The sequence below is a fragment of the Rossellomorea sp. QJM3NY_18 genome (genome assembly GCF_056173145.1).
In genome coordinates this window covers 3,697,452-3,812,794 of record NZ_CM149659.1, presented here as the reverse complement: position 1 = coordinate 3,812,794, position 115,343 = coordinate 3,697,452, and the positions used below count along the sequence as shown (strand labels likewise).

The 115,343-nt window shown below is 44.4% G+C and carries 109 protein-coding genes, 1 tRNA gene, 1 other RNA gene and 3 riboswitches (1 of these 114 only partly in view); of the genes, 104 read left to right on the top strand and 7 right to left on the bottom strand.

The features are described 5' to 3' along the window. The first annotated feature begins 5 nt into the window (after positions 1–5). The 30 genes from flaG (at position 6) to AC0VXY_RS19600 (ending at position 29,564) form a co-directional block, all read left to right on the top strand. Positions 6–365 (top strand): flagellar protein FlaG, encoded by a 360-nt coding sequence (flaG, locus tag AC0VXY_RS19745; protein ID WP_475526260.1) that lies wholly within the window; start codon positions 6–8, stop codon positions 363–365. 15 nt (positions 366–380) lie between these two features. Then, positions 381–1,904: a flagellar hook-associated protein 2 gene (locus AC0VXY_RS19740; RefSeq protein ID WP_475526259.1), complete on the top strand. Its 1,524-nt coding sequence runs from the start codon at positions 381–383 to the stop codon at positions 1,902–1,904. Between the two features lie 22 nt (positions 1,905–1,926). After that, complete coding sequence (gene fliS, locus AC0VXY_RS19735; RefSeq protein WP_475526258.1) at positions 1,927–2,331, top strand: flagellar export chaperone FliS; 405 nt, start codon at positions 1,927–1,929, stop codon at positions 2,329–2,331. Continuing rightward, complete coding sequence (fliT, locus tag AC0VXY_RS19730; protein ID WP_475526257.1) at positions 2,331–2,678, top strand: flagellar protein FliT; 348 nt, start codon at positions 2,331–2,333, stop codon at positions 2,676–2,678. The genes fliS and fliT overlap by 1 nt, the downstream gene beginning before the upstream one ends. Before the next feature lie 8 nt (positions 2,679–2,686). Next, on the top strand, positions 2,687–3,073 hold the full coding sequence (locus AC0VXY_RS19725) for a DUF8042 domain-containing protein (RefSeq protein ID WP_475526256.1): 387 nt from the start codon (positions 2,687–2,689) through the stop codon (positions 3,071–3,073). A 79-nt stretch (positions 3,074–3,152) separates the two neighbouring features. Then, complete coding sequence (locus tag AC0VXY_RS19720) at positions 3,153–3,485, top strand: MmcQ/YjbR family DNA-binding protein (protein WP_475526255.1); 333 nt, start codon at positions 3,153–3,155, stop codon at positions 3,483–3,485. 7 nt (positions 3,486–3,492) lie between these two features. Continuing rightward, positions 3,493–4,248, top strand: a complete 756-nt coding sequence (locus AC0VXY_RS19715; protein ID WP_475526254.1) for an ABC transporter permease — start codon at positions 3,493–3,495, stop codon at positions 4,246–4,248. Positions 4,249–4,447: 199 nt separating this feature from the next. Next, complete coding sequence (locus tag AC0VXY_RS19710) at positions 4,448–5,020, top strand: REP-associated tyrosine transposase (RefSeq protein WP_475526253.1); 573 nt, start codon at positions 4,448–4,450, stop codon at positions 5,018–5,020. A 415-nt stretch (positions 5,021–5,435) separates the two neighbouring features. Beyond that, complete coding sequence (gene hpf, locus AC0VXY_RS19705; protein ID WP_044338351.1) at positions 5,436–6,014, top strand: ribosome hibernation-promoting factor, HPF/YfiA family; 579 nt, start codon at positions 5,436–5,438, stop codon at positions 6,012–6,014. A gap of 141 nt (positions 6,015–6,155) precedes the next feature. Beyond that, entirely contained in the window at positions 6,156–6,992 is an 837-nt protein-coding gene (locus AC0VXY_RS19700; protein ID WP_475526252.1) for a DUF1028 domain-containing protein, read from the top strand. 130 nt (positions 6,993–7,122) lie between these two features. Further along, positions 7,123–8,238, top strand: a complete 1,116-nt coding sequence (locus AC0VXY_RS19695) for a YecA family protein (RefSeq protein ID WP_475526251.1) — start codon at positions 7,123–7,125, stop codon at positions 8,236–8,238. Between the two features lie 382 nt (positions 8,239–8,620). Beyond that, positions 8,621–11,131: a preprotein translocase subunit SecA gene (gene secA / locus AC0VXY_RS19690; protein WP_475526250.1), complete on the top strand. Its 2,511-nt coding sequence runs from the start codon at positions 8,621–8,623 to the stop codon at positions 11,129–11,131. 207 nt (positions 11,132–11,338) lie between these two features. Then, a protein-coding gene (gene prfB, locus AC0VXY_RS19685; RefSeq protein WP_258262475.1) for a peptide chain release factor 2 occupies positions 11,339–12,440 on the top strand; the annotation gives its coding sequence in 2 pieces (ribosomal slippage) (positions 11,339–11,410 and positions 11,412–12,440; 1,101 coding nt in all). A gap of 407 nt (positions 12,441–12,847) precedes the next feature. After that, positions 12,848–13,720 carry a YitT family protein gene (locus AC0VXY_RS19680; protein ID WP_475526249.1) on the top strand — a complete coding sequence of 291 codons (873 nt, stop codon included), beginning with the start codon at positions 12,848–12,850 and terminating at the stop codon, positions 13,718–13,720. 76 nt (positions 13,721–13,796) lie between these two features. Continuing rightward, positions 13,797–14,111: a cytochrome c551 gene (cccB, locus tag AC0VXY_RS19675; RefSeq protein ID WP_435989232.1), complete on the top strand. Its 315-nt coding sequence runs from the start codon at positions 13,797–13,799 to the stop codon at positions 14,109–14,111. Positions 14,112–14,685: 574 nt separating this feature from the next. Continuing rightward, on the top strand, positions 14,686–15,372 hold the full coding sequence (gene ftsE, locus AC0VXY_RS19670; protein ID WP_435989233.1) for a cell division ATP-binding protein FtsE: 687 nt from the start codon (positions 14,686–14,688) through the stop codon (positions 15,370–15,372). Then, positions 15,362–16,246: a permease-like cell division protein FtsX gene (ftsX, locus tag AC0VXY_RS19665; RefSeq protein WP_435989234.1), complete on the top strand. Its 885-nt coding sequence runs from the start codon at positions 15,362–15,364 to the stop codon at positions 16,244–16,246. Before ftsE ends, ftsX begins: the two co-directional genes overlap by 11 nt. Before the next feature lie 39 nt (positions 16,247–16,285). Further along, positions 16,286–17,644, top strand: a complete 1,359-nt coding sequence (locus AC0VXY_RS19660) for a murein hydrolase activator EnvC family protein (protein WP_475526248.1) — start codon at positions 16,286–16,288, stop codon at positions 17,642–17,644. Positions 17,645–17,825: 181 nt separating this feature from the next. Further along, positions 17,826–17,910, top strand: a riboswitch (cyclic di-GMP riboswitch). Between the two features lie 4 nt (positions 17,911–17,914). Then, positions 17,915–18,274 carry a hypothetical protein gene (locus AC0VXY_RS19655; RefSeq protein ID WP_475526247.1) on the top strand — a complete coding sequence of 120 codons (360 nt, stop codon included), beginning with the start codon at positions 17,915–17,917 and terminating at the stop codon, positions 18,272–18,274. A gap of 252 nt (positions 18,275–18,526) precedes the next feature. After that, positions 18,527–19,138 carry a hypothetical protein gene (locus AC0VXY_RS19650; RefSeq protein ID WP_475526246.1) on the top strand — a complete coding sequence of 204 codons (612 nt, stop codon included), beginning with the start codon at positions 18,527–18,529 and terminating at the stop codon, positions 19,136–19,138. Next, positions 19,131–19,712 carry a redoxin domain-containing protein gene (locus AC0VXY_RS19645; protein ID WP_475526245.1) on the top strand — a complete coding sequence of 194 codons (582 nt, stop codon included), beginning with the start codon at positions 19,131–19,133 and terminating at the stop codon, positions 19,710–19,712. The genes AC0VXY_RS19650 and AC0VXY_RS19645 overlap by 8 nt, the downstream gene beginning before the upstream one ends. An 83-nt stretch (positions 19,713–19,795) precedes the next feature. After that, positions 19,796–20,176: a DUF302 domain-containing protein gene (locus AC0VXY_RS19640; protein WP_475526244.1), complete on the top strand. Its 381-nt coding sequence runs from the start codon at positions 19,796–19,798 to the stop codon at positions 20,174–20,176. Positions 20,177–20,301: 125 nt separating this feature from the next. Continuing rightward, complete coding sequence (locus AC0VXY_RS19635; protein WP_475526243.1) at positions 20,302–21,441, top strand: trans-sulfuration enzyme family protein; 1,140 nt, start codon at positions 20,302–20,304, stop codon at positions 21,439–21,441. An 87-nt stretch (positions 21,442–21,528) separates the two neighbouring features. Next, positions 21,529–21,647, top strand: a riboswitch (SAM riboswitch). 179 nt (positions 21,648–21,826) lie between these two features. Beyond that, positions 21,827–23,122, top strand: coding sequence for an O-acetylhomoserine aminocarboxypropyltransferase/cysteine synthase family protein (locus tag AC0VXY_RS19630; protein WP_475526242.1), 1,296 nt, complete (start codon positions 21,827–21,829; stop codon positions 23,120–23,122). 71 nt (positions 23,123–23,193) lie between these two features. Then, positions 23,194–24,267: a homoserine O-acetyltransferase MetX gene (gene metX, locus AC0VXY_RS19625; protein WP_435989242.1), complete on the top strand. Its 1,074-nt coding sequence runs from the start codon at positions 23,194–23,196 to the stop codon at positions 24,265–24,267. Between the two features lie 164 nt (positions 24,268–24,431). Next, positions 24,432–25,889 carry a S41 family peptidase gene (locus tag AC0VXY_RS19620; protein WP_475526241.1) on the top strand — a complete coding sequence of 486 codons (1,458 nt, stop codon included), beginning with the start codon at positions 24,432–24,434 and terminating at the stop codon, positions 25,887–25,889. A gap of 150 nt (positions 25,890–26,039) precedes the next feature. Continuing rightward, positions 26,040–26,801, top strand: a complete 762-nt coding sequence (locus AC0VXY_RS19615; protein ID WP_475526240.1) for a glucose 1-dehydrogenase — start codon at positions 26,040–26,042, stop codon at positions 26,799–26,801. 12 nt (positions 26,802–26,813) lie between these two features. Then, complete coding sequence (locus tag AC0VXY_RS19610) at positions 26,814–26,999, top strand: hypothetical protein (protein WP_435989245.1); 186 nt, start codon at positions 26,814–26,816, stop codon at positions 26,997–26,999. Between the two features lie 17 nt (positions 27,000–27,016). Next, positions 27,017–28,045: an alpha/beta fold hydrolase gene (locus AC0VXY_RS19605; protein ID WP_475526239.1), complete on the top strand. Its 1,029-nt coding sequence runs from the start codon at positions 27,017–27,019 to the stop codon at positions 28,043–28,045. Positions 28,046–28,373: 328 nt separating this feature from the next. Further along, a complete protein-coding gene (locus AC0VXY_RS19600; protein WP_475526238.1) occupies positions 28,374–29,564 on the top strand; it encodes a PDZ domain-containing protein in 1,191 nt (396 codons plus the stop codon). 117 nt (positions 29,565–29,681) lie between these two features. On the opposite strand, the gene AC0VXY_RS19595 is transcribed toward AC0VXY_RS19600, so the two are convergent. Further along, positions 29,682–30,539 carry a DUF1206 domain-containing protein gene (locus AC0VXY_RS19595; RefSeq protein WP_475526237.1) on the bottom strand — a complete coding sequence of 286 codons (858 nt, stop codon included), beginning with the start codon at positions 30,537–30,539 and terminating at the stop codon, positions 29,682–29,684. A gap of 201 nt (positions 30,540–30,740) precedes the next feature. Continuing rightward, positions 30,741–30,878, top strand: a riboswitch (cyclic di-AMP (ydaO/yuaA leader). Positions 30,879–31,003: 125 nt separating this feature from the next. Between AC0VXY_RS19595 and AC0VXY_RS19590 the strand changes: the two genes are divergently transcribed. From AC0VXY_RS19590 to AC0VXY_RS19565, 6 genes are all read left to right on the top strand, one after another. Continuing rightward, positions 31,004–31,660, top strand: coding sequence for a potassium channel family protein (locus tag AC0VXY_RS19590; protein ID WP_475526236.1), 657 nt, complete (start codon positions 31,004–31,006; stop codon positions 31,658–31,660). Positions 31,661–31,662: 2 nt separating this feature from the next. Then, positions 31,663–32,985 carry a TrkH family potassium uptake protein gene (locus AC0VXY_RS19585; protein WP_475526235.1) on the top strand — a complete coding sequence of 441 codons (1,323 nt, stop codon included), beginning with the start codon at positions 31,663–31,665 and terminating at the stop codon, positions 32,983–32,985. A gap of 199 nt (positions 32,986–33,184) precedes the next feature. Continuing rightward, positions 33,185–34,264, top strand: a complete 1,080-nt coding sequence (serC, locus tag AC0VXY_RS19580; protein WP_475527908.1) for a 3-phosphoserine/phosphohydroxythreonine transaminase — start codon at positions 33,185–33,187, stop codon at positions 34,262–34,264. A 2-nt stretch (positions 34,265–34,266) separates the two neighbouring features. Next, a complete protein-coding gene (locus tag AC0VXY_RS19575; protein WP_475526234.1) occupies positions 34,267–35,442 on the top strand; it encodes a phosphoglycerate dehydrogenase in 1,176 nt (391 codons plus the stop codon). 215 nt (positions 35,443–35,657) lie between these two features. Next, on the top strand, positions 35,658–36,299 hold the full coding sequence (locus tag AC0VXY_RS19570) for an HD domain-containing protein (protein ID WP_060672544.1): 642 nt from the start codon (positions 35,658–35,660) through the stop codon (positions 36,297–36,299). A 72-nt stretch (positions 36,300–36,371) separates the two neighbouring features. Further along, positions 36,372–36,602, top strand: a complete 231-nt coding sequence (locus AC0VXY_RS19565) for a CsbA family protein (protein WP_034764322.1) — start codon at positions 36,372–36,374, stop codon at positions 36,600–36,602. 45 nt (positions 36,603–36,647) lie between these two features. On the opposite strand, the gene AC0VXY_RS19560 is transcribed toward AC0VXY_RS19565, so the two are convergent. Further along, entirely contained in the window at positions 36,648–38,660 is a 2,013-nt protein-coding gene (locus AC0VXY_RS19560; RefSeq protein ID WP_475526233.1) for an N-acetylmuramoyl-L-alanine amidase, read from the bottom strand. A gap of 599 nt (positions 38,661–39,259) precedes the next feature. Between AC0VXY_RS19560 and uvrB the strand changes: the two genes are divergently transcribed. From uvrB to AC0VXY_RS19345, 43 genes are all read left to right on the top strand, one after another. Further along, on the top strand, positions 39,260–41,242 hold the full coding sequence (gene uvrB, locus AC0VXY_RS19555; protein ID WP_435989254.1) for an excinuclease ABC subunit UvrB: 1,983 nt from the start codon (positions 39,260–39,262) through the stop codon (positions 41,240–41,242). 7 nt (positions 41,243–41,249) lie between these two features. Then, positions 41,250–44,123: an excinuclease ABC subunit UvrA gene (gene uvrA / locus AC0VXY_RS19550; RefSeq protein ID WP_435989255.1), complete on the top strand. Its 2,874-nt coding sequence runs from the start codon at positions 41,250–41,252 to the stop codon at positions 44,121–44,123. A gap of 454 nt (positions 44,124–44,577) precedes the next feature. Further along, positions 44,578–44,892, top strand: coding sequence for a magnetosome magnetite crystal formation protein family (locus AC0VXY_RS19545; RefSeq protein WP_061810170.1), 315 nt, complete (start codon positions 44,578–44,580; stop codon positions 44,890–44,892). Between the two features lie 22 nt (positions 44,893–44,914). Then, on the top strand, positions 44,915–46,045 hold the full coding sequence (locus tag AC0VXY_RS19540; protein ID WP_475526232.1) for a DUF4097 family beta strand repeat-containing protein: 1,131 nt from the start codon (positions 44,915–44,917) through the stop codon (positions 46,043–46,045). Between the two features lie 21 nt (positions 46,046–46,066). Beyond that, positions 46,067–46,270 carry a PspC domain-containing protein gene (locus tag AC0VXY_RS19535; protein WP_475526231.1) on the top strand — a complete coding sequence of 68 codons (204 nt, stop codon included), beginning with the start codon at positions 46,067–46,069 and terminating at the stop codon, positions 46,268–46,270. Continuing rightward, a complete protein-coding gene (locus AC0VXY_RS19530) occupies positions 46,270–46,626 on the top strand; it encodes a phage holin family protein (RefSeq protein WP_435989257.1) in 357 nt (118 codons plus the stop codon). The genes AC0VXY_RS19535 and AC0VXY_RS19530 overlap by 1 nt, the downstream gene beginning before the upstream one ends. A 101-nt stretch (positions 46,627–46,727) precedes the next feature. After that, a complete protein-coding gene (locus AC0VXY_RS19525) occupies positions 46,728–47,378 on the top strand; it encodes an alpha/beta hydrolase (RefSeq protein WP_475526230.1) in 651 nt (216 codons plus the stop codon). A 421-nt stretch (positions 47,379–47,799) separates the two neighbouring features. Next, positions 47,800–48,735, top strand: a complete 936-nt coding sequence (gene hprK, locus AC0VXY_RS19520) for an HPr(Ser) kinase/phosphatase (RefSeq protein WP_435989259.1) — start codon at positions 47,800–47,802, stop codon at positions 48,733–48,735. A 31-nt stretch (positions 48,736–48,766) separates the two neighbouring features. Then, positions 48,767–49,603: a prolipoprotein diacylglyceryl transferase gene (gene lgt, locus AC0VXY_RS19515; RefSeq protein ID WP_475526229.1), complete on the top strand. Its 837-nt coding sequence runs from the start codon at positions 48,767–48,769 to the stop codon at positions 49,601–49,603. 19 nt (positions 49,604–49,622) lie between these two features. After that, the gene (locus AC0VXY_RS19510) at positions 49,623–50,588 is read left to right on the top strand and encodes a nucleoside recognition domain-containing protein (protein WP_475526228.1); all 966 of its coding nucleotides are present in this window, start codon (positions 49,623–49,625) and stop codon (positions 50,586–50,588) included. Further along, positions 50,560–51,210, top strand: a complete 651-nt coding sequence (ppaX, locus tag AC0VXY_RS19505) for a pyrophosphatase PpaX (protein WP_475526227.1) — start codon at positions 50,560–50,562, stop codon at positions 51,208–51,210. The genes AC0VXY_RS19510 and ppaX overlap by 29 nt, the downstream gene beginning before the upstream one ends. Further along, complete coding sequence (locus AC0VXY_RS19500; RefSeq protein ID WP_060672556.1) at positions 51,207–51,746, top strand: acyltransferase; 540 nt, start codon at positions 51,207–51,209, stop codon at positions 51,744–51,746. Before ppaX ends, AC0VXY_RS19500 begins: the two co-directional genes overlap by 4 nt. A gap of 342 nt (positions 51,747–52,088) precedes the next feature. Continuing rightward, entirely contained in the window at positions 52,089–53,276 is a 1,188-nt protein-coding gene (locus AC0VXY_RS19495; RefSeq protein WP_475526226.1) for an ATP phosphoribosyltransferase regulatory subunit, read from the top strand. After that, on the top strand, positions 53,273–53,896 hold the full coding sequence (gene hisG, locus AC0VXY_RS19490; RefSeq protein WP_034764282.1) for an ATP phosphoribosyltransferase: 624 nt from the start codon (positions 53,273–53,275) through the stop codon (positions 53,894–53,896). Before AC0VXY_RS19495 ends, hisG begins: the two co-directional genes overlap by 4 nt. Before the next feature lie 169 nt (positions 53,897–54,065). Next, a complete protein-coding gene (hisD, locus tag AC0VXY_RS19485; RefSeq protein ID WP_475526225.1) occupies positions 54,066–55,340 on the top strand; it encodes a histidinol dehydrogenase in 1,275 nt (424 codons plus the stop codon). Between the two features lie 56 nt (positions 55,341–55,396). Next, positions 55,397–55,984 carry an imidazoleglycerol-phosphate dehydratase HisB gene (gene hisB / locus AC0VXY_RS19480; protein ID WP_475527907.1) on the top strand — a complete coding sequence of 196 codons (588 nt, stop codon included), beginning with the start codon at positions 55,397–55,399 and terminating at the stop codon, positions 55,982–55,984. Positions 55,985–55,987: 3 nt separating this feature from the next. Further along, entirely contained in the window at positions 55,988–56,623 is a 636-nt protein-coding gene (gene hisH, locus AC0VXY_RS19475; protein WP_435989264.1) for an imidazole glycerol phosphate synthase subunit HisH, read from the top strand. Further along, entirely contained in the window at positions 56,620–57,354 is a 735-nt protein-coding gene (gene hisA, locus AC0VXY_RS19470; protein ID WP_475526224.1) for a 1-(5-phosphoribosyl)-5-[(5-phosphoribosylamino)methylideneamino]imidazole-4-carboxamide isomerase, read from the top strand. The genes hisH and hisA overlap by 4 nt, the downstream gene beginning before the upstream one ends. Continuing rightward, a complete protein-coding gene (gene hisF / locus AC0VXY_RS19465; protein ID WP_475526223.1) occupies positions 57,348–58,106 on the top strand; it encodes an imidazole glycerol phosphate synthase subunit HisF in 759 nt (252 codons plus the stop codon). The genes hisA and hisF overlap by 7 nt, the downstream gene beginning before the upstream one ends. Next, positions 58,103–58,732, top strand: coding sequence for a bifunctional phosphoribosyl-AMP cyclohydrolase/phosphoribosyl-ATP diphosphatase HisIE (gene hisIE / locus AC0VXY_RS19460; protein WP_475526222.1), 630 nt, complete (start codon positions 58,103–58,105; stop codon positions 58,730–58,732). The genes hisF and hisIE overlap by 4 nt, the downstream gene beginning before the upstream one ends. A 125-nt stretch (positions 58,733–58,857) precedes the next feature. Beyond that, a complete protein-coding gene (locus AC0VXY_RS19455; RefSeq protein ID WP_475526221.1) occupies positions 58,858–60,369 on the top strand; it encodes a tetratricopeptide repeat protein in 1,512 nt (503 codons plus the stop codon). A 150-nt stretch (positions 60,370–60,519) separates the two neighbouring features. Beyond that, the gene (gene trxB, locus AC0VXY_RS19450) at positions 60,520–61,467 is read left to right on the top strand and encodes a thioredoxin-disulfide reductase (protein WP_435989269.1); all 948 of its coding nucleotides are present in this window, start codon (positions 60,520–60,522) and stop codon (positions 61,465–61,467) included. A 170-nt stretch (positions 61,468–61,637) separates the two neighbouring features. After that, positions 61,638–61,976 (top strand): DUF3870 domain-containing protein, encoded by a 339-nt coding sequence (locus AC0VXY_RS19445; RefSeq protein WP_435989270.1) that lies wholly within the window; start codon positions 61,638–61,640, stop codon positions 61,974–61,976. A gap of 242 nt (positions 61,977–62,218) precedes the next feature. After that, complete coding sequence (gene glaH, locus AC0VXY_RS19440; RefSeq protein WP_475526220.1) at positions 62,219–63,154, top strand: glutarate dioxygenase GlaH; 936 nt, start codon at positions 62,219–62,221, stop codon at positions 63,152–63,154. A 27-nt stretch (positions 63,155–63,181) separates the two neighbouring features. Continuing rightward, complete coding sequence (lhgO, locus tag AC0VXY_RS19435; RefSeq protein ID WP_475526219.1) at positions 63,182–64,399, top strand: L-2-hydroxyglutarate oxidase; 1,218 nt, start codon at positions 63,182–63,184, stop codon at positions 64,397–64,399. Positions 64,400–64,595: 196 nt separating this feature from the next. Further along, positions 64,596–66,026, top strand: coding sequence for a sigma-54 interaction domain-containing protein (locus AC0VXY_RS19430; RefSeq protein WP_475526218.1), 1,431 nt, complete (start codon positions 64,596–64,598; stop codon positions 66,024–66,026). A 381-nt stretch (positions 66,027–66,407) separates the two neighbouring features. Beyond that, entirely contained in the window at positions 66,408–67,556 is a 1,149-nt protein-coding gene (locus tag AC0VXY_RS19425) for an acyl-CoA dehydrogenase family protein (protein WP_435989274.1), read from the top strand. A 56-nt stretch (positions 67,557–67,612) separates the two neighbouring features. Beyond that, positions 67,613–69,247 (top strand): long-chain-fatty-acid--CoA ligase, encoded by a 1,635-nt coding sequence (locus AC0VXY_RS19420; RefSeq protein ID WP_475526217.1) that lies wholly within the window; start codon positions 67,613–67,615, stop codon positions 69,245–69,247. Continuing rightward, positions 69,228–70,109, top strand: a complete 882-nt coding sequence (locus tag AC0VXY_RS19415; protein WP_475526216.1) for a 3-hydroxyacyl-CoA dehydrogenase family protein — start codon at positions 69,228–69,230, stop codon at positions 70,107–70,109. Before AC0VXY_RS19420 ends, AC0VXY_RS19415 begins: the two co-directional genes overlap by 20 nt. Before the next feature lie 42 nt (positions 70,110–70,151). Next, positions 70,152–71,003: a 3-hydroxyacyl-CoA dehydrogenase family protein gene (locus tag AC0VXY_RS19410; RefSeq protein ID WP_475527906.1), complete on the top strand. Its 852-nt coding sequence runs from the start codon at positions 70,152–70,154 to the stop codon at positions 71,001–71,003. 17 nt (positions 71,004–71,020) lie between these two features. Next, complete coding sequence (locus tag AC0VXY_RS19405; protein ID WP_475526215.1) at positions 71,021–72,169, top strand: acyl-CoA dehydrogenase family protein; 1,149 nt, start codon at positions 71,021–71,023, stop codon at positions 72,167–72,169. A gap of 22 nt (positions 72,170–72,191) precedes the next feature. Continuing rightward, entirely contained in the window at positions 72,192–73,379 is a 1,188-nt protein-coding gene (locus AC0VXY_RS19400; RefSeq protein ID WP_475526214.1) for a thiolase family protein, read from the top strand. A gap of 22 nt (positions 73,380–73,401) precedes the next feature. After that, complete coding sequence (locus AC0VXY_RS19395) at positions 73,402–74,565, top strand: thiolase family protein (protein ID WP_475526213.1); 1,164 nt, start codon at positions 73,402–73,404, stop codon at positions 74,563–74,565. Positions 74,566–74,592: 27 nt separating this feature from the next. Continuing rightward, positions 74,593–75,375 carry an enoyl-CoA hydratase/isomerase family protein gene (locus tag AC0VXY_RS19390; protein ID WP_475526212.1) on the top strand — a complete coding sequence of 261 codons (783 nt, stop codon included), beginning with the start codon at positions 74,593–74,595 and terminating at the stop codon, positions 75,373–75,375. Positions 75,376–75,392: 17 nt separating this feature from the next. Beyond that, on the top strand, positions 75,393–75,797 hold the full coding sequence (locus AC0VXY_RS19385; protein ID WP_435989282.1) for a PaaI family thioesterase: 405 nt from the start codon (positions 75,393–75,395) through the stop codon (positions 75,795–75,797). A 107-nt stretch (positions 75,798–75,904) separates the two neighbouring features. Continuing rightward, on the top strand, positions 75,905–77,167 hold the full coding sequence (locus AC0VXY_RS19380) for an MFS transporter (RefSeq protein WP_475526211.1): 1,263 nt from the start codon (positions 75,905–75,907) through the stop codon (positions 77,165–77,167). Positions 77,168–77,365: 198 nt separating this feature from the next. Beyond that, positions 77,366–78,352: an NAD(P)H-dependent flavin oxidoreductase gene (locus AC0VXY_RS19375; protein ID WP_475526210.1), complete on the top strand. Its 987-nt coding sequence runs from the start codon at positions 77,366–77,368 to the stop codon at positions 78,350–78,352. Between the two features lie 156 nt (positions 78,353–78,508). Next, positions 78,509–79,225 (top strand): GDSL-type esterase/lipase family protein, encoded by a 717-nt coding sequence (locus tag AC0VXY_RS19370; protein ID WP_435989285.1) that lies wholly within the window; start codon positions 78,509–78,511, stop codon positions 79,223–79,225. Positions 79,226–79,655: 430 nt separating this feature from the next. Next, complete coding sequence (locus tag AC0VXY_RS19365; RefSeq protein WP_034764665.1) at positions 79,656–80,114, top strand: 8-oxo-dGTP diphosphatase; 459 nt, start codon at positions 79,656–79,658, stop codon at positions 80,112–80,114. 50 nt (positions 80,115–80,164) lie between these two features. Further along, positions 80,165–81,058, top strand: coding sequence for an RNase adapter RapZ (gene rapZ / locus AC0VXY_RS19360; protein ID WP_435989286.1), 894 nt, complete (start codon positions 80,165–80,167; stop codon positions 81,056–81,058). Next, positions 81,055–82,017, top strand: coding sequence for a gluconeogenesis factor YvcK family protein (locus AC0VXY_RS19355; RefSeq protein WP_435989287.1), 963 nt, complete (start codon positions 81,055–81,057; stop codon positions 82,015–82,017). Before rapZ ends, AC0VXY_RS19355 begins: the two co-directional genes overlap by 4 nt. Positions 82,018–82,077: 60 nt before the next feature. Beyond that, positions 82,078–83,025 carry a DNA-binding protein WhiA gene (whiA, locus tag AC0VXY_RS19350; protein WP_034764240.1) on the top strand — a complete coding sequence of 316 codons (948 nt, stop codon included), beginning with the start codon at positions 82,078–82,080 and terminating at the stop codon, positions 83,023–83,025. Between the two features lie 27 nt (positions 83,026–83,052). Next, on the top strand, positions 83,053–83,310 hold the full coding sequence (locus AC0VXY_RS19345; RefSeq protein ID WP_475526209.1) for an HPr family phosphocarrier protein: 258 nt from the start codon (positions 83,053–83,055) through the stop codon (positions 83,308–83,310). Between the two features lie 113 nt (positions 83,311–83,423). Here AC0VXY_RS19345 and clpP read toward each other — a convergent pair whose 3' ends face one another. Then, a complete protein-coding gene (clpP, locus tag AC0VXY_RS19340) occupies positions 83,424–84,020 on the bottom strand; it encodes an ATP-dependent Clp endopeptidase proteolytic subunit ClpP (RefSeq protein WP_098439082.1) in 597 nt (198 codons plus the stop codon). A 588-nt stretch (positions 84,021–84,608) separates the two neighbouring features. Between clpP and AC0VXY_RS19335 the strand changes: the two genes are divergently transcribed. Together AC0VXY_RS19335 and AC0VXY_RS19330 are read left to right on the top strand one after the other, a co-directional pair. After that, a tRNA-Arg gene (locus tag AC0VXY_RS19335) sits at positions 84,609–84,680 on the top strand. A gap of 298 nt (positions 84,681–84,978) precedes the next feature. Further along, complete coding sequence (locus tag AC0VXY_RS19330; protein ID WP_475526208.1) at positions 84,979–85,578, top strand: 3'-5' exonuclease; 600 nt, start codon at positions 84,979–84,981, stop codon at positions 85,576–85,578. Positions 85,579–86,075: 497 nt separating this feature from the next. Here the strand turns inward: AC0VXY_RS19330 and AC0VXY_RS19325 are convergent, their stop codons facing one another. Continuing rightward, on the bottom strand, positions 86,076–87,356 hold the full coding sequence (locus tag AC0VXY_RS19325) for an IS110 family RNA-guided transposase (protein WP_475526207.1): 1,281 nt from the start codon (positions 87,354–87,356) through the stop codon (positions 86,076–86,078). 315 nt (positions 87,357–87,671) lie between these two features. Between AC0VXY_RS19325 and rpoN the strand changes: the two genes are divergently transcribed. The 13 genes from rpoN (at position 87,672) to ssrA (ending at position 101,932) form a co-directional block, all read left to right on the top strand. Next, positions 87,672–89,012, top strand: coding sequence for an RNA polymerase factor sigma-54 (gene rpoN, locus AC0VXY_RS19320; protein WP_475526206.1), 1,341 nt, complete (start codon positions 87,672–87,674; stop codon positions 89,010–89,012). Positions 89,013–89,223: 211 nt separating this feature from the next. Continuing rightward, the gene (locus tag AC0VXY_RS19315; RefSeq protein ID WP_061809793.1) at positions 89,224–89,469 is read left to right on the top strand and encodes a glutaredoxin family protein; all 246 of its coding nucleotides are present in this window, start codon (positions 89,224–89,226) and stop codon (positions 89,467–89,469) included. Between the two features lie 149 nt (positions 89,470–89,618). Next, positions 89,619–90,638 (top strand): sugar-binding transcriptional regulator, encoded by a 1,020-nt coding sequence (locus tag AC0VXY_RS19310; protein ID WP_435989292.1) that lies wholly within the window; start codon positions 89,619–89,621, stop codon positions 90,636–90,638. Between the two features lie 55 nt (positions 90,639–90,693). Then, positions 90,694–91,701, top strand: coding sequence for a type I glyceraldehyde-3-phosphate dehydrogenase (gap, locus tag AC0VXY_RS19305; RefSeq protein ID WP_435989293.1), 1,008 nt, complete (start codon positions 90,694–90,696; stop codon positions 91,699–91,701). Between the two features lie 182 nt (positions 91,702–91,883). Continuing rightward, on the top strand, positions 91,884–93,068 hold the full coding sequence (locus AC0VXY_RS19300; RefSeq protein WP_475526205.1) for a phosphoglycerate kinase: 1,185 nt from the start codon (positions 91,884–91,886) through the stop codon (positions 93,066–93,068). Positions 93,069–93,128: 60 nt separating this feature from the next. After that, positions 93,129–93,893, top strand: a complete 765-nt coding sequence (gene tpiA, locus AC0VXY_RS19295; protein ID WP_435989295.1) for a triose-phosphate isomerase — start codon at positions 93,129–93,131, stop codon at positions 93,891–93,893. Further along, positions 93,886–95,421, top strand: a complete 1,536-nt coding sequence (gene gpmI / locus AC0VXY_RS19290) for a 2,3-bisphosphoglycerate-independent phosphoglycerate mutase (protein ID WP_475526204.1) — start codon at positions 93,886–93,888, stop codon at positions 95,419–95,421. The genes tpiA and gpmI overlap by 8 nt, the downstream gene beginning before the upstream one ends. A 13-nt stretch (positions 95,422–95,434) precedes the next feature. Then, a complete protein-coding gene (eno, locus tag AC0VXY_RS19285; RefSeq protein ID WP_060672587.1) occupies positions 95,435–96,727 on the top strand; it encodes a phosphopyruvate hydratase in 1,293 nt (430 codons plus the stop codon). 451 nt (positions 96,728–97,178) lie between these two features. Then, positions 97,179–97,406, top strand: a complete 228-nt coding sequence (gene secG / locus AC0VXY_RS19280; protein WP_060672588.1) for a preprotein translocase subunit SecG — start codon at positions 97,179–97,181, stop codon at positions 97,404–97,406. Between the two features lie 321 nt (positions 97,407–97,727). Then, positions 97,728–98,474, top strand: a complete 747-nt coding sequence (locus tag AC0VXY_RS19275) for an alpha/beta hydrolase (RefSeq protein WP_475526203.1) — start codon at positions 97,728–97,730, stop codon at positions 98,472–98,474. 27 nt (positions 98,475–98,501) lie between these two features. Next, complete coding sequence (rnr, locus tag AC0VXY_RS19270) at positions 98,502–100,841, top strand: ribonuclease R (protein WP_475526202.1); 2,340 nt, start codon at positions 98,502–98,504, stop codon at positions 100,839–100,841. A gap of 121 nt (positions 100,842–100,962) precedes the next feature. Beyond that, the gene (smpB, locus tag AC0VXY_RS19265; protein ID WP_044338267.1) at positions 100,963–101,433 is read left to right on the top strand and encodes an SsrA-binding protein SmpB; all 471 of its coding nucleotides are present in this window, start codon (positions 100,963–100,965) and stop codon (positions 101,431–101,433) included. 158 nt (positions 101,434–101,591) lie between these two features. Continuing rightward, positions 101,592–101,932, top strand: a transfer-messenger RNA (tmRNA) gene (ssrA, locus tag AC0VXY_RS19260). Positions 101,933–102,381: 449 nt separating this feature from the next. Here the strand turns inward: ssrA and AC0VXY_RS19255 are convergent. Continuing rightward, positions 102,382–102,789, bottom strand: a complete 408-nt coding sequence (locus tag AC0VXY_RS19255; RefSeq protein ID WP_475526201.1) for an LAGLIDADG family homing endonuclease — start codon at positions 102,787–102,789, stop codon at positions 102,382–102,384. Positions 102,790–103,076: 287 nt separating this feature from the next. Between AC0VXY_RS19255 and AC0VXY_RS19250 the strand changes: the two genes are divergently transcribed. Beyond that, positions 103,077–103,403 carry a four-helix bundle copper-binding protein gene (locus tag AC0VXY_RS19250; protein ID WP_475526200.1) on the top strand — a complete coding sequence of 109 codons (327 nt, stop codon included), beginning with the start codon at positions 103,077–103,079 and terminating at the stop codon, positions 103,401–103,403. Between the two features lie 51 nt (positions 103,404–103,454). Here the strand turns inward: AC0VXY_RS19250 and AC0VXY_RS19245 are convergent, their stop codons facing one another. Both AC0VXY_RS19245 and AC0VXY_RS19240 read right to left on the bottom strand, forming a co-directional pair. Then, a complete protein-coding gene (locus tag AC0VXY_RS19245) occupies positions 103,455–104,141 on the bottom strand; it encodes a response regulator transcription factor (RefSeq protein WP_435989300.1) in 687 nt (228 codons plus the stop codon). Between the two features lie 19 nt (positions 104,142–104,160). Beyond that, positions 104,161–105,522, bottom strand: a complete 1,362-nt coding sequence (locus AC0VXY_RS19240; RefSeq protein WP_475526199.1) for a sensor histidine kinase — start codon at positions 105,520–105,522, stop codon at positions 104,161–104,163. Between the two features lie 208 nt (positions 105,523–105,730). On the opposite strand from AC0VXY_RS19240, the gene AC0VXY_RS19235 reads away from it, so the two are divergent. From AC0VXY_RS19235 to qoxB, 9 genes are all read left to right on the top strand, one after another. After that, on the top strand, positions 105,731–106,321 hold the full coding sequence (locus AC0VXY_RS19235; RefSeq protein WP_435989302.1) for a DUF1541 domain-containing protein: 591 nt from the start codon (positions 105,731–105,733) through the stop codon (positions 106,319–106,321). Between the two features lie 239 nt (positions 106,322–106,560). Beyond that, a complete protein-coding gene (locus tag AC0VXY_RS19230; RefSeq protein WP_475526198.1) occupies positions 106,561–107,022 on the top strand; it encodes a CopY/TcrY family copper transport repressor in 462 nt (153 codons plus the stop codon). Positions 107,023–107,044: 22 nt separating this feature from the next. Then, entirely contained in the window at positions 107,045–107,260 is a 216-nt protein-coding gene (locus AC0VXY_RS19225) for a heavy-metal-associated domain-containing protein (protein ID WP_435989304.1), read from the top strand. A 15-nt stretch (positions 107,261–107,275) separates the two neighbouring features. Continuing rightward, positions 107,276–109,732 carry a heavy metal translocating P-type ATPase gene (locus AC0VXY_RS19220; protein ID WP_475526197.1) on the top strand — a complete coding sequence of 819 codons (2,457 nt, stop codon included), beginning with the start codon at positions 107,276–107,278 and terminating at the stop codon, positions 109,730–109,732. A gap of 28 nt (positions 109,733–109,760) precedes the next feature. Then, the gene (locus AC0VXY_RS19215; RefSeq protein WP_475526196.1) at positions 109,761–110,042 is read left to right on the top strand and encodes a glutaredoxin family protein; all 282 of its coding nucleotides are present in this window, start codon (positions 109,761–109,763) and stop codon (positions 110,040–110,042) included. 212 nt (positions 110,043–110,254) lie between these two features. Further along, complete coding sequence (locus AC0VXY_RS19210) at positions 110,255–110,491, top strand: SHOCT domain-containing protein (RefSeq protein ID WP_435989307.1); 237 nt, start codon at positions 110,255–110,257, stop codon at positions 110,489–110,491. Between the two features lie 66 nt (positions 110,492–110,557). Further along, complete coding sequence (locus AC0VXY_RS19205) at positions 110,558–112,081, top strand: multicopper oxidase family protein (RefSeq protein ID WP_475526195.1); 1,524 nt, start codon at positions 110,558–110,560, stop codon at positions 112,079–112,081. Positions 112,082–112,455: 374 nt separating this feature from the next. Beyond that, positions 112,456–113,475: a cytochrome aa3 quinol oxidase subunit II gene (gene qoxA / locus AC0VXY_RS19200; RefSeq protein WP_435989309.1), complete on the top strand. Its 1,020-nt coding sequence runs from the start codon at positions 112,456–112,458 to the stop codon at positions 113,473–113,475. A 16-nt stretch (positions 113,476–113,491) separates the two neighbouring features. Further along, positions 113,492–115,343, top strand: partial view of a cytochrome aa3 quinol oxidase subunit I gene (gene qoxB, locus AC0VXY_RS19195; RefSeq protein ID WP_475526194.1) — the 5' portion only. Its footprint extends 110 nt past the window's final position; only the first 1,852 of its 1,962 coding nucleotides appear in the window; its start codon is at positions 113,492–113,494; its stop codon lies off the right edge, out of view.

Sequence of the window (115,343 nt, the reverse complement as noted above, 5' to 3'; positions counted from 1 at the left end):
AAAAGATGATTGATAAAGTGACAGGCGGAGTTTCATTAGTACAATCATTTACTAGATTAGAGAACCAAACAAGCGAAGAAGTGAAACAAATTCAAGCGCAGGAAAGACACCATGAAGAAGCCACAACCAGAGAACCTGTCACCAAAGAAAAAATAGAAGATGTCGTTCATGGGATGAATGAGTTTATGTCCACTTCGAATACACACCTCAAATTTGAATTTCATGATAAATTGAAAGAATATTATGTGACGATCGTAGATGATCGGACGCAGGAAGTAGTGAAAGAAATACCAGCAAAGAAAATACTTGATATGCATGCCGCGATGACGGAATTTGTTGGTTTAATGGTCGATAAGAAGGTTTAACGGAAGGAGATACATATGGCTGATATGCGAATTGGTGGCCTTGCCAGTGGTATGGACACAGATCAAATCATAAAGGATTTAATGAAGGCGGAACGAATTCCGTTAGATAAATTGGAACAGAAGAAGCAATACCTTGAATGGCAGCGTGATGATTACCGGGATTTGAATAAGATGATGTTTGAATTTAGTAATAATATTTTTGACGGTGTGATGAAGCAGGGAACGTATACGCAGAAGACAGTATCTGTTTCGAATCCGAATGAAGTCTTTGTTAAAAACATCAGCTCTACTACTGATTTCACTGGAACACTAAAGGTAGAGAAGTTAGCCACTGCTGCTACGATGTATAGCACTCCTATTACTCAGTCAGATGGTGGGGCCTTTGATTCTAAAAAGAAGTTGAGTGATTCCTTTGGGCTGACTGGTGAGCAAAGCATTAAGGTCAAAGCGATTAAAGCAGATGGAACGATGGCGGCTGATTTTACCGAAATTAAATTTAATGCTGAAGACGAAACGTTGGACAGTTTAATCTCTAAGATCAATGCTCAAACAGGCGTGACGATGTTTTACGACCAACAAACTAAGCAAATGTCGGTTATGAGTAAAAATACGGGGAGTAATGCCAGCGGTGCTGAAATTGAGTTGCAGGGAGCACTATTCATTACTCATTTAAAGTTGGATACAGACAATGATACTGCCCTGGCGAATACTCGAGGTTCGATTGGAGAAAATGCCAAGTTTACCTACAATGGAATGGCTACTGAGCGTTCATCAAACACGTTCAACATTAATGGATTTGAATTAACACTTAAAAATGCATCCAATACCAATGTAACTTTCGCGTCTAAACCCGACACCGACAAAATCCTGGATAAAATCGTCAAATTCGTCGACGAATACAACAAACTCATCGAAAAAGTAAACGGCGAAGTAAACGAAAAGAAATACCGCGATTTCCAACCATTGACGTCAGAACAAAAAGAGTCAATGGAAGAAAAAGAAATCGAACTATGGGAAGAGAAGTCACGTAGCGGTACATTAAGAAATGATTCTGTTCTGACATCTGGTCTTAACAAAATGCGTATGGACATGTACACACCCATCTCTGGTGGAACTTCTGGCTTTGACCAATTAGCGCAAATCGGAATCAAAACATCAAGCAACTACCTTGACCGTGGAAAACTGATTATTGATGAAAACAAGCTGAAAGAAGCGATTTCCAAAGACCCGAATGCGATCTATGAGATTTTTTCTAAAGATGGTGAAACATCAAACGAACAAGGGATTGCCCGTCGTTTACGTGATACGTTGAAAGACACAATGGAAAGCATTGAACAAAGAGCAGGGAAAGCGTCTAGCACCAATAATACATTTACCCTGGGACGTTTACTAAACAACATGGACAACCAAATGGACCGATTCGAGGACCGGCTGATCCAAGTCGAAGACCGCTACTGGCGCCAATTCACCGCCATGGAAAAAGCCATCCAGCGTTCCAACCAACAATCCATGTTTCTCATGAACCAATTCGGCGGTTAATCATCCTTAAAGGAGGGTCATTATGGCCATCAACAACCCGTATGCAGCATACCAGAACAATTCGGTCAACACCGCATCACCAGGTGAACTCACCCTTATGCTCTATAACGGAAGCCTGAAATTTATTCATATCGCAAAAAAGGCGATTGAAGATAAAAATATTGAACTGAAAAATACCAATATCCAAAAGACCCAAGCCATCGTGAATGAGCTGATGGTGACGTTGAACACGGATCTTGAGGTCTCGCAAAACCTAATGTCCCTATATGACTACATTAATCGCCGCTTAACGGAAGCCAATATCAAGAATGACGCGGCGATTTTAGATGAAGTAGAAGGTCTCATCACAGATTTCCGTGATACGTGGAAAGAAGTCATTCAACTGAACCGCCAGAAGCAGCATGCCGGTCAAGGTGGACAGGCCTAATGAGCTCGGTCCTTCTTTGCTACACCATCACGAAGCAATTGAAAGAAGCATTGGAACAGGTGAATGCTGAAAACCGGGAACCCACGATTGAGGAAGTGGAATCTCTTTTAGAAAAAAGGCAGAGCGTACTTGGCACCATCAAGTCTCCTTATACGCAGGAGGAGCAGGAACTTGGCGAGCAGATAATCGCCTGGAACGGGCAAATCGATCGGCAGCTAGCTCAGTTGCGTCTTCAAATCAAGCGAGATATGAACGGCTTGACCAAGAAGAAAACGTCTGCTCAAAAATATTCAAACCCATACGAATCCTTACAATACGATGGAATGTTTTACGATAAAAAGAAATAGGTGATTCTTTGACAACGAAACTAGACGAAAAACAGTACGAATTGGTAAGCCAATACGTCGGGATGCTCGAAACAATCGAAGAAGCACTGAACTATGTGGAAGCAAGCTTCACGGATTTAAGTAAAACAGAGGGGGACCAGATCCTTTCTGAAGTCTTCATGGCAATAGGTCAGATTTCAGAAAGCAATCCCTTGTTAAAAGAAATGTTTGATGGTGAAAGAATTCAGAAAGCATTAACCGGATTTGATACCGTGACGGATCAGGCATGGAAACTGGATGGACAATTGGATAACAGCGCATTCAAACAAAGTGTCGTTCAGGAAAACCTGTCCCCAGCCTTTTCTGCCTGGAAAGCAACGATTGAAATCGAACTAAACCCATATCTAACACATTAAGCCTCGACTCCCCGAGGCTTTTTTCTTTTTCCAAAAACTCTCATGCTATAATAATAGAAAAATGCTGGAGGACGCCGGTATGAAATCTAGTGTAATTGATGAGATTAGAAGACTCTGCCTTCTCTATCCTGAGGTTCATGAACATGTAGATAGGTTCGGACACTTATCCTTCCGCGTAAAGGACAAACCGTTTGTCATCATCGGGGATACCTTATCGATTAAAACGCTCCCTGCTAACCATGAAATCCTCCTCGAACAGCCAGGTTATATCACAGCCCCGTACATAGGTCGACATGGCTGGGTGCTGGTTGAGGTAGAGGAAGCTGGCTGGCAAGCCATAAAAGGACTGATTCGTGAGGGTTATTTGATTGCTGCACCCAAGAGACTGGCCAATCAAGTTCAGAATGGATGAAGAAAACATGATGAATTTAATCACCAATGAACTCATAAAACAAATCTCCCGACCGCGTATGTGGATTTCACTGGCACTCATCGTGTTCATCGATTCCATCGCGTCGATCTTTGTCTATCTGCTATTTGACGGCATCCAATTTTCATTTTGGGAGTATATGCGGATCAGCTCTAATCTCCTGATGATTATTCAACTCTTCACTCTGATCATAGCCGGAGATATCGTTTCAAGTGAATTCTCGTCTGGCACCATCAAGCTATTGCTAATCCGTCCTATTAGCCGCGTGAAAATTCTTCTTTCAAAATACATAACCGTGCTAGTCATCGCCACTGTTTTAACAGCCTCTCATTTCCTATTTTCCGCCGTGCTCGGTTCACTGTGGTTTTATGATAGCTTCTTTGATTTGAACGAGAACTTTTTCATAGTGTCAGGTGCATACGTACTGAGATTCATAGAAATGATGGTGATATGTTCCTTTGCTTATACCTTTTCGGTCGTGACGAGAAGCAGTTCGTTTGCGATTGGTTCTACCATCTTTCTGACCTTTTCTACCGGGACGCTTTTGATCCTGTTGAACGAGCTTGGTATGGAATGGGGAAGGTATCTGCTGTTTGCGAATACCGATTTGCAGCAGTATTTCTTTGGGACTCCGCCGTTTGAAGGAATGACGTTTTGGTTTTCGATTGTGGTGATTGTGGTTTATTTGGTTGGGTTTGGTGGATTGGCTTGGTGGAGTTTTGGGAGGCGGGATGTGGATGTTTAGTAGATTGTTTTTGTACCAGGTACAATCCGCATCATCTGTACCTGGTACAATAGGCAGTAAATGTACCAGGTACAAATAGGTTCATGTGTACCAGGTACAAATCTAAACTTTCCCTCTCAATAAAACCCGTTTCAGCAGGAGTTTTTCGAATTATGTCGAATTAGAATACTTGTACCTTTATCTTAGAAAGGAAGAGTATATGACAAGAAACCTTAGAGTCTGGTACCCTGGGGCTATTTATCACATAACTGCCCGTGGAAACAGAAAAAACAATCTATTTAGAGATAGAAAAGACTATCTCCATTATTTATCATTAATTCAAAGAGCTAAAGAAAGAACCCCATTCCTTCTTCACTCCTATTGCCTCATGCCCAATCATGTTCATCTCATTATTGGAACACTAAATGATTCTCCTTCAGACGTTATCCATTACACTCACTCCATTTATGCCAGGTACTTTAACCGAAAATATCATTATATAGGACATGTGTTTCAGGATCGGTACTTTGCCAAACTAATTAAAAACTCTAAGCAGTTGATAGATACGAGCAGTTATATTCATTTGAATCCGGTAAAGTCGAATTACTCCAAGAAGCCTGAAGACTATCATTGGAGCAGCTATAAAAGCTATATAACTCCAGGTTTCAAGTCAATTATTGATAGTCAAAAGATTCTTTCAAATCTTGGGGATTACCCACATGAGAAGTATAAATTTTATGTAGAAACGAAATTTAGAATCAAGGATTGGGACCAACCTCTTTTAAAATCTTGATTTCATTTTTGTACCTGGTACATTTATTACTAGGTTGTACCAGGTACAACTACACTTGAATGTACCAGGTACAATCCGCATCATCTGTACCAGGTACAAAATTTAGTTATTGTCTCCCGTTAATAACCACATTCACAATTCCGCCCCAAACTCTCCGCAAAACCTCCACATCCCCACCGTCTAATCCCCAAAAAAAGTGAGATAATAAGACTATAAAGAGTGAAAGGTGAACCCAAAACACTCGCACCCCCCACCTCACTCTTAACCATTCTCCTCTCCCGTCACACCAACACTTTCGACACCACTTTACAAACTTCACGAAAAATTGACAAAAAATTTAGAATGTTTAAGAAGGAATAATCAAGGGAATGGAGAATATATAAACATAGCTTTATTTTTAAAAGGAGGAGTTTACATGTTGAACTACAACATTCGAGGCGAGAACATTGAGGTAACTCCAGCGATTCGCGAACACGTGGAGAAGAAGATTGGTAAGTTAGACCGTTACTTTAATGAAACTCCTGATGCAAATGTACATGTTAATTTAAAAGTGTATCCTGATAAAAATACGAAAACTGAAGTGACTATTCCAATGCCGCAATTAGTTCTACGTGCAGAGGAACGCAACGCAGATATGTATGCGGCCATTGATCTGATAGTAGATAAATTGGAGCGTCAAATTCGCAAGCATAAGACAAGAGTGAACCGTAAGATGCGTGAAAAGGGCAGCCCGAAGGAATTCTTCGCGGCTCAGGAAGATTTGAATCATGTTTCTCCTAACGGCGCAGCTGCTGTTGAACTGGAGGAAGAGGACGATACGGAAGTAGTAAGAACAAAGCAGTTCAATCTTAAACCGATGGACAGCGAAGAAGCGATCCTGCAGATGAATATGCTGGGTCACACATTCTTCATCTTCACAGACGCAGAAACAAACGCAACGAACATTGTGTACAAGCGTCGTGATGGCAAGTACGGCTTAATTGAAACAAACTAATCTGAATAACCTTAAATCCTGTAGTCTCCTGGACTACAGGATTTTTCATAAAAGAAGGATTTATTTTCCTTTTGTCGAATCTTGATAGTATAAAATAAGGGTTTTTTAACTTGACGCTTTAATCTAAAGGAGGAATTCACCATGACGTATTCCATTGTAGGCTTTGACCCGGAAGAGAAAGAATGGGGGATTGCAGTCCAGTCCAAGTTCCTTGGAGTTGGATCGGTTGTTCCGTTTGCGAAAGCGGGAGTCGGGGCGGTGGCGACCCAGTCGTACGCCAATACTTCTTACGGCCCGCAGGCGCTTCAACTGATGGAGGAAGGCAAGACGGCGGAAGAGGCACTTGATATCATCACAAAGGATGACCCGGAGCGCCCGTTGCGCCAGGTGGGATTGATCGATGCGTGTGGCAACCCCGCCACTTTTACCGGTGAAGGCTGCTATGAATGGGCAGGTGGACAGACAGGAGAGCATTTTGCAGCTCAGGGGAATATTTTAGTAGATGCTCAAACCGTGAAGGCGATGGCAGAAACCTTTGAGTCCACCACTGGATCATTGGCTGAAAGGCTGCTCCACGCCCTCGATGCCGGCCAGGAAGCAGGCGGTGATTCCCGCGGCATGCAGTCCGCTGCCCTTTTAGTCGTAAAAGAAAGAGGGGGATACGGCGGGTTCAATGATCGGTATATTGATCTGAGGGTCGACGATCACGCATCACCTATTAAGGAATTGAAGCGGATCTATCATTTGCACCAACTGTATTTTAAAGAGTCGGATGTCGGCAGGGTGGTGCTTCTTGAAGGTGATATTCAGGATGAAGTGGAACGTGAACTCACCCGTCTTGGCTATGCGAAAGAAAAGCAGTCCCTCCATCAGAATTTGAAAGACTACCTCCACACGGAAAACTTTGAAATGCGTGAGCAGGAGGAGAATTATATCGATTTGGATGTCTTGGATTATATGAAAAAACAAGGAAGATAATTGTAATAAGAACCAGTCGGAAAGTGATTGGTTCTTTTTTCTTGTTTTAAAACAGTTTAATGCTTGGCTGAAATGTTATATAATGAACCTTTGTGTACGGGACTCAGAGAAGTTGGAGGTAAATACAAACATGAGTACAGTCGGAAGAAATGAACCATGCCCATGTGGCAGTGGAAAGAAATATAAGAAATGCTGTGAAAACGTTGTGAATATAGATACGCTGGTGAGTCAGGAGTTGGATGTGCTGCAGGCACAGCTTTATGATTTCATCGCTACGGCCCAGTCTGCCGAGATGGAAGAATCCTACCATCACTATCTGTCCAAGATGGATTTGATGCAGGCAGATCCCGATATATATGAAATGGCATTTGTCAGCTGGTACGGAGCGACTCAGAAGGATGCTGACGGTGTTCGTTTGATCGAACGATTTGTCGATAAGCAGCTGAGCACGGTGACTCGACCACAGACAGCTGAGGTATTGGAATCGTGGAAGAATGTAAGGGTGACAGCTGGTACGGTAGAGAAGCTTGATGACAATACATTGAGTGTCGGTGAAGCCATCACGGGAGATACCCTTATCGTGACGGAAAAATTCGGTAAGCTTGAAGAGAACAGCTTCTTCCTGGGATTACTATTGCCGAACGGGGAGAAATATCTTCCGTTTGCTCAATACTTCATTTATCCAGCGATTGAAAAAGCTGCGATGGAGTTAGTGAAGATCCGTTTCGAACAGGGTGAGCTTGAAACTCTCCATGATTACTTATCAGGTCAGTATCTGGAAATCGCGGATGTCGGATTCGTCCTTTATAGTGCTGAGAAGAAGAAGGCTGGAAAAGCAGCATCTAAATCTGCCGATGTTAATGGAGACAATGATAAAGAAGAAAACACCGAGGATTCCATTGAAGGAGTCGAAATCTGGAAGACGCCGGAATACAACGAGGCGATCACCTCTCTTCAAACCTTCCTGACTGAAAAAGGGGAAGACAAAAAGGAAAGTGAACTGCTTGTAGCCGTATTGGAAAAATACTTCTACACAGAACGTCCAACGATCCGCAACCCAAAAATCTACTCGGGAGCTATGGTCGACATGGCGAAAAACATCGACGAAATCAGTATCCGCCACGTTCAAAAGGAACTGGCCGAATACTTCGATGTCTCTGCCAACAGCATCTCAAGACGAAGCAAGCAAATCTGGGAAAGCTACCAGGACACCGTCTACGAACTGCTGAAAGCAACACACGCCTAAACCTAACTGAATACACACCCTACGAAAGTCGTCTGATAAAGGCGGCTTTTTTTGAGGGACGGACCTCCCCAATCACGCCCGTTATGGAAAGAAAGCTTGATATGAAAGCATTCAATTTTCCAAAGGGCAGCAATAGGGAGGTCCGTCCCTCAAAGCCTTAAGTTGTAACCGATATAGGATAGTGGTAAGATTGATAGGGAAAATATCGTGTTTGTGTGGGAGGATAATTGGTTTTAGTAGCGAATTTTAAGTAGAGTGATGTGAAGTGATTCTACTTGTTTTTTACAGAGAATTCACATATTTCTCATGGGAATCTCATTTACTTTCGGTATACTGGTGACGTTTGGCTCTCATTCCAACACAGATAAAGGAGCGTTTATACATGCTTGGTCTATTAAATAAAGTGTTCGATGCGAATAAAAGAGAATTAAAGAGGCTGGAGAAACTGGCCGATCAAATAGAAGAATTAGGTCCCGATATGGAGCGTCTCACGGATGATGAAATCCGTGAAAGAACGGAGCGTTTCAAAGAGCGTTATCAAAAGGGTGAAGATCTTGAGGACATGCTCGTAGAAGCTTTTGCAGTCGTACGGGAAGCGGCCCGCCGCGTTCTTGGTTTGTATCCTTACCGCGTTCAGCTCATGGGTGGTGTTTCCCTTCACGGCGGGAACATCTCCGAGATGAAAACCGGTGAAGGTAAAACCCTGACGGCGACAATGCCTGTTTACTTAAATGCTATCACGGGAAAAGGCGTTCACGTTATCACAGTCAATGACTATTTAGCCAGCCGTGATGCGGAGGAAATGGGGAAACTGTACAATTTCTTAGGTTTGACTGTAGGGCTCAATCTCAATTCAATGTCCAAAGATGAAAAGCGTGAAGCTTATAACGCGGATATCACATACGGTACGAATAACGAATTTGGATTCGATTACCTGCGTGATAACATGGTTCTGTACAAAGACCAAATGGTTCAGCGCAGCCTTCATTTTGCCGTCATCGATGAGGTCGACTCCATCTTGATTGATGAAGCACGTACACCTCTGATCATTTCAGGTAACGCACAACGTACGCCTCAGCTTTATATCCAGGCGAATGCCGTTGTCCGTACACTGAAAAAAGAAGAAGATTACACATATGATGAAAAAACAAAGGGTGTTCAATTAACGGAAGGCGGAATCAGCAAGGTAGAAAGAGCCTTCCATATTGAGAACCTGTTCGATATTTCACACGTTACCCTTAACCACCACATCAACCAGGCATTAAAAGCCCACGTAAGTATGCACCGTGATGTGGATTATGTAGTCCAGGAAGGTGAAATCATCATCGTTGACTCCTTCACGGGTCGCTTGATGAAGGGACGTCGTTACAGTGATGGACTCCACCAATCAATCGAAGCTAAAGAAGGCCTTGAAATTCAGAATGAAAGCATGACCATGGCAACGATCACGTTCCAGAACTACTTCCGTATGTACGAAAAACTGTCCGGTATGACCGGTACAGCGAAGACGGAAGAAGAAGAGTTCCGTAATATCTACAATATGAACGTTATTGTCATTCCTACAAATAGACCGATCGTTCGTGATGACCGTGCTGATTTAATTTACGCTTCCATCGAAGGGAAATTCAACGCCGTAGTTGAAGACATTAAAGAGCGTCATGAAAAAGGACAGCCTATACTGGTCGGTACGGTTGCCGTTGAAACGTCAGAATTGATTTCTAAGCTCCTCACGAAAAAAGGCGTTCGCCATAACGTATTGAATGCGAAAAACCATGGCCGTGAAGCGGAAATCATTTTAGAAGCGGGTCAACCTGGTGCTGTCACGATCGCGACGAATATGGCCGGTCGTGGTACGGATATCAAACTTGGCGAAGGCGTCATCGATGTTGGCGGTCTTGCCGTCATCGGTACGGAGCGTCACGAATCACGCCGTATTGATAATCAGCTTCGTGGACGTTCCGGACGTCAGGGAGATCCAGGGGTTACTCAATTCTATCTTTCAATGGAAGATGAATTGATGCGAAGGTTCGGCTCTGACAATATGAAGAGCATGATGGAACGCCTTGGAATGGATGATTCCCAGCCGATTCAAAGCAAGATGGTCAGCCGTGCTGTAGAATCGGCTCAAAAACGAGTGGAAGGTAACAACTTCGACGCTCGTAAGCAGCTTCTTCAATATGATGATGTCCTGCGTCAACAGCGTGAAATCATCTACAAACAGCGTAATGAAGTCATCGACTCTGAAAACCTTCGAGACATCGTTGAAGGCATGATCAAATCAGTCATTGAACGTCAAGTAGCGGCTCATACGGCAGAAGAAGAAATGGAAAATTGGAATCTTCAAGGTATTGTTGATTACGTCAACGCCAACCTTCTACCGGAAAATGACGTCACAGTCGACGATCTTCGTGGCAAAGAAGCCGATGAAATGATGGCTCTCATTTTTGAAGATGTGCAGCATCGTTACAATGAAAAAGAAGAGCAGCTGACACCGGAGCAGATGCGTGAGTTTGAAAAGGTCATCCTGCTTCGCGCAGTTGATACGAAATGGATCGATCACATCGATGCCATGGATCAGCTTCGTCAGGGTATCCACCTCCGTGCATATGGACAGAACGATCCACTGCGTGAGTACCAGCATGAAGGATTCGCCATGTTCGAAAGCATGGTACTCGCCATCGAAGAAGATGTGGCAAAATACGTCATGAAAGCGGAAATCCGCAACAACCTGGAACGCCAGGAAGTAGCCAAAGGCCAAGCGGTCAACCCGAAAGAAGACGGAGCAAAAGCCAAAAAACAACCAGTCCGCAAACAAGCAGACGTCGGACGCAACGACCCATGCCCATGCGGAAGCGGCAAAAAATACAAACACTGCCACGGCATAACAGGATAATATTTACGATTTGAAGATGATACCTGGGACTTATTTTGCTAAAATAAATCCCAGGTACTTTTCCGTTTTTTATAGGTGTAGTATGTAGGCTTTTTTGTACCAGGTACAATTGACAGAGATTGTACCTGGTACAAAACTGATATAATGTACCAGGTACAAACAAAAACAAAATCACAACAACCCAAATAACTATAGAGGTGACCACACATGGAACTATCAGAAATCAGAGCAGAATTAGAAAAATCAGCTAAAACATTAGCGGACTTCAGGGGGTCTCTTTGACTTAGAAAACAAAGAGGCCAGAATCCAGGAACTTGACGAAATCATGGTCCAGCCCGACTTCTGGGATGACCAGCAAACAGCACAAGGGCTGATCAATGAAGGAAACGGCTTGAAGGAACTTGTTAATGAATACAAATCATTGCTTGAATCTCAGGAAAACCTCGAATTGACCCTTGAGCTGGTCAAAGAAGAACCGGACGAAGAACTGCAAAAGGATATGGAAGAAGAGCTTGCTGACTTGATCAAACGTTTAAATGACTACGAGCTGCAGCTTCTTCTAAGCGAAGAACATGATAAAAACAACGCAATTCTTGAACTGCATCCCGGTGCAGGTGGAACCGAGTCCCAGGATTGGGGTTCCATGCTTCTCCGCATGTACACACGTTGGGGTGAAAAACGCGGATTTAAGGTGGAAACACTTGATTACCTTCCAGGAGATGAAGCGGGAATCAAGAGTGTAACGTTAGCGATCAAGGGTCACAACGCATACGGTTATCTAAAAGCCGAAAAAGGCGTACACCGTCTTGTTCGTATTTCACCGTTCGATTCATCGGGGCGTCGTCACACTTCCTTCGTGTCTTGCGAAGTGATGCCAGAGTTTAATGAAGAAATTGAAATCGACATCCGTACTGAAGATCTGAAAATCGATACGTACCGTGCAAGCGGAGCCGGCGGTCAGCACATCAATACGACCGACTCAGCTGTCCGTATCACTCACTTACCGACCAACGTCGTGGTAACATGTCAATCGGAGCGTTCTCAAATCAAGAACCGTGAGTCAGCGATGAAAATGCTGAAAGCGAAGCTCTACCAGAAGCGTATCGAAGAGCAGGAGCAGGAACTTGCTGAAATCCGTGGAGAGCAAAAGGAAATCGGATGGGGAAGCCAGATCCGTTCCTACGTCTTCCACCCATACTCCATGGTCAAAGACCACAGAACCAACACAGAATCAGGAAACGTACAAGGCGTCATGGACGGCGACATCGACCCATTCATCAACGCCTACCTGCGATCCAAAATAAAATAATACACGATAAAAAACTGACCTCGCCAACCACTGGCGAGGTCAGTTTTTTTAATCTTTTTGAGGGACGGACCTCTAATCAGCACAATAGAGCCACTGTTTCGCCCCCAGCGTAGGTCCGTCCCTCAACCTCACCTCATTAATGCTTTAACACGTTATTGAACTGTTATTTACACCTTTAGGCACCCATGCTATACTCTCAAAGGTTGATACAGAGGGATTCAAGGGATGCATCACCCTTAATATCATCGTCATCAATAAAAATAGAAGTGCTACTTTTTTTGGATGCACATGTATACTCTTTCACAAACAACACGCGCCTTTTAAAGGTCCGTCCCTCGAGGAGAGTTGCATCAAAGGAAGGGTTTGTACTCATACTATTAATACATAGGCTAAAGGAGTCGTACTGGATGGGTTTGAAGGAAAGGCGTCGCGAGCAGGCATTTAATCCGCGGAAAGAAAAGTTGTTAGAGTATTTGTTTGTTGTGTTTGGGTCAACGATTGTGGCCATTGCGTTTAATGTGTTCTTACTTCCGAATGAAGTCGCTTCAGGAGGAGTAAGTGGGATATCGACGATTTTGAATGGACTGTTTGACTGGAAGCCTGCATTCGTTCAGTGGGCTTTCAATATTCCATTATTCATAGCCGGACTGATCTTCCTGGGTCTTCAATTCGGAGTTAAGACAGCCATCGGCACGGTGTTTTTACCACTAGTCGTATTCTTGACCGAGGACTGGAAACCTTGGACGGAAGATCCCCTGCTTGGAGCCCTTTTCGGAGGGATAGGGGTAGGACTTGGGTTAGGAATCGTCTTCCGTGGAAGAGCTTCCACTGGAGGGACGGACCTTGCCGCCCAGATCGTCAATAAGTTCACAGGGTTCTCACTCGGAACATGTGTGGCCATGATCGATGGCATGATTGTCCTGTCCGCAGCCATTGTCTATGATATCGAACGTGGATTATATGCCTTGATCGGGTTGTACGTAACAAGTAAAACCATTGATCTGGTTCAGGTTGGTATAAGCAGATCCAAAATGGCGCTGATCATCACTAACCGCCAGGAAGAAGTTCGTGAAGGAATTCTGAATAAAATTGACCGTGGAGTGACAAAACTATCAGCATACGGTGGTTACACGGATGATGAGCGCCCGATCCTCATGTGTGTCGTGGACCAGACAGAATTCACAAAACTGAAACAACTGGTCAAAACCATTGACCCCGCTGCATTCGTCGTCACAATGGACGCTTCGGAAGTTCTCGGGGAAGGTTTCAAACGGGTTTAAACTTGGTATAATTATGTAAGGGAGGGACGGACCTCACATCCGCGACTCTGAAAATGGATTCCTAGGGGGATAATAAATGAAGAAAAAGCTACTTGGTGTTCTTTTTGGCGCTTCATTGTTACTTGCAGCCTGCGGTGGAGACGGCAGCGACAGTACAGAAACAAGCTCCGGTGGAGTAGACCCTGAAAAAATCGTAAATAATAAGTGCACCAGCTGCCATGGTGGGAACCTTGAAGGCGGAATGGGACCGGCCCTGAAAAATATCGGTGCTGAACTAAGCAAAGATGAAATCCGAGAAACGATTAAAAATGGTAAAGGCCAAATGCCTCCTGGACTCATTGAAGGTGAAGAAGCAGACGCAGTGGCTGAATGGTTATCGAAGAAGAAATAAGATCGGGTGAAGAATCCAATAATGGATTCTTCTTTTATTTTTAGACGAGAACTAAGCCAATTGATATTAAAATCTAAAGGTTTTTTAAAGACAACCCTCAACCTAGTAAATATCCACAGACTTTTTCGGTTCTTTCTTTAAGTCTTTGTTACAGAAATTTTTCGCATGAAATCCTTTATTTGTAATTTCATCTAACAAGCAGACTTATAACCTAGTAACTTCATCAGATTACCATCATCTTAGTATTTGTCATGACAAGAACCTCGTATGTAAGGATATGATACTAGTACCAGATACTAGATAAAAAGAACTATAAATTTATCTGATTATAGGTAAAATCGACAACAAAACAGGTAATAAATTCACATTTTTTAAGGTTCTGAAATGTAAATGTAATAATTTTTTTCCTTAACTTACTATAAAGAGATGTTATAATAATTTTCGGAAGCGTAATTCGAGGTTTTTCACCAATTTTTGTCTAATGGTGATAAAGACGACTTTGGTTACGTGCCGTGTACATATGTCGATAACAGCCAAGAGGGTAACTACATAATACAAATTAGGTGATTTTAAAATGATAGAAATGAAAGACGTCTACAAGCAGTACAACAACGGTGTCATGGCTGCAAATGGTTTTAACGTCCACATTAAGCAAGGCGAGTTTGTTTATGTTGTTGGGCCGAGTGGTGCCGGGAAGTCTACTTTTATTAAAATGATGTATCGCGAAGAACGTCCTTCCAAAGGAGATATCGTTGTAAATGGTATCAATCTCGCAAAAATAAAAAATAGTAGAGTTCCATATTTAAGAAGAAACGTGGGGGTTGTATTCCAAGATTTCAAGCTGTTACCATCGCTGACAATCTATGAAAACATTGCCTTCGCACTTGAAGTAATAGAAGAACATCCAAAGCAAATTAAGAAAAGAGTCATGGAAGTACTGGACCTGGTAGGGTTAAAGCATAAAGCAAGAATGCTGCCAAATGAGCTTTCCGGTGGGGAACAACAACGTGTATCGATTGCTCGATCCATTGTGAATACTCCGAAGCTGGTAATCGCGGATGAACCTACAGGAAACCTTGATCCCGAAACATCATGGGATATTATGAACATTTTTGAAGAAATCAGCAACCGTGGAACCACGGTGATCATGGCTACACATAACCGGGAAATCGTGAATACGATCAAGCATCGGGTAATCGCCATTGAAAATGGCCGCATTGTCCGGGACGAACAGCGAGGTGATTACGGTTATGAAAGCTAGAACGTATGGCCGTCATCTTAGAGAAAGCTTCAAAAGCATCGCACGAAACGGTTGGATGACATTCGCATCAGTGAGTGCCGTTACCGTGACATTACTACTTGTTGGTGTGTTTATCGTTTTAATGCTAAACATGAACAAGGTAGCAACCGATATTGAGAAAGACGTTGAAGTGCGGGTATTACTTGAAATTGGGACTGAACAATCCCAAACAGATCAAATAGAAAAGAAGATACAAAATATAAGTGGTGTGGAATCAGTTGAGTATTCTTCCAAAGAAGAAGAACTTCAGAATCTTGTCAAGGATTTGGGAGACGATTTCAGATTATTTGAACAAGATAACCCATTATATGATGTGTTTATCGTAAAAGCAGACAATCCAAGGGAGACCGGTAAAATCGCTGGTCAAATCAGTAAGTTCGAAGGTGTCAATGAAGCCCTATACGGTGAAGCAAAGATTGAAAAATTATTCAATGTACTGGAAATGAGTCGAAACGTTGGACTTGTATTGATCATCGGTCTGTTGTTTACGGCGATGTTCCTCATTTCAAATACAATCAAAATCACCATTGTCGCTAGAAGAAGGGAAATCGAGATAATGAAACTCGTGGGTGCAACCAACTGGTTTGTACGCTGGCCATTCATATTAGAAGGTTTATGGCTTGGAATTTTAGGTTCTATTATCCCGATCGCTCTTGTAACGTCAGGTTATTACTATGCCTATGGATTTATTAAACCAAAACTACAAAACAATTTTATTCAGATATTAGATTTTACCCCCTTTATCTATCAAGTAAACGGATTGATTCTATTAATGGGTTGCCTGATTGGGGCTTGGGGAAGCTTTATGTCTGTACGTAAGTTCTTAAAAGTGTAAAATTTGATAGGTTGATAGAAGCTGAAAGGAGCATGCCGCTTGAACAAGAAGTATTTTATTTCATTATCTATTGCAGCAGCATTAACAATCGGAAGTCTACCAACGTTAGCAACCACTGCTAGCGCTAACTCCTCCGTGGAGGACTTAAAGAAACAGCAGGACGACATCTCATCTAAAAAAGAGCACATCAACGGCAAGATCGATGAGAAAAAATCAGAAATTGACCAAAACATCAGCAAACAAAAAGATATTCAATCACAGATTGCTGAAATCGGTACGAAATTAAAAGATACAGAAACGAAGATTGCAGAAAAAACAAAAGAAATTGATGATACAACAGCAAAAATCAATAAGCTTAAGGCGGATATTGAAGAGTTAAAGAAAAAGATTGAAGAGCGTAATGAGCTTTTGAAGGAACGCGCTCGCGCCATTCAGGAAAAAGGCGGATCTGCCAAATATATTGATGTACTTCTTGGAGCAAACAGCTTCGGAGACTTTATCAACCGTGTAACAGCAGTGAATACCATTGTAAGTGCAGACAAAAAGATCATGGATGAACAGAAACGTGATCAAGATGAATTAGAGAAAAAGCAGGCGGAAGTAGAAAAAGAACTTTCGGATCTGGAATCTTCCAAAGCGAATCTTGAATCCTTGAAAAAAGAACTTGATAGCCAAAAAGCTAAAAAGGCAGAGCTATTCAAACAGCTGGAAGCTCAGCAGGCATCTTTAAAGGTAGAAAAAACAAACCTTGAACAAGAATCGAGTGAACTTTCTAAAATGGAGCACCAGCTTGAAGGTGAAATCCAAGCTGAACAAGCACGTCTGGCAGAATTAGCCCGCAAGCGTGAAATCGAGCGTAAGCGCCAGGCGGAAGCTGAAGCAGCAAAGCGTGCAGCAGCACAAAAACAAGCGACAACTAGTAGCAGTGGATCTTCTTCTGCTTCTGCAACAGCTGCTCCGGCAGCAGCCCCAAGTGCCCCTGTAAGTTCAGGAGTATGGACAGCGCCTGCATCTGGAACAATTACAACTAACTTTGGTTGGGATACATTAAACGGAGAGCGACGTTTCCACTATGGTACAGACATTGCAGCACGAGGAAGTGTTCCAATCTCTGCAGCGGCAGATGGTTATGTCATTAAGAGCCATTACAGCTCAAGCTACGGTAATGTAGTGTACATCACTCACTCCATCAACGGTCAAATGTTCACAACAGTGTATGCTCACATGTCTTCTTCGCTAGTGAGCACTGGACAAGCTGTTAACAAAGGTGACCAAATCGGATACATGGGTAACACAGGATTTTCTTTCGGACAGCATTTACATTTTGAACTTTACAGAGGTTCTTGGAGTGCATCGCATTCAAATGCTGTAAACCCACGTCAATATATCAACTTTTAAGTTTAAAATCCCCTCTTCTATTTTGAAGGGGGATTTTTTTTGAGCGAGGGTAAAAGAACTCTTTCTTCTAACTACCCTATCTATTACTTGATAAGAAAAAAGGAAATCAACAACTTGTTTGAGAAAGACTGTTTTCATATCCTTATTCTTCTAGTATAATGACAAATATGTTCAAGTGATTTTTCGAAAAAGGCAAACTAATTGAAAAATTAGGACGCAAAACCACGGGTCTTCTATTTTTAAATAATGATCGCCGGGTTACCGAAAACAATGGAAGCAATGAATACTAACTCTAATTTTTTTCTAGTATCATTCAGCCTGCCTTTTTGGTGGGTTTTTTCTCTGGAAATGTTTGTGTTGGTGGGATTTGAATCTGTACGAAGGATGATGATGTTGGAGTTAGCAGATATAAAAAGACAATTAAGAAGTTTCTGCAGAAGGAATCGCACAGCATTAAAGTATACTCATATTGGCGAGTACTCTGCGGAAGAAGTGAGTGAGATGTTTATTGACTGTGTTGGTACCGAAGAGGTCAAAAGAATTCTTCATGACATCGACATTATCAATCAACGAGGTGGAGATACTGTCAAATACTTCATACTCATCCTTGAAGGCTTGAAAGCAGCTTAAGATTTTGATTCCTTCACAGGGTGGAACACCATTTTCACGTCGTATATGAAAGGATCCTTCAGAGAAGGATCCTTTTTTGCGGAAAAACAACACCCTGCTGTCTGTAATCATTACAGTAAGGGATACACTATGAGTAAATCACTTGCCTGAAAGATGAAAATTTAAGATACTAATACATAATAGGGTATATTTCGTACGAATGAACCAGTACAAAATAGTTGGAAGAAACCTCTATGAAAGGTGTAGAAACAAATGGATGAAAGGTGGTACACCATAGGCTCCTTTACTTTCCCATCTACTTGGGGAGCGATCATCGCCTCGTTCATTCTGACATTTCTTTTCCTCTACTTCTGGAATCGAAAGGCAAGCGACTGGTATTCAAATGGTGTTTTTTACTTTTTGGTCATCTGGAAGCTGAGTGTCATTGTCGTTGATTTTCAGAATGTTATTGAACATCCCATTACGATCCTTTATTTCCATGGGGGCAGGTGGGGATATTGGTTAGGATTGCTGACAGTGCTTTTATACATATTTGTTAGAAGGGCAGACACAGTATATCGTCTCGTCATTGCCTGGATGAGTACGGTCGTTTTCTTTGAACTTGTCGTTCACTTGCTGGAATCTGATATTCTTGCAGGGGTCATCCAGTTTTGTCTCAACGGTGCACTGGTCTTATTTTTATCGAAAAAAGAAGATGACCGTGATACGTGGGCTATACAATTAGTGGTGGTCTTCACCCTTCTTCAGCTGCTGCTCCATTCCATATCTGGAGGATTTGTGTTCACCACTGTCACCTGGACGTATCTCATCGTGATGGCTTATCTAATCTTTATCTACGGAAGGTGGAAAACGAACATTGAATAAACGAAATTTTGCTCTGGCAATCGTTGCCCTGCTGATCGGAATCTTCCTGGTTAATTTGTTTCAGGATCAACAGGAAAAAAAGGCAAGAGAAGAGGCTGCCCAGTTGGCCAAGGAATCCATGGATCTTTCTGATGCCAAGCAGGGACTCACGAAAGGGGATCGTGCACCGGACTTTACCTTGACCACGTTAGAAGGTGAAGAAGTCAAGCTCTCCGATTACAAGGGCAAGAAAGTGATCCTGAATTTCTGGGCCACCTGGTGCCCGCCATGTAAAGCGGAAATGCCCCATATGGAACAGTATTACAAAAAAAACGCGAAAAAAGAAAATGTCGAAATCCTTGCCGTCAACTTGACCTCACAGGATGAGGGGGAGAAGGCAGTCCAGGAGTTTGTCGACGGCTATGAACTCACTTTCCCTATTCTCATGGATGAAAAAGGGGATGTCGGTGACGAGTACCGGGCATTCACGATCCCGACCACTTACATGATCGATACAAACGGCCTCATCCAGCACAAAATCGTCGGCCCCATGAACGAAGAAATGATGGGTGAAATGGTCCGAGGGATGGAATAATGGGAGGGACGGACCTCTGACAGGACGTTTCATTACATACGCTAAGAGGTATAAGTAACCATGACTCAAAAAGGAGGATCAATATGTTCCATTATACAAAAGAAGTTTCAATGAATGTGAAGGATGCGGTTTCAGCCGTGGAAGCAGCCTTGAAAGAAGAAAGCTTCGGGGTTCTGTGGAATCTTGACCTGGCCGCCAAGCTTCAGGATAAAGGGCTTGATTTTAATGAAGAGGTAGTTGTCCTGGAAGTATGTAATCCCCACGAAGCGAAAAAGGTGCTGGAAGAAAGCATGCTCGTCAGCTATTTCCTTCCTTGTAAAGTGACGGTATATACAGAAGAGGGATCGACGAAGATCGGTATGGCAAAGCCCAGCAAGCTGATTGAATTGGTAGATAACGATGAATTGAAACGGTTGGCATTGGATATAGAAAATCGCCTGATCGGGTGTTTAGAAAACGTCTGACGATGAGAACCTGTTGCATGTATGCTACAGGTTCTTTTTTTTGCATCCAATACCTCACACTCCTCACAATCTTCTGAATATGATACACTTTTAAAAATACATAGATTCAGGAAGGATGACAATAAATGAAATTCACCACCAAGGTCGTACATAGTCAGCTGAAAGGAACCGAGGAAATCCGCAGTAAGACAACACCGATCTACCAGACGTCTGCCTTTTCTTTTAAGTCTCTGGAGGAGCTCGAGGGTTTCTATGAGGGGAAGTCTCCTTATCTTTATTCAAGAACGGGTAATCCCAACACGGATGAGCTTGGGAAGATGGTAGCAGATCTTGAAGGATCGCCTGCGGGTGTCGCCACATCTTCCGGCTTGTCAGCCATCCTGGTCGGAATCCTTGCAGTGGTTCAGGCAGGGGACCATATCATTGCGGCGGAGGATTTATATGGAGGTACCTTCCATATGCTGAAAGAAGAGCTGAAATCATTCGGGATAACCACCTCTTTCGTTGATTTTACGAGTGAGGAAGAAATCGAGGCAGCTCTCACTCCCGAGACGAAGCTTCTCTACAGTGAAACGGTGACCAATCCATTTATGCGAGTAGAGGATATTTCAAGAATGGTAGCCCTTGCCGAAAAGCACAATCTGAAAACGATGATCGACAATACATTCGCCACTCCATTTCTGCGTCAGCCCTTCCTTGAAGGGGTCGATCTGGTCGCTCACAGCGCTACGAAGTATATCGGCGGGCATAGCGATATCACAGCGGGAGTCGTAGTCGGGAAAGAAGAGCTTGTGAATAAAGCAAGGGAGAAGGTCGTCAACATCGGTTCAAACTTAAGTCCATTTGAAGCCTGGCTCACATGCCGGGGGGCGAAAACATTGGCACTCCGGGTGGGGACCCAGGCTCAGAACGCGGGAAAACTTGCAGATGAACTGCGCACCAATGAGCAGGTGAAGAGGGTCTATTATCCAACAGATCTATCCGATAAAGGAAATGGAGCGATCGTCACCATCGAACTCGATGCCCGCTGCGATATCAGCACATTCTTCAAGTCCCTTGGATGGATCAAGATCATCCCGTCCCTGGCCGGAGTGGAAACAACGGTTTCTTATCCACTTGGGACATCTCATCGTGCCCTTCCGAAAGAAGCACAGGAAAAACTCGGCATCAACACCCATGTGGTGCGCATATCGTTAGGTATCGAGGATGGGGAAGATATCATTTCTCAATTTAACGAGGCGATTGAAGCTTCCGTTAAAAAATAAAAAATTCTGAAAATGGTCTTGACGTTGAGGCCGGTTACCCTTTATAATTCATCTCAACGCATGAATTTACACATTGACAATTAAATGCTCTTATCCAGAGAGGTGGAGGGACTAGGCCCGATGAAACCCGGCAACCTTCATGTACGCGTCAGGCGTCACATGAAAAGGTGCTAATTCCTGCAGGCGATCTGCCTGAAAGATAAGAGGAGGACCCTATTCAATTAGACCCTCTTCTTAGGAAGAGGGTTTTTTATTTTATCCTCTTCTGGCTTCTTAGGTGTTTCAGTCGCAATTCAGCAGCTGAGTTTCTTCAAGGATTCAGCAGCTGAACCCAACCAATTATCCACACCAATCCAAAACCAAAAAACTCTAGGAGGAATTACAAATGACAAAATCATTCGATTTCGACACACTGCTTCTTCACGGCGGCCAGGAGCCGGACCCAACCACAGGCTCTAGAGCGGTACCTATCTATCAAACGACATCATACGTGTTCGACAACAGTGACCATGCAGCGAAGCTATTCGCCCTTGAAGAACCGGGAAACATCTACACGCGGATCATGAATCCGACCGTTGATGTGCTGGAGAAGCGTCTTGCCCTTTTAGAAGGTGGAATCGGAGCCCTGGGTGTTTCATCCGGAATGGCCGCCATCTCCCTATCCATCCTAAATATCGCCGGTGCAGGGGATGAGATCGTGGCAGCCACCAATCTGTACGGTGGAACGTATAATTTATTCTCCACGACTCTTCCGAAATACGGAATCAAGGTTCATTTCGTCGATCCGACTGATCCGGAGAATTTCAGAAAAGCGATTACCCCGAAAACAAAAGCGGTATTCGCCGAGACGATCGGAAATCCGAGCCTGCACGTACTGGACATCGAGTCGGTGGCGAAAGTGGCTCATGACCATCATATCCCGCTTATCATCGATAACACATTTGCCACGCCATATGTGTGCAAGCCGATTGAGTGGGGAGCGGACATCGTCATCCACTCTGCCACGAAATGGATCGGCGGTCACGGTACGGCCATCGGTGGAGTCGTCATCGACGGGGGGAAGTTTGATTGGAATCATGAGAAGTTCCCTGGATTCACAGAAGAAGACAGAAGCTATAATGGACTTCGCTACGCACAGGATGTAGGAGCGGCCGCTTTCATCACAAAATTAAGGGTGCAGCTGCTTCGGGATCTCGGGGCATGCTTAAGTCCACAAAACGCATTTCTACTATTGCAGGGACTGGAAACCCTGCATCTCCGCATCGAACGTCACACGGAGAATGCCTTGAAGATTGCGGAACACTTAGATCAGCACAACGGGGTCGCCTGGGTTTCTTATCCGGGTCTGCCGCAGCATCCGTCCTACGCTCTTGCTCAGAAATATTTGAAAAATGGAGCAGGTTCCATCGTCGTCTTTGGAATCAAAGGGGGCAGGGATTCAGGACGTAAAGTCGTCGACAACATTTCTCTCTGGTCCCATGTTGCCAATGTAGGAGATGCGAAGTCACTGATTATCCATCCAGCGTCCACTACGCATCAGCAATTGAACGAGCAGGAAATCCGGGCTACGGGCGTAACCGAGGACCTTGTGAGACTTTCCGTCGGGTTGGAATCTGCGAAGGATTTGATCGAGGATCTGGATCATGCGATTGAAGTGGCGCTGGAAACGTCGCGGGTGTAAATAAGATAGTCGACCGGCACAACCGGGGTGCCCCAACACCCCAACCAACACCAAAAAAAGGAGGTGGAGGAATGGAGAATTCATACTCATACGAAGTAAGCTCCATTACCATCCCATCCCTCACATTAGAGTCAGGCACAACGTTGCACAATGTGAATCTGGCCTATGAACGGACCGGCAATAAGGAAGGCCCCGTCATCCTGGTATGCCACGCCCTCACCGGAACCCATATTGTGAAAGGCACGAGTGAGGACCGGGGCTGGTGGGATGGGTTGATCGGACCCGGTTCATATATTGATACCGATCTATATAATGTGATTGCTTTCAATGTATTAGGGGGATGTGAAGGAAGTACGGGACCGACGTCGACCAATCCGGAAACCGGAGAACGTTACGGACCGGACTTTCCGCACATTAGCATACGGGACATGGTCCATGCCCAATATGAAGCACTCCAACAGCTATCCGTCTACCACATCGAAGCTGTGATCGGTGGTTCATTGGGAGGAATGCAGGCGCTGGAATGGGGGGCTCTCTATCCTTCCTATATCAATAAGGTATTCGCCCTCGCCGTCTCACCTGCATTAAACGATTATGGTCTCGCATTCAATCATATCGGAATTACAGCGATTGAAGGGGATCCCGATTTTCAAAGGGGCCACTATCCCCACGGAGCCATATTAAAAGGCCTTGAGATTGCCAGGATGGTCGGGATGGTGACCTATCGTACTCAGGAATTGTTCGATCGGCGCTTTCAGCGGGAGAGGACGAATGAGCAGTACAATGTGGAGAGCTATCTTGATTATCAAGGAAAGAAACTCGGAAAGCGATTTGATCCGAACAGCTATCTTACCCTCCTTAAAGCGATGAATACCCATGATATCGGGAGGGGAAGAGGAGGAACGGAAGCCGTCGCCGATTCGTATCCGTGCGAACTGGTATCGATCAGCTATGAGGGTGATTTGATCTATTCTCCCCAGTATTTAAAGGAATTCACACTCCAAGCCCCAAAGGGTGAACATTACTTTATCCCGACAGCATTCGGTCATGACGGGTTTCTGGTGGAATTTGAGAAATGGGGCGGGATCATCTCTTCTCATCTCAAAAACCGTCAAGGTCAGAAAATCGTGACGGGCATGAAATAATCGACTGCCAATCATAACTCGTCCCCCTCCGGCATATAGTTAGATAAGCAAAGACATCGCACCGCCTAAGCGCGTTTTTGTGTGGTGTCTTTTTTCGTTGGATGGGAAAACGTTCGCGGCTCTCATCCATACCATAAACAAAACGACAAGCTGGAGGGGAATATATGGAGTGGACGGGCAGAAAGCTCATCATCACGATCATCATTAGCATGTTGATCGGTGCAGGAGGAATGTATGGCGGCTTTGAGTGGACGGGCAGTTCCGGGTCCGGCGACGAGCTTGCCCAGTTTAACGGCAAAGGGGAGCTTAATGATAAGCTTCACAAGGTAGAAGTCGCGTATGATTTGATCAGTGATAAGTTCTTTCAGGATGTAGACAGGGGACAGCTCGTAGAAGGGGCGATTCAGGGGATGCTTAAGACCCTGGATGATCCGTACTCTGTTTACATGAATGCGGAGACCGCTTCTCAATTCAATGACGCGCTTGATTCCTCCTTTGAAGGGATCGGGGCAGAGGTCACGATCATGGACGGGAAACTGGTCATCGTTGCTCCTTTTAAACATTCACCTGCTGAGAAAGCCGGTCTGAAACCGAATGACCGCATCATCAAAGTGGATGGGAACAGTATCGACGGGCTTGACCTTTATGAAGCCACGTTGAAGATCAGAGGGAAGAAGGGTACGGAGGTGAAATTGGAGATTACGAGAGAGGGTCTTTCAGATCCAATCGAAGTGTCCGTGAAGCGGGACGATATCCCTGTTGAAACGGTGATCTCCGATGTGAAGGAAGTCGATGGGAAGAAGACGGGCTACATCCAGATTACGACCTTCTCTGAAAATACCGCCGTCGATTTTAAAAAGCAGCTGGCAGAACTCGAGAAGAAAAAGGTAGAAGGATTGGTTCTTGACGTGAGGGGTAACCCGGGTGGTCTCCTTTCCAGCGTGGAAGACATCCTCAAACAGTTCGTCACCGAGAAAAAACCGTATGTGCAAATCCAGGAACGAAGCGGAGAAGTGCTGAAATCCTTCTCCAACAGTAAGGAAAGAAAAGCGTACCCGGTGGTGGTCCTCATCGATGAGGGCAGTGCATCGGCATCTGAGATCCTGGCCGGGGCCCTTAGTGAGGCGGAAGGATATCCGCTGATCGGAACAAAGAGCTTCGGAAAGGGGACCGTGCAGCAGGCAGTGCCGATGGGAGACGGAAGCAATATCAAGCTTACCATGTTCAAATGGCTGACACCGAACGGGAATTGGATTCATAAGAAGGGAATCAAACCGGATATCCCGGTCAGACAACCATCCTACTTCTATGCCCATCCTCTTCAAGTGGAAAAACCATTGAAAGAAGGGGTAAATAACGAACAAGTGCAAAATGCCCAGGAAATGCTTCAAGGATTAGGCTTCTCCCTTGATCGGGTCGATGGTTATTTCAGTAAGAAAACCGCTAAAGCCGTCAAGGATTTTCAGATCCAGGAAAGCCTCGACGTGACAGGAGTCATTGATGCCAAAACCGGCGAAAGGCTGCAAGAAGAAATATTTGAAGCGGTGCAGAATGAAAAGAACGATCTGCAGCTGCAGGCAGCCTTGGAGTATATAAAACGTACGGCCAATAAGAATCAGTAACGATCAGAGACCTCTCTTTCTTGAGAGGTCTCTTTTTTTGGGGGACATTTGATTCAATTTCTACTCAATGGAGCGGAGAATCCGCACTCATTCTCTCAAACTATCTATTATAATAATGACCTTCCATTTACTAGAAAGGAGATTGATAGAATGTTCTCAGTTAAAGAAAAAGTCGCCATCGTCACAGGCGGTGGGCGGGGGCTCGGAAAGGAGATGGCCCTGGCACTGGGAAGGGCTGGTGCACATGTCGTAATCTGTTCGAGGAACCAGTCGGCATGTGAAGAAGTGAAGGAAACATTGATTGGTTCAGGCGTACGGTCACTTGCCATTCCTTGCGATGTTACCCAGAAAGCGGATGTGATGCATGTAGTGGAAACAGTGATGAAAGAGTTTGGAAGAATCGATATTTTAATCAATAACAGCGGGACGTCCTGGGCCGGTCCTTTTGCTGACATCCCTGAAGATAAATGGGACAAGGTGATGGATGTCAACGTAAAGGGGGCTTTTTTGTTTTCCCAGGAAGTGTCACGGGTCATGGTCCGGCAAAAAGCGGGGAAAATCATTAACATCGCGTCCGTTACGGGATTTGGCGGGACGAACCCCATGCTCATGGATACCGTACCCTATAATACGAGCAAAGGGGCCGTCATGACGTTGACGAAGGATCTTGCCGTGAAACTTGCCCCGCATAATATCCAGGTGAATGCGATCGCTCCCGGGTTCTTTCCGACTAAAATCACGAAGGACCTTTTTGCTAGTCAGGGAAACATGATCAAGCAGCATATCCCTGCAGGAAGATTTGGACAAGCAGGAGATTTGAACGGGGTGGCCATCTTCCTTTCCTCTGCTGCTTCTGACTATATAAACGGTCACATTTTAGTCGTGGATGGCGGCATCCAGGCGCAGGTATAAGGAGGGGGAAACATGGATCTATTTTATGAGGAATTGAAAAAAATCGGAATGAGTGTGGAGTATGAGTTGAATCAGTGGGTTGTAGGGAAGCTGGATGATCCGGAAGTGGTTGCGGCCGTCAAACAATGGCTGGAATTATTCCAAACCGTACTGGAATTCATTCAACTTCTATCACTTTTACAGGCGCTGAATGAATAAAGAATGGAAGTGAATACATGAAAAAAGAGCATGAACAAAAAGAACGAGCCCGTTGGAAGGGTTTCATCGAGACATTGCAAAATGACAGTGAGTGGATGCCGAATTTTCCAAGGGAAGAGATCTGGATGAACCATAATAGTAGATTATGGTACTATGCCCCTGTAAGTAAAAATGGGCATATTCCTGTATTTTTACTATATTCACATATTAACAAGTCATCCATTTTGGATCTGACAAAGGAACATAGCCTGATAGGGAAATTTCTTCAAGAAGGATACGACGTTTATCTTCTCGAATTTGGTGAACCTGTAGTGGAAGAGAAGGGAACAGGATTGGCGGAGTATTTGTCTCACTATGTGGACCCATGCATAAAGAAGGCCCTTCAACACAGTGGGAAAGACGAGCTGTCCCTTTCCGGCTTCTGCTTAGGGGGGACATTAGCTGTCATCTATGCAGCGTTAAATTCACATTTTATCAGAAATCTACTCCTTTTTGTCACGCCAATTGATTTTGATCAGGTTCCGACATATCCCAATTGGGTGCAGGCTTTGAAAAAGGACGAAATCGATCTCACGAGTATAATGGAACAAATCGATCTCATACCAGCGCCCATCATCCGTTACGGGATGAGGGCTTTGACTTCCCCCATTTACTATTCTCCCTATTTATCGCTATTAAATAAAGCCTACGATCAAGACTATACTCATTATTGGCTCCGGTTCAATCAATGGACAAATGACCATATCGCACTCACCGGAGCCATGGCCAGTGATATTATCACCTATTTTGTAAAAGAAAATGTGCTGATGTCAGGGGAATTCGAACTCGCCGGCAAAGCAGTGGATCTGAAAAACATCGATTCGAATCTTTATCTGATTTCTTCCCAATATGATCACTTGGTTCCTACCTCGATCAGCACGCCTCTGCTGGAACTTGTGTCAAGCACGAATAAGGCAGCAGCAGAGGTAAGGGGAGGGCACGCAAGTCTGATTAAATACGGAATATCAAACGAATTGAAAGAGTGGCTGCATCAATACTCACATTAAAAAGGAGGGGGAAAGTGATGCTGGAGTGGGAAATAGAAACCCCTTTTGATTACATGGGGTTTGCCTTTTGCGTTTTTAAAGAGTATATCAAATCTTATTTTCAATAAGGAATAGAGGCGGATGGGTGAATTTCCTCCGTCTCTTTTTCTTCAAATGGTGATTCCATTCCCATCTAATCGACATCATTTCCCGGGAAAATATGAGGAATGCTGTCGGAAATGAAATCGAATCGTAAAACGATTGAATAAAATTGCAATAGGTTTTAACTGCGTCTTTTGATAAAATAGTAGATAATGCAAATTTTCTTGCAAAAGGTGGTGACGAATCATTGATTGAGCTTTGGTTACTGGAGGTTTTAAAAGGATTTGGGAAATTATTTCTACATCCTGTACTATATCTGTCTGTGTTTTTCGCTATTATGGCCGGCTATTATCGTGTGAAGAGGGAACGGAGAGATTTCAATACGAGATTGCTGGATGGGTACCATGATATGCGGGTGTTATTTTCATACGGAATCGCACTTGGACTGCTGTTTTCTCTTGTTACAGTCGGAGCAGGAGTTGTGATTCCTTTCACAGGTCTTATCCTTATCGGAGCCGTGTCGATTTTATTTACGTTAACGGGTCGTTTTCAGCTCATGTCAGCGACTATGACAGTGGGCATTTCCTACTTTATTTTAGTGGCGGTGGATTATTTTCAGTGGGACATCCCTTACGTGAATACATATGTAGAAAACCTGAATCTGTCGAGTTCCATCGTCGTTCTTCTTGGCGTGTTGACGATGATCGAAGGTATCCTGATTGTATTGAATGGCTGGAAGCACACATCACCCCGCTTACTTAAAAGTGCACGTGGCTTGAAGGTCGGGGCCCATCTCGGTAAAAAACTATGGCTGGTCCCTATGTTTATATTGATACCCACGGGGTCATTGACTCTTCCGTTTGAATGGTGGCCGGTGTTTACGCTGGGCACTGAAACGTATTCATTACTGTGTGTACCGTTTCTCCTCGGTTTTCAGCAGCTGGTGAAAAGCACATTGCCTGAAGTCGCGATCAAGCATACTGGATCCCGTGTGTTCTGGCTTGGTGCATTCGTATTGACCTTGGCTGTAGCAGGACTCTGGGCCCCGCTGTTTTCGATCGGTGCAACAGGGGTGGCCATCCTTGGCCGGTTCTGGATTGCTTACCGTTACCGGAGTGCGGATGATTCGAAGCCATATTTCTTCAAACGGCAGCCGAATGGCGTCATGATCCTCGGTATCCTCCCAGGTTCACCTGCCAGGAAGCTGACACTTGAAGTGGGGGAAATCATCCTGAAGGTGAACGGTGTCGAACTGAATACGGAACGGGCATTTTATGAAGCGCTGCAAAAGAACGGAGCCTATTGTAAGCTGGAGGTCCTGGGGACGAATGGTGAAAACCGTTTTACCCAGGGAGCCCTGTATGAAGGTGATCATCATGAACTGGGAATCATTTTTGCCGATGAAGCTTCAGGGTGGGAGCATCACCAGGTTTCGTAATAGGAAAAAGGATAGCCGCGGCTATCCTTTTTCCTATTATAGGTAGAAGTGACCAAATTTATCTGTCAGAGTTGGGGATTAAAAAAGGAGCTGACACATGACAGCTCCTTTTCAACCCTAATAGATCGTCATATGACGGTTTTTCCCCATTAATATTTGGAAGACGCCATATAAGATGAATCCAACTGCAACGATTCCCAGTAACCACTGACCGAAAGGCTGCTGAGCGAGTTTGGATAGTGCTCCGTCGAGACCATGGGTTTTATCAGGGTCTGCCGTAATCGCCGTTTGGATAAAGAAATATCCAATAAATAAGAAGACGAGGCCACGTGAAAATATTCCGAGTTTCCCCGTTTTTCTTCCTAGTTCCCATTCTTTATTGTTCATTTCATTGCGCTTGAATTGATTTGTGTACTTCTCGGTATAGGCTTGATAAATTTCATGAAGGGCGAACCCAATAATGATAAGACCGACAATTCCGATGACCCATTGCCCAAATGGCTGTGCCAATAGCTTGGCTGACAGAGTCTGTTCGGAACCTGATCCTGAGCTTTTAGCATGTATGGCAATGGCAAAGGCGTTAAACGCCAAGGATCCATAGGCAATTGCACTGATCAAATTAGTCAGTCGCCTGAATAGGGACTTCCCGCCGTTTTTTACATGATCGGGATCTTGGATGACTTGAATGAGACACCATAGGACGATTCCAATCAGTCCAATTCCCAGTAACCAGAGGAGAACTTCTCCAAATGGCTTGCTGGCAACAGCCGCAAAGGCACCGCTCGAGTCCGATGTGCTTCCTCCTATCCCGAGTGCCGCCATTACGGATAATGCCCCGATGAGCATATAAACGATCCCTCTTGAGATATAACCAACTCGTGCAAATCCCTTGATCCAGGGCTTTATATCATTAGATGAAACGGATGAACTTTCATTGCTTTCCGTTGATGAAGTAATGGATGAAATTCCTGCCATAAACGTTTCTTCCCTTCTGATTCAATTTTCGTACGACTAATGTATGCTATTCCCTGAATAACGAAACTACAAACCTATTTAACGAACAGTAAATGTTGGATGAATGAAGATAATTTTACCTGTTTTTAAAGTAAGGATTTTTTACAAATAACCTATTTACAACCCCTGTGGAGAGGAGTAATATATCTATCATCAAATAAATATTCTTTATCGCTTAATTCATTTATTGAAGCGGGGGACCCACTAGTTTCAGGGGTGAATCCTTTCGATTGAAAGGTAGGGCTACTTCCATGACCCGAATCCGTCAGCTAACTCCGTAAGCGTATTGGGAGAGGATGATACTTGTGATCTGTAATAGATGACCACAGGCTTAGTTCCTGGTGGTCTTTTTGCGTTGTTTAATATGGTAGTAAAGTCAGGCAGTAATTGGTTAAGCTATAAAAAAGGTTTTGGAGGATTTCATCATGAAAAAGCAGTTTGCTGTTATAGGTTTAGGGAGATTTGGAGGGAATCTGGTTCAGGAATTGGCTGCTCTGGATGTGGAAGTGTTGGCCATCGATATTCATCATGATGTCGTACAGCACTACATCGACATCGCCACCCATGCGGTGCAGGCCAACGCCATGGATGAGTCGGTTTTAAAATCCCTTGGTTTAAGGAACTTCGATCACGTGATCGTATCCTTCGGCGATAATATCGAAGCAAGCATCCTCACCACGCTCCTTCTCAAGGAATTAGGGGTCAAGGAAGTGTGGGTGAAAGCATCGAATTCCTACCACCAAAAAGTACTGGATCGGATCGGGGCGGATAAGGTCATTCATCCGGAACGGGACATGGCAAGAAGGATTGCCCACCATATCACGTCTGAAAAAATCATCGATTATATCGAACTGTCAAAAGAGCACAGCATCGTAGAGGTCTATGCTTCAAAGAAGGTAGCGAATAAAACGCTGAATGATCTCGACGTTCGGGCCAAATTCGGCTGTAATATCATCGCTATCCATCGCGGGGAAGAAGTCATTGTCTCTCCTTCTGCCGATGAGGTGGTTGAATTAAAGGATATTCTAATCGTTATAGGACACAATCGGGATATAAATCGATTTGAAAAAGAAGGTGTATAAGGATGAAGCAAAAGGTCATCCGGTTAAGTCCGCCGCAACTTCTTGTTGTGACCTTTCTATTTTTCATCATACTCGGAATGGGGCTGTTAAAGCTTCCGTTTGCCACCACTGAACAGATCTCCTGGCTCGACGCATTATTCACGACGACCTCCGCCATGACGGTGACGGGTCTTGCCGTGGTGGATACGGGAGGGGCTTTCACCCTGTTTGGGGAAGTGGTCGTCATGAGTCTGATTCAGATTGGTGGACTCGGCATCATGTCCTTCGCGGTTTTGATTTTCATGATGCTTGGGAAGAAGATCGGCTTCAAAGAACGGTTACTCCTTCAACAGGCACTGAATCAGACTTCCGTAGGCGGGGTCATCAAGCTTGTGAAATATTTATTTATTTTTTCATTTATAGTTGAGGGTTTTGCCGTTCTATTATTAGCGACGGAATGGGTGCCGGAGTTTGGATGGAAACGTGGCTTGTATGTCAGTATCTTTCATTCAATATCTGCGTTTAACAATGCCGGTTTTTCCCTGTTTCCCGACAGTCTGATGGGATATGTGGGAAGCCCGATTATCAACCTGACCATTTCGTTCCTATTTATATTAGGGGGGATAGGGTTCACGGTGTTGGTGGATTTGTGGAAATCAAAGACGATCCGTCAATTATCCCTGCATACCAAAATCATGGTTCTTGGAACGTTCATCATCAATGTCATTGCTTTCATGATGATATTCGTCCTGGAGTATAATAATCCGAATACCCTGGCGCAACTGCCCCTTCCGGATAAACTATTTGCCTCCTATTTTCAAGCGGTCACACCCCGCACGGCGGGATTCAACTCACTTGATTACGGAGGAATGGAGCGTTCCACGCTGCTATTTACCATCCTATTGATGTTCATCGGAGCGGGTAGTGCTTCCACAGGCGGAGGAATCAAGCTGACCACTTTTGTTGTCATCTCATTGAGTATGATCGCCTTTTTAAAAGAGAAAAAAGATATCCGTATCTTCAGGCGCACGATTGATCAAGCGCATATTTTCAAAGCTCTGGCTCTGTCGATGATCAGTGTGCTACTCGTATTCACTGCTCTTTTTTTCCTTGAAATGACGGAACATGATGTGTCGTTCCTGTCCATTGTGTTTGAAGTGGTGTCCGCCTTCGGTACAGTGGGATTGTCCATGGGGATAACGGGATCTCTTTCCATAGCAGGGAAGTGGATCATCATTATTGTGATGTTCGCCGGGAAACTTGGCCCCTTAACACTTGCCTTCTCCCTATCCCGTCCGGATAAAGAGAAGATCCGCTATCCGAAAGAAGATATCCTGACAGGCTGAATATCGGCTTTCCTGCTTGGCCCAACAAGGGCAGGCGGGGAAGCCGATTTTTTATAAAACCAGCAAGAATCCATCCATGACCGTGCATGAGGCTAAAAACAATCTCATTAAGCGTTTTCATCGTAAGTTACTGATATTGACGAAAGTCTTGCCCGCCATTATACTGTTGAAAAATTCTGAACTTTTGGTGGTGCTGTTGTTGAAGCGTGTGTATAACTTTTCTGCTGGTCCTGCTGTGTTGCCTGAGCCTGTGTTGAAGAAGGTTCAAGATGAGTTATTGAATTATCGGGAGACGGGTATGTCTGTGATGGAATTGAGTCATCGGTCAGCCCCTTTCCAAAATATAATAGAGGAAGCACAAAGCTTATTGCGTGAACTGCTTTCGATTCCCGATGATTATAGAGTGATCTTCCTGCAGGGGGGAGCTTCCCTTCAATTCTCCATGATCCCCCTTAATCTCCTGGGTGAGGGGCAGGAGGCAGACTATATTCTGACGGGCAGCTGGTCAAAAAAAGCAATTAAAGAAGCGGAGAAGTCAGGGAAGGTCCGTAGGTTGTTACCCGATGGGAAGTTTGAGATCCCTGCCTATAGACCAGAAGATTTTTCACCGGACTCAAGCTATGTACATATCACATCCAATAATACAATCGAGGGAACCCGGTTCCATGAGTATCCCGATACGGGAGGGATACCTCTCGTCGCCGACATGTCTTCTCACATCCTTTCTGAGAAAATAGACGTTTCCTCTTTCGGGCTCATTTATGCCGGTGCCCAGAAAAACCTGGGCCCATCCGGGGTGACCGTGGCCATTATTCACGACAGTCTGATCGGAAAGGCACCGGAAAGCTGTCCGACCATGCTGAACTACGAAACGTATGTGAAGCATGATTCCCTTTTCAATACGCCACCGACCTTTTCCATTTATGTTCTGAAACTTGTATTGGAATGGGTGAAGGAGAACGGCGGGGTGGATGGGATGCAGGTCCGTAATGAGAGAAAAGCCGCTCTTCTTTACGACTGTATTGATGAATCATCGTTATTTCACAACCCCGTACCGGAGAAAAATCGTTCCCTGATGAACATTCCTTTTTCGACGGGCAGTGAAGAACTGGACGCGGAGTTTTTAAAGGGAGCCAAAGCGGAAGGGTTTGAATTTTTAAAAGGTCACCGTTCCGTCGGAGGAATGAGGGCGAGTCTTTACAATGCCATGCCGCTTGAAGGAGTGGAGTCGCTGGTCGATTTCATGAAAAAATTTGAATCTGATCGAGGAGGATGTTGAGAATGATTTCAATCAATACGTACAACGCCATCAGTCAAAGCGGATTATCACTGATCGAGGACGACCTGAACTATCATCTGAATGGGAACGGGGACCCGGATGGAATCCTCGTCAGATCGAAGAACCTTCATGATTACGATTTCCCCGCATCCGTCAAGGCCATCGCCCGTGCAGGAGCCGGTGTCAATAATATCCCCATCGATCTATGTACAGAAAAGGGGATTGTCGTCTTCAATACACCCGGTGCCAATGCCAATGCCGTCAAGGAGCTGGTTCTCGCCAATTTGATTGCTTCCTCCCGTAACCTGTATTCTGCCGTCGGCTGGACAAACTCGTTAAAAGAGTCGGAAGAAGATGTCCCGGGTGTGGTGGAAGCGAAGAAAAAGGAATTCGTAGGAAGTGAAATCAAAGGGAAGAAGCTCGGGGTCGTCGGCTTGGGGGCGATCGGTGTCCTCGTCGCCAACGATGCTCTTGCCCTCGGGATGGATGTAGTGGCGTATGATCCGTTTATCTCCGTCGACGCTGCATGGCGTTTATCGCAGGATGTGAAGCGCGCTCATCACATAGAAGAAGTGTGGGCAGAATGTGATTTTGTCACGTTGCACATCCCTTTGACGGACAAAACGGCAAGCTTTGTAAGCGAAGAGGCCTTCCGGAAAATGAAAAAAGGAATGACGATCCTGAACTTTTCAAGGGGTGAGCTGGTGGAAGAGGATGCCATGGCCGGGGCGCTGGAATCAGGAGTCGTCCGGAAATACGTGACGGACTTTCCGAATAAAAAGGTCCTCGCCATGAAAAATGTCGTACCTGTTCCGCATCTCGGTGCATCTACCGTCGAATCGGAAGAAAACTGTGCCATCATGGCCACCAAGCAGCTGAAAACCTATCTTGAAACAGGGAATATCAAGCATGCCGTCAACCTTCCGGACGTCGAGCTTCCGTACAGCGGGAAGATGAGAGTGACGGTCATGCATCAGAACATCCCGAACATGGTGGGACAAATCGCTACGGTCCTCTCAGGTTATGCCGTCAACATCGCCGATATGATCAATCGCAGTAAGAATACGTGGGCATACACCATGATCGACCTTGACCAGAAATTAGCGGAGCATGAACACGCCGACGTGAAACGAAAAATGAAAAACATCACCGGCGTCGTTTCCGTACGCCTCATATAAAGTCACAAACACTCTCTCAAATGCTGAGGGGGTGTTTTTTATCACCCTTACTATCCTGAAAAGATGTGGACAAGCAATCCAGCACGTATCATTCCACCGTAAAATACCATATTAGTAAGAGAAGTAGAAAAGGATAAGCCACCAATCGTTGCATCGGCCGACTCTCCTTGATACTATTTTCATAAAGTAAAGATAATCAGTGAGAGGAGAATACCATGGGAATTCATCATTATTTTAAAAGCTTATCAGATCTTGAGACCCTTATCCGCTGTCCGGGTCGATTCAAATACCACGAACATAATGTGGCAAGCCATTCCTTTAAAGTAACGAAAATCGCCCAGTTTCTTGGGACGGTGGAGGAACAGAACGGAAAAGAACTGGATTGGAAAGCACTCTATGAAAAAGCATTGAATCATGATTACGCAGAACTTTTCACCGGTGATATCAAAACACCCGTGAAATATGCTTCGGGCAAATTACGGGAGCTCTTCAGCCAGGTGGAGGATCAGATGGTGAATAAATTCATCACAACGGAGTTTCCCCCGCAATTCCAGGAAGTATACCGGGAACGTTTTAAAGAGGGGAAGGATGAGACCCTCGAAGGAAGGATTCTATCCGTCGCAGATAAAATCGACCTTTTATACGAGTCATTCGGTGAAATCCAAAAAGGAAATCCTGAACCGCTGTTTATTGAAATTTATCAGGAGGCACTGACGACGATCGTAAAATATAAGGACATGGAATGCGTACAATACTTCCTCGAATACATCCTTCCTGATATGCTGTCTGAAAAATTCATCCCCCATCATGAGCTGAAAGAACGGACACAGAAACTGATCCGGGAGGCTGAAGAATAAGAACCCCCTTTCCAGATAGGGGAAACTTCGGTAGAATATGTGTTATTCCCTTATTTACAAGGAGAGTTGAACGTGTCCAAAATTATTTTAGGCTTATTTTTACCGGGATTGCTTGTCGTTCTGTTCACACGGGTGACATATAATCATTATGTCGGCTTGATTCTGACCGTTGCTCTCATAGCGGCTTCGGTGTCAAAGGGATATACGGATTCATGGTTGCTCATAGTCATAGACGCGGCATCGCTCACCGCCGGATTCTGGTATAGTGACCGGATGATGAAAAAAGCGAAGAGAAGTGCATAGGCACGATAAAAAACAAGGCCATCCTTTGGGGACGGCCTTGTTTTTTTATCGCTTATGGTGGTGCTTATGTTTGGGATTCTCCACAACATCCACATCTTCAGCTCTTACGAAGGCAAGACGGTGATTCAGGTGAATCAGATAAAATTCGTCGTCTCCCCAGACGATCTTGTGGGTCGTCTCCGGATTGTACGTATAAACCGGTGCGCTGTAATAGCTTCCTTTCACTTTCTCAGTGGCGACATATTTCTGTCCCGGTGTGAGTGTATATTGAAGTACATCCATTCCTCTTACCGGAATGCCTTCAGGAAATGCTTCTGCTTCGGGATAAGCCAGACCGTATACAGGGATTTCCGTTTTCCCTTCTTTCGGGGTGATGACGATCCCTGAACCTTTTGTGGTGTTTTTTCCTTTTGGATTATAGAACCACGCTTTTTGGGCTCCATACCAGATCGCTGTCCAGTCCCCTTGGTCTTCCGCCTTATAAAATGTTTGACCTGTGACTGCTTTATTTCCCCAATTCGACGCATCTAAAGGATGGGCATTTGGCAGTGCCGCGTCTTTGATAAGAGGAGCATCAAAGCTTGGCGCACTATACAGGTAGACGAAGTTTGCCGGTTGCTTTGGAACGGGTTCACCGGATGGTGTCTGAAGATCCGGCATGTTCTTGTTGAAGTTCGGATTGATCTGGAATACGTCTTTTTGCTTCTTCCCTGACTCAAGGGGTGCCCCCAAAATCTTCATATAATGAGCCCAATCCCAGAATGGGCCCGGATCCCAGTGCATAGTGGACTGTCTGGCTGCGGATGTACCCGGCACTTCATCATGGGCGATGATATGATCGCGGTCCAACGGGATATTGTACTCCCTTGATAGATGCTTTACTAAACGTGCGGAGGCATGGTACAGCTGCTCGTTGTACCAGTCTGCCCCTTCAATGGCGATTCCTTCATGTTCGATTCCGATACTTTTGGAATTGAAATACCAGTTGCCCGCATGCCAGGCTACATCTTTATTATCGATCATTTGAGTGATATCGCCATCTGAAGAGCGGATCACGTAGTGGGCGGAAGCCTGGGTCGTTTCCCGCTGAAAAACGGTTTTGGTTAGATCATAGCTGATTTCCGTATCGTGGAGGACGATGTACTTGATTTCCTGGTTATCATGTGGACGATTGGCTTTGTCGTAGTTGCCGTAAGACCACTCATAGAATGTTCCGTCATGATTGATTTTCTTGTATGCTGCAGGGACGAAATGGCAGGCAAGGCCTTTCGGACAGTCGGCTTTGTTTTCTCCGTCGTCTGTTTTTAAATGCAAAGGGTTGATGGTTTCTTTATCAGGAGTGATTGGTTTAGGAGCGAGATGGATGGAAGAGCCATCTTCTGTCTGTTTCGCCGCTCCTTCGTTGATCGTTTCATATACTCGATCGGCAAAATCCCTTGCTCCTGTCTCGTCAGAAGAACCACTGTATTTGGCAACGGCCCCGTACCAATCGTCAAGACCCGTCGGAGTTTTACCGATTGTCTGATCCGCATACTTTGCAAGTAGTGCCGCAGCTCCACGGATGTTTTGCTTTTTATCTTTTTTCAGGTTTTCTGGTGGAAGGGAAAGCAGGTCCGCGGCCTCAGTTAATGTGTGAAGGGTCGGATCTGAGAGAGTCAGCTCGGTTACCTTACCAGTTGTCACCCCCTGCATGGGAGCGTCTTCCTTCCCTGAAAGAAACATATGTAACGGTTTGTCCGAGGTGCGAGGATCTTCCAAATTATCCACACTGACTTCAGTCAGATGCATCAATCCGTAGCCCCCCGAAGCGCTTGGCTTGCCATCGTGATGCTCCCATAAGGACATGTTATAACTCACTGAAAGGAGTATTTCGACGGGTACGCCAAATTCTTGAGCGGCTTGTCGGAATGCTTCCTGCAATTCGGATGAATCCACCGTGGCAGCACGTGCAATTCCTTGAGAAGAAAGTGAAGGGGACAAGGGTGTCACGGCGGCCCCCAATAAGAACCCCGTTAAACTAAGACTACCTGCGACTTGCAACCATTTCGATTTTTTCATACATTCCTCCTGTTTCGATGTATTTTAGTAGAATCTATAAAGAAGCTTATAGAAAAATAGACTGAATAGTCAATCAATTATTGGATATATGCCTAGATGAATATTTCTTGGAAGAGGGATTGAGGGCACAAATGGTTGAATTGTGGATAAAGGAGGAATTATGTGAATAACATAGCATTTCAAATGGTTATTCACAGTATGAAATCGAATACACGGTAATTGTTCACAAGAAATTTGACGAATTGTGAATAAGTTTAAGGATTTTCCACAAAGGACATCGACTTATGCACATAGTTATACACAGGATGTGCATAGAAATGATCGAATACTGTCGAAAGAAGATGGTCAATCCTCTTTTCTTTGTCGAATGTATAATCCTTTCTTTCCTCTTTCTCAAACCGAAAAGTTATCCACAATGTTAAAAGGACTGATTTTGAAGGTCCGTCCCTGAAAAAAGAATAAACGAACTTTTGTTCGCTTATTGTTGGTTAATAAGGAAGGAAATGTGGTAGAATGTGTATAAATGAATGTGCAGTGTTTAAGATGGGTATAAGTAGGTAAATACAAGGTAGCAGTCCTTTATTATAGGAGGTTTCACGGTGAAAGATCAATTCGAGCTCAAATCTAAATATAAACCAGAGGGTGACCAGCCCCTTGCCATAGAGAAGCTGGTACAGGGTATAAATGAAGGGAAACGACATCAAACATTACTTGGGGCAACAGGGACAGGAAAGACCTTCACCGTCTCCAATGTAATCAAGCAGGTTGAAAAGCCGACTCTCATCATCGCCCATAATAAAACGTTGGCGGGACAACTCTATAGTGAGTTTAAAGAGTATTTCCCTGATAACGCCGTTGAATATTTTGTAAGTTACTATGATTATTATCAGCCGGAAGCATATGTCCCTCAAACCGATACCTTCATTGAAAAGGATGCCAGCATCAATGATGAAATCGATAAACTGAGACACTCTGCCACATCTTCCCTTTTTGAACGGAAAGATGTCATCATCATTGCCAGTGTGTCCTGTATTTACGGTTTAGGTAATCCGGAAGAGTATCGTGAGCTCGTGCTTTCCCTCAGAACAGGGATGGAAATCGAACGGAATCAATTGCTTCGTAAGCTCGTGGATATCCAATATGAACGAAATGATATCGACTTTCAGCGCGGGACTTTCCGTGTGCGCGGAGACGTGGTGGAAATTTTCCCTGCTTCCCGTGATGAACACTGTATGCGTGTAGAATTTTTCGGGGATGAAATAGACCGGATCCGTGAAGTGGATGCCCTCACCGGCGAAATCATAGGCGATCGTAATCATATGAGATTATTCCCGGCATCCCACTTCGTAACCCGCCAGGAAAAATTGGAGGTCGCAGTCAAGAATATTGAAAAAGAGCTTGAAGAGCAGCTGACCATCATGAAGGAAGAGAATAAATTGCTTGAGGCCCAGCGTTTAGAGCAAAGGACCCGCTATGATCTGGAAATGATGAGGGAAATGGGCTTTTGCTCGGGAATTGAAAACTACTCACGACACCTTACGCTCAGACCGGCAGGATCGACTCCCTATACTCTCCTGGACTATTTTCCAGATGACTTTCTGATTGTGGTCGATGAGTCTCACGTAACGTTGCCTCAAATCCGGGGGATGTTCAATGGGGACCAGGCACGTAAAAAAGTGCTTGTGGACCATGGATTCCGTCTGCCTTCAGCCATGGACAATCGTCCCTTGCGCTTTGAAGAGTTCGAGAAGAAAACCAAGCAGCTTCTCTATGTTTCGGCAACTCCCGGACCATATGAGTTGGAACATAGTCCTGAGATGGTCGAGCAGATCATCCGGCCGACGGGACTTCTTGACCCTATCATCGAGGTGCGTCCGATCGAAGGCCAGATAGACGATCTATTAGGTGAGATCAATGAACGGATCGAGAAAAACGAACGGGTTCTCGTTACGACGCTAACGAAGAAAATGTCAGAGGATCTCTCTGCCTATTTAAAGGAAATCGGAATCAAAGTCCAATACCTCCATTCTGAAATCAAGACGTTGGAGCGTATTGAAATCATCAGGGATCTTCGTTTGGGAAAATACGACGTTTTAGTAGGAATCAACTTACTCCGTGAAGGTCTGGACATACCTGAAGTGTCGCTTGTCACCATATTGGATGCTGACAAAGAAGGCTTCCTGCGTTCGGAGCGGTCCCTGATCCAGACGATCGGCCGTGCAGCCCGTAATAGTAACGGAAGAGTCATCATGTATGCAGACAAAATCACCGACTCCATGCAAAAAGCGTTGGATGAAACCGAACGTCGCCGGACGACCCAACAGGAATACAACAAAAAACACGGCGTGACCCCGACGACCATACAAAAAGAAATCAGGGATGTCATCAAGGCGACTCATGCCGCTGAAGAAGCAGGGGTTTATGAAGGAGAACAGACAAAGGTTTCGAATATGTCTAAACCGGAGCGACAAAAACTTATTGCTAGCCTGGAAGTGGAAATGAAGGAAGCGGCCAAGGCACTGGACTTCGAACGTGCCGCGCAGCTTCGTGATACCATTCTTGAGCTCAAGGCGGAAGGATGAACGAGTTATGGCGCAGGATCAAATAATCGTACAAGGAGCTAGGGCTCATAATTTAAAAAATATAGATATCAATATCCCACGGGATAAACTGGTCGTTTTAACCGGACTATCGGGTTCGGGGAAATCTTCCCTTGCCTTTGATACCATTTATGCAGAGGGACAGAGACGATATGTTGAATCCCTTTCTGCCTATGCCCGTCAATTTCTCGGTCAGATGGATAAGCCCGATGTCGACGCCATCGAAGGGTTATCACCGGCGATTTCCATCGATCAAAAAACGACGAGCCGCAATCCCCGTTCAACAGTTGGAACCGTAACGGAGATTTATGATTATCTTCGTCTGCTGTTTGCGAGGGTCGGAAAACCGATCTGTCCGAATCACGGGATTGAAATCACTTCCCAGACGATTGAACAGATGGTGGACAGGGTCCTTGAGTATCCAGAGAGAACGAAACTGCAAGTACTTGCACCCGTTGTTTCAGGCCGGAAGGGCACCCATGCAAAGACACTGGAAGACATCAAGAAGCAGGGGTTCGTACGGGTTCGTATCAATGGTGAGGTACAGGATCTTGGGGAAGAGATCTCATTGGAGAAAAATAAAAAGCACTCCATCGAAGTGATCATCGATCGGATCGTAGTGAAGGAAGGAGTGGCAGCACGCCTCTCCGATTCCCTTGAAACGGCACTGAGACTGGCGGATGGTCAGGTAATCATCGATGTCATCGGGAAAGATGAGCTGTTATTCAGTGAACATCATGCCTGTCCATACTGTGGATTTTCCATCACTGAACTTGAACCAAGGATGTTTTCCTTCAACAGTCCGTTCGGGGCATGCCCAAGTTGTGACGGACTGGGAACCAAGCTTGAGGTGGATAAAGAACTCGTCATCCCAAATTGGGACCGTACCCTCGATGAGCATGCGATCGCTCCTTGGGAACCGACAAGTTCTCAATATTATCCATCCCTGCTGAAAGCGGTCTGTGACCATTATGAGATTCCCATGGATATCCCCGTAAAGGACATCCCGAAACATCAAATGGATAAGATCCTTTACGGATCGGGTAAGGATGAAATCTATTTCCGTTATGAGAACGATTTCGGCCAGGTCCGGGAAAACTATCTACGGTTTGAAGGGGTCATCCCAAATGTGGAACGCCGCTACCGTGAAACAAGCTCGGATTATATCAGGGAGCAGATGGAAAAGTACATGGCGCAGCAGGACTGTCCTGCCTGCAACGGCCATCGCTTGAAAGAAGAGAGCCTCGCTGTGAAAGTAGATTCCCTTCATATTGGCGAAGTAACGGCTTTTTCGATTGAAGAAGCGGAGCAGTTCTTCCATAAGCTTGAGCTATCTGAAAAAGATATGAAGATCGCCAACCTTATCCTGAGGGAAATCCGTGAACGCCTTGGATTCCTTGTCAATGTAGGTCTTGAATATCTGACTCTCAGCCGGGCGGCAGGGACGTTATCAGGCGGGGAGGCACAGCGGATTCGTCTGGCCACTCAAATCGGTTCACGTCTGACGGGTGTTCTCTACATTCTCGATGAACCGTCCATCGGATTGCATCAGCGGGATAATGATCGTCTGATCGATACGTTAAAGAATATGCGTGAAATCGGAAATACGTTGATCGTTGTAGAGCACGATGAAGACACCATGATGGCTGCGGATCATCTGATTGATATCGGCCCTGGAGCGGGGGTTCATGGTGGAGAAGTCATTTCAGCAGGAACACCACAGGAAGTAATGGATGATCCTCACTCATTGACCGGTCAGTATTTATCAGGGAAGAAATTCATCCCTCTTCCACAGGAAAGACGTAAGCCCGACGGCCGTTACCTGGAGATTGTGGGTGCGAAGGAAAATAATTTGAGCAACGTCAAAGTCAAGCTACCTTTAGGGATCTTTTCAGCTGTGACCGGGGTATCAGGATCAGGGAAGAGTACGCTGATCAATGAAATCCTTCACAAGTCACTGGCTCAAAAGCTTCATAATGCGAAATCAAAGCCTGGTGAGCATAAAGAAGTGAAGGGCATAGAGCATCTTGATAAAGTCATTGATATCGATCAATCACCGATCGGCCGTACGCCGAGGTCCAATCCGGCTACGTACACCGGTGTGTTCGACGATATCCGAGATGTATTTGCCACCACTAACGAAGCAAAAGTCCGTGGTTATAAAAAAGGTCGCTTCAGCTTTAACGTCAAGGGTGGCCGCTGTGAAGCTTGTCGCGGAGACGGGATTATCAAGATTGAAATGCACTTCCTGCCGGATGTGTACGTTCCCTGTGAAGTTTGCCACGGGAAACGGTATAATCGTGAAACACTTGAAGTGAAATACAAAGATAAAAATATCTCCGACGTCCTTGAAATGACCGTCGAAGATGCTGTGAACTTCTTTGAAAACATCCCTAAGATCAAACGTAAGCTGCAGACCATTTTTGATGTTGGTCTAGGCTACATCACATTGGGTCAGCCGGCCACTACGTTATCAGGTGGGGAAGCCCAGCGTGTGAAACTGGCGTCTGAATTGCATCGCCGTTCGACTGGCCGCTCTCTCTACATCCTCGATGAGCCGACGACAGGACTTCATGTCGATGACATCGCACGTCTCCTTGTCGTCCTTCAACGACTCGTTGAAAACGGGGACACCGTCCTTGTCATCGAACACAATCTCGATGTCATCAAGACAGCCGACTACCTTGTGGACCTTGGTCCGGAAGGAGGGGACAAAGGCGGTAAAATTGTCGCAACCGGCACCCCTGAAAAAGTGGCCAAAGTACAAGGTTCCTATACAGGTAAATACCTGAAACCCGTACTCGAACGCGATCGTGAACGGATGAAAAAGAAAATTCGCGAAAAAGAAGAAGTCACAAACTAAACATGAAGAGAGATGCACCATGCATCTCTCTTTTTTCGAACAATGAACAGGGCGTGAGTTTTCACTTCATCTTTATTTTAGTAAGGGGGGCTGTCATTGTTACATGATGGTTTATGACTGAGTTTCAGGTTGGAAAAACAAGCTTGGAAAATTGATTGAAGCGGAAGGTGCTCGACTCCTGCGGGAAAAGCGGGAAGGTTGAGACCCCGCAGGGCAAAGCCTGAGGAGGCTCAACTCACGCCCCGCGGAAAGCGAGCACCTGCAGCGGAAATCAACTACCACTCACTTCATTAGGAGTGTCTTAACACAACCAAAACACCTCCCCATACCTATCCAAACTCAGCCTCCAGATGGAGTCGAATCACACTTCCCATATGAGAAAATAAGATTATAACAAATGCATTGAAACTTTTTGCCCAGCGTATCGTAAATAATAGTAGAGGAGATGATGAAGATGGAGACCAATAAGGTACTGTCAGCACTATGCTATTTTAGTATCTTTTTTGCCGGCTTCCTTTTTCCCCTGATCGTCTATTTTGTATCAGATCATCCATATGTGAAAAAGGACGCTAAATCAGCGTTTTTATCTCACTTGTTACCGGTCATAGCGGTTCCCCTTGTGTTCGCAGGTTTGGTTATGGATATGGGGGTTTTCGCAAGTGGTGCAGGATTGCCGGTTTTTACCGTCATTATGATCGGTTTAGCCATATTACTTAGTGTTGTCGTGGTCATTTGGAATGTGTATAAGGGCATCAAAGTACTTTTATAATCAATAAAGGGGATGAAAGAGTATGAATGAAGAACGTAAACGCATTTTGGATATGTTGGAAAATGGAACGATTTCGGCACAAGAAGCTGTGGCATTGCTGGAAGCACTTGAAGAAAAGCCGCATACATCCAAGCCGAAAAAAGAGAAGGATTTCCTTGATGAGTTTGTATCCATTTTTCAGGATGAAAAAAAGGGTGAAAAAGAGCACTCAACCCATTCAGGGAATCCGAAAGATAAGCTCCTTGATTTTATGAACTCGGCTCTCTCTAAGATCAAGAGTTTCGACTTCGACTTTCAATGGAATCAATCGGTAGAATTGTCCCATGTCTACCAACAGCCGAATACGGACTTTGAAAAAATCGATATCGATGTGGCCAATGGGAAGGTGGAGCTTATTCCATGGGATGGTGAGGAAGTCCGGGTGGAATGTGAAGCAAAGGTGTATCGTACGGAAGATCAAGAAGAAGCGAGAAAGCAGTTCATGGAGAATACGTCCTTTGCCATCGATGGGGATACACTTTATTACTCGACGCAATTAAAGTGGATGAAGGTGGACTCCAAGCTATATATCCCGAAACACCAGTATAAAAGGATTTCTGTCCGTTTATTCAATGGTGGGTTAAAAGCCGGGGATTTAGAGGTTCAGGACCTCCGCGCGAAGGCTGCCAATGGGAAGATCCAGATCGACCGCCTGATTACTAAGAAAGCGGAAGTCGAAACATCCAATGGTGCGATTTCCATTTTGAACGCAAAAGCAGATCATGTGGAGGCGGAATCCATTAACGGCAAGGTGCACGTTGAAGGGGATATCTCCTACTCAGATGTTCAATCCCTGAATGGAAATATCGTATGTGCACTGACTGGAGAGAAATCTGATACGGTACATGCCAAAACAGTAACGGGCAATATCGATTTGTTTGTTCCTGAAAACATCAATATTTCCGGAGAAGCCAAATCGAATTTCGGTAGTTTCAAGGTCGAACTGCAGGGTATTGATGTATTAGAGGAAAAAAATGAAGTGGTGCAGAAATCGATCCGATTCAGCCGTAAGACTGATTCAGCCGATAAGCTTCATCTTTTTGCGGAAACAAAAGCAGGATCTGTCCTCATAAAAAAACATGAACAGAAGAATGTTAATAAGGACAACGCATAAGATGAGAAAGAAGGAATAACGATGAAAAAACGATTAGCACGATCAGGGTCTGACCGAAAGCTTGCAGGGGTGATTGGAGGATTGTCCCGTTATGTAGGGATTGATTCAACGATCCTTAGGGTGATCTTCATCATCCTGCTCATTCCAACGGGATTTTTCCCTCTGGCTGTTGTATATGGTTTATTGGCCTTCGTGCTGCCACATGAGGAGGAAGCCATCAGATAATGAGATGGATTATTGGAATTTTAATCAATGCAGTGATCTTTATTGCATTAGCCGGCTTTTTTGACGGGTTTGAAGTGTCGGGGATCGGAGCGGCCATTGGAGCGAGCTTTATCCTGTCGATTCTGAATGTGCTCGTGAAACCTATTTTGATCATCCTGACATTGCCGGTCACGATTTTATCACTGGGACTGTTTCTATTTGTCATCAACGCCATCACGTTATTACTGACAGATGGACTGATGGGAAGCAGTTTTGAACTATCAGGTTTCGGCATGGCGTTTCTGGCATCAATCATTTTGTCACTTGCCAATTTGGTCATCCAGAAAGCGGTCCTCGACCCGATCAAAGAGAAATGAATGAAAAAGAACTCCGGTTTTCTCAAGCCGGAGTTTTTTTATGATCAAAAAAGGGGTTTTCTATTTTGAAATAGAAATACTTGGAAAGAGGAGGGGGTCATTTGAAAATGACAGCGGGTGTGATCAAGGGGTATGGGGAAATCGATGTACCGTACACACTATTATCTAAGGGAGTAAAGGCTGAAGGGATTGCCATCCTCTTGCCGGGGCTCGGTTACACCGTGCAGGCACCTTTGCTTCATTATTCGACAGGCATTTATCTGGAGAAAGGATATGACGTGCTGCATGTTAACTATCAATATACGGGTGCGGACTACGAAAATTTTTCTGTAGAAGAGGTGGACGATGCTTTAAAGCACGATGTGAATAAAATCATCGGTCAGGTTTTGCAGAAGCATGCCTATCCGCATATCCACATAGTGGCTAAGTCGTTCGGCACACTGGCTTTAGGTAATGAAGCAGTAAGGGAGTCCTTGCAGGATGCCAAGTTCATCTGGTTGACCCCCCTTCTGAAAGAGGATGAAATCTTTCAGGCCATGTTGGATTGTAAGCAGGAGGGGCTTTGTATCATCGGGGATGAGGATCGTCATTATGATGAGGGGCGATTCAATGAACTTAAAGGGAATCAACGCCTGGAGATGCATCTGATCAAAGGGGGCAACCATAGTCTTGAGCATGGCTTCAAGGTTCTCGATTCCATCTCCACCCATAAAAAGATCATGTCGATCATCAAAGCATTCTCAGAAGCGTAGCCGGGGCTGCGCTTTTCTTGTTGTTTTCATAAACTTTTTAACTTTTGAAGAGGTGAGTAATGGTTGATTTCCGCTGCAGGTGCTCGCTTTCCGCGGGGCGTGAGTTGAGCCTCCTCGGTCTTTGCCATGCGGGGTCTCAACTTTCCCGCAATTCCCGCAGGAGGCTCGGCCGTACGTCCGCGGAAAGCGCAGCAGTTCCCATCACCATCATGCACATGTTGGTTGACAGAGCCATAGCAGATATTATGTTATAAACGACCATTTTTGCGTAAACCATCTTCAAAAACCTTCCTTCCTATCTTAAAACCAAATCAGTATTTGTAGATAAGCAAGCCTCCTTGCGCTTTTCTCCATTATTGCTAAAATAGGTTAGAGTACGCTTATAAATGTGAAGCGGTGTAACGTGAAGGAGGAGCTACTTTTGGCTAAAGTTCGCACTAAAGATATCGTCGAGAAGTTCAATTTGGAGCTTGTCGGTGGAGAAGAAGGTTTACATAGACCGATTACGACGAGTGATATTTCCCGTCCCGGACTTGAAATGGCTGGATATTTCAACTACTATCCCGCCGAACGCATTCAATTACTGGGGAAAACCGAATTATCCTTTCTGGAATTGCTGGATGAAACAGAACGCAAGCGCAGGATGGAAGCGCTTTGTACAGATATCACCCCGGGTATCATTATTTCGAGAGACCTGGAGATACCGGATGAGCTGGTGGAAGCAGCGAATCGACATGATGTTCCTGTCATGCGATCATCCATGAAAACGACACGGTTTTCTTCAAGACTGACGAATTACTTGGAAAGTAAGCTTGCTCCTACAACGGCAGTCCACGGTGTATTGGTCGACATCTATGGGGTCGGTGTATTGATCACCGGGAAAAGCGGCGTCGGGAAAAGTGAAACCGCCCTTGAACTTGTGAAAAGAGGGCACCGCCTTGTGGCCGATGATTGTGTGGAAATCAGACAGGAAGACATGGATACGTTGATCGGCACTTCTCCTGAGTTAATCGAACATCTCCTTGAGATCCGGGGACTCGGCATCATCAATGTGATGACGTTGTTCGGTGCCGGAGCCGTGCGAAGCTACAAACGTATTACCCTGTGCATCAATCTTGAGCTGTGGGATAAAACGAAACAGTACGACCGCCTTGGACTGGAAGAAGAGAAAATGAGAATCATCGATACGGATATTACGAAATATACCGTGCCGGTCCGTCCGGGACGAAATCTTGCCGTCATCATCGAGGTTGCTGCCATGAACTTCCGCTTGAAACGAATGGGCGTCAATGCAGCCGAACAATTTACAAACCGTCTGGCTGATGTGATTGAAGACGGGGAGAATGAAGATATCTGAGCTTTACATATAATAAAAAAGGAGAGACACAATGAACGAGAATATTACGCCAATCGATCCTATTGCCATTTCCCTCGGTCCGATCCAGGTACACTGGTATGGAGTCATCATCGGACTTGGAATTGCACTGGGACTTTACTTAGTCATTCGTGAAAGCAAGCGTTTAGGTCTTCATCCCGATACCTTCATCGATTTGCTCGTCTGGGCGATTCCCATCGCCATTATTTGTGCGAGGATTTATTATGTTGCCTTTGAGTGGGACGAATATTATGCTGATCACCCTGGGGATATCATCAAAGTATGGAATGGCGGGATCGCCATCCATGGTGCGTTGATCGGATCCGTCCTCACCACGGTTGTTTTTGCAAAAATAAAAGGTTTGTCTTTCTGGAAACTGACGGATATCGCCGCACCAAGCATCATCCTCGGTCAAGCGATCGGACGCTGGGGGAACTTTGTGAACCAGGAGGCACACGGTGGTGAAGTGTCACGTGCATTCCTTGAAAGTTTAAAGCTTCCTGATTTTATCATCAATCAAATGTATATTGACGGTGCCTATTACCAGCCTACCTTCTTATACGAATCTCTTTGGAGTTTCGCAGGGGTGATCCTGCTTCTTATCTTGAGAAGAAAAGCCGACTGGCTGCGACGGGGAGAATTGTTCCTCGTCTATGTGATCTGGTATTCAATCGGGCGATTCTATGTAGAGGGGCTGAGAACGGATAGTCTGATGCTCGGGTCTTTACGGTTCGCTCAAGTGATTTCCATCGTCCTGATCATTGCCGCAATCGCTGTGTTCGTTTACAGAAGAAAAGCGGGTCTTGCCCAAAAGGCGTACGATGAAAAGACAGATACAGTGAACGCATAATAAAAGGGGAGAGGAAATTATGTGGATGTCATCTTTGAAAAATGGCGGACTCACAGGATTGAAAACAACGTGGTCGCTGGGGAAAGTCATTTTTCCCATCACGCTGATCGTCTTTTTGCTGCAATACACGCCGGTCCTGCCATGGATCATGGAGAAAATCTCGCCGTTCATGAGGTTACTCGGTCTTTCTGGTGATGCGGCGATTCCCCTTGTCCTTGGAAATTTCCTTAACCTATATGCAGGGATCGGAGGGATATTGTCCCTTGATTTAACGGTGAAGGAAGTCTTCATCATTGCGGTCATGCTGTCTTTCTCACATAATCTGTTCATTGAATCGACGGTCGCATCAAAAGTGGGCGTGAAGATCTGGCTGATTGTCACGGTAAGGATCGGACTTGCTCTCCTGTCTGCTATCATCATCAATCTCGTATGGAGCGGGGGATCTGATATTGCCAAGTATGGGGTGATGCCCCCCCAACAGGCGGAGCCCGATGGCTGGGGAGAGATCGTCTTGCTTGGCCTTGAGAAAGCTGGGTTCGGTGTCCTTCAATTGGCCCTGATCGTCATCCCTCTGATGATCATCATCCAGGTGATGAAAGATTTGAAATGGATGGACGCATTTTCCCGCTGGATGTCCCCAGCTACACGGGCCCTCGGGATGAATGAGAATACGTCGACGACGATGGTGGCGGGACTCGTCATCGGTCTCGCCTACGGGGCGGGTGTCATGATCCAGGCAGTCAAGGAAGACGGGGTCAGTAAGAAAGATGTGACGATCGCCTTCCTTTTTTTAGTGGCGTGTCACGCAGTGGTGGAGGATACCGTGATCTTCATCCCCCTCGGCATACCTGTACTGCCACTTCTTTTGATCAGGCTGGTGACTGCGATCCTTTTAACCTTGCTGGTCGCTTATATCTGGAATAAAGTTGATGCTAAGAAAGAAAAGGAGCTGCATTATGAGCAGGATTACAACAATTCTATTTGACTTGGATGGGACATTGATCAACACGAATGATCTGATCATTTCATCCTTTTTGCATACATTGAATCATTATTATCCGGGGCAATACGGGGAAGAAGACGTTCATCCATTTATGGGGCCGCCTCTTGAAGAGTCCTTCGGTGGATTGAACCCCGATAAGATGGAAGAAATGTGCGCTCACTACCGCGCCTACAATCACGAGCATCATGATTCCCTCGTGACAGAGTTTGAGGGAGTCTATGAAACCGTGAAGACCCTTTACGACAATGGATACAAATTAGCGATCGTGTCGACGAAGGTCCGTGATGTGGTATTGAAAGGATTGGATCTGATGAATCTTCGTCCATTCTTTGACGTCATCATCACCCTGGATGAGGTGGAGAACGCGAAACCCCATCCTGAACCGATCGAGAAAGCATTGGTCGCATTGGGATCTTCCCCTGGTGAAACCATCATGATCGGAGACAATCACCACGACATTTTAGCCGGGAAAAATGCAGGCGTCCTGTCGGCAGGCGTTGCTTGGAGTGCCAAGGGAAGAGAACATCTTGCACACTATGAACCGGACTTCATGCTTGAAAATATGAGGGATTTATTAGCGATCGTGGGGGCGCCGACTGCATGAGACGGACGACCCGCTATCCTGTTGAAGGAGCAAATTCCCTCTGGCATGTGTACAAAACCGTGCCATTCGGGAAGGTCGTCAAAAATTTCATCGTCATCCAGCTTGCCCGTTACACGCCATTTTTAGGAATGAAAAACTGGCTGTACAAGACGTTTCTAAGGATGAAGATCGGTGAACACACATCTTTCGCCCTGATGGTGATGCTGGATGTGATGTTTCCGGAGAAGATTTCCGTGGGACGGAACACGGTCATCGGGTATAATACGACGATCCTTGCCCATGAATATCTGATCAAAGAGTACCGCCTTGGTGAGGTGGAAATCGGATCGGAAGTGATGATCGGGGCCAACACGACGGTTTTACCGGGCGTGAAGATTGGTGACGGTGCCATCGTCTCAGCAGGAACCCTTGTACATAAAGACGTGCCGGCAGGGGCATTCGTCGGGGGGAACCCGATGAAAGTCATCTATACGAAAGACGAGTTGGCCGAAAGATGGCGGGAAGATAGCATCTATGGGTTGAATAAAGAAGAATAAGGGAAAAGGCAAAGATAGAGTGGATTCTGTCTTTGCCTTTTTTATTTTTGCGAAAAGGGCAGGAAGTAAGGCGGAATTTGTCGAATGGCAGGTATAATCAGATATTTTCTGAAAACGGCAGATAACTCAGCACCCCCTCAGCACCTTCCAACTCCAGCAGTACTCCCACCGATAGTTCCCCCCTTAAAAACGGTTGACGAATAAAAAAAGAAACGCTACACTACAAATAACTTTATTTTATTAGCACATTAGCGAACTAAAGGATTTCTGAATAATCGAGAAGTAGTAACAATCCCTCATTAAGGGAAAAATAGATGAATTAATACGCCAAAGGTGGTTCTTATGACTAAGTTATTTATGTTCGAGAAGCCATTGGGAATGAGAGATACATTTCCTGATTTATATGAGATCAAAGATCAGACGAAAAAGAAAATGGAACAGGCCATGAAACTGTGGGGTTACCGGTTCATTGAAACCCCGAGCCTGGAGTATTATGAGACCGTCGGGGAAGCATCGGCGATCCTCGATCAACAATTATTCAAGCTATTGGATCAACAGGGGCATACACTTGTGTTGAGGCCGGACATGACAGCCCCAATCGCACGGATTGCAGCATCGAAGTTATTGAAAGAAGAAGCGCCTCTCAGACTTGCCTATTCCAATTCAGTCTTCAGGGCCCAGCAGCGTGAAGGCGGGCGGCCGGCAGAATTCGAACAGGTAGGGATCGAATGCATCGGGGATGATTCCGTCAGTGCCGATGCCGAAGTGATTGCCCTTATGGTGTCGGTCCTCAAAGAAGCAGGCTTGGAGCATTTCAAGATTTCCATTGGGCATATCGGATTCGTACAGGAACTGTTCACTCAAATCGTCGGGACCGAAGAACGGGCAGACACATTAAGAAGATATTTGTATGAAAAAAATTATGTCGGCTACCGTCAGCATGTCAATGAACTGGCCCTGTCATCCATTGATAAAGAGCGGCTATTCAGGTTCCTGCAATTAAGGGGGTCAGAAGATGTGCTGGGTGAAGCGCATACCCTCCTCGAAGGAGGAAAAGGACTGGGTGCATTGGAACAGCTGAAGGATCTGTGGCGTATTTTAAAAGATTATGAAGTCGAGAAATATGTCAAATTCGACTTGAGCCTTGTCAGCCATATGAGCTATTATTCCGGCATTTTATTTGAAGTGTACGGGGAAAATGTAGGGTTTGCCATCGGAAATGGTGGACGCTACAATAAGCTCCTTGAAAAGTTCGGCAAGAATTCCGGTGCGACAGGCTTTGGGTTACGTCTTGACTACGTACTGGAAGCCATGAAGGTAGAATTATCTTCCACTCTTCAGCAATGTGTACTGTTCAGTGATGAGCGCAGGAAAGAAGCCATCAGCCTGGCGCGTGACTTGAGAAATGAAGGGGTCGAGGTTGTGTTGCAGAACTGGAAGGGTGTTGGAGATGTGGACGAGTTCACGAAGGGATTCAGCAACGTCCACTTCGTCGTGGGGCAGGACCGGAAAGGCGGTGAGACATCATGAGTTCGTTAACCATTGCCATGCCTAAAGGCAGGATATTCGAAGAAGCAGTGGAGCTATTAAGGAAAGCCGATTACAATCTTCCGCCTGAATTCGATGATTCACGTAAGCTCATCATCGAAGTGCCTGAGGAGGACTTGCGTTTCATCCTCGCCAAACCGATGGATGTCCCGACCTATGTGGAACATGGAGTCGCTGACTTAGGGATTGCGGGGAAGGACGTCATGCTCGAAGAAGAAAGGGACGTCTACGAGCTCCTCGATCTGCGAATCAGCGGATGTTACCTGGCGGTCGCGGGACTGCCGAATACGAAGATGAGTGATGTGGCGCCTAAGATTGCGACTAAATATCCGAATGTCGCTTCATCCTATTTCCGGGAACAGGGAGAGCAGGTGGAGATCATTAAATTAAACGGATCCATCGAACTGGCCCCATTGATCGGGCTTGCCGACCGCATCGTCGATATCGTCTCGACAGGCCGCACCCTGAAAGAAAACGGCCTGGTTGAATACGAAACCATCGTCGGCATCACCTCGCGACTCATCGTCAATCCTGTCAGCTACCGAATGAAAGACGAAAAAATCGAAGACCTCGTTACCCGACTCACACGCATCATCGGGTGAGAGGGACGGACCTCTCTTGTTCGAGTCCGGAATGTAGTGTTGGCAGGCATTAAAGAAGTTTTCGGGACGGATCATCGGTGAAAATCGAGGTCCGTCCCTCAAAATATAGATTACATAGGGAGACTGGTCCTGATACTAGGTCCGTCCCTCATAAAGGTTGGTGAATTCTGTGAAGATTATTAGGGATATAAGCGGGGCGTCGATTAAGCGTTCTGTGGATAGTGGTACGGAGGAGCAGCGCAGGGCGGTCCAGGGGATCATTTCTTCCGTGAAAAAAGATGGAGACAAAGCCATACGTGAGTATACAGAGACATTCGACGGAGTCCATTTAGAGAACTACAAAGTGTCTGAGAGTGAGATTGAGGAAGCTTTCTCCTCTCTCGATCCGGAAATGGTCTCCATCATTGAAGAAGCGGCTGATAATATTCGTGCCTTTCATGCACAGCAAAAGAGGTCGTCATGGTTCACGACAAATGAAGACGGAACGATGTTAGGTCAAAAGCTCACACCCCTTGATTCGGTTGGTGTGTACGTTCCGGGTGGAACTGCAGCCTATCCATCATCCGTATTGATGAATGTCCTGCCGGCAAAAGTGGCCGGAGTAAAGAGAATTACAATGGTTTCACCTCCAGACAAGGAAGGAACGTTATCTCCGGGTGTTCTCGTGGCCGCGAAGGTAGCAGGAGTGGAGGAAATCTATAAAGTCGGTGGTGCCCAAGCTGTAGCCGCACTTGCATACGGGACGGAATCCATCACACCCGTGGATAAAATAACGGGGCCGGGGAACATTTACGTCGCCTTGGCGAAACGGGAAGTGTTCGGTGATGTGGATATTGATATGATTGCCGGACCGAGTGAAATCGTGATCCTGGCAGACGGAAATCAGCGGGCAGATGAAATTGCTGCAGACCTTCTTTCCCAGGCAGAGCATGATGCGATTGCTTCAGCAGTCCTGGTGACCCCTTCATCGGCACTTGCAAAAGAGGTATCCGCTGAGGTAGAGCGTCAACTGGCTACTCTGCCGCGGGAACAGATCGCCCGTCAATCCATCCTCGATTACGGTGCCATTTATGTGACGGGAGATATAGAAGAAGGGATCAGGCTCGTCAATGAGCTCGCGGCTGAGCATTTGGAAATCTTGACGGATAAGCCCTTTGAAACGATGGCGAAAATCCGCCATGCCGGAGCAATCTTCCTTGGACGATACAGCTCCGAGCCTGTCGGGGATTACTTTGCAGGACCGAATCATGTACTCCCAACGAACGGGACAGCCCGTTTCTCAAGTCCATTGAATGTGGATGAATTCATGAAGAAGACAAGTGTCATATCCTATAGTGAAACGGCACTGGAGAAAAACTATGGGAAAATCGCTAAACTTGCCCGCTTAGAGGGTCTTGAAGCCCATGCGAGGGCTGTGGAAATACGATTCGATAAAGAGAAATAGAGAAGAGGGACGGACCTCCAAGGAGGTCCGTCCCTCCAAAAAAGGAGGACATCATGGTGAGAAGTGCAGAGATTGTGCGTAAGACGAATGAGACAGATATCCGGTTGAGTTTTGGAATCGATGGGGAAGGGAATTCGAAGATCGAGACAGGGGTCCCGTTCATGAGTCATATGATGGATCTGTTCACGAAGCATGGACAATTTGATTGTACGATTGAGGCAAACGGGGACACGGAGGTCGACGATCATCACACGACAGAGGATATCGGCATCTGCCTCGGACAAGCATTGCTTGAATCACTCGGAGACAAGAAAGGAATCAAGCGTTATGGATCGGCCATGGTCCCGATGGATGAAGCCCTGGCTCAAGTCGTGGTGGACCTGAGTAACCGTCCTCACCTTGAATTCCGTGCAGAAGAACTTCCCAGTCAGAAAGTGGGGACATTTGATACGGAGCTTGTTCATGAATTCCTTTGGAAGCTGGCCATCGAAGCAAGGATGAACCTTCATGTCATTGTGCATTACGGTCACAATACCCACCATATTATTGAAGCGATCTTCAAAGCGTTGGGACGTGCCCTGGATGAAGCGACCACGATCGATCCCCGGGTAAAAGGGGTACCATCAACGAAGGGAATGTTATGATTCATGATCGGAATTGTGGATTATGGAATGGGAAATCTGTTCAGCGTCAGTAAAGCACTGGAACGATTGAACGTCCCTTACTTTATAAGTGATGTACAAGAAGAGTTATTGAGAGCCGATGGGTTGATTTTGCCCGGGGTCGGGGCCTTTAAGGATGCCATGAGTCTCCTTGAAACCACCCATTTAAAAGAGACCATCCTGACGTTTGCGGAAAGCGGCAAGCCGCTCCTTGGCATTTGTTTAGGCATGCAGCTCCTATTTGAGGAAAGTAAGGAAAATGGAACGACGAAAGGATTGGCTCTGCTGCCTGGGGAAGTGCTTCGCATCCCGAAAGAGGACAGAGAAGGGAATGCCTATAAAGTTCCTCATATGGGCTGGAATCTTCTCCGTTACCAGAAAAGCTCTACCCTCTTAGAAGGGTTAATGGAAGGATATGTTTACTTCGTGCATTCTTATTACGTGCATGAAGGATCCAAAGACGTGATTGCGGCAAGCGCAGATTATGCGGGAGTGGAAATCCCTGCCGTCGTGAGTCGTGGCAATATTTACGGCATGCAGTTCCACCCTGAAAAAAGCGGCGAGCTTGGCATGCAGCTGTTAGAAAACTTTACAAAGCGAGTGAAGGAGAGGGTCTCATGAGTTTTACGATTTATCCAGCCATCGATATGCGGGGCGGGAAATGCGTACGATTGGTGCAAGGGGATTATAATCAGGAAACGGTGTACGGAGACTCCCCTTTCGATATGGCAAAGAAATTCGCAGGTGAAGGGGCAGAGTGGATTCATATGGTGGATCTTGACGGGGCAAAGGAAGGCACCCGGATCAATGACGAATTCGTGATTGCCGTTGCAGAAAAACTCGATGCCAAGGTTCAAATTGGAGGCGGCATCCGATCCAAAGAGGATATCCAACACTATTTGAACAGGGGTGTCGACCGGGTCATCATTGGCAGCATTGCTGTTTCCAACACGGAATTAGTGAAAGAATGGCTTCGGGAATATGGTGATAAGATTGCCATCGGACTTGACGCGAAGGATGGCTATGTGGCGACCCACGGCTGGCTGGAAACCTCTGCTCTTAAAGCCGTCGATCTTGGAAAGGAACTCGCTGAAGCCGGTGCCGAAACATTCATTTTCACCGATATTGCCACAGACGGAATGCTATCTGGTCCCAATGTTGAAGCAGTTGTGGATCTTGCCGAACAAACGGGAAAATCAGTGATTGCGTCTGGAGGCATTAGCTCACTTGAAGATCTAAAGACGTTAAAGGAATATGAATCCCGTGGTGTTTCAGGTGCCATTTGCGGGAAATCCCTTTACACAGGGAAGTTCACTGTCGGTGAGGCTGTAAACGAGGTGAGGTCATGTTAACGAAACGTATCATACCTTGCCTGGACGTAAAGGACGGCCGGGTAGTAAAAGGCATCCAGTTCGTGGAACTGCGGGATGCGGGAGACCCCGTTGAACTTGCCAAAGTATACGATGAGCAAGGTGCGGATGAACTGGTGTTCCTGGATATATCCGCCTCACACGAAGGCCGCAAAACCATGGTCGAGGTCGTTCAACATGTGGCAGCCGAATTAGCAATTCCCTTTACAGTGGGTGGAGGGATCAATTCGGTGGAGGATATGAAGGTGATCCTCCGGGCCGGGGCAGACAAGGTCTCCCTGAACACAGCAGCCGTACTTCGGCCAGAACTGGTCCGGGAAGGGGCCGATTACTTCGGCTCCCAATGTATCGTAGTGGCGATTGATGCCAAATATGACGAAGGAACCAAGGGCTGGAAGGTTTACACCCACGGAGGCAGGAAACTGAAAGATCTTGATGCCGTTGAATGGGCGAAGGAAGTAGAAGCCCTCGGAGCGGGGGAAATATTACTGACAAGCATGGACAGCGATGGAGAGAAGAAGGGTTTTAACCTGGCTCTTACAAAGGCGGTCAGCGAAGCGGTGTCGATTCCCGTGATTGCATCCGGCGGTGCCGGGAATGCCGCCCACTTTAAAGATGTGTTCACAGAAGGTAAAGCCGATGCTGCCCTGGCAGCTTCCATCTTTCACTATAAAGAAACGAGTGTAGAAGAAGTAAAAAGCTACTTACGGAAAGAAGAGGTGCACGTACGATGACAAACACTGATTGGATCACATCCGTGAAGTACGACGACAAAGGCCTTGTGCCCGCCATCGTACAGGATGCTGTAACGAAGGATGTACTGACATTAGCCTATATGAATGAAACATCACTTAAGAAAACCGTTGAGACCGGGGAAACATGGTTCTATTCCAGGTCACGCCAAGAACTTTGGCACAAGGGTGAAACGAGCGGGAATACACAAACGGCCGAGAATATCATGTGGGATTGCGATCAAGATGCCCTTCTGGTCCTCGTCACGAAGAAAGGTCCTGCCTGCCACAAGGGTGAGGACAGTTGTTTCCATGAAAAAGTCTTTGGTGAGGAGAGATTATCAAAAGAAAATATTCTTCCCACTCTTGAAAAACTCATCGAAAATCGTGAAATCGAGCGACCTGAAGGAGCATACACAACCTACCTATTTGAAGAAGGAGTCGACAAAATCCTTAAAAAAGTAGGAGAAGAAGCATCAGAAGTGATCATTGCCGCAAAAAACAGGGACAGTGAAGAGTTAAAATGGGAAGTCGCCGACCTCTTCTACCACGTCCTCGTCCTTTTAAGGGAACAAAAACTTCCACTCGAAGATGTGTTGGGTGTCCTCGTGGAACGTCATAATAAATAACACTCTTGAGGGACGGACCTTTGCGCCAGGCGCGAAGGTCCGTCCCTCAAAATATGGTAGTTTAGTACGGGTGTATTGTATGATATACTACTGTAGTTATACTATGAACGTTTCGGAGGACTTTGATGAGAAAAGGGTCAAAATTAAGTAGTGAAGAAGCGAAAGTGTTGTCTTTTGTCCCGACTGGTGAGTATTACTACAATAAAGGGATGAAAGCTTATCAACGTCGTGAACTTAAGAAATCGTTAAAATATCTAAATAGAGCATTTCAATTAGAACCGATTGAACCGATGATTGCCTGTCAATTATCGATTGTGTATACAGAACTGGGCGAATACAAGCGTTCAAATGATTTATTGCATAACATACTAGAGGATCTCGATCCTCATATGACGGAATGCCATTATTTCTTAGCCAATAACTATGCCCACCTTGGCTTATTTAAAGAGGCGTATGAACAGGTCTCCACATATCTTAATAAAGAAGAATACGGTGAATTCGTCGAGGATGCCGAAGACTTACTGGAACTTCTGGAACTTGATTCCGACTTGATTGTGGATGATCTATATGAGCATGATGAGCTCATCGTCCAACAGGAGAAAGCAAGGGAGCTCCTCGAATCCGGTCACTTTCAGAAAGCCGTGGATACCTTACAGGGGGTCATACGGGACTATCCGGAATTCTGGTCCGCTTATAATAATCTGGCCCTTGCTTACTTCTATCTGGGGGAAGTGGATAAAGCAACCGCCACTCTGGAAGAGGTGCTTGAGAAGAATCCGGGTAATCTTCATGCACTGTGCAATACGGCCGTCTTTTATTTCTATCAAAAGCGCCATGATGAGCTGGATGAATTGATCCAGGGTCTCGAGAAGGTCCGTCCCCTGCTTCATGAGCACCGTTACAAGCTTGGGGCCACGTTTGCACTTGTGGGGCATTCAAAGCGTGCGTATGACTGGTTGAAGTCCCTTCAGAAGATCGGCTTCGAAGGTGACGCGAGCTTCTATTACTGGTTGTCCTATTCAGCTTATGAAACGGGTCATGAAGATACGGCCCGCAATGCGTGGAAAAAGGTACTTGATATCAACCCTGAAAAAGAAGGGCTCGAGCCTTGGAACGACCAAAAACAGGAAGAAGGCTTTGAAAATCACGTCACATCTATTTTAAAAAAGCTTCAAAGTGAGTATACGGAAGAGAAATTATTCGGCCTATTCCTGACGTCCATCTCTGATAATCAAAGGGCCATTCTTACTCACGCAGATTTTTGTGATGTAGAGGACCTGTCGATTGTCGAGAAGGTGTATTTGGCGCAGGTATTGAATAGTAACGGCAACAGCTCGATCAAAGTAAATCAGGAAATCCAAAATATGCATCAGGTCGCCCTTCATCTATATGGCAATCATCATCCGATCACGAGCGTGGAATCCGGTTTGTTCCTGACGTGGTTCACAATCGCCTACCGGGGCATCAAAGAACGGGAAACCTTCAAGAATGCCAAAGCATTTGCAGCAGCAACAGAATTTGTCTGGAGTCGCCTGCGGAATGAAAAGGTGACGAAGAAGCAGCTTTGCGACCGGTTCGACTTATCCACGAGCACCCTGACAAAATATATAGCGGTCGTGGAAAGTTACCTTCCATGAGCATATTTTTGGACGATGTGAACGTATTTTTTATAGGATAGGTGTATAAAGTTCATACTATGGATGGATGTCATGAGCACCATTACAACCTATGGCCATAGTATTTAATGAAGAATGTGCTTACGACTGTTTCGGAAGGAGAATGTCATTATGTCTGAAGAAAAAATGTATGATGTGATCATTGTAGGTGCAGGCCCTGCAGGAATGACTGCAGCTGTTTATACGTCACGTGCAAGCCTTTCAACGCTTATGCTTGAAAGAGGAGTGCCGGGCGGACAAATGGCGAATACGGAAGAAGTGGAAAACTATCCTGGCTTCGACCATATTCTTGGACCTGATCTTTCAAATAAAATGTTCGACCATGCGAAAAAATTCGGTGCGGAATACGCATACGGAGACATCAAGGAAATCGTGGACGGCGAGGATTTCAAAATCGTCAAAACCGGTTCGAAAGAATTCAAGGCCCGTGCCGTGATCATCACAACGGGTGCAGAATACAAGAAAATCGGTGTCCCTGGTGAAAAAGAACTGGGTGGACGCGGAGTATCTTACTGTGCTGTGTGCGACGGAGCGTTCTTTAAAGGAAAAGACCTTGTTGTCGTAGGTGGAGGGGACTCTGCCGTCGAGGAAGGGGTTTACCTGACAAGATTCGCTAACAAAGTGACGATCGTTCACCGCCGCGATGAGCTCCGTGCTCAAAAGATCCTGCAGCAGCGCGCCTTTGATAACGAGAAAGTTGATTTCATCTGGAACCATACAATAAAAGAAATCAACGATAAAGACGGTAAAGTCGGAAGTGTGACCCTTGTTTCCACTGAAAATGGAGAAGAAACAGACTTCCAGGCAGATGGTGTCTTCATCTATATCGGAATGCTTCCATTGACGAAGCCATTCGCGAACCTCGGAATCATCAACTCTGAAGGATACATCGAAACAAACGAACAAATGGAAACAAAGGTACCTGGTATCTTTGCAGCCGGAGATGTCCGTGAAAAACAACTTCGCCAAATTGTAACAGCAACAGGTGACGGCAGCATCGCCGCGCAAACCGCTCAGCACTATATCGAAGAGCAAAAAGAAAAAGTCAAAAACGGTTAATGTAACGAAGCCTTACGGAAGGGAATACCTTCTGTAAGGCTTTTTTGTCTTTTGGTTTGTTAAGTTTTCTACCAAAGATAAAGGAATTAAGAATACATTGCCGAATCCTTATATAGATAATGAAAAACTTGAACTTATGTTGTTCAGCACACTAACGAGGAGGTCTCACTTTGAAAAAAACAGTCATGTTGGCTGGTCATGCCAAGCTGCCACAAGGGATGGCAGCAAGTGATATTCATCAGACTTTAACAGTGACATTAGAGACAGATTTAAAGTATTGGGTGATTTTAGATGCATCTTGCACACTTGCAACCGGTCATGCCCAAAAGTTTCTGGATCAATTATTAAAGGGACATAGTTTACTCGATGATCTTGAACCTATCATTGAAGAGATTGAGGGACATTATCACGGGAAAGCCCAATCGGCATTGGTTGCTGCAGTAAAAGATGCTTATAAACAATATCTTTACATCAACCAGAATGAAAAATTAGAATTTTCTAATAAATAATTGACAAAATTCTTATCATCTAATACACTATATTTATCAGATTACTCCTAGGAAGGTTTCCCTTCCATGATCAGTAATTTATTTCTCTAGCTATAACTAAAATAAACTGTTAAGCCTATCGGACTTCCTGTCAGAAGCCGTAAGTAGGCCGTAGCCAGTTATATCATATTCTTTGCATACGTGTGTGCAAGGATTGATATAGCTGGCTATTTTTATTGCTTAAATAAAAAGGAGGAGAAAACATGAACGTAATTCAAGAGGGTTTAAAATCTTTTACGGGTCAATACGATACATTTGAGGTGAAGGAGCATCCTTATCATCATCGGCTTTACTCCATCGAAGTGAGTAACGGGGTACTTCGCACATTTTTGGAACAGAATCAGGATGTAAATGCGCAGCAGTTGGAATATGTCCCATATATGCGATTGGTGTTGGCAGAACGGCTGCAGAAAATTGCAGGTGAAACCTTTGGGGAGACGATCCGCTCCATTTTACATGATCGAACATCCGGAGGATTCACAATTGGAATGCAGAACCAAACGGTGTCTGATCAAGATTATGTTAAATTCTCCACAGCCCTTACCCATCTAGTAGGGGGAGTCAACTTTGATGCCATGTCCAACACCTATTATGCAAGGTTCAATGTGAAAGACACGGACAGCAGTGATTCATACTTACGTCAGGCCTATCGATTATTCACGTTGCATACAGATGGAACGTTCGTAGATGAGCCTACAGACTGGTTGTTGATGATGAAGTTTGCCGAAGAAAATGCAGTCGGGGGAGAGTCAAGATTGCTGCACTTGGACGACTGGGAGGACTTAGAGAAATTCTCAAACCATCCTTTGGCGACGACGCGTATTGAATACAAAGCGCCTTCAAGTAAAAATGTGAGTAAAACAATATACAATCAAACCTTCTATGAACAAAATGGGAAGCCCTGCATCTGCTTTATTGATCAGTTCGCTTATCCTGCAACATTAGAAGAAGCAACGTATTTAAAAGAACTTTCCGACTCCATGGAGAATAGTGCCGCTACAATTGCGCTACCTCTTCCAATAGGGGATATTGTCATGATTAATAATCACTTTTGGCTCCATGGAAGGGCGGCATTTGAGAAAAATCCAAACTTATATCGTGAATTATTAAGACAAAGAGGTTACTTTGCAAAAGTATAAGAGTGGCTGTCACTAGGAGGGAAAAGGATGAAAGATATTATTGTCATTGGAGGAGGCATTGTTGGTTTATCAACGGCTTTCTCATTAAGTAAGCGTTTCCCTCAAGCGAATCTTGCTGTGTTAGAAAAAGAAAGCGGCTGGGCCAGGCATCAAACGGGAAATAACAGCGGCGTGATCCACTCAGGGATCTATTACAAACCTGGGAGCTTAAAGGCGAAGTTTGCAACCGAGGGCAACAGACAGATGATTCAGTTCTGCAGGGAACATGGGGTGGATTATGATCAATGTGGAAAAGTGATTGTTGCTACCAAACAATCCGAACTGTCATTGTTAGAAAATTTATTTCACCGGGGGATGGCAAACGGACTGGACATTTCTATTATAGGTGAGGAACAGATCAAGGAAGAAGAACCTTATGTGAAAGGGATAAAAGCGATAAAGGTACCACAGGCTGGAATTGTGGATTACAAACAAGTGTGTGAGAGGATGGTACAATACTTAGAAAAACGTGGGGCAGAACTGCATTTAAACACAGAAGTCAAAAAAGTGCTTGAGCATGATCAGAACGTGGAAATTGTGACAAACGATCAAACTTTCCAGACAAGTTATGTAGTGAATTGCACGGGTTTGCACAGTGATCGGGTGACAAAAATGGCTGGAGTCGAAATTGATTTGCAAATAGTCCCGTTTCGTGGGGAATATTACGAGTTAATACCTGAAAAGCATCACCTTGTAAAAAATTTGATATACCCTGTGCCTAATCCGGACTTTCCATTTCTGGGCGTGCATTTCACAAGAATGATCGGTGGCGGGATCGAAGCCGGTCCGAATGCTGTGCTTAGTTTGAAAAGGGAAGGATACAAAAAGACAGATATCGATGTGAAGGACCTTTCTGAAGTGATGAAGTATAAAGGATTCTGGAAATTGGCCTCAAAGTATTGGAAAGAAGGCGCCAAAGAAATGTGGCGTTCTTATAGTAAAAAGGCATTTGTCAAAAGTCTTCAAGAGCTGATCCCTTCCGTACAGGAAAAAGATCTTGTGCCAGCTTCTTCAGGTGTCAGAGCTCAGGCACTTCAATCAGATGGAACATTGGTCGACGATTTCTTCATAGTTCCAGGTAAACGAAGCATTCACGTTTGCAATGCCCCCTCACCTGCAGCTACTGCATGTTTACCTATAGGAAAAGCTATTGCTGATAAAGTCCCTGAACTTGAAATGAGTCCAAGGATATTTATCCATTCTTAAGCCGCAACTCCTAAACGCAGGGCCCTATTTATATAACGGGGTCCTGTTTCTTTTTCCCGCCTTCATCCTTTCTTCCTATATGCCATTACTCATAGATTGATAGATAGGGGAGGTATTTCGGGATTTTTGGAGAAATAAGAAGAAATACAACTAAGTTTATCGAAATTTACTTGTTAATTGAAAGGTGGGGGTTGTCGTGAGTACCGAATTATCCGAATTAGAACAAGTCACACAGGAATTAAAAGAGCTAAGGACGTTGAATCGTGAACTAGAGGCGATTATTGAAAGCTCATACGATGTCATCTACATTACGGATAAAAATGGAGTGACCCTTAAAACGAACTCTGCAATAGAACGGATTACAGGTATCCCAAAAGAATACTATATAGGCAAAAGTGTGGAGGCTCTGATGAAAAGGGGAATTCTAAAGAGTTCCGTCACACAGAAGGTAATCGAACAAAAGCGATCGGTTTCTACAATTCAATATAATTACTCAGGGAAAGAAACTCTGATCACGGGTAATCCAGTCATCAATGATGATGGTGACATAGAAAAAGTAGTCACCAACATAAGGGATTTATCGGAACTGAATGAGTTGCAAACGGCATTAAAAAAGGCGAATGAATTAAATGATAGCTACAAAAAGGAAATTGAACGATTAAAAGGGGTAACCAAAAGAGCCGGAGATGTCGTGATTGCAAGCCATCAAATGAAACTGATTTTTGAGATGGCAGAACGCATTGCCGATGTGGATGCCACAGTATTGATTTTAGGTGAAACGGGTGTAGGGAAAGATGTATTGGCTAAATTCATTTATAGCCAAAGTATACGGGCTAAGCAGGGGGAGTTCATTAAACTTAATTGTGGGGCCATTCCTCCCGATCTTTTAGAGTCAGAGCTATTCGGATATGAAGGTGGAGCATTTACAGGGGCGAATTCCAATGGAAAGCCGGGAATGCTCGAGCTTGCAGATAACGGGATTCTATTTCTGGATGAAGTGGGTGAATTATCGTTAGCATTGCAAGTGAAGCTCTTAAGGACACTTCAAGAAAAAGAGATACGACGCGTGGGAGCCACCAAATCAAAGAAAGTGAATGTACGGATCATTGCCGCCACGAATCGTAATTTGAAAGAGATGGTGCAAAATGGTGAGTTTCGTGAAGACTTGTATTATCGCTTAAACGTCATCCCTATAGCGATTCCCCCATTGAAGGGGAGAAGAGATGATATATTGCCGCTGATTCAGCTGTTTTTACATCAGACAAATCGCAAATACGAAAAAGATAAAACAATCAATGTAAAACTGAACGAATTCTTTTACCGCTACAATTGGCCTGGAAATGTCAGGGAACTATCCAATCTGATTGAACGAATGGTCCTGACGACGGAAGAACAAGAATTAACCGTAAGAAATCTGCCTATAGAATATAAAGAGTCTCATAATTCAAGTTTGGCATTCACCGAGCTGATGACACTGAAAGAAGCGGTAGAAATAGCTGAGGAAAAAGTATTGTCGCTTGCTGTTAAAACATGTCATACCACATACGAAATAGCAAAGGCCTTAGGGACGAGTCAACCTACAATAGTAAGAAAATTAAAAAAATATAGATTGAATGTAAGAGAATAAAACATTCCATAGGGCTCAGTCTTCCGTTTACGTCCTCACTGATAAAACAGTACCGCATTGGGCATTAGTGAGAGCCAGGATAACAGTCAGAACTCGCTAACCATCTTTCTAAAAGGTAAAAGACCAATCAAAGACCGGGTAGGGTCCTTTGAATTGGTCTATTTTTATAAATGGCAACTCCTCGATTCAAAAATAAATCACCTGATTCAAATTTGAATCAGAAAAACGGCACTATCCCCTCCATATTGGACATTTTGATTCAAAAATGAATGCTCTCTCTTCTGTACATTCAAAGAAACCGCCCGGCTCAATGATTTCATAAGTTGGCACACTTCTTGCAATAACAATTAGTGAAAACTTGTTGAGGAAGGAAGATGACCAATGACGGTAGCATTAACAGAAGAAATGCAGCAAATGAAAAGTATGATTCGTAATTTTGTAGAAAAAGAAGTGGAACCATATGCACAGCAAATCGAAGAAGAAGACGCGATTCCCGATCATTTAGTAGAAAAGGCGAAGGAGTTGGGTCTGTTTGGGATCAGCATTCCCGAGGAGTACGGTGGAATCGGATTAAATACAGTAGAAAAGGCCAATGTTCTTGAGCAATTGGGAAGGACTCATAACGGGTTTGTTTCCTTAATAAGCGCGCATACAGGTATTGGGAGCACGGGACTTGTGAAATTAGCATCAGAGTATTTGAAGAATAAATATTTACCTGACATGGCTGCGGGCAATAAGATCGGTGCATTTGCCTTATCAGAACCCGGTGCGGGATCAGATGCGACGAATTTAGCGACGAGGGCAGAGAAGAAAGGCGATTATTGGGTAATGAACGGCACCAAACATTTCATTACCAACGGTCCGATTGCCGATGTATTTACCGTATTTGCTTTAACGGACAAAGATAAGGGAGCAAAAGGCGGAATAACCGCTTTCTTATTGGAAAAGGATTTCCCTGGGTTGATCATTGGGAAAAAAGACAAAAAGATGGGTCTGAGAGGTTCATATACGTCTCAAATTATCTTTGAAGACTGTATCATCCCCGAAGAAAATGTCATCGGCGAAGTAGGGATGGGATATATATCAGCGCTTAAAATACTGGGAGAAGGCCGCGTTGGTTTAGCTGCCAGAGCAGTCGGATCATGTGATAAGTTAATTGAATTATCAGCGGGGTATGCCAAAGAGCGGATTCAGTTCGGTAAGCCGATCGCTGATAATCAAGCGATTCAATGGATGCTCGCAGACATGGCAACAGAAACGGAAGCGGCAAGGACGTTGACTATGATGGCAGCACAAAAGATTGATGAGGGCAAAAAAGTGGTGAAAGAGGCCTCAATGGCAAAATTATTTGCATCGGACGTATTTAACAGAGTAGCCGACAAAGCCGTACAGATCCACGGAGGGATGGGATACGTATCCGACTATCCGGTGGAACGTTTTTATAGAGATGCAAGGATTACAAAAATTTATGAAGGAACAAATGAAATTCAACGTTTGATCATTGCCCGTAACGTTTTACAGGAGAGTTAGAAAAAGCCAGTCTCTATAAGGTATAGAACTGAATGAAAGAGGAAGGTGAAATCTCTTTGCAAAACTTATTAGATCGGCCGTGGAGTAAATTTTATCCAACCAATAAGGATTTTCAAATTCCGGAAATTCCCCTGTATAGCATTTTGGAGAAGTCAGCGGAACTATACGGAAAGCGTACAGCCATTATTTATGAACATCAAAAGATGACCTATCGTGAATTAAAGGATGGAGTGGATCGCTTGGCGGCATCCTGGAGAAGACTGGGGGCAAGCAAAGGGGAACGGATCGGCCTCATGCTCTCGAATCATCCAGATTATATCACTTCCTATTACGCTGCTCAGGCACTTGGGCTGGTCGTCGTGCAGATTAATCCAATGTATACGGCCAGAGAACTCCTTCAACTGGCAAGCGATTCTCATGTAACCTATCTAGTCGTGGATCCGGGGGCAATCCAAGCTGTTAAGGAAGTATCCGGAATCTATCCGTTCCGGCATGTCTTTGTCTCACAAGCGGAAAAAGGTAGTGAAGGATCCGGGTTTCACAGCTTAGAAGAGTTAAAACATTCCTCCCATTCTCTGGATAAGCCCGCACCTGTATCTGTACATGAGGATGTAGCGGTTATCCAGTACACCGGAGGGACGACCGGTAAGATGAAGGGAGCGGTTCTGACCCACTACAACCTGATTGCCAATGTCGTTCAAAGTCAATATATGTATGGGGGGAACATGCTCCTGGGAGAGGAAATCGTATTGACTGCGACACCACTATATCATGTGTATGCCATGACAAGCGCCATGAACCTTGGTTTGTACATCGGGGGGACATTGCTGCTGATCAAGAAATTTGAAATAGAGAATGTGTTGGACAATATTCGTGAATACCGCCCGACTTACTTTCCCGGGGTTCCCAAAATGTACAGTGCATTTGTGAATCATCCTGGAGTAGAGGACTACGGGCTGGATTGTATAAAAATGTGTTCCTGTGGGTCGGCGCCTCTTCCCATTGAAATTATTAAACGTTTTGAGTATTTAACGGGATCAGCCATATTAGAAGGATTTGGCTTATCTGAAGCGTCTCCATCCACTCATCGCAATCCCACTACCGGTGTAAGGAAGATAGGGAGTATCGGAATCCCGGTGCCAGGTACAGATTGTATGATCGTGGATCAGAATGGGCAGGAATTGCCGGCCAATTGTGTGGGGGAATTGCTCATTAAAGGACCCCAAATCATGAAAGGCTATTGGAACAATGAGAAGGAAACGAGTCGCTCCTTACGGGACGGATGGCTCTTCACAGGGGATCTGGCCACGATGGATGAAGAGGGTTACTTTTACATTGTCGGAAGAAAGAAAGAAATGGTGATTGTAGGCGGGTTCAACATTTATCCCCAGGAAGTAGAGAGTATCCTGTATGAACATCCACATGTGAAGGAAGCGGCTGTGGTTGGAATTCCGGATCAAACAAACGGAGAAATTGTAAAGGCATACATTGTTCCAAAAGATGATTGTCAAGTGGATTTAGAAGAAATCAAAGGTCATTGTTATATGAAGTTAACACGTTATAAAGTGCCAAAGGAGTTTGAAATAAGGGAGTCGCTCCCTCGGAATACAGTCGGGAAGCTGTTAAAGAGGCTGTTGGTTCAAGAGGAACGGAATAAGGAGGAGAGTAAGCGTGCAAATGAGCGAGATTAAAACAATAGGTGTCGTCGGATCTGGCGCAATGGGATCACAAATTGCCATGGTGTGTGCCTTGGGCGGGTATTCGGTTATTCTCCATGACGTGAGTGATGAGAGTCTTATTAAGGCCAAACACTCTCTGCAAGGTCATATGGATAGAAGGATCCAAAAAAGTAGATTAACAGAAAAAGAGGTGGCGGACGCCTTTAGCCGAATGATGTTTTCCTCTTCTTTGGAAGATCTTCAGCAGGCGGATTTTGTAATTGAAGCAATCGTCGAGAAGTTAGAGGCTAAACGGGAACTCTTTGCAAAACTGGATCAGATCGTCCCGAAGCATGCCATCCTGGCAACGAACAGCTCCACCATTGTCAGTTCGAAGATCGCCGATGTGACGGACAGACCTGAAAAAGTATGCAACGTACATTTTTTCAATCCGGCCCTTGTGATGGAACTGGTCGAAGTGGTACGGGGACCTCATACATCTGATGAGACAGCGGAACTTGCAGTGGAGGTAGTCAAAAAGATTCAAAAAGTACCTGTTCTTCTGAAAAAAGAGATTTCAGGATTTATTGCCAACCGGATCCTGGGGAAATTAATGGATGAAGCCGTGTATTTACTGGAAAACGGATATGCAGATCATGAAGAAATCGATCTGGTATGTACAAAAGCGTTAAACCATCCGATTGGCCCTTTTGCCCTCATGGATTTGACAGGCATTGATGTAAATTACTTTGTGCGGATGCAACGATATCAAGAAAGTGGGAATGAAGCCGACAAGCCGGCTCAAATCGTGGAGGACAAAGTCCATAAAGGGGAATTGGGACGGAAAACAGGAAAAGGATTTTACACCTACGACCATTCTGACGTCCGGGTATAAGCCCGAAGAAGAAGTCAAAAACGGAAAGGGGGCGTGAACATGATCAAGCAGGTAGCCATCATCGGTGCGGGAACAATGGGGCGGGGGATCGCTTACACGTGCGCAGCAGCCGGCCTATCGGTTACCGTACAGGATATTCATTCTCATACCCTTGAAGCATGCAAAGAGTATATAGACAGCCAATTTCAAAAAGCAGTACAAAAAGAATTCCTGACAGTCGATCAGGTAAACCATTATGACCAAAACATTAGGTATACGACAGATCTTCAGGATGCGGCTGGTCAAGCAGATTTAGTCATTGAAGCGGTTCTTGAAGTAATGGAACTGAAGGTCGGGATTTTTAAGCAATTGGATGAATACGCTCCTAAGCACGCCATCCTGGCAACCAATACTTCTACCATGAGTCCAACAGAGATTGGAGCTCAAACGAACAGACCACCTCAATGTATCGCCCTTCACTTTTTTAACCCCGTTCCAAAAATGAAATTAATTGAAGTGATCTGTGGATTAGAAACTTCCGAAGAAACGGTGGCTAAAAGTTTTCAGTTCGGAGAAACCATTGGGAAAGAATGTGTCAGGATCAACGAATTTCCCGGCTTTGCCGTCAGTCGCATGAATTGCCTGATCGGCAACGAAGCGATGAAGATGGTAATGGAAGGCGTAGGGAGTATCGAAGACATCGATAAAGCGATGAAGCTGGGATTGAATCATCCCATGGGGCCTTTGGAGTTAGCGGATTTAGTCGGATTGGATACAAGGCTCCGTAATATGGAGTATCTCTATAAGACACTCGGTGAAACCTATCGTCCCTGCCCTATTCTTACAAAGTACGTGAAAGCGGGAAGATTAGGCAGGAAAACAGGCAGAGGTTTCTACGAATATAGCAAACAATAGTGAAAGAGGTGAACAGGATGGACTTTCGTCTAAGCGAAGACATTCAATTTTTGAAAAAAGGTGTACGTGATTTTGTCCAAACAGAGGTAGAGGCTGTGGCAATGCAGATCGAACAAGAGGATAAAATCCCCGACCGGATTAAAGAAATGTCAAAAGAATTGGGCCTGTTCGGATTAAGCATTCCGGAAGCCTATGAGGGGCTTGGAATCGGGATGGTGGGAAAATGTGCACTGTATGAGGAGATCGGAGCTACGCACAACGGTTATACCACTCTGATTGGGGCACATACGGGGATCGGGACGGTCGGTATTGTAGAAATGGGCAACGAGGAACAAAAGCGTAAGTATTTGCCTGCCATGGCCAGGGGTGAAAAAATCGGGGCGTTTGCGTTGACTGAGCCTGGTGCAGGTTCTCATGCCACGAATCTAAAAACATCGGCTGTAAAAAAGGGAGACAAATACCTCTTAAACGGTACGAAGCATTATATTACAAACGCGACAGAAGCAGATATATTCACAGTGATGGCTGTGACAGATCCGGAAAAGGGTGCAAAGGGTATTACATCCTTCATTATAGAAAAAGATTTCCCGGGGTTTCACGTCGGGGCAGTGGAGCGGAAGATGGGGCTCAGGGGATCCCATTCAGCTGAAATCATTTTAGAAGATTGTGAAGTGCCTGTTGAAAACGTATTGGGAGAAGAAGGACAGGGATATGTCAACGCACTAAAGATCCTGGCAAATGGGCGTGCCGGATTGGCAGCGCGCAATCTTGGTTCGTGTCAGAAACTTCTGGATTTAACTGCAACTTATGCGCAAGAACGGATTCAATTTGATGTTCCGATTTTCGAACATCAAGCCGTATCTCATATGATAGCTGAAATGGCAGTAGATGTTGAGTCACTGCGATCATTTACATATCGGGTAGCCTGGATGGTCGATGAAGGAATGAAAGTGATAAAAGAAGCGGCTATGCTGAAACTATTTGGTTCAGAAGTATACAACCGTGTAGCAGATAAAGCTGTTCAAGTTCACGGAGGCATCGGGTATATTGCAGATTATCCGATTGAGCGTTTTTTCAGGGATGCCAGAATCACAAGGATATATGAAGGAACATCTGAAATACAGAAAAACATAATAGCTGGTCAACTAAAGAAAGAGTATAGCTGATAAGAGGAGGGGGAGAAAAACGATGCGAGAGGAAATCGTCATTGTAAGCGCTGTTCGGACGCCGATTGGCCGCTATGGAGGTGCTTTAAGAGAAATCAGCTCCGGTCATCTGGCGAGTCTTGTTATAGAAGAGGCAGTAAATAAAGCGAACATAGCGGCTGAACAAGTTAGTGAAGTCATTTTAGGAGAAGTAAGACAATCAACGGAATCATCGAATGTTGCCAGAGTAGCGGCATTAAGGGCAGGGATACCGGCCACTTCACCAGCATTTACAGTCAACCGATTATGCGCATCAGGCATGCAGGCCATTACCTCAGCTGTACAGCAGATAGACTCCAACCAAGGAACAATCATTGTGGCTGGGGGAACAGAAAGTATGAGTCGTGCCCCCCTTTATTTAAGGAATGCGCGCTTTGGAGGAAATCGGTCAATCCTAGTAGATTCAAACAAAGAAAACGGTCAGCAACCACAAGAATTATATGGATATCATCTGGGAATGGGAATCACAGCGGAAAATGTAGCTGAAAAATATGAGATCTCAAGAGAAGATCAGGACACTTTTGCAGTAGAGAGTCAACAAAGAGCTGCAAAAGCTATGGGAAATGGAACTTTCAAAGATGAAGTCGTCCCGGTAATGATCCAACAAAAAAAGGGAATGGTTACAATCGATCGAGACGAACATCCCCGTCCTGAAACAACGATTGAAAAACTGTCGGGTTTAAAGCCCGCTTTCAAGGAAAGTGGAACGGTTACAGCAGGTAATGCCTGCGGACGAAATGACGGAGCTTCTGCATTAGTATTAATGAAAAGAAGTGAAGCTGAACGATTAAAGAGTAAGCCACTAGTAAGGATAGTAGACTGGGCCACCACGGGAGTTTCACCAGAAGTCATGGGGATTGGACCGGTGCCGGCGGTAAAGAAATTACTGCAAAGAACAGGGAAGACAATAGAGGATATCGGGCTTTTTGAGCTGAATGAAGCTTTTGCTTCTCAAGCATTGGCTGTCATTCGAGAGCTGAGTCTGCATGTGAATAAAGTGAATGTAAATGGAGGAGCGATTGCCCTTGGTCACCCTGTTGGAGCAACGGGAGCCCGGATAGTCACTACCTTATTACACGAGATGGTACGCAGACAAGAAAGGTATGGGATTGCTACCCTTTGTGTGGGTGGTGGGCAAGGCATGGCGATTATGCTTGAAACCATTTTATAGATTTAAATAAGGAGAGGATGTTATGAAACAGCCTGTTATTGTATCCGCCGTTCGGACCGCCATTGCCAAACAAGGAGGGACTCTTGCTAATATGGATCCTTCCATGTATGGAGCTGCTGTGATGAAGGAAGCGATTCAGCGTGCACATATAAGAGCAGAGGACATTGATGATGTCATCTTTGGAAACTGTCTGGCTGGGGGAGGGAATATGGCCAGGCTGACACTGCTTGAAGCTGATTTACCTCTTTCCATACCCGGCATGACCATTGATCGTCAATGTGGTTCAGGAATTAATAGTATAGGTCTTGCTGCTGATCAAATCCGGGCAGGTCGTGGAGAGGTCTTTCTTGCAGGTGGAACCGAAAGCATGTCACGGTCACCATATTTACTTGCACCCCAAAGTAGACCCTATGATCGAATGCCTCCTCAATTTGTAAAAAGAAAACTTTCACCAGATCGTATCGGTGATCCTCCTATGGGAATAACAGCGGAAAATTTAGCTGAAAAGTACGAAGTAACGAGGGAGGAACAGGATTTATTTGCATATGAAAGCCAACAAAAGATGGCCAAAGCGATCAATAGTGGGTATTTCAAGGAACAGATTGTCCCAATTTCTATTACGAATAGAAAAGGAGAATCCTATTCTTTCAATCAAGATGAACATGTTCGTCCGAATACGACATTAGAAGATTTATCAAAGCTTTCTCCCGTATTTAAAAAAGGGGGAAGTGTAACAGCCGGGAATTCTTCTGGTGTCAATGATGGGGCATCAGCTGTTGTTCTTATGTCAGAGGATCGGGCAAATGAAAAGGGAATAGCCGTATTAGCGAAAGTGAAGGAGTGGGCAGTTGCGGGAGTGGACCCAAATACAATGGGAATTGGTCCAGTCCCTGCTGTTCAAAAAGTACTTCGAAGAACAGGTCTATCTCTTCTTGATTTCGATTTAATTGAGTTTAATGAGGCGTTCGCTGCTCAGGTGCTTGCTTGTCAGCGGGAACTATCCATGGACATGAAAAAGGTTAATGTAAATGGAGGGGCCATTGCTCACGGTCATCCCATCGCAGCAACCGGGGCCATGCTCATTACAAAATTAATATATGAAATGGAAAGACGTGATGCAAAACGTGCTCTTGCAGCAGCTTGTATAGGCGGAGGACAAGGCATTGCTTTAATACTTGAACGGTAGAGAAATGAAGAATGGAGGGATATAGGTATGTTTACATTTGCAAATATAGACGTGATTAAAAAAGGACAGCTCGCTTATATCGTAATCAATCGTCCTGAACAGAGAAATGCTCTGACGAAGGAAACATTAGGAGAAATAACAGAGGCTTTAGAAGAAATAAGGAAAGATGAAACAGTAGCGTGTCTGGTCTTTACAGGGCAAGGAGATAAATCGTTCGCTGCCGGAGCTGATATTGGCCAACTGCGTGAAAAATCGGCGCTTGATGCATTAAGTCCATGCGGAATGCAAGATGTGTACAATTTAATAGAGTCTTTCGAGAAGCCTACTATTGCTATGATTAATGGGTATGCTTTGGGAGGCGGATGTGAATTAGCCATGGCATGTGACATACGGGTCGCCTCGACCACTGCCAAGCTTGGTTTGCCGGAACTTAATTTATCCATTATCCCCAGTGCGGGAGGAACGCAGCGTCTAGTCAGGATTGTAGGAAAAGGAAAAGCACTGGAAATGATATTAATGGGCAAGGTGATGGATGCCGTAGAGGCGTGCCGAATTGGTCTTGTGTCAGAAGTAACCAAGCCTGAAGACCTTGAAGAAAAGGTAGAAGAAGTGGCGGGTCAAATCCTGTCAAAAGGCCCTTTAGCTGTAAAGTTGGCTAAGATTGCTGTAAATCTGGGATCTGACGTGGACATGAAGACGGGGTTGATGATCGAAAAGCTTGCTCAAGCCGTCCTCTTTTCTTCAGAAGACAAAAGAGAGGGAACGACGGCATTCCTGGAAAAACGAAAACCAGAGTATCAAGGCAGATAAGAAGGGGGAGGCGAAGGTTGCCAATTACAATAGAGGATATCCGCGAAAAATTTAAAGATAACCCGTTTTTTTCCCATATAGGGTTTGAAATCGTGAATTTTGAAGAAGGAAATGTGAAAATCAAGCTGGATATTAAAGACTATTTGCTTAATATAAACGGAACCCTCCATGGGGGTGTTCATGCCACTATGCTGGATTATATTCTCGGCATGGTCACGCGGTCCGTCACGAAAGCAAAGGTAGTGACAACGAGTTTAACCGTTCATTATCTTTCCAGTATTTCAGAAGGTGAAATCTTCGCAGAGGCCAAAGTTCTTCAGCAAGGATATAAACTTGCTTTCACTGAAGGGGAAATTAAGGATAGTCAAGGTAATATTCTGGCAAAAGGAATGGGGACGTTCAAGCTGGTTCGGGAGAAGTGATTTTTTGTTCATTATATTAGTAAGCGTTTCCACTCCTAACTCCTTTTTTAACCTAATAAATAATAACAAAGAAAAGAGGGATTCATATGCGGTGGTTTGTTCTTCTAATGTTATTTTTCGGTGCAGTGATTAATTTTGCTGATAAATCAATCATTGGGCTTGCGGCACTTTCCATCATGAAAGAACTGGATTTATCCTATGCAGAGTGGGGGCTTGTAGGAAGCAGTTATTACTGGCTTTATCCTGTAACCGGAATTTTTGGAGCTGCATGGGCAGATCGAATTGGAGCAAAAAAAGTCCTTGGATTATTAATGTTAACATGGGCCATCCTGCAATTTGGTGTCTTAGCGATTGCTGCTTTACCACTATTGGTTGTATACCGGGTTTTATTGGGGGCATTCGAAGGCCCATTTAGTCCAGTTGCCTACAATCATGCAGATAAATGGTTCCCGGCAAAACAAAGAGGATTTGCAAACTCTGTTGTAGTTGCTGGTGGAACTGTCGGAGCAATGATTGTTGCACCGCTGCTGGTGGCATTGATTACTATATTAGGATGGAAGGCAGCTTTTGCCTGTCTCGGTCTGGCAAGTATTGTATGGTTCTTCTTATTTCAATTTTTCACGAAGGAAAGTCCTGTTAAAAAATATCAGGAGGTTCAGAAGAAAAAGAAAGAAAAGCTGGGGAAAATAAATGTAAAAGATTTCTTAAAGCTTCTTGGTTCTCCTTCAGCTTTATTTACGACATTAGCGTATTTTTCCACATATATCCTTGTTGTCTGGTTTTCTGTCTGGCTACCTATTTATCTAGTAGAATCAGTGAAAATGTCTCCAGGAGAAATGGGATACAGTGTAGCGGTTATTGGAATTGTTTCAGTCTTTATATATACAGGGGTTTCAATGCTATCTGATTATTTATTTAAGAAAAGCGAAAACTGGCGTGTATCAAGGATTTTTGTAGTTGCTGGAGCGATGATACTGGGGTCTCTCTTATTGGCATCCATTACTATTTTTCAAAATCCGTTATGGGTCATCATCGCCATGTGTTTAGCTAAAGGGTTAACCTATTCTATTTTACCGATTGGACCAACCATTATGATTAATGAGTGGCCAGAACGTGGTGCATTGATGACAAGTATTTTAACTTCTTCAGGTAATGTCGCAGGAATCATTGCTCCGATTTTAACTGGTTATATAGTTGGATTGGCTGGAGCAAATAAAATTGCAGGTTATAACTTATCTATTATGTCAATGGCCTTTCTTGTTCTGGTTTTTAGTATATTATTTGCTCTTTTTGTTAAACCGTCTATAGCGAAAAATAAGGTTGAACTGCATGATGATTTATCTGAAAATTCTAATATTAAGTATTCGTGACGACGATTTCCCCCACTACTTTTTTAACCAACGGCAAAAGTAGAAGAGCATGTGAATGTTAATAACTTTTCTTTAGATGTTTCCCATTCTGTTGTCTACCCTGGTTGCATGCCTTTGGATAGGGCATGCATCTTCTTTTTTAGACTGGGTATTGTGAATTGCGAAAGTAGAGGAATGGTTGCAAACCGAATTAAATGTTTGGAGGAGGAAAATATGAAAACACGTATTACAGAACTACTGAAAATTCAATATCCAGTTATTTGCGGTGGTTTATACAGAATTGGGCGTGCTCCTTTAGCAGCTGCTGTTTCAGAGGCGGGAGGGCTTGGGATAATGACCTCTTCCACTTTTGAAACGGCGGAGGAATTGCGTCATGAAATAAGAAAAGCAAGAAAATTAACAAAAAAACCGATTGGCGTAAATATCAACTTATTTCCCAGCGTGAAAAAAATGCCAAACGAGGCATATATAGATGTATTGCTGGATGAAGGGATACGGATTGTGGAGACCTCGGGCAGAAATCCTGAACCTTATATGAAGATATTAAAAGATAATAACGTAATCGTTATCCATAAAGTCGCAGGAGTAAAATATGCCAAGACAGCCGAGAGGGTAGGATGCGATGCAGTAACTGTAGTGGGATTTGAAGCTGGGGGTCATCCAGGGATGGAGGATGTGGGGAATATCGTTTTAGTTCCCCAGACAGTGGATGCAGTTTCTATTCCGGTTCTTGCAGGAGGTGGGATCGCAGATGGACGCGGATTGGCTGCGATGCTTGCTTTAGGGGCAGAAGGTATAGTAATGGGTACGAGATTTTTAGCATCTCAAGAAGCAATGGTCCACGACAATGTAAAGAGATGGATGGTACAAGCATCAGAAATAGATACGGCATTGATTCAGAAATCAATTGGTTCAACTTCGAGAGTGGGCAGAAATGCGATTGCTCTTAAAGTGCTGGATGCAGAAAGTAGAGGAGCTACATTGGAGGAACTCTTACCTTTTATTTCAGGCAAGAGGTCGGCAAAGGTCTTCAACGAAGGAGACCTCGATGCGGGTGTTTTTTCATGTGGTCAATCCGTAGCAAGAATCCGGGAAATTCAAACTGTAAAAGAAATCATTTCAGAGGTGGTAGGTGAAGGAAGACAAACAACGGACAGGATGAGAAATATTTGGAGTGATACATAGACACACCTATAATCCAGAGGTCCGTCCCTCTTCACTTCTTCTGCACCCCAAACCGGCAACTAATTTCCATAAATATACAGGGTTATAACCCCTCCAACAGGGAATAACGACTATTATGAAAGTCATCTCAGTTTATTTCGGAAGGTCGGATCAATAATGAAAATGTTAAAAATCGCAGGGGTTGTCGTACTGTTTGCTCTTATTCCTGTCGTCTACTTCAGTTTTTTTGCAGATGAGACAGAGTCCTCATCAAAAAAACGGGTGATTGCATTGGGGGATTCCCTCACTTACGGCTATGGTGATAAGAAGGAAACAGGTTATATCGGGCGGTTAGAAGAGAAAGTAAATAAAGAACAAACCAAGAAGTCGTATAACTTTCAAAACCTTGGGATACCGGGACAGCAGTCGGATCAATTACTCGCACAAATCGTAAAGCCTGAGGTTGCCGAGGATTTAAGTGAAGCGGATGTATATATCATCAACATTGGAACCAATGATCTAATCAAGAACAATGGTGGAGACTTGTTCCCTTTACACCACGATGAAATAATGGAAGCGAAAAAGGACTATCTCGATCATCTGGATAAGATCCTGAATATTGTCGGGACAGCGAGCAAAAAAGCGGATATCATCGTGTTGGGATTGTATAATCCGTATCCTGACAAGGACAGCGATAAAATTGAAGCTTATGTGGATGATTGGAATAAGTCAATGAAGAAGGAAGCAGAAAAACATGAGAATGTGAAATATGTATCAACCAATCCACTATTTAAAGGAAAGTCTAAAGAAAACTATTTCCATGACTCCCTGCATCCTAATGGAAAAGGATATGAATTAATGGCAGATCAAATTATGAAGAATTATGACTTTTAACCTTATTTTTACAATGTTCGGGGGAATTCGGGGTGGTTTGCGAATCTCCGATTGAAACATTAACAATTCCGTAATACCGTTTTAAATCTGTTGTAACACTAGTGAAACAATTTTCGGGTAATATAGATAATAAGAAATTGACCCCCTTTTAAGTAATAAATCCCGTAGATGACACAGGAATCGCCTGTGTCTATTTTTTTTGCCTTTTTTTCTGTTATAGTGATTGGGGAATACCTGTACCAATCATTTGCAGACTCCTCAACATGTCAAAACCTGTCCCAATATCTTTCGATTTCAATCGACACGTTTTCAGGCAGGCGGAGACATTGTAGCTTGTCTTCAATCATAGTATAATGTAAGGAATGAAGTTGACTGTAATCGGGACTGATCCATTCATCGATCCCGAATCATCAAGATTGAGGTGAAGGTAGTGCAACGTGTCACAAATTGTTTATATCTGGATGGAGACAAGGTGCTCCTTCTCCAAAAGCCAAGAAGAAACTGGTGGGTAGCCCCGGGTGGAAAGATGGAGTCCGGAGAATCGATCAGGGATGCCGTCATCCGGGAGTATCGTGAGGAAACGGGCATCTATTTAAAGAATCCTGATTTAAAAGGCGTCTTTACGTTCATTATTAAAGACGGTGATCAAATCGTTTCGGAGTGGATGATGTTCTCTTTCTTCGCAACAGAGGCGGATGGAGTCAATCTTCAAGAATCAGCAGAAGGTAAGATCAAATGGCATCCTATTGAAGACATCAAGAATTTGCCTATGGCTGAAGGGGATTATCATATTCTGGACTACCTTTTGCACGGAAAGAATACGATATATGGAACCTTCACCTATACTCCAGATTTTAAATTATTATCATATCGACTGGATCCAAGTTAAACAACGAACTTTTTATATAGAATATTACGATAGAAAAGCGGGGGAAGAGCATGAGTACAGGTTCTGCAAACGATGTTCAATTGGTCATCATAACGGGTATGTCCGGAGCTGGCAAAACCGTTGCCATTCAAAGCTTTGAGGATTTGGGATTCTTCTGTGTGGACAATCTGCCGCCCACTCTTCTGCCAAAATTTTTGGAACTGATGAAAGAGTCCGGTAATAAAATGAATAAGGTCGCCCTTGTCATGGATCTCAGGGGAAGGGAATTCTTCGATCATCTATTTAAAGCATTGGATGAATTGGCGGAAACATCATGGGTATCGCCTCAGATCCTCTACCTTGATGCAGATGATTCATCCCTGGTCAGACGCTACAAGGAAACACGCCGTTCACATCCATTGGCTCCATCAGGCTTGCCTCTTGAGGGGATCCGTCAGGAAAGGGAGCTCCTCGAGGAATTGAAGGGGCGTGCCCAGCTGATCTATACCACTTCCACCATGAAGCCAAGAGAACTTAGGGAAAAGATTTTAACGGAATTCTCGGTGAACAAGAAAACGATCTTCACGGTGAACGTCGTATCCTTCGGTTTCAAACACGGGATTCCCATCGATGCCGATCTGGTGTTTGATGTACGCTTCCTCCCTAATCCCCATTATATTGATCATATGAGACCGAAAACGGGATTGGATGAAGAGGTATCAACCTATGTGTTGAAATGGAATGAAACGAATAAATTCATCGAAAAAGTAACCGATTTACTCTCGTTCATGCTTCCCCAATACAAGCGTGAAGGGAAGAGTCAGCTTGTCGTGGCCATTGGATGTACAGGCGGGCAGCATCGTTCGGTTGCGTTAGCAGAGTATCTTGGACATCATTTCGAAAATGACTACCAAACAAAAATTTCTCATCGAGACATCCAGAAGAGAAAGGGTCTAACAACATGACACATACACCCAAGGTCGTCGTGATCGGGGGAGGGACCGGCCTGCCGGTCCTTCTCAGGGGATTGAAGCGACACCCGATTGATATATCGGCCATCGTCACCGTTGCAGATGACGGCGGCAGTTCCGGTCGTTTGCGGGACAGCCTGGACATACCTCCACCGGGGGATATACGGAATGTCCTCGCTGCCCTGTCAGAAGTAGAGCCACTGGTTGAACAAATGTTTCAGCATCGATTTGAAACGACGAATGAACTTTCCGGTCATGCCCTCGGGAACTTGATCATCGCGGCCCTTGCTTCCATTACGGGAGACTTTGTCCATGCGATTCAGGAAATGAGCAGGGTATTGAATGTGAAGGGAAAGGTACTTCCGTCAGCGAACCAGAGTGTCATCCTCAAGGCTGAAATGGAGGATGGGACGATCGTGACGGGGGAATCCGCCATTCCGAAAGCCGGCAAGAAGATCAAACGTGTCTTCCTGAAGCCGGACAGCATCAAGGCATTAGGTGAAACGTTGCGGGCCATCAAAGAAGCCGATTTAATTGTGATGGGACCGGGAAGCCTATATACTAGTATCTTACCGAATCTCCTTGTCCCTGGAATTGGCGAAGCCGTCTGTCAGGCGGAAGCCAAAAAGATGTACATTTGCAACATCATGACCCAGGCAGGGGAGACACTGGATTATTCAGCGAGCGACCACGTGAAGGCGTTATACGATCATTTAGAAACTCCAAGCATTGATTATATCTTGGTAAACAAGAAACAGGTGCCTAAAGAGGTACAGGAAAGATATAATGAAGAGCAGGCAAGCCCCGTTCATTTTGATGTGGATAAATTAAAATCCATGGGCTTGGAAGTGATCGCAGAAGAGATCCTTTCCTATGAAAATCATCTCGTCCGTCATAACACAGAGAAGGTCGCGGATATTATTTATTCTTATTTGAAAGAATCAACCAACTGATATACAACGGAAATTTCCTGCGTAAAAGGTTGTGCAAGCGTTTGCTAGGAGGTGATGGGGATGTCGTTTGCGTCTGAAACGAAAAAAGAACTGACTAATATTGAAGTGAAGGATTGCTGTGCAAGTGCAGAGCTTTCCGCATTGATTCGGATGAATGGTTCATTGTCCTTCTCGAATCAAATGCTCGTCGTCAATATTCAAACCGAAAACGCCGCCATTGCCAGAAGAATCTATACATTAATCAAAAAAGGGTACGACACCCCGGTAGAGCTTCTGGTTCGGAAGAAAATGCGGCTGAAGAAAAATAATGTGTACATTGTACGAATCAAAGAAGATACCAAGATGATCCTCGAGGACCTGAAAATACTGGGTGAACATTTCACCTTTATCCATAATATAGCGGAAGATCTGATCAAAAAGAAATGCTGCAGGCGCTCGTACCTACGGGGAGCGTTCCTTGCCGGCGGTTCGGTTAACAATCCGGAAACATCATCGTATCATTTAGAAATCTTTTCTCTTTATTCTGAACACAACGAAGCGTTGTCCGAGCTGATGAATTCCTTTGGCTTGAACAGTAAGACCCTTGAACGGAAAAAAGGCTTCATTACGTATTTGAAGGAAGCGGAGAAAATCACGGAGTTCCTGAATATCATAGGGGCACACAACGCCCTGCTTCGATTTGAGGATGTACGGATCGTCCGTGATATGAGGAATTCCGTTAATCGTCTGGTGAATTGCGAGACGGCTAACTTGAATAAAACCATCGGTGCAGCCTTGAGACAAGTAGAAAACATCAAGTTTATCGAAAGACATGTAGGATTGCAGGTTTTACCCGATAAATTAAGGGAGATAGCAGAGCTTCGAGTGAACTATCAGGATGTCACGTTGAAAGAACTGGGGGAAATGGTGTCAGGCGGCACGATCAGTAAATCAGGAATCAATCACCGCTTACGGAAAATCGATCAGCTGGCAGACAAGTTAAGAGCGGGAGAAAAGCTCAATACCTAATTAAGGACAAAGGGGAGAGAAATGATTATGGTGGAAAAACAAGTAGAAGTGAAATTGAAGACGGGTCTTCAGGCGCGACCGGCGGCATTATTCGTGCAGGAGGCAAACCGCTTCTCATCTGAAATCTTCTTAGAAAAAGATGGGAAGAAGGTCAATGCCAAAAGCATCATGGGCTTAATGAGTCTAGCGATCTCCACCGGCTCTGCCATCACATTGGTAGCAGACGGAAGCGACGAAGAAGAAGCGCTCGACGCCCTTGAAGGATTCGTTCAAAAAGAGGTGTAAATGTTCAACTTCAGAAAAAGCCGGTGACCAGGGAGTGGTCATCGGCTTTTTCTATCGGTAGAGGATACAAAAAAACCCCCTTCCCGGAGTCTGGAAAGGGGGTTTTTTGGTTCTTATTTATTATCCATTTCGTTACGGGTGATGATGCGGTCGATCAATCCGTATTCAAGCGCTCTTTCAGCTGTCATGAAGTTATCGCGGTCCGTATCTTTTGAAATCACTTCAAGAGGTTGACCAGTGCGATCAGCAAGGATTTGATTCAATTTTTCGCGAAGGAATAGAATGCGCTTCGCAGCGATTTCGATTTCCGTCGCCTGACCTTGAGCACCACCAAGTGGTTGGTGAATCATCACTTCAGCGTTTGGAAGGGCTAAGCGCTTGCCTTTTGCACCAGCTGCAAGAAGGAACGCTCCCATTGAAGCCGCCATACCGATACAGATCGTCTGAACATCAGGCTTGATGTATTGAATCGTATCGTAAATAGCCATACCTGCCGTGATGCTTCCGCCAGGAGAGTTTATGTAGATTGAGATATCCTTCTCCGGATTTTCAGATTCAAGGAAAAGAAGTTGTGCTACAATGGAGTTCGCCACATTGTCGTCAATGCCGCTTCCAAGCATGATGACACGGTCTTTCAATAAACGTGAATAAATGTCATACGCACGCTCACCGCGGTTTGTTTGTTCAATAACTGTAGGAATTAAATTCATCCTCGTTCCTCCTTAGAAATTCTTTTTATTTGTTGGAATTACTTATTCACTTTGTATTGTTATCATACACCCATGGTCAATAAAGGTCAAACTAAACGATTCCGTTATTACCCTGTATATAAATCCTTTCTACATGATACCCATTGATACCTTTTTTAAACAGTTCGCTATTTGTAAAGTTTATGAGTTCCTATATGTGAGATAGCACTCACTTCTTCAAGATATAGAGAAGGTCCTTCTTAGAAAAGTATCGTGTAGAATTGAAGACCGTTTCTTTCCGCTGCAGGCACTTGCTTTCCGGCGGGGCGTGAGTTGAGCCTCCTCGGGCTTTGCCCTGTGGGGTCTCAACTTTCCCGCTATTCCCGCAGGAGTCAAGTGCCTTCCGCTTCAATCCACTCTGTGGTTCTCAAATAGGATAGTAAAAGAGGAGAGTAGATCCTATCCTAATAAGTCAGTGTGCTACATAGAAGTTCCATCCACTTTATAAAATATTAATAAAGGATTAAAAAAAGACGTAAACGATAATATCTATTGCAAACAAGCATTTTCTGGCTTATAATATATATTCGTGACGGTTATTCATTTCATGCCCTCGTGGTGCAACGGATAGCACGTAAGATTCCGGTTCTTGAGATGGGGGTTCGATTCCCTCCGAGGGCGTAGTTGTAAGAGAGATATGAAGGTGTTTCTACAAATTTTTGATTTGTGGAGGCATCTTTTTTTGTTTTTGAGGTTAAGGGTATTTTAGTGTAATGTATAATCATATAATATACCTATTTTGAAGAAGTGCCGGATCAGTTTTGAGTTATATACATAGGAAAGTTACTAAACACGTAAAAAAGATTTATGTGTTGAGATTTATTGGTTTTGCCAGAAGAATAGTTAGAGATGAGGAAAAGAAGAGAAACTCGTTGATATAGCATAGAAGAAGAATCTTAAACCGGGATGGTGGCTTAGTATGAAAGATTTTGTAGCTTTTGATTTTGAAACGGCTAATCGTGCAAGACACAGTATATGCTCAGTCGGAATGGTGTTTGTAGAAAACGGTGAAATTGTTGATTCAATTTATCAATTAATCGATCCGGAAGAGGGATTTGATAGGTTTAATATCAGCATACATGGAATTACACCACAAGATGTTGAAGGAGCGATGACGTTCGATGCTTTCTATCATTCTATCAAGGGGAAAATAGAGAACAAGTTGATGATTGCTCATAATCTTTCCTTCGATGGATACGCTTTGAGGGATAATTTAGCTCGTTATGAAATGAAGCCTGTATACAACCAATTTCTCTGCACATATCAAATGTCCAGAAAAGTGGTGAAGGGTCTCCCTGCCTATCAGCTTTCGTCTATTTGTACTTATTTTGGAATCGAATTAGATCATCACCATCATGCTGCAGATGATGCTAAAGCATGCGCTCAATTAATGCTAAAGCTGGCAGAAGAGTACAAGATTACGGACTTTGATTCTCTCTACAATAAGACTCGAATTAAACCGGGAGAAATATCCGAAGGCATCTATCGCTCTTCATTAGTAAGTAAATCTGCTAAATAACTAAACTTTAGTCGTTTTTTTTACAGATTCTATTGAATATATTAAGAGTATGGTGTTGAGATGGACGGAGAACACCCACACTCTGACAGTTGATTGAAGCGGAAGGTGCTCGACTCCGGCGGGAAAAGTTATTATATCAGGGCTTACAACCGTTTTAATTTCTTTTGAAATTTTTTTTAGAATCATATTAGCTAAACGTATTCCCTTTTTTTCTTATTTGTTCAAAATAAAGGAAATTATGCTTACGCGTTGCGTTGAGAGACTGGAAGGGTCTCCCTCATTTTTCAGTATGGGCACATTTGATCTCTGCTTATTAGGTAGACTTACCCTCCCATATCTCCTGGCATCGAGTGCCTACATTCCTTCGTTGGGTCTTTCCCTAACGCAGAGGCCGGCGTATGCTCCTGCATGGACTGATCAGATGATCGTCGAAAGTCGTGTATGGGCCGGCTTCTCAGTGTCTGGGTTGTAGAAGAACTACGTTCTAATTCAAAGCTTTAAGCTGCTTTAGGATGAGCGAGGAAAGGCATGTCTCGCATCATTCGCTCTAAATCAAATGTCGTTCCATAATGACTAAGACCGTGACAAATTTGAAGTAACTTACGACAAAGAATCACAAGTGCTTCTTTTTTCGTTACCGGTTTCTCTCGATCATTGCTGTAATAATCATAAAGTGCTCGAAACGCCGAATTAGCGTGTAGTAAAGGGAACACTGCTTTATACAATAAGGCTCGAAGCCTTCTTCGCCCTCGCTTAGAAATCCTTTTTCTACCCTTTGATTCACCAGATGAATTGGTTACGAGTGTGAGTCCCGCGAGTTTAAATAATTGGCGTGGATCCTTGTAACGTTTGAGTGAACCTGTTTCTGAAAGTAACTCCAATACGGTTGTTTCACTAATACCAGGAATGGAAGTAAGGTAATCAAAGTCAGGCAATTCACGGGCAAGGGCGATAAGTCTTTCAGTAAGCGAATGAATCTGTGATTCATACATGGACAATTGGTCAAGTAACATCCTGATTTCCATGCGTGCCATTTCCGGACTGTCTTGAAGTCCTATAGAATGCTTTGCCACTTGAAGTAGTAGTTCTACTTTCTTCTTTGACAGATAACGAACGCCCTTTTCATGGAGAAAGCCAATCAGTTCTTCAGGCGAGAAGATCAAGAGATCTTCTGGTAAAGAGGCATATTTCAAGATAGCCTTAGCCTGCTTCCCAAGACCTTTAATTACAGAAGCGAACTCAGGGAAATAAAGGTCGATCCATCGTCGAATGCGGTTTTGAATAGAGGCCGATTCTTCTTTTAAACGGGCTCGATAGGCCGTCCCCCGACGAAGCTCTGAATCGATTTGAGTCATTTCCCTTGGCATATTGTAATATCCTTGGGGCATCATTTTTGCGATGACGCGGGCATCTTTTAGATCGTTTTTACTCTGTAGGTTATCGTCTAGCTCTTTGGTTTGCTTCACGTGCAGAGGATTGACCAGGACATATGGAATGCCATGTTCTGTTAGAAAAGCTGCGAGGTTCATCCAGTAATGTCCGGTCGGTTCAAAGCCAACGATTATTTCTTTTTTCTTATGAATATCCAAGAGCTTTAGAATTGTGGCGTAAAAGCTTTCAAATCCTTGAAGGGATTGACGAATGACAAAGCTTTTCTTGAGTTCACGTCCACGCTCATCCACGGCACAGGCGTAATGGTTACGCTTGGCTATGTCGATACCGACAACCAGTGTGGTGTCAGAAATTTGATTAATACGGTGATTTCGATTATTATGCATGTGAAGATCCTCCTTAGTTATGAGCGATTGGTTAGCACCTGCATCATAACGGAGGGTCTTTTTTTATGCAATAGATGAATTCTCATCTCACAGGAATTGCTCCTGCGGGAAAAGCGGGAAAGTTGAGACCCCGCAGGGCAAAGCCCGAGGAGGCTCAACTCACGCCCCGCGGAAAGCGAGCACCTGCAGCGGAAATCAACCACCACACGCTCTGTGGAATTTTTGAAAAATATCATATACATAATACTACCAACGAATTCCCATTAACGAACCACCAATTTTATTGTAGAATAGATAAATGGGAGGTTAGTAATCATGAATTTGAAAGCAGGGCTATTTCAAAATCAACAACTTAAACTTCAAATGACTCAACAGCTTTCTCAAGCCATCACCATCCTCCAATATTCTACGATGGAACTGAATGCTTATTTAGAAGCTAAGCAATTAGAGAATCCCCTTATTCAAGTAGAACCGCCTAAACAAGACTCCCTCTATCAACGAGAACCTTATACGTATAAACGAAATGCCGGCAATCCCGATCATACGGTGGATTGGTATGAATATGTTTCCGTGCCCACGAGAACCCTTGGGGATGCGCTATCTGTTCAAATAAATTTGAAATCGCTTACTTCTTTCGATCGGAAAATACTAGATGAATTAATATGCAGCTTGGATGACAACGGTTATTTAAGAATGGATGAACCATCCTTCAATCAAAAACATGGTTTGGAAAGGGCTCAACTGGAAAACTATATTAAGAGGATTCAGGAGTTGGAACCTGCCGGGATAGGAGCAAGGAGCCTGCAGGAGTGTATTTCCCTTCAGCTGCAGCGGAAGTCCGATGTTCCCCCATTGGTAATGATGATTATAAACAATCATTTTCAAGCTTTTGCCAAAAAGAAGTGGAAGTCGATCAGCAAGGAACTTGGGGTTGATCTGAAAGACATCCAGCAGGCTGCTGATTTCATCCAGCACTGCAACCCGAGGCCGGGATCGAAATACTCACCGCATATTGCTGAATACATTATCCCTGAGCTTGTGGTGAACGTGATCGACGGTCATACCGTGGCCGTATCGTTATATGATGGAACTACCGTGAACGTCACTTATAATGAAGAGTACACTGATTTCTTGAAGCATCATCCTGAAAGGGAAGTCCAAACCTATCTTCAAGAGAAGGAGCAGGATTTCCAGTGGCTCCTGCAAAGTTTACGGCAGCGAAAACAGACGATCCTGAAAGTGGGGAAGATGCTTGCTGAGAAGCAGAAGTCTTTCTTTTTGGAAGGGCCATCTGCAATCCAGCCCCTGACGTTAAAGCAGGTCGCCGATGAAATCGATGTGCATGAATCGACGATCAGCCGTGCCGTGAAGGGGAAGTATATGCAAACCCCCTTTGGGATCTTCGAGTTGAAGTACTTCTTTACCTCAGCAATAAAGTCGGTCAAACTTGAGGATTCAGAAGCGGCGTCTGCCCGGACAGTGAAAAACGAGCTTCAGAAGCTGGTTGATGAAGAAGATAAGAAAAAGCCTCTATCAGACCAGAAGATTGTGAATCTACTTTTGGATAAAGGGTATGATGTTTCCAGAAGGACCATCGCCAAATACCGGGATCAAATGGGGATCACTTCTTCGACGATGAGGAAGAGGTATGAATAGAGGATTTTTGCATGGAGATTGTACCAGGTACAAAATAGTTAGTTTGTACCTGGTACACCGAAGCCGGTTTGTACCTGGTACACCGAAGCCGGTTTGTACCTGGTACACCGAAGCCATTTTGTACCAGGTACACGAATGCACGATTGTACCAGGTACAAGGATAAAAAATCAACCTGACGCTACCTACAACTAAACAAAGCGAGGCAACAATATGAAGCAAGTGATTTTCTACACACGAACCCAATGCGGCCTTTGCGAAGACGCAAAAATCACCCTGAAACTTCTTCAGGATGAGATGGGCTTTTCCATTGAAGAAGAGGACATCGATAAAAGCGATGACCTCACGGAACGTTTCGGACTGATGATCCCGGTCGTGGAACTGGACGGGGAAATCCTTCAGTATGGGCAGATTGATTATTTTACGCTCAGCAAGCGTTTACATGAAAAAACCCGATAGTTTCTAGTTGAATTACGATTCATACCCTGATAAAATGAATCTTGAAAGCAGGGATGAATTTTTTTTGGAGGTAGTGGGACATAATATGTCTATGCGGGACTGAATGAGTCCAACGCATCCGCGCACTTCATTTGAAGGAGCTTTTAATTATGGAATCTTTAATTGACATACAAAAGCGATTATTACCTGACCTGCTTGAAGTTATGCAAAAGAGGCATCAAATTCTACGTTCCATCCGGTTCATGCAGCCTGTCGGACGCAGAAGTCTTGCTCAGAATATGGGCCTGACCGAACGCGTGCTGAGAAGTGAAGTGGAGTTTTTGAATAATCAAGATCTCATTGATATCAAAACTTCCGGAATGATCATGACGGAAGAGGGTATACAGCTTTTAGAGAATCTTGAAAGCATGATGAGAGAGATTTCCGGAATCAACGTAATGGAACAGGAATTAAAATCGTTACTAAATCTTCATCAAATTGTAATCGTTCCTGGGAATAGTGATGAGTCTCCTTGGGTAAAAGAAGAATTAGGGCGCGCTTCAGCTGCTAGTATGAAACGCCGACTAAAAGGGAATACTATCATCGCTGTGACTGGAGGTTCGACGATGGCAGCCGTAGCAGAAAGGCTGACACCTGATTTCTCTGATGAAACTTTGTTTGTTCCTGCACGGGGTGGAATTGGAGAGGACGTTAAGAACCAGGCCAATACCATTTGTGCCAAGATGGCCGAGCACACAGGAACGCGACATCGTGTTTTATATGTGCCGGATCAGGTTAGTAAAGAAGTATACAAATCCTTTTTGAAAGAACCGATGATCAAAGAGGTTCTTAATCTGATCAAATCGGCTAACATGGTTCTCCATGGAATTGGAGATGCTATTACAATGGCTGAAAGACGAAAGACCACGGACGAAGATTTCGAGAAAATCACCAGGGGTCATGCCGTCGGGGAAGCATTTGGTTATTATTTTGACGAAGCAGGTGAAGTGGTACATAAGGTGCCGACGATCGGCCTGCAATTAGAAGATCTTAGTCACATTGAGAACGTCATCGCCGTCGCTGGCGGCAGCTCGAAGGCGAAAGCGATTCGGGCGTATATGAAGGGTGCTCCTCATAAAACCGTGCTCATCACGGATGAAGGAGCAGCGAGAGAGCTTTTAAAAGGGTAAGCCCTTTTGAAATATAAAAAAATCATCCTTAACTATCTAAAGGAGGAAATTATTCATGGCAACAAAAATTGGTATTAACGGATTTGGACGTATCGGACGTAATGTATTCCGTGCAGCACTTAAAAATAACGACGTAGAGGTAGTAGCAGTTAATGACTTAACTGATGCAAACATGCTTGCTCACCTTTTACAATATGATACAGTTCACGGAACTCTTCAAGAGAAAGTAACTGTTGACGGTGACTACCTTGTAGTTGGCGGTAAGAAAGTAAAAGTATTGGCAGAGCGCGATCCTGCTCAACTTGGTTGGGGAGATCTTGATGTAGATATCGTTGTTGAATCTACGGGCCGTTTCACAAAACGTGCTGACGCAGCGAAGCACATCGAAGCTGGTGCGAAGAAAGTCATCATCTCTGCTCCTGCATCTGATGAAGACATTACAGTGGTTATGGGTGTTAACGAAGATAAATACGACGCGGCTAGCCACGACGTTATCTCTAACGCATCTTGTACAACTAACTGCTTAGCGCCATTCGCGAAAGTTCTTAACGATAAATTCGGAATCAAGCGTGGAATGATGACAACGATCCACTCTTACACAAACGACCAACAAATCTTAGATTTACCACATAAAGATTACCGTCGTGCACGTGCAGCTGCTGAGAACATGATTCCAACAACTACAGGTGCTGCGAAGGCTGTATCTCTAGTTCTTCCTGAGCTTAAAGGGAAATTGAACGGTGGAGCGGTTCGTGTTCCAACTCCAAACGTTTCTCTAGTAGACTTAGTTGCTGAACTTGATAAGAACGTAACAGCTGAAGACATTAATGCCGCTTTCAAAGAAGCTTCTGAAGGCGATCTTAAAGGAATCCTTGCTTACAGCGAAGAGCCTTTAGTATCAACTGATTACAATGGCAGCCCTGCTTCTTCTACAATCGATGCACTTTCAACTATGGTTCTAGAAGACAACATGGTGAAAGTCATCTCTTGGTATGACAACGAGAGCGGATACTCTAACCGTGTTGTAGACCTAGCTGGTTATATCGCTTCAAAAGGACTTTAATTCATAAAGTTTTGTAAATTGACATCATTAGCATGGTGATTGATGGATAAATTTTGTCCCACCATCTATAATGAAGATGTGATAAAGGGGAGCGGGGAAGATTCCCCTCTCCCTTTTCTTGTTGTTGTTTCTATTTTTTTGAAAAAGATGTAGAAATTGAAAACCAAAGGAGGCCTTTCACGATGAACAAAAAGTCGATTAAAGATGTCGATGTACGAGGGAAACGCGTATTTTGCCGTGTGGACTTCAATGTACCGATGTCAGAAGGCAAAATCACAGATGAAACCCGCATTCAAGCTGCTCTCCCTACGATCAAGTATCTAGTAGACGGCGGAGCAAAGGTCATTCTGGCTAGTCACTTAGGCCGTCCGAAAGGTGAAGTGGTGGAAGAACTGCGCTTGACACCTGTGGCTGAAAGACTTTCCGAACTTCTCGGGAAAAATGTAGTCAAAGCAGACGAAGCTTATGGTGACGCTGTTCAATCAAAGATCGGCGACATGTCTGAAGGTGACGTTCTTGTACTGGAAAACGTTCGCTTCTATCCTGGTGAAACGAAGAATGATCCTGAGCTTGCGAAAGGATTTGCAGCGCTGGCTGACCTTTATGTGAACGATGCATTTGGTGCTGCTCACCGTGCACATGCTTCCACTGAAGGAGTGGCGAAACACCTTCCGGCTGTAGCAGGACTACTGATGGAGAAAGAGCTTGACGTATTAGGAAAAGCCCTATCCAACCCTGAACGCCCATTCACAGCCATCGTCGGTGGAGCGAAAGTCAAAGACAAAATCGGTGTCATCGACAACCTGTTAGATAAAGTGGACAACCTGATCATCGGCGGAGGACTTGCTTACACATTTGTGAAAGCTCAAGGCCATGAAGTAGGGAAATCCCTTCTTGAAGAAGATAAAATTGATTTAGCGAAGCAATTCATGAAAAAAGCAGAAGAAAAAGGCGTCAAATTCCTTATGCCTGTTGATGTAGTCGTTGCTGATGACTTCTCAAATGATGCAAATACGAAAGAAGTGGATATCGATTCGATCCCTTCAGATTGGGAAGCACTTGATATCGGACCTAAGACGAGAGCTCTATTCCAGGATACGATCAAAGATTCTAAGCTTGTCATCTGGAACGGACCGATGGGTGTATTCGAATTAGAAACATTTGCAAATGGAACGAAAGCCGTAGCGGAGGCGTTAGCCGATGCAACAGATACATATTCTGTTATCGGTGGCGGTGACTCTGCAGCAGCCGTTGAAAAGTTCGGCTATGCTGATAAGATGAGTCATATTTCTACAGGTGGTGGAGCATCACTCGAATTCATGGAAGGAAAAGAACTTCCTGGAGTAGTGGCTCTTAACGATAAATAATCGCTTCTCAAAGACCAACAATTTTGTAGAAACGATTTAATACCAGAAAGGATGAGGACTATGCGTAAACCGATTATTGCAGGTAACTGGAAAATGAACAAAACGCTTGGAGAAGCTAAATCCTTTACTGAAGAAGTAAAAGGATTAGTGCCTGATCAGGAAGTAGTAGATTCTGTCATTTGTTCACCAGCCCTATTTTTAGAAACCCTAGTGAACTTGACAAAGGATTCTAAAGTGGCTGTAGGTGCTCAAAACATGCACTTTGAAGAGAACGGAGCGTTCACAGGAGAAGTAAGTCCTGTAGCACTTTCTGACTTAGGTGTACAATATGTCATCCTTGGACACTCTGAACGTCGTGAAATGTTCAACGAAACAGATGAGTCAGTGAACAAGAAGACTCTTGCTGCCTTCAAACACGGTTTAACACCGATCGTTTGTGTAGGTGAAACACTAGAACAACGCGAAAACAATGAAACAAAGGAACTTGTCGGAACTCAAGTGAAAAAAGCACTTGCAGGTCTTTCTGAAGATCAAGTGAAACAAACGGTCATTGCTTATGAGCCAATCTGGGCAATCGGTACTGGTAAATCGTCTACTGCGGAAGATGCGAACGAAGTATGTTCCCACATCCGTCAAGTGGTTGCAGGAGAATTCTCTGAAACAGCGGCAGATGCCGTGCGCATCCAATACGGCGGTAGTGTAAAGCCTGCTAACATCAAAGAATACATGGCTCAATCTGATATCGATGGTGCCCTTGTAGGTGGAGCAAGCCTTGAACCACAAAGCTTCCTTCAATTGTTAGAAGGTGCTAGTAACAATGAGTAAGTCTCCAGTAGCATTAATCATCCTGGACGGCTTTGCCTTCCGTGATGTGAAAGAAGGAAATGCGGTCGCTCAGGCAAACAAGCCAAACTTTGACCGCCTGTGGAATCAATATCCTCATAATCAACTGACTGCCTGTGGCGAAGCTGTGGGACTCCCTGAAGGTCAAATGGGGAACTCCGAAGTGGGTCACTTGAATATCGGTGCAGGACGTATCGTGTATCAAAGCTTGACGCGTGTGAACCTGGCCATCCGTGAAGGGGAATTCGAACAGAATACCACATTCCTGGATGCCATCAATCATGCAAAAGAAAAAGGCACGAATCTTCATATCTTCGGACTGCTTTCGGATGGCGGAGTGCACAGCCATATCGAGCATCTTTATGCCCTCTTAGGTTTAGCGGCCAAAGAAGGAATGAAAGATGTGTATGTCCATGCCTTCCTTGACGGTCGAGACGTCGGCCCTCAAACGGCGAAGAAGTATATTGAAGACGCCGAAGCAAAAATGAAGGAAATCGGCGTCGGACAATTCGCGACGATTTCAGGTCGTTACTATTCAATGGACCGCGATAAGCGTTGGGAACGAGTGGAGAAATCCTACCGTGCCATGGTATATGGTGAAGGCCCAAGCTATCAGGATCCAATCGAACTGGTAAATGATTCGTATGAAAATGGAATCCATGACGAATTCGTGATTCCATCTGTCATTACAAAAGAAAACGGAGAGCCGGTCGCAACGATCAAAGACGAAGATGCCGTCATTTTCTACAACTTCCGTCCGGACCGTGCCATCCAAATTTCGAATACATTTGCGAATGCAGATTTCCGTTCATTTGAACGCGGGGATAAATCACCGAAAGATCTTCACTTTGTATGCTTAACAAAGTTTAGTGAAACAGTGAATGGATTTGTTGCCTTCAAACCAACAAACCTTGATAACACCCTTGGCGAAGTCCTTTCTCAAAACGGACTGAAGCAATTGCGCATCGCCGAAACAGAGAAATATCCACACGTCACGTTCTTTATGAGCGGTGGACGTGAAGCGGAATTCCCTGGTGAGAAACGGATTCTGATTGATTCTCCTAAAGTGGCAACGTATGACTTGAAGCCTGAAATGAGTGCGTACGAAGTAACGGACGCACTACTTGAAGAGATTCGTGAAGATCGTCAGGATGCCATCATCCTGAACTTTGCCAACCCTGATATGGTCGGTCACTCAGGCATGCTTGAGCCAACGATCAAAGCAATTGAAACAGTGGATGAATGTCTAGGGAAGATCATCGACCTCATCACTGAAAAAGGCGGTACAGCCATCATTACAGCAGACCACGGGAATGCAGATGAAGTACTGACCGAAGAAGGCAAGCCAATGACGGCTCACACAACGAACCCTGTTCCTGTCATCGTGACAAAAGAAGGAATTGAGCTTCGTGACGGTGGAAAACTCGGCGACCTTGCCCCAACCATGTTAGATATATTGAATGTCAATCAACCAGACGAAATGACTGGAACATCATTAATTAAAAAATAAGGAGAGATTCTAAATGCCATTTATTACAGACGTATATGCACGTGAAGTATTGGATTCACGCGGTAACCCAACAATTGAAGTAGAAGTTTACACACAATCAGGTGCTTTCGGACGCGCACTTGTTCCATCTGGAGCGTCAACTGGTGAATATGAAGCAGTTGAACTTCGTGACGGAGATAAAGACCGCTACCTTGGTAAAGGGGTACAAAATGCAGTCGATAATGTAAACAACGAAATTGCTGAAGAAATCATCGGATACGACGTGACAGAACAAGTAGCGATCGACCAGGCGATGATTGCTCTTGACGGTACAGAAAACAAAGGTAAATTAGGTGCCAACGCAATCCTTGGTGTATCCATGGCGGTTGCACGCGCAGCTGCTGACTTCTTCGGAGTTGAATTATACCAATACCTTGGTGGTTTCAACGCGAAGCAGCTTCCAGTACCAATGATGAACATCGTTAATGGTGGAGAGCATGCTGATAACAACGTAGACATCCAGGAATTCATGGTAATGCCTGTAGGAGCTCCTACTTTCAAAGAAGGTCTTCGCATGGGTGCTGAAATTTTCCATAGCCTGAAATCAGTTCTTAAATCAAAAGGTTACAACACTGCAGTTGGTGACGAAGGTGGATTCGCTCCAAACCTTAAATCAAATGAAGAGGCACTTTCTACCATCATCGAAGCAATCGAAAAAGCCGGTTACAAGCCTGGAGAAGAAGTTCTTCTTGCAATGGACGTAGCAGCTTCTGAAATCTACAACAAAGAAGACGGTAAGTATCATCTTTCTGGCGAAGGCGTCGTTCGTACGTCCGCAGAAATGGTTGATTGGTACGAAGAAATGTGCAACAAATACCCAATCATCTCCATCGAAGACGGTCTTGACGAAAACGACTGGGATGGTTTCAAACTACTGACTGACCGTATCGGTAACAAGGTTCAATTAGTAGGGGATGACCTGTTCGTTACAAACACGACGAAGCTTTCTCAAGGTATCGAACAAGGTATCGGTAACTCGATCCTGATCAAAGTGAACCAAATCGGTACACTGACTGAAACTTTCGACGCGATTGAAATGGCGAAACGCGCTGGTTACACAGCCGTCATCTCTCACCGTTCTGGTGAAACAGAAGACAGCACAATCGCTGACATCGCTGTTGCAACAAACGCTGGTCAAATCAAAACAGGTGCACCATCACGTACAGACCGCGTAGCAAAATACAACCAACTACTTCGCATCGAAGATCAATTGGCTCACACAGCTCAATATCTTGGAGCGAAAACATTCTATAATGTTAATCGCTAATCGCGATTGAAGAGAGGCAGCCCCGTCTTTGGACGGGGTTGTTTTTTTGGTTTTGGGGTGGTTATTGAGGGGTGTCCTGTCGATTGGGGAGGGGTGCGGACGCTTTTGGATGGTGTTTGATTTGGTTTTTAAGAATGATTGGAGATACATACTCTTTCCAGGGATGTCCGACTCTTCATTTGAATGGAATCCAGCCAGTTTTGATGATAATCCGGCCGTTTTTGAGTAGAATCCAGCGGTTTTAGGAGAGAATCCAGCCGAATCAATGGAGAATCCGGCCGAAAACGCAAGGAATCCAGCCGTTTAACAATTTAACCCATCACTCCGTCCGCCGATAACCACTGTTCCCGTACCAACTCTTTCCACAATTCAAATAATATTACCTTGTCCAGTCCCTCTTTCCTATGGTAAACTAGTAGTAATGTTATGTTCGTATCAGGAGGTGGGACTCATGCACACAATACTCGTCACTTTACTTATTATTGTATCCATTGCACTTATTGCTCTTGTATTACTTCAATCAGGTAAAAGTGCTGGACTTTCAGGGGCCATCTCTGGTGGTGCAGAACAACTTTTCGGGAAACAAAAAGCTCGTGGGATTGACTTAGTACTGCACAGAATCACAATCGTATTATCGGTACTATTCTTCGTACTAACCATCGCCATCGTAGCTATCTAATACGAACAAAAACCTGATCATTAAGGTCAGGTTTTTTTATTTATCAGACTGATTTTATAAGCGGAATATTGGATTGTCAGACCGATGTTTGCTAAAAATAGAGAGGAAGAGTGGACTAAACGATCGTTTAATAGAATGGAGCCTGTAACATCAAGTTTCTCAGCTACTAATCAAACGTTTGTTTAACAAAAAATCCACAAACATCCGATTACATACGAAAATCATCTAAACAACCGTTTAATAAGATGAAGCCTTTAAAACTAAGGTTTCTGGATACTAATCAAACGTTTGTTTAAATTAAGATTAAAGGAGTCATGTACGATGAAAACCGTATTACCTAAACCATTCACATTCGAAGCAGGTCCAAGAGCCGTCTTGTTGCTTCACGGATTCACGGGGAATTCAGCAGATGTCCGGATGCTTGGACGCTACTTGGAAAAGAAGGGCTATTCATCTCACGCACCCCACTATAAAGGACACGGCGTTCCACCGGAGGAGTTGGTCCATACAGGGCCTGAAGATTGGTGGAAGGATGTCATGGAAGGCTATGAGCATTTAAAGAGCAAGGGGTACGAGGAGATTGCGGTTGCAGGCCTTTCTCTAGGAGGGGTATTTTCTCTTAAATTAGGTTACACTGTACCTGTAAAGGGTATTGTCCCTATGTGTGCGCCAATGTATATAAAAAGTGAAGACGTGATGTATAATGGGGTTGTTGATTACGCCCGTGAATTTAAAAAGTTTGAAGGAAAACCGGAAGACCAAATTGAAAAAGAAATAGAAGAATTTAAGAAAACGCCGATGAATACATTGAAGTCCCTGCAGGAATTGATTGCAGATGTACGTGAAAACGTGGACATGATCTATTCACCGACGTTCGTCGTACAGGCAAGACATGATCATATGATCAATACGGATTCTGCGAATATCATTTACGACAACGTCGAGTCGGATGAGAAAGAGATCAAGTGGTACGAAGAGTCCGGTCATGTCATTACTTTGGATAAAGAAAAAGAACAGCTTCATGAAGACGTCTACGGTTTCTTGGAGAAATTGGATTGGACGGTTTGATGAATTCGATGATCAGGAGGGATTGTCATGGACGAAAATATTAAAGGGCATGTGGATAGGCTCCTTTCCTATATGAAGGAAGAAGCTTACAAGCCATTGACGGTACAGGAGCTAGAAGAAGCATTCGGAATTGAAGGGTCCACGAACTTCAAAGACTTTGTCAAAGCACTTGTCGTAATGGAAGAAAAAGGGCTCGTCGTACGTACAAGAAGCAATCGCTACGGCCTGCCTGAAAAAATGAATCTGGTAAGAGGGAAAGTATCCGCTCATGCAAAAGGATTTGCGTTTGTGATACCGGAAGAGTCCGGGATGGACGATATCTTCATCCCTCCTAATGAAACGAATAACGCCATGCATGGCGATATTGTATTAGTAAGGGTTTCAACCTCTTCTTCAGGTTCAAGAAGAGAAGGGACCGTCGTCCGGATCGTCGAACGCGGTGTCGATCAAATGGTTGGTACGTTCACGGAGAGCAAGCATTTCGGTTTTGTCATCCCCGATGATAAGAAGTTTGCCAGTGACGTCTTCATCCCGAAATCTGCCCAGATGGGAGCGGCAGAAGGTCATAAGGTCGTCGTAAAGTTGACGTCATATCCTGAGGGACGCAAGAGTGCTGAAGGGGAAGTCATCGAAATCCTCGGTCATAAAAATGATCCGGGAGTTGATATTCTTTCAATCATCCATAAGCACGGGATTGACGTTGAATTTCCTGAAGAGGTTATGGATCAGGCGAACAAGGTGCCAAGTGAAATCGACGAATCGGAAATTCCGAACCGGAAAGATCTTCGGGATCAGACCATCGTCACGATTGATGGTGCAGACGCCAAGGATCTGGATGATGCCGTAACGGTGACGAAACTTGCCAACGGGAACTACAAGCTTGGAGTACATATTGCAGACGTCACGTACTATGTCAAAGAAAGCTCCCCGATTGATCAGGAAGCATTCGATAGGGGAACGTCGGTCTATCTCGTAGACCGGGTCATCCCGATGATTCCGCATCGTTTATCGAACGGGATTTGTTCCCTTAATCCAAAAGTTGATCGTTTAACCTTATCTTGTGACATGGAAATTTCACCTGAAGGCGATGTCGTGAAACATGAAATCTTCCAGAGTGTCATTAAAACGACCGAGCGAATGACCTATTCAGATGTAAACAAGATCCTTGTCGATAAAGACGAAGAGTTACGCACGAAATATGAGCCTTTGGTGCCGATGTTCGAGGAGATGGAGGACCTGGCTCAGGTTCTTCGTACAAAACGGATGAAGCGCGGGGCGATCGACTTTGATTTCAAAGAAGCGAAAGTGCTGGTGAATGAAGAAGGGGAACCGACGGATGTCGTCCTTCGTGAACGCTCAGTGGCAGAGAAGCTGATCGAAGAATTCATGTTGGTGGCGAATGAGACGGTTGCCGAGCATTTCCACTGGATGGAAGTGCCATTCATCTACCGTATCCATGAAGATCCGAAAGAAGATAAGCTTCAGCGCTTCTTCGAGTTCATCACCAATTTCGGTTTGATTGTAAAAGGTACAGCTAATAGCATCCATCCCCGTGCCCTTCAGGAAATAGTCGAAGACGTACAGGGTGAACCGGAAGAAATGGTCGTTTCGACGATGATGCTTCGTTCCATGCAACAGGCGAAATACGATCCTGAAAGCCTTGGGCACTTCGGACTCGCGACTGAGTTCTATACTCATTTCACATCTCCAATCCGTCGTTATCCTGACTTGATCGTACATCGTTTGATCAGAACGTACTTGATCGAGGGGAAAGTGGATCAGGCCACCCGTGAAAAATGGGGTGCTCAAATGGGGCATATCGCGGAACACACATCAAGCCGTGAGCGCCGTGCAGTGGACGCAGAGCGTGAAACCGATGAACTGAAAAAAGCAGAGTATATGGAAGACAAAGTGGGAGAGGAATACGACGGAATCATCAGCTCCGTTACGAATTTCGGGCTGTTCGTCGAATTGCCGAACACCATTGAGGGTCTTGTCCATGTAAGCTATATGACGGACGATTACTACCGGTTTGATGAACGCCATCTTGCCATGATCGGTGAAAGGACTGCCAATGTATTCCGGATTGGTGATGAAATCACGGTTCGTGTCGTAAGCGTCAATAAAGATGAGCGTGCCATTGATTTCGAAATCGTCGGCATGAAAGGGAAGCGCAAAGAGCGCGAAGGCCGGGTCCGTTCGTTTTCGACAGATCAAGGAAAATCAAACCGAGGGAAATCGGATCGGTCTTCATCCAATAAAAAGGACGGAGAATGGTCGACCCGTAAACCAAGCAACAAGAAGAAAAAGACGAATAAGAAGCACTTTGAAAATGCACCTCGAAGCAAACGTAAAAAGAAGAAGTAACAGGTTCAGGAGCAATGGGACATCCTTTGCTCCTTTTCCTTTCAACGTGTAACGATACAATTTTTCTTAAAAATATGAGATAATAATGAGTAAACTGACGGAAATGACTAGGGGGATTCCAATGCCAAAGGGAGAAGGCAAGCTTATTGCCCAAAATAAAAAAGCGAGGCATGACTATGCCGTAGAAGAAACTTACGAAGCGGGACTGGTGCTCCAGGGGACAGAGATCAAAGCGATCCGGGGAGGCCGTGTGAACTTGAAGGATTCCTTTGCCCGTGTTCAAAATGGAGAAATCTTCGTTCATAATATGCATATCAGTCCATATGAGCAGGGAAATCGTTTTAATCATGAGCCGCTTAGAACACGTAAGCTGCTGCTTCATAAGAAGCAAATCAACAAACTGATCGGTGATTCAAAGGAAGCCGGGTATTCAATCGTTCCCCTGAAGCTATACATTAAAAACGGTGTGGCAAAGCTTCTGATCGGACTGGCACGTGGTAAGAAGAAGTATGATAAACGCGAAGACTTGAAGCGTAAAGAAGCGAATCGTTCCATCCAAAGGGAACTGGCTCAGCGCCAAAAAGGAATGTAATACTACAGATTTCCGGAATCTGGCATTTGCAATTATCTCAGGATTTGTTATACTAGTATATGTCGCGAGGTAATTACGCGGCTGTAAGAACAATTGAATAAGTGACTTACACGCTGAACTTATTCTTTCCCGTTCTTCCCTTTCTATCATGGGGACGTTACGGATTCGACAGGGATAGTTCGAGCTTAGGTCGCGAGCCGTAGGGGTCGTCTACGTTAAAACGCCAAAGCCAATAATAACTGGCAAAACTAACAATAACCTAGCTTTAGCTGCGTAATAGCGCTTTAGCTGTTCCTCCCTCCATCGCCTATGTGGTAGGGTAAGGGACTCACTCTTAGTAGGCTACGCCGGAGTCCACCGTCTGAGGACAAAGGAAGAGACCAATCAGACTAGCTACACGGACGCCCGTCGATAGGCAGAAGCTGTAGCGAACTTGCGAATATATCGACTACGCTCGTAGACGCTTAAGTGGCGATGTTTCTGGACGTGGGTTCGATTAGTTCATAGTCGCCTTATGTGGTAACACATAAGTGAAAATTTGGCTTTATCGGTGAAACCTAAGTCACACCCAGTGTGATAAGGCAATGCCGAGCGGTATGTGGAGCAATCCAACAGCCGTGTATCGACTTATAGGCTGCCGAAGTTCGGTAGTACTAGGATGCGGAATCCTATCTCTCAGCAGATAAATTTATATTTCGCATAATACGCCAAAGGACCTGAAACTACACAAGGTTCAAGATATAGTCAGTGCCATGTCGAAAGCATGGAAGTGCACGTCCCACCGTCTCCACCAAATACATATTTGGTGGTTTTTATTTTATCTAGCCATACGAGGGCCTTTGAATATTAACCTCTTAATTTTAAAAAAGTGAAACCATGTTATTGCTGTTTGGCATAAACATGGTTTTTTAGTTCAATTATTGTGGAAAAGGTTTCCTCAATAACATTTTATAATTTGAAAAACTCTTCTTCAAAAGTCACCTTTTGTTTTAAATTATCCGGATTATACTTTCCGTTTCTAACCGTTACTCGATCATAATGATCAAGAATCCAGGCTGCTCGTTTCTTCTTTTTTATAACCCTTAGGAATGGGAAAATTAACTTTAATACATATAGAACTTGATTCTTTGCCTTGATTGAAAGTGTGTATGAATTAAGGTGACGATCAGGATTGTAGTTCTTCTTTTTTGTAATTTGACCGTTAGTTAGTATTTGAAGATATTCTAAAAGTTCATAATCAGTAGAGGCGATAGTAATGCAGGGGCGTCTGTGCTCTTTGTCATGCATGCGTGTCAGTGTTATGGAACCTTCTCCATCAATAATTCCAGCTAAATAAGCTGCCTCCCAATCCTCCATGATAAACAACTCCTATAAATTAATTTATATACCTTTTGTACTATTCCTCTATTTACATAAATTCTAACCAACCTAAATTTCTTTTTTCGCCTATATCTGCACAAATAGCGGATACTTAAAATAGTTCAATCCCTTAAATTTTTTATTTACCCAATACTTTTGCAGAATTTATGCAGTTTGAACTATATCTGTCACAACCAATAAAAACATGGATTATCCGTTTAATGACATTTTAAGTGGATATAGTATAGGTGTAGAAACTAACTTATCTCAAGGAGGAAAATAACATGTCACATGAAAAGTATCAATCTGCCATTAAAGCACTGCATGAATGTATGGAAGCTTGTAACCACTGTTACGATTCTTGTTTAAAAGAAGAAGATGTCAACATGATGAAAGATTGTATCAGGTTAGATCGTGAATGTGCGGATATTTGTGCATACTTAGAACAATCCTTAGTAAGAGGGACGCCATTTGCGGCTGAACTCGCCCAAGTGTGTGCGAAGATTTGTGAAACATGCGGTGAAGAATGTAAGAAGCATGATCATGATCATTGTCAAAAATGTGCGGATGCCTGCTTCAATTGTGCAGAAGAATGTAAAAAAATCGCGTAATCAAAAAGAAGTGGAGACAATCCTATTGTCTTCACTTCTTTTTATGTAGGTTTATATTTTCCACTGGTACCCGATGCCCCAGATTGTTTTCAAATGGTTCTCGATTGGGAATCCGGCTTTTTTTAATTTATCCCTCAGATTCCTGATATGTGAATCGACGGTTCTGATGTCGGTTTTGGAATTGATATCCCATACCATCAGAAGGAGTTGTTCCCTGGTATATACGCGGTCAGTATTCTTCATCAAGGAATGCAGGATATTGTATTCCTTTAAGGTTAAGGAAAGAATTTGATTTTCATACTTTAGCGTATAGGTATGTCCATCCAATGTGAAACCGCCCCTGGTTAGTTGTTCCGAATCTTCTATTTGCTCATAACAGGTTTTTCTTCTGAAAAGGGCATTTACCCGTGCGACAAGTTCCTCTTCGTCAAAAGGCTTGGTAATGTAGTCATCCGCCCCTACATTTAACCCCTTCACGATGTCATCCTTCTCCCCCCTGGCAGTCAACATGATGATGGGAACAGTGGAAAACTTCCTTATTTTTTCACAGGTATGAAAGCCATTCAGTTCCGGCATCATAATGTCTAAAATGATTAGGTCTACGGGATGGTTTTTCATATATTGAATCGCATCATAGCCGTTATTCTTCTTTATACACGAATAATCGTGAGGAGTGAGATAAAGTTCCAATAGATTCAACATCTTTGTTTCGTCATCTATTAATAAAATGGTGTTCATAAGTTCAAACCTCCAGGCATTACATTATGATATTGATTGATGTCCCCTTATCCGGTTCACTTTCGATCGAGATGTTTCCGCCGTGAGCCTCCACGAGCTCCTTTACGATGGATAAACCGAGACCGGAACCTCCAAATTCCCTAGAACGTGATTTCTCTACCCGGTGTAATCTGTTAAATACCCTGGAAAGCTCATCAGTAGGAATCCCTATGCCTTGATCGTTGATTGTAAGAGACAACTTGTCAGTTCCTTGTTGTCGGGCTGTGACACTTGTTGTTGAACCTGGCTTTGAATATTTCAAGGAGTTATCTAAAAGATTCATGATGATTTGTTCCAGACGGATCGGGTCCGCATGGAATGAAAAGGGGTCCTTAACAGAAAGGATTAAATCCATTTCCCGGCTTTTGAAAGCAGGAGTGATTTTTTTAATGATTTTTTGGAAGTATGGCAATGATTGTATCTCTTCCTGGTGGATGGAAAAGTTATTCTCATCGATTTTGGCAAGTTCAAATAGGTTATCGATTAATGTGACAATGGTTTTTGATTCTTCCTGTATGATCGTTAAATACTCTTTTCTTTCAGTTTCCGGGATTTCGTCTCGAAGAGAGACATTCGTGTATCCAAGAACATAGGTCAACGGGGTTCTCAGCTCGTGAGAAATAGTGGCCAGAAATTCAGAACGGTTGTGTTGAATGGTCTCTAAATCATTGGCTAGAGTTTTGATTGATGCTGCCAGTTCCCCTAGTTCATCTTTTCCCAAGTGAGGTAGCTTGACTTCGAAATTCCCTTTGCTCAATTCTTCAGTGGCTTGCTTCATTCTAATTAGTGGTCGTGTCAACATTTTGGATAGAAGAAAATGGATACCTGCTAATATGATGAGACTCATGATTCCTGCAAGAAGAAAGTGTCCATTTAGTTTACTGATTAAGTTCCGTAAGGGAGATGCGCTTTTAAACATATAAACATAACCTTCGTTGCCATCCTTCTCAAAAGCTGTAACAGTGGCCAAATAATTCATATCCTTCCAATTTGCTTCAATCACCCTTCCTCCGCGGGGCAAAGATCGGGGGCTATCATTAATGAGCTCTCTCATTCCTTTTGTTAATTTCTTCGAACTGATAATAACGTGATGATTTTTATCTGTAATCACCACTTCGGTTTCGGTTTTTGATTCCATGAGCGCAATATGATGCAAGGTAGTAGTTGAATAACGATCCTCTAATACATCCCGATGGCTGTTTCCCCGGGAAAGGATGGATTGAAATTCCTCCTGGACCCGTACATCAATAATATTGTCATGGAGGTATAACATTAATAAACCTTCCATGATGAATACGGCAATCGTAAAGTAAGCGGCTAACTTGATTGAAATCTTATTCATATCGGCAACCCCATTTATACATTTCTTTGTTTAGTTTAGGGGAAAAATATGAAAAAAGTATGCATATTATCCCTTCTACTTAAATTCGCTTAATTGAGTACTCAATACGATACCCTAAAAAAGCTGTCTTGAAAATGTTTGTTCTCCATATAATTTGCATATTTGCTGGGTAAAATTTTAAAAGAAATGACTCAAGGAGGTACTACCTATGAAACAACATAGAAGAAAATGGTTCCTATTTATCGTTACTGCTCTGTTTCTCATGTTGAGTGCTTGTTCAAATAATCAAGATGAGAATAAAGCAAATAATGATAATGAGACGGAGAAGTCCGAAGAAATGGATGGTATGGACCATGGTGATATGAATCACTCAGGTTCGGAAGAAGTACCAGAGGGATTGAAAGAAGCATCAAGCCCAAAATATGAAGTAGGAAGCAAAGCCATCATAAAGGCTGATCATATGAAAGGTATGAAGGATGCAGAAGCAACCATTACAGGGGCTTACGACACGGTTGTTTATACGGTTACCTATACACCAACCACTGGTGGAGAGAAAGTGGAGGACCATAAATGGGTCATTCATGAAGAACTGAAAGACTATGGTGATCAACCGTATAAACCTGGAGAAAAGGTGGTCTTGAATGCCGATCATATGAAGGGGATGAAAGGGGCAACGGCTACCATTGACTCTGCTGAGAAGATGACGGTTTATATGGTAGATTACACACCTACTACAGGTGGAGAAGAAGTAAAGAATCACAAATGGGTCACTGAGAGCGAATTATCACCAGTTGAATAATAGAAAAAAGAGATGACCGTATCTTTTACGAATCATCTCTTTTTTGACCAACGGCATATTTTCGTTTTAATAAGGAAGGAGTTTATAGAATACCGCCAGTGGTACACAATATATACACAGGATAAGGACACAAGCCCATTTTTAATTAATTCCAACTTTATCTGTTGACTATAATCGATTACAGTTGTAAACTATAAATATAAATCGATTACAAATGTAAACATGAAGGAGTGGTAGACTTGCCCAAAGAAGAAAAACCGGAAATCACGGATTCTGAGTGGGAAGTGATGAGAGTTGTCTGGACGCTCAAAGAGGTGACCAGCAAGGAAATAAGTGCTGTCCTGCAGGAAAAGAAAGAGTGGAAACCGGCAACGACGAAAACCTTTATTGGGCGCCTGGTCAAAAAAGGGATGCTGACAACCGAAAAAATCGGAAACCGGTTCATTTACAGGCCGGGAGTCAGCGAGAAAGAAAGCCTCAAAACACTGAAGTCAGGATTATTCACCCATATATGCAGCCGGGCGGTGGGGAAAACGATTGCCGACCTGATTGGAGAGGCAACGCTGAGCCATGATGATATCGCCCTTCTTGAACAAGTTTTACAAACCAAGAAAAGGGATGCTGTCGATGAAATCGCATGTAATTGCGTACCAGGACAGTGTACCTGCAAAAAAGATCACGGCATGAAATGCCATCATTAAAAATTAAAGGAGTGTTTTTGCAATGGAAAAAACATTATTAAACGTATCTGGAATGACATGTGGGAATTGTGTGAAAAAAGTAGAGACGGTCTTAAACGAACTGGACGGAGTAGAAAAAGCCAAAGTTGATCTCGAGAATGGTGCGGCTAAGGTGAAGTATGACGAATCGAAGCAATCACCAGACAGTTTAAGTAGAGCGGTGTCTGATGCGGGATATCAAACAGAACCTGCAAAATAAAAGGTGGCTAGCACAATGACAGAAAAAACATTGAACATCGAAGGAATGACATGTGCCTCTTGTTCACAGGCTGTTGAGAAAGCAACGAAGAAACTGGCTGGTGTTCAACAAGCAAACGTAAATCTTGCAACGGAGAAATTGAATATAACCTATGATGAAAATGAGCTCTCCCTTGAAGAAATCAAGCAAGCCGTGGATGACGCAGGTTATAGAGCAGTCACAGAAATGGAGAAAAAGACCTTCAGCGTGACGGGCATGACGTGCGCATCCTGTGTGCAATCGGTTGAAAAGGCGACAAGAAAATTGGATGGCGTTAAGGATTCGACGGTCAATATGGCTACAGAGAAAATGGTCATTGAGTACGATCCCTCCGTCGTTACCGTGTCTGATATCAAGGGGGCGGTTTCCGACGCCGGATACGGGGCACAGGAGGAGATGGACTCAGAGGATTCAGTAGATGAAGACAGGGATAAGAAAGAGCAGCACATCAGGACCATGTGGAAACGCTTCTGGGTTTCAGCTGTCTTCACCGTTCCCTTGCTCCTGGTTTCCATGGGGCATATGTTCGGCATGCCACTGCCCGATGCGATCGATCCGATGGTGAACCCATCTGGATTTGCATTGATACAACTTGTTCTTACCGTTCCTGTCGTAGCGATGGGGAAACCATTTTTCACCGTAGGGTTTAAGACGCTTTCAAAACGCCATCCCAATATGGATTCATTGGTGGCCCTCGGAACGGGGGCAGCATTCTTCTATAGTTTGTTTGCAAGCATCATGATCATGGCAGGCAGTGAACGGTATGCGCAGAACCTTTATTTTGAATCGGCAGCCGTCATCCTCACCCTCATTACATTAGGGAAATATTTCGAGGCCCTTTCCAAAGGGAAAACGTCTGAAGCGATCAAGAAACTGATGGGGCTTGCCCCTAAAACAGCCACTGTCGTAAGAGATGGAGCAGAGGTCGAAATATCGGTCGAAGAAGTGGAAGTCGGGGATATCATCATCGTAAAACCCGGTGAGAAGATACCGGTGGATGGAGTAGTGACAGAAGGAAAAACATCCGTCGATGAAGCAATGCTCACCGGGGAAAGTATCCCTGTTGAGAAAACGTCGGGTTCGAACGTCATCGGTGCGAGCATCAACAAAAATGGAACCATCCGATACGAGGCGACGAAAGTAGGAAAAGATACAGCATTATCCCAGATCATCAAGCTGGTGGAAGATGCTCAGGGCTCAAAGGCCCCCATTGCTAAAATGGCGGATGTGATTTCAGGTTATTTTGTGCCCATCGTCATCGTTCTTGCCATTCTATCCGGGCTCGCCTGGTATGTTTCAGGAGAATCAGGCCTCTTTGCCTTTACGATTGCCATTTCGATTCTCGTCATCGCCTGTCCTTGTGCTCTTGGACTCGCGACACCTACAGCCATCATGGTCGGTACGGGAAAAGGCGCTGAAAATGGCGTCCTCATTAAAAGCGGTGGAGCCCTTGAAACGACCCACAAAATAGACACCATCGTGTTTGATAAGACCGGTACCATCACGGAAGGTAAGCCTGTCGTGACGGATATCGTGATGGCAGAAGGCTTTTTAGAGGAAGAACTCCTGATTCTTGCTGCTTCAGCTGAAAAGGGATCTGAGCATCCCCTTGGAGAAGCGATTGTCCGAGAAGCGGAAGAGAGAGGATTGACCCTGCGTAAGACTGACTTCTTTGACGCCATCACGGGACAGGGAATTGAAGTGACGGTCGAAGGAGACGATCTCCTCCTCGGAAACCGTAAGCTGATGGACGAAAATGATGTCGATGTCGGTAAATTGGCGGAAGTGTCGGACCGGTTGGCAGCAGAGGGGAAAACGCCGATGTACATCGCCGTCGAAGAAGAGATTGCGGGCATCATCGCCGTTGCCGATACGGTGAAAGAAACGAGTTTCAAAGCCATTGAAAAGCTTCACAGGATGGGGCTCCAAGTGGCCATGATCACGGGAGACAACAAGCGGACGGCGGAAGCGATCGCAAGAGAAGTAGGGATTGACCGCGTACTGAGTGAAGTACTGCCTGAAGACAAAGCAAATGAAGTCAAGAAGCTTCAGGAAGAAGGCAGGAAAGTGGCCATGGTCGGGGACGGGATCAATGACGCCCCGGCCCTTGCGCAGGCTGATATCGGGATCGCCATCGGCTCCGGTACGGACGTGGCGATGGAGTCGGCAGACATCGTCCTCATGAGAAGTGATCTAATGGACGTACCGACAGCCGTTGAACTGAGTAAAGCGACCATAAGGAACATCAAGCAGAATCTTTTCTGGGCATTTGGCTATAACATCCTCGGTATTCCCATTGCCATGGGGATCTTGTATCTGTTCGGCGGACCGTTACTAAACCCAATGATAGCAGGAGCGGCCATGAGCTTCAGCTCCGTATCCGTGTTGCTGAACGCCCTTCGCCTGAAAAGATTCAAACCATCAGAAACGTAGTTCTTGATGAAAGGAGCTTTAGAATACCATGAGTCATGACCTTGAAGTAGAACTTTACACCAGACCCACCTGTTCCGACTGTCAAGCCGCTAAAGAATACCTGAATGCACAGAACATCAAGTATGTCCATAAGAACGTAGGAGAAGATGAAAGGTTCGAAAAGGAACTTAAGGAAATATCCGGATCCAGGATCGTTCCTTCATTTGCTTTCTATAAAAAAGGGATATTCGGTAAAAAAAGAGTCGTAAAGAATTTGATTGGGTTTGAGAATAATAAAGAAGAAATCAAGCAATTACTAAGGTTGAAATAGCTCTGACGCAGAGGGATCCTATAAACAAATCAGAAATGTCCAGTAGATGATCAGGGGCATTTCTGATTTTTTTTTTAGTTATTTTCTTCATTAAATTTGCACGTTTATGGGGAAGAAAGAATAAAGGAGTCTCCAAGATACTGCATGAGGTTTTTGTTATAAATAATACCATAATGGGTATAGGGGATAAAAAACAAAAAGGAGATGATTCTATGATGAATGGTGGAGGAATGGGCGGCGGATTTTTTGGAACCGGCTTTCTTTTTATCATATTGATCGTAGCGATTGTGGGGGTATTCATTTGGATGATGAGGTCGAAGACGCCGAAAGAGAACAACCCGACGGACAAGGCAAATCGTCATTCATTGAGTGTATTAAAGGACCGACTGGCAAAAGGGGAAATAACAGAAGAAGAATACGAACGACTTAAACGGAAAATCCAAGAGTAATAACCTTAGAGAAGCGATTCTACTTGAAAAATTGGTTGGTACGACAAACGGTTAGGAGAGGCAGCGATGAAAAGAAAAGTTATTGGAAGCATACTCATTACTTTATTAGTGGCAATCGGAGTGATAGTGTTTCTTCAATCACCCTGGTATAAAAGCGGGGAAATGACCTTGCCTAAGGGAGTGACGGACGGGGAGACAAGTATATTAGACGTTAGCGCACAAGAAAAAGGTGACCGCCATGTCAAAAAATTCGAATTAACGGCTCAGAATATGGAGTGGCAGATCAGTGAGGGTAAAAAAGTGGATGCTTGGACTTATAATGGGACGGTTCCTGGAAAATCCATTCGTGTTACGGAAGGAGATTTTGTACAAGTAAAGCTTAAGAACGAGCTTGATGTCCCGGTTACCATTCACTGGCACGGCGTCCTGTTGCCAAATAAAATGGATGGGATCCCAGGTTTGACTCAAGATGCTGTTCAGCCGGGGGAAAGCTTTACCTACGAATTTATTGCAAATGATGCGGGTACGTATTGGTATCATTCCCACCAACAAAGCTCCGTACAGGTCGACAAAGGATTATATGGATCGTTCATTGTGGAAGAAAAGGAAAAAGACTATAAGAAGGATGAAGTCTTCATCCTCGATGAGTGGGCAGTAGATCAAGAAAAAGAAGACATCACCAATATGGGAGGAATGATGAAGGGAGCCATGTCTGGGGACGGTGAAGCAGATACGAAACAAATGTACGATACCTTTACCGTGAACGGGAAATCAGGAAAGGCTATTGAACCCCTTGTGATGGAAGCGGGCGAAAAAGCAAGGTTGAGATTCGTGAATGCCGGATACCAGGTTCATCGGCTGGTCTTTCCGGAGGGATCGATGAAGGTGATTGCGAATGATGCAGAAAGAGTGGTCTCTGAAGATAATAAAACCAATGTTCTTGAAATTGCACCTGGTGAAAGAGTGGATGTGGAATTCACGAAGCCCGATCAAGATACGGTGTTCATTGGTCAGGAACAGAATACAGACCACGCAGAAGACATGATCCTGCCAGTTGTTTCGAATGAGGCTCATCCCGGTCAAGAAGCGTCACTTGCAAGGGAAGCAAGTACTGCGAAAGGAATTTCATATGGGAGTGAAGAACTAATTTTCGACAAAACCCCTGAGCCCGATGTTACCTATGACATGGATCTAAGCATGGGCATGTCAATGGGAGAAGGCATGTCCTTTCAAATCAACGATAAAACCTTTCCCGATACACCGCCTATCAAGGTGGAAGAAGGGGACATCGTAAAAGTCACATTAAGAAATAAAGGCAGGATGAATCATCCCATGCACCTTCATGGTCATCGTTTCCAGGTGGAATCCAAGAACGGAAAAGAATTTGAAAAGCCGATTGTCAAAGATTTGATTCATGTAAAACCAGGCGAGGAATATGTGATTTATTTTAAAGCCGATAATGTGGGAGAATGGTTATTCCATTGCCATGATAACAATCATGCTGCCAGGGGAATGGTGACGATCGTCGATTATGAAGGAGTATATTCACCGTTTGAGTTAGGCGGGGAAGAGGAGAATCAGCCTAACTGAATCAATCATTCAGATTTACTAAAAGATAGGAAAAAACGTTCCCTGAGGGTACAGATATATAAGAAATGAATGTTTTATTGGCATAATGGTACTATAAAAAAATTTTAAAATCAGCTCACATTTTATAAGTGATGATTACTAATATTCTAAATAATCAACCTATAAACCGCTCTCAATGTTATTCTCAGATAACGTTGAGAGTTATTTTTTTGTCCATTGAGCAATTCTTTCCAACATTGTTACCGTTCTGTGAATAAAATGCGTCGAAATTTCGAAAATCTGTTTAAAAATGAAGTTATGAAGGGTACCTGATTAGAGAATTTGATAGTATAAGTCTACGAGAGTAAATTCTACATAAAGGAAGGTGATTTCTTTTGTTTAATAAATTTAAACCGTATTTAATTGTCTTAATAAGTTTAATTTCGTTATTTTTCATCATTATATTCAGTACGGATAGCGAATTGATCGTCCTGGATCCCAAAGGACCGGTTGGAGCCGTTCAAAAAGATCTGATTATGTTATCCATCTACTATATGATTGCCATTATGGTTGTTGTTCTTGGATTCTTTACAATCATATTATTCAAGTATCGAAGCAGTAAGAAGAATAGTGACTATAAACCGGATATGCACGGAAGTACATTCCTTGAGATCATTTGGACGTTGATTCCTGTTCTGATCGTCATCGCATTATCCATCCCGAATACAAAGGCCCTTTATGAATTGAGGAACGCACCGGAAGCGACCTCCCATAAAGACCCGATCGTGATCCATGCGACGGCTGTCGATTGGAAATGGATCTTCAGTTATCCTGAAGAAGGAATCGAAACTGTAAACTATGTCAATGTCCCTGAGGATCATCCGATTCTTTTCAAAGTAACCGCAGCTGATTCCATGGCTTCCTTCTGGGTACCGCAAATCGGCGGTCAGATCTATGGAATGCCTGGAATGGTCAATGACTTATATCTGCAGGCTGATGAGCCTGGGACGTATGATGGAAGAAATTCCAACTTCACTGGTGAGGGAATGACGCACCAAACATTTGATTTTGTTGCGATGAAACAAGACAAATATGAAGATTGGGTAGAAGATGCTCAAGACGAACCGAAATTGACGGAGGATACGTATGAAAAACTGATGCTTCCTGAAACGGTTGATAAGATGACCTTTTCATCTACTCACTTAGCATTCGTCAATCATGGTAAGAATTCCGAGTATGCCATGGCGATCCGCCAGAAGTACGGACTGGATACCACGGTAGGTGGAGCAGATAAAGATGCTGAATCCATTCATGGCAATATGGATATGGAAGGCCATGAAGGCATGGACCATGACGATAAGAAGAAAAAAGATGAAGATGACGACCATAAAGACGAAGGTAGTCATGAGCACTAAGAGAGGAGGACTTTAAATGTTTGATTTTATTAAGGATAATCTGATCCTTAACGATCCGTTGATTCTGGGAGCTAACATTTCAATCGTTTTCACCGTAATCGGAATCGTTGCAGTCCTCACTTATTTTAAAAAGTGGAAATGGCTGTGGAACGATTGGATCACAAGCGTTGATCATAAAAAAATCGGGATTATGTATATCCTGGCTGCACTTGTCATGCTCTTCCGCGGAGGAGTCGATGCACTCTTGATGAGGGCACAATTGACCGTGCCGAATAATTCATTTTTAACATCCGAGCACTACAATGAAATCTTTACGACACATGGTACAATCATGATCCTGTTCATGGCGATGCCATTCTTACTTGGATTGATGAATGTGGTTGTTCCTTTGCAGATCGGTGCAAGGGACGTAGCCTTCCCATACTTGAATAACTTAAGTTTCTGGGCATTCATGTTCGGGGCAATCCTTTTCAATATGTCCTTCGTGTTCGGTGGATCACCGAATGCTGGCTGGACGAACTACGCACCACTTGCCATTGAAGGCAGTCCTGGACCGGGTATTAACTATTACCTGCTTGGCTTACAAATATCGGGAATCGGTACACTCTTGACGGGTATCAACTTTGTCGTCACCATCATCAAGATGCGTGCACCGGGCATGACGCTTCTTCGCATGCCAATGTTCACATGGACGACGTTGATCACGGCTTTCATCATCGTATTTGCTTTCCCGATTCTGACTGTCACGTTAGCATTGATGACATTTGACCGGATATTTGGTTCCCACTTCTTCACGCTGACGGATGGTGGTGACCCGATGCTGTGGGCAAACCTTTTCTGGCTATGGGGACACCCGGAAGTATATATCGTTATTTTGCCCGCTTTCGGTATTTTCTCAGAAATCATTGCTACATTTGCAAGAAAAACATTATTTGGCTATAAATCTATGATTATCTCACTTGTAGCGATTTCTGGCCTAAGCTTCCTTGTGTGGGTCCATCACTTCTTTACAATGGGTGGTAGCGCAGCAGTGAACAGTGTATTCTCGATTTCAACGATGGCGATTGCCATACCGACGGGAATCAAGATATTCAACTGGCTGGGTACGTTATTTAAGGGTAGGATCGAATTTACTGTCCCGATGTTATGGTCTGTTGCGTTTATTCCGACATTCCTGATTGGTGGGGTGACAGGGGTTATGCTTGGAATGGCTGCGGCCGACTTCCAATATCACAATAACTACTTCCTGGTAGCTCACTTCCATTACACACTGATCGCCGGTGTTGTATTTGCCTGCTTCGCGGGTCTCACATACTGGTATCCTAAGATGTTTGGACATAAAATGAATGAACGGATCGGCAGATGGACTTTCTGGTTCTTCTCCATCGGCTTCAATCTTTGTTTCTTGCCTCAATTCGTATTAGGTTTCGCGGGTATGCCGAGACGTGTGTACACATACGGACCTGAAGACGGCTGGACGGCATTGAATATGATCTCTTCTGTCGGAGCTTTCGGAATGGGAGTAGGATTCATGATTCTTGTGTACGGAATCTACTATAGCTTCCGTTTTGCCAAGAGAGAAACAACAGGTGACGCGTGGGATGGACGTACCCTAGAATGGGCGACCAGCTCAGCAATCCCCCCTCATTACAACTTTGCACATGTTCCTGAAGTGAAGGATCTTGATGCATTTCATAATATGAAGCAAGAAGGAAGAAAGATGGTTCCTGATAACTTTGAATACAAACCGATTCACATGCCAAGCAATGCTGGGACACCTTTCATCATGGCCGCATTATTCTTTGTCGCAGGATTTGGTTTAGTATTCGAACTGTTCTGGATGGCGATCATGGCGCTTGTCGGTATCT

Excerpts from the sequence above, each read along its gene's own strand:
- flaG (WP_475526260.1), top strand. The coding sequence starts at position 6 with ATGATTGATAAAGTGACAGGCGGAGTTTCATTAGTACAATCATTTACT.
- AC0VXY_RS19740 (WP_475526259.1), top strand. The coding sequence starts at position 381 with ATGGCTGATATGCGAATTGGTGGCCTTGCCAGTGGTATGGACACAGAT.
- fliS (WP_475526258.1), top strand. The coding sequence starts at position 1,927 with ATGGCCATCAACAACCCGTATGCAGCATACCAGAACAATTCGGTCAAC.
- fliT (WP_475526257.1), top strand. The coding sequence starts at position 2,331 with ATGAGCTCGGTCCTTCTTTGCTACACCATCACGAAGCAATTGAAAGAA.
- AC0VXY_RS19720 (WP_475526255.1), top strand. The coding sequence starts at position 3,153 with ATGAAATCTAGTGTAATTGATGAGATTAGAAGACTCTGCCTTCTCTAT.
- AC0VXY_RS19715 (WP_475526254.1), top strand. The coding sequence starts at position 3,493 with ATGATGAATTTAATCACCAATGAACTCATAAAACAAATCTCCCGACCG.
- AC0VXY_RS19710 (WP_475526253.1), top strand. The coding sequence starts at position 4,448 with ATGACAAGAAACCTTAGAGTCTGGTACCCTGGGGCTATTTATCACATA.
- hpf (WP_044338351.1), top strand. The coding sequence starts at position 5,436 with ATGTTGAACTACAACATTCGAGGCGAGAACATTGAGGTAACTCCAGCG.
- AC0VXY_RS19700 (WP_475526252.1), top strand. The coding sequence starts at position 6,156 with ATGACGTATTCCATTGTAGGCTTTGACCCGGAAGAGAAAGAATGGGGG.
- AC0VXY_RS19695 (WP_475526251.1), top strand. The coding sequence starts at position 7,123 with ATGAGTACAGTCGGAAGAAATGAACCATGCCCATGTGGCAGTGGAAAG.
- secA (WP_475526250.1), top strand. The coding sequence starts at position 8,621 with ATGCTTGGTCTATTAAATAAAGTGTTCGATGCGAATAAAAGAGAATTA.
- AC0VXY_RS19680 (WP_475526249.1), top strand. The coding sequence starts at position 12,848 with ATGGGTTTGAAGGAAAGGCGTCGCGAGCAGGCATTTAATCCGCGGAAA.
- cccB (WP_435989232.1), top strand. The coding sequence starts at position 13,797 with ATGAAGAAAAAGCTACTTGGTGTTCTTTTTGGCGCTTCATTGTTACTT.
- ftsE (WP_435989233.1), top strand. The coding sequence starts at position 14,686 with ATGATAGAAATGAAAGACGTCTACAAGCAGTACAACAACGGTGTCATG.
- ftsX (WP_435989234.1), top strand. The coding sequence starts at position 15,362 with ATGAAAGCTAGAACGTATGGCCGTCATCTTAGAGAAAGCTTCAAAAGC.
- AC0VXY_RS19655 (WP_475526247.1), top strand. The coding sequence starts at position 17,915 with ATGGAAGCAATGAATACTAACTCTAATTTTTTTCTAGTATCATTCAGC.
- AC0VXY_RS19650 (WP_475526246.1), top strand. The coding sequence starts at position 18,527 with ATGGATGAAAGGTGGTACACCATAGGCTCCTTTACTTTCCCATCTACT.
- AC0VXY_RS19640 (WP_475526244.1), top strand. The coding sequence starts at position 19,796 with ATGTTCCATTATACAAAAGAAGTTTCAATGAATGTGAAGGATGCGGTT.
- AC0VXY_RS19635 (WP_475526243.1), top strand. The coding sequence starts at position 20,302 with ATGAAATTCACCACCAAGGTCGTACATAGTCAGCTGAAAGGAACCGAG.
- AC0VXY_RS19630 (WP_475526242.1), top strand. The coding sequence starts at position 21,827 with ATGACAAAATCATTCGATTTCGACACACTGCTTCTTCACGGCGGCCAG.
- metX (WP_435989242.1), top strand. The coding sequence starts at position 23,194 with ATGGAGAATTCATACTCATACGAAGTAAGCTCCATTACCATCCCATCC.
- AC0VXY_RS19620 (WP_475526241.1), top strand. The coding sequence starts at position 24,432 with ATGGAGTGGACGGGCAGAAAGCTCATCATCACGATCATCATTAGCATG.
- AC0VXY_RS19615 (WP_475526240.1), top strand. The coding sequence starts at position 26,040 with ATGTTCTCAGTTAAAGAAAAAGTCGCCATCGTCACAGGCGGTGGGCGG.
- AC0VXY_RS19610 (WP_435989245.1), top strand. The coding sequence starts at position 26,814 with ATGGATCTATTTTATGAGGAATTGAAAAAAATCGGAATGAGTGTGGAG.
- AC0VXY_RS19605 (WP_475526239.1), top strand. The coding sequence starts at position 27,017 with ATGAAAAAAGAGCATGAACAAAAAGAACGAGCCCGTTGGAAGGGTTTC.
- AC0VXY_RS19595 (WP_475526237.1), bottom strand. The coding sequence starts at position 30,539 with ATGGCAGGAATTTCATCCATTACTTCATCAACGGAAAGCAATGAAAGT.
- AC0VXY_RS19590 (WP_475526236.1), top strand. The coding sequence starts at position 31,004 with ATGAAAAAGCAGTTTGCTGTTATAGGTTTAGGGAGATTTGGAGGGAAT.
- AC0VXY_RS19585 (WP_475526235.1), top strand. The coding sequence starts at position 31,663 with ATGAAGCAAAAGGTCATCCGGTTAAGTCCGCCGCAACTTCTTGTTGTG.
- AC0VXY_RS19575 (WP_475526234.1), top strand. The coding sequence starts at position 34,267 with ATGATTTCAATCAATACGTACAACGCCATCAGTCAAAGCGGATTATCA.
- AC0VXY_RS19570 (WP_060672544.1), top strand. The coding sequence starts at position 35,658 with ATGGGAATTCATCATTATTTTAAAAGCTTATCAGATCTTGAGACCCTT.
- AC0VXY_RS19560 (WP_475526233.1), bottom strand. The coding sequence starts at position 38,660 with ATGAAAAAATCGAAATGGTTGCAAGTCGCAGGTAGTCTTAGTTTAACG.
- uvrA (WP_435989255.1), top strand. The coding sequence starts at position 41,250 with ATGGCGCAGGATCAAATAATCGTACAAGGAGCTAGGGCTCATAATTTA.
- AC0VXY_RS19545 (WP_061810170.1), top strand. The coding sequence starts at position 44,578 with ATGGAGACCAATAAGGTACTGTCAGCACTATGCTATTTTAGTATCTTT.
- AC0VXY_RS19540 (WP_475526232.1), top strand. The coding sequence starts at position 44,915 with ATGAATGAAGAACGTAAACGCATTTTGGATATGTTGGAAAATGGAACG.
- AC0VXY_RS19535 (WP_475526231.1), top strand. The coding sequence starts at position 46,067 with ATGAAAAAACGATTAGCACGATCAGGGTCTGACCGAAAGCTTGCAGGG.
- AC0VXY_RS19530 (WP_435989257.1), top strand. The coding sequence starts at position 46,270 with ATGAGATGGATTATTGGAATTTTAATCAATGCAGTGATCTTTATTGCA.
- lgt (WP_475526229.1), top strand. The coding sequence starts at position 48,767 with ATGAACGAGAATATTACGCCAATCGATCCTATTGCCATTTCCCTCGGT.
- AC0VXY_RS19510 (WP_475526228.1), top strand. The coding sequence starts at position 49,623 with ATGTGGATGTCATCTTTGAAAAATGGCGGACTCACAGGATTGAAAACA.
- ppaX (WP_475526227.1), top strand. The coding sequence starts at position 50,560 with ATGAGCAGGATTACAACAATTCTATTTGACTTGGATGGGACATTGATC.
- AC0VXY_RS19500 (WP_060672556.1), top strand. The coding sequence starts at position 51,207 with ATGAGACGGACGACCCGCTATCCTGTTGAAGGAGCAAATTCCCTCTGG.
- AC0VXY_RS19495 (WP_475526226.1), top strand. The coding sequence starts at position 52,089 with ATGACTAAGTTATTTATGTTCGAGAAGCCATTGGGAATGAGAGATACA.
- hisG (WP_034764282.1), top strand. The coding sequence starts at position 53,273 with ATGAGTTCGTTAACCATTGCCATGCCTAAAGGCAGGATATTCGAAGAA.
- hisH (WP_435989264.1), top strand. The coding sequence starts at position 55,988 with ATGATCGGAATTGTGGATTATGGAATGGGAAATCTGTTCAGCGTCAGT.
- hisA (WP_475526224.1), top strand. The coding sequence starts at position 56,620 with ATGAGTTTTACGATTTATCCAGCCATCGATATGCGGGGCGGGAAATGC.
- hisF (WP_475526223.1), top strand. The coding sequence starts at position 57,348 with ATGTTAACGAAACGTATCATACCTTGCCTGGACGTAAAGGACGGCCGG.
- hisIE (WP_475526222.1), top strand. The coding sequence starts at position 58,103 with ATGACAAACACTGATTGGATCACATCCGTGAAGTACGACGACAAAGGC.
- AC0VXY_RS19455 (WP_475526221.1), top strand. The coding sequence starts at position 58,858 with ATGAGAAAAGGGTCAAAATTAAGTAGTGAAGAAGCGAAAGTGTTGTCT.
- trxB (WP_435989269.1), top strand. The coding sequence starts at position 60,520 with ATGTCTGAAGAAAAAATGTATGATGTGATCATTGTAGGTGCAGGCCCT.
- glaH (WP_475526220.1), top strand. The coding sequence starts at position 62,219 with ATGAACGTAATTCAAGAGGGTTTAAAATCTTTTACGGGTCAATACGAT.
- lhgO (WP_475526219.1), top strand. The coding sequence starts at position 63,182 with ATGAAAGATATTATTGTCATTGGAGGAGGCATTGTTGGTTTATCAACG.
- AC0VXY_RS19425 (WP_435989274.1), top strand. The coding sequence starts at position 66,408 with ATGACGGTAGCATTAACAGAAGAAATGCAGCAAATGAAAAGTATGATT.
- AC0VXY_RS19405 (WP_475526215.1), top strand. The coding sequence starts at position 71,021 with ATGGACTTTCGTCTAAGCGAAGACATTCAATTTTTGAAAAAAGGTGTA.
- AC0VXY_RS19400 (WP_475526214.1), top strand. The coding sequence starts at position 72,192 with ATGCGAGAGGAAATCGTCATTGTAAGCGCTGTTCGGACGCCGATTGGC.
- AC0VXY_RS19395 (WP_475526213.1), top strand. The coding sequence starts at position 73,402 with ATGAAACAGCCTGTTATTGTATCCGCCGTTCGGACCGCCATTGCCAAA.
- AC0VXY_RS19390 (WP_475526212.1), top strand. The coding sequence starts at position 74,593 with ATGTTTACATTTGCAAATATAGACGTGATTAAAAAAGGACAGCTCGCT.
- AC0VXY_RS19380 (WP_475526211.1), top strand. The coding sequence starts at position 75,905 with ATGTTATTTTTCGGTGCAGTGATTAATTTTGCTGATAAATCAATCATT.
- AC0VXY_RS19370 (WP_435989285.1), top strand. The coding sequence starts at position 78,509 with ATGAAAATGTTAAAAATCGCAGGGGTTGTCGTACTGTTTGCTCTTATT.
- rapZ (WP_435989286.1), top strand. The coding sequence starts at position 80,165 with ATGAGTACAGGTTCTGCAAACGATGTTCAATTGGTCATCATAACGGGT.
- AC0VXY_RS19355 (WP_435989287.1), top strand. The coding sequence starts at position 81,055 with ATGACACATACACCCAAGGTCGTCGTGATCGGGGGAGGGACCGGCCTG.
- whiA (WP_034764240.1), top strand. The coding sequence starts at position 82,078 with ATGTCGTTTGCGTCTGAAACGAAAAAAGAACTGACTAATATTGAAGTG.
- AC0VXY_RS19345 (WP_475526209.1), top strand. The coding sequence starts at position 83,053 with ATGGTGGAAAAACAAGTAGAAGTGAAATTGAAGACGGGTCTTCAGGCG.
- clpP (WP_098439082.1), bottom strand. The coding sequence starts at position 84,020 with ATGAATTTAATTCCTACAGTTATTGAACAAACAAACCGCGGTGAGCGT.
- AC0VXY_RS19330 (WP_475526208.1), top strand. The coding sequence starts at position 84,979 with ATGAAAGATTTTGTAGCTTTTGATTTTGAAACGGCTAATCGTGCAAGA.
- AC0VXY_RS19325 (WP_475526207.1), bottom strand. The coding sequence starts at position 87,356 with ATGCATAATAATCGAAATCACCGTATTAATCAAATTTCTGACACCACA.
- rpoN (WP_475526206.1), top strand. The coding sequence starts at position 87,672 with ATGAATTTGAAAGCAGGGCTATTTCAAAATCAACAACTTAAACTTCAA.
- AC0VXY_RS19315 (WP_061809793.1), top strand. The coding sequence starts at position 89,224 with ATGAAGCAAGTGATTTTCTACACACGAACCCAATGCGGCCTTTGCGAA.
- AC0VXY_RS19310 (WP_435989292.1), top strand. The coding sequence starts at position 89,619 with ATGGAATCTTTAATTGACATACAAAAGCGATTATTACCTGACCTGCTT.
- gap (WP_435989293.1), top strand. The coding sequence starts at position 90,694 with ATGGCAACAAAAATTGGTATTAACGGATTTGGACGTATCGGACGTAAT.
- AC0VXY_RS19300 (WP_475526205.1), top strand. The coding sequence starts at position 91,884 with ATGAACAAAAAGTCGATTAAAGATGTCGATGTACGAGGGAAACGCGTA.
- tpiA (WP_435989295.1), top strand. The coding sequence starts at position 93,129 with ATGCGTAAACCGATTATTGCAGGTAACTGGAAAATGAACAAAACGCTT.
- gpmI (WP_475526204.1), top strand. The coding sequence starts at position 93,886 with ATGAGTAAGTCTCCAGTAGCATTAATCATCCTGGACGGCTTTGCCTTC.
- eno (WP_060672587.1), top strand. The coding sequence starts at position 95,435 with ATGCCATTTATTACAGACGTATATGCACGTGAAGTATTGGATTCACGC.
- secG (WP_060672588.1), top strand. The coding sequence starts at position 97,179 with ATGCACACAATACTCGTCACTTTACTTATTATTGTATCCATTGCACTT.
- AC0VXY_RS19275 (WP_475526203.1), top strand. The coding sequence starts at position 97,728 with ATGAAAACCGTATTACCTAAACCATTCACATTCGAAGCAGGTCCAAGA.
- rnr (WP_475526202.1), top strand. The coding sequence starts at position 98,502 with ATGGACGAAAATATTAAAGGGCATGTGGATAGGCTCCTTTCCTATATG.
- smpB (WP_044338267.1), top strand. The coding sequence starts at position 100,963 with ATGCCAAAGGGAGAAGGCAAGCTTATTGCCCAAAATAAAAAAGCGAGG.
- AC0VXY_RS19255 (WP_475526201.1), bottom strand. The coding sequence starts at position 102,789 with ATGGAGGATTGGGAGGCAGCTTATTTAGCTGGAATTATTGATGGAGAA.
- AC0VXY_RS19250 (WP_475526200.1), top strand. The coding sequence starts at position 103,077 with ATGTCACATGAAAAGTATCAATCTGCCATTAAAGCACTGCATGAATGT.
- AC0VXY_RS19245 (WP_435989300.1), bottom strand. The coding sequence starts at position 104,141 with ATGAACACCATTTTATTAATAGATGACGAAACAAAGATGTTGAATCTA.
- AC0VXY_RS19240 (WP_475526199.1), bottom strand. The coding sequence starts at position 105,522 with ATGAATAAGATTTCAATCAAGTTAGCCGCTTACTTTACGATTGCCGTA.
- AC0VXY_RS19235 (WP_435989302.1), top strand. The coding sequence starts at position 105,731 with ATGAAACAACATAGAAGAAAATGGTTCCTATTTATCGTTACTGCTCTG.
- AC0VXY_RS19225 (WP_435989304.1), top strand. The coding sequence starts at position 107,045 with ATGGAAAAAACATTATTAAACGTATCTGGAATGACATGTGGGAATTGT.
- AC0VXY_RS19220 (WP_475526197.1), top strand. The coding sequence starts at position 107,276 with ATGACAGAAAAAACATTGAACATCGAAGGAATGACATGTGCCTCTTGT.
- AC0VXY_RS19215 (WP_475526196.1), top strand. The coding sequence starts at position 109,761 with ATGAGTCATGACCTTGAAGTAGAACTTTACACCAGACCCACCTGTTCC.
- AC0VXY_RS19210 (WP_435989307.1), top strand. The coding sequence starts at position 110,255 with ATGATGAATGGTGGAGGAATGGGCGGCGGATTTTTTGGAACCGGCTTT.
- AC0VXY_RS19205 (WP_475526195.1), top strand. The coding sequence starts at position 110,558 with ATGAAAAGAAAAGTTATTGGAAGCATACTCATTACTTTATTAGTGGCA.